The sequence below is a fragment of the Methylobacterium haplocladii genome (genome assembly GCF_007992175.1).
Lineage (GTDB): Bacteria > Pseudomonadota > Alphaproteobacteria > Rhizobiales > Beijerinckiaceae > Methylobacterium > Methylobacterium haplocladii.
Genome location: NZ_BJZT01000035.1, coordinates 1 through 103530 on the forward strand (window position 1 = coordinate 1; position 103530 = coordinate 103530).

General features: G+C 67.5%; 93 protein-coding genes, 1 tRNA gene and 2 pseudogenes. 57 read left to right on the top strand and 39 right to left on the bottom strand.

The window, feature by feature from the left end:
• Positions 1-130 precede the first annotated feature (130 nt).
• Both MHA02_RS15710 and MHA02_RS15715 read right to left on the bottom strand, forming a co-directional pair.
• Entirely contained in the window at positions 131-3367 is a 3237-nt protein-coding gene (locus MHA02_RS15710) for a glycosyltransferase (protein ID WP_170249301.1), read from the bottom strand.
• A 147-nt stretch (positions 3368-3514) separates the two neighbouring features.
• Complete coding sequence (locus tag MHA02_RS15715) at positions 3515-3964, bottom strand: tRNA (cytidine(34)-2'-O)-methyltransferase (RefSeq protein WP_147080325.1); 450 nt, start codon at positions 3962-3964, stop codon at positions 3515-3517.
• Positions 3965-4228: 264 nt separating this feature from the next.
• On the opposite strand from MHA02_RS15715, the gene MHA02_RS15720 reads away from it, so the two are divergent.
• The 3 genes from MHA02_RS15720 (at position 4229) to MHA02_RS15730 (ending at position 8059) form a co-directional block, all read left to right on the top strand.
• Positions 4229-4639, top strand: a complete 411-nt coding sequence (locus tag MHA02_RS15720) for a cupin domain-containing protein (RefSeq protein WP_147080327.1) — start codon at positions 4229-4231, stop codon at positions 4637-4639.
• Between the two features lie 245 nt (positions 4640-4884).
• Positions 4885-6771, top strand: coding sequence for an ABC transporter ATP-binding protein (locus tag MHA02_RS15725; RefSeq protein ID WP_147080329.1), 1887 nt, complete (start codon positions 4885-4887; stop codon positions 6769-6771).
• A 64-nt stretch (positions 6772-6835) separates the two neighbouring features.
• Positions 6836-8059 (top strand): adenylate/guanylate cyclase domain-containing protein, encoded by a 1224-nt coding sequence (locus MHA02_RS15730; RefSeq protein WP_147080331.1) that lies wholly within the window; start codon positions 6836-6838, stop codon positions 8057-8059.
• Positions 8060-8261: 202 nt separating this feature from the next.
• Here the strand turns inward: MHA02_RS15730 and fae are convergent, their stop codons facing one another.
• A complete protein-coding gene (gene fae / locus MHA02_RS15735) occupies positions 8262-8801 on the bottom strand; it encodes a formaldehyde-activating enzyme (RefSeq protein ID WP_147080497.1) in 540 nt (179 codons plus the stop codon).
• 159 nt (positions 8802-8960) lie between these two features.
• Here fae and MHA02_RS15740 point away from each other — a divergent pair, with 159 nt between their 5' ends.
• A complete protein-coding gene (locus MHA02_RS15740; RefSeq protein ID WP_147080333.1) occupies positions 8961-9197 on the top strand; it encodes a hypothetical protein in 237 nt (78 codons plus the stop codon).
• Between the two features lie 15 nt (positions 9198-9212).
• On the opposite strand, the gene MHA02_RS15745 is transcribed toward MHA02_RS15740, so the two are convergent.
• Positions 9213-9647, bottom strand: a complete 435-nt coding sequence (locus tag MHA02_RS15745) for a hypothetical protein (protein WP_147080335.1) — start codon at positions 9645-9647, stop codon at positions 9213-9215.
• 187 nt (positions 9648-9834) lie between these two features.
• Here MHA02_RS15745 and MHA02_RS15750 point away from each other — a divergent pair, with 187 nt between their 5' ends.
• Positions 9835-13278: an SbcC/MukB-like Walker B domain-containing protein gene (locus MHA02_RS15750; RefSeq protein WP_147080337.1), complete on the top strand. Its 3444-nt coding sequence runs from the start codon at positions 9835-9837 to the stop codon at positions 13276-13278.
• Positions 13279-13287: 9 nt separating this feature from the next.
• Here the strand turns inward: MHA02_RS15750 and selA are convergent, their stop codons facing one another.
• On the bottom strand, positions 13288-14700 hold the full coding sequence (selA, locus tag MHA02_RS15755; protein ID WP_147080338.1) for an L-seryl-tRNA(Sec) selenium transferase: 1413 nt from the start codon (positions 14698-14700) through the stop codon (positions 13288-13290).
• Between the two features lie 203 nt (positions 14701-14903).
• On the bottom strand, positions 14904-15152 hold the full coding sequence (locus MHA02_RS15760; RefSeq protein WP_238180215.1) for a hypothetical protein: 249 nt from the start codon (positions 15150-15152) through the stop codon (positions 14904-14906).
• Between the two features lie 309 nt (positions 15153-15461).
• Here MHA02_RS15760 and MHA02_RS15765 point away from each other — a divergent pair, with 309 nt between their 5' ends.
• Positions 15462-15749 (top strand): hypothetical protein, encoded by a 288-nt coding sequence (locus MHA02_RS15765; protein ID WP_147080340.1) that lies wholly within the window; start codon positions 15462-15464, stop codon positions 15747-15749.
• Between the two features lie 73 nt (positions 15750-15822).
• On the opposite strand, the gene MHA02_RS15770 is transcribed toward MHA02_RS15765, so the two are convergent.
• From MHA02_RS15770 to tolQ, 6 genes and pseudogenes are all read right to left on the bottom strand, one after another.
• A complete protein-coding gene (locus MHA02_RS15770; protein ID WP_238180216.1) occupies positions 15823-17157 on the bottom strand; it encodes an adenylate/guanylate cyclase domain-containing protein in 1335 nt (444 codons plus the stop codon).
• A 274-nt stretch (positions 17158-17431) separates the two neighbouring features.
• Positions 17432-17699: pseudogene (locus MHA02_RS15775) on the bottom strand (type II toxin-antitoxin system ParD family antitoxin).
• A gap of 77 nt (positions 17700-17776) precedes the next feature.
• Complete coding sequence (gene tolB, locus MHA02_RS15780) at positions 17777-19102, bottom strand: Tol-Pal system beta propeller repeat protein TolB (RefSeq protein WP_147080343.1); 1326 nt, start codon at positions 19100-19102, stop codon at positions 17777-17779.
• A 155-nt stretch (positions 19103-19257) separates the two neighbouring features.
• Positions 19258-20532 carry a cell envelope integrity protein TolA gene (gene tolA, locus MHA02_RS15785; protein WP_147080345.1) on the bottom strand — a complete coding sequence of 425 codons (1275 nt, stop codon included), beginning with the start codon at positions 20530-20532 and terminating at the stop codon, positions 19258-19260.
• Positions 20533-20545: 13 nt separating this feature from the next.
• Positions 20546-20992 carry an ExbD/TolR family protein gene (locus MHA02_RS15790; protein ID WP_147080347.1) on the bottom strand — a complete coding sequence of 149 codons (447 nt, stop codon included), beginning with the start codon at positions 20990-20992 and terminating at the stop codon, positions 20546-20548.
• A 27-nt stretch (positions 20993-21019) separates the two neighbouring features.
• On the bottom strand, positions 21020-21736 hold the full coding sequence (tolQ, locus tag MHA02_RS15795; RefSeq protein WP_147080349.1) for a protein TolQ: 717 nt from the start codon (positions 21734-21736) through the stop codon (positions 21020-21022).
• A gap of 424 nt (positions 21737-22160) precedes the next feature.
• On the opposite strand from tolQ, the gene MHA02_RS15800 reads away from it, so the two are divergent.
• On the top strand, positions 22161-22898 hold the full coding sequence (locus MHA02_RS15800; RefSeq protein ID WP_170249303.1) for a class I SAM-dependent methyltransferase: 738 nt from the start codon (positions 22161-22163) through the stop codon (positions 22896-22898).
• Here the strand turns inward: MHA02_RS15800 and ybgC are convergent.
• The 6 genes from ybgC to MHA02_RS15830 form a co-directional block, all read right to left on the bottom strand.
• Positions 22895-23341: a tol-pal system-associated acyl-CoA thioesterase gene (gene ybgC, locus MHA02_RS15805; RefSeq protein ID WP_147080353.1), complete on the bottom strand. Its 447-nt coding sequence runs from the start codon at positions 23339-23341 to the stop codon at positions 22895-22897. The two genes, MHA02_RS15800 and ybgC, sit on opposite strands and share 4 nt — an antisense overlap.
• Positions 23342-23469: 128 nt before the next feature.
• Entirely contained in the window at positions 23470-23763 is a 294-nt protein-coding gene (locus tag MHA02_RS15810) for a hypothetical protein (protein WP_147080356.1), read from the bottom strand.
• Between the two features lie 43 nt (positions 23764-23806).
• On the bottom strand, positions 23807-24349 hold the full coding sequence (locus MHA02_RS15815; RefSeq protein WP_147080358.1) for a sigma-70 family RNA polymerase sigma factor: 543 nt from the start codon (positions 24347-24349) through the stop codon (positions 23807-23809).
• Positions 24350-24851: 502 nt separating this feature from the next.
• Complete coding sequence (locus MHA02_RS15820) at positions 24852-25268, bottom strand: CsbD family protein (protein WP_147080359.1); 417 nt, start codon at positions 25266-25268, stop codon at positions 24852-24854.
• A 138-nt stretch (positions 25269-25406) separates the two neighbouring features.
• Positions 25407-26747 carry a DUF5666 domain-containing protein gene (locus MHA02_RS22385; RefSeq protein WP_147080361.1) on the bottom strand — a complete coding sequence of 447 codons (1341 nt, stop codon included), beginning with the start codon at positions 26745-26747 and terminating at the stop codon, positions 25407-25409.
• Positions 26748-26758: 11 nt separating this feature from the next.
• Positions 26759-27631, bottom strand: a complete 873-nt coding sequence (locus MHA02_RS15830) for a DUF6502 family protein (protein ID WP_147080363.1) — start codon at positions 27629-27631, stop codon at positions 26759-26761.
• A gap of 466 nt (positions 27632-28097) precedes the next feature.
• Here MHA02_RS15830 and MHA02_RS15835 point away from each other — a divergent pair, with 466 nt between their 5' ends.
• The 3 genes from MHA02_RS15835 (at position 28098) to MHA02_RS15845 (ending at position 29783) form a co-directional block, all read left to right on the top strand.
• Positions 28098-28286: a hypothetical protein gene (locus MHA02_RS15835; RefSeq protein ID WP_147080365.1), complete on the top strand. Its 189-nt coding sequence runs from the start codon at positions 28098-28100 to the stop codon at positions 28284-28286.
• Between the two features lie 163 nt (positions 28287-28449).
• Entirely contained in the window at positions 28450-29187 is a 738-nt protein-coding gene (locus MHA02_RS15840; RefSeq protein ID WP_147080366.1) for an outer membrane protein, read from the top strand.
• A gap of 155 nt (positions 29188-29342) precedes the next feature.
• Positions 29343-29783 (top strand): phospholipase A2 family protein, encoded by a 441-nt coding sequence (locus MHA02_RS15845; RefSeq protein ID WP_238180217.1) that lies wholly within the window; start codon positions 29343-29345, stop codon positions 29781-29783.
• 72 nt (positions 29784-29855) lie between these two features.
• On the opposite strand, the gene MHA02_RS15850 is transcribed toward MHA02_RS15845, so the two are convergent.
• A complete protein-coding gene (locus tag MHA02_RS15850) occupies positions 29856-30602 on the bottom strand; it encodes a glycerophosphodiester phosphodiesterase family protein (RefSeq protein WP_147080368.1) in 747 nt (248 codons plus the stop codon).
• A 2-nt stretch (positions 30603-30604) separates the two neighbouring features.
• Positions 30605-31078: a RidA family protein gene (locus MHA02_RS15855; RefSeq protein ID WP_147080370.1), complete on the bottom strand. Its 474-nt coding sequence runs from the start codon at positions 31076-31078 to the stop codon at positions 30605-30607.
• Between the two features lie 215 nt (positions 31079-31293).
• Between MHA02_RS15855 and MHA02_RS15860 the strand changes: the two genes are divergently transcribed.
• The 3 genes from MHA02_RS15860 (at position 31294) to MHA02_RS15870 (ending at position 34117) form a co-directional block, all read left to right on the top strand.
• Positions 31294-32496, top strand: a complete 1203-nt coding sequence (locus MHA02_RS15860) for an aspartate aminotransferase family protein (protein ID WP_147080372.1) — start codon at positions 31294-31296, stop codon at positions 32494-32496.
• Between the two features lie 41 nt (positions 32497-32537).
• Positions 32538-33494 (top strand): ornithine carbamoyltransferase, encoded by a 957-nt coding sequence (gene argF / locus MHA02_RS15865; RefSeq protein ID WP_147080374.1) that lies wholly within the window; start codon positions 32538-32540, stop codon positions 33492-33494.
• Positions 33495-33691: 197 nt separating this feature from the next.
• A complete protein-coding gene (locus tag MHA02_RS15870; RefSeq protein ID WP_147080505.1) occupies positions 33692-34117 on the top strand; it encodes a CAP domain-containing protein in 426 nt (141 codons plus the stop codon).
• Positions 34118-34129: 12 nt separating this feature from the next.
• On the opposite strand, the gene MHA02_RS15875 is transcribed toward MHA02_RS15870, so the two are convergent.
• Positions 34130-34963 (bottom strand): OmpA/MotB family protein, encoded by an 834-nt coding sequence (locus MHA02_RS15875; RefSeq protein WP_147080376.1) that lies wholly within the window; start codon positions 34961-34963, stop codon positions 34130-34132.
• A gap of 118 nt (positions 34964-35081) precedes the next feature.
• Positions 35082-35855 carry a motility protein A gene (locus MHA02_RS15880; RefSeq protein ID WP_147080378.1) on the bottom strand — a complete coding sequence of 258 codons (774 nt, stop codon included), beginning with the start codon at positions 35853-35855 and terminating at the stop codon, positions 35082-35084.
• Positions 35856-36113: 258 nt separating this feature from the next.
• Here MHA02_RS15880 and MHA02_RS15885 point away from each other — a divergent pair, with 258 nt between their 5' ends.
• The gene (locus MHA02_RS15885; RefSeq protein WP_147080380.1) at positions 36114-37901 is read left to right on the top strand and encodes a glucan ABC transporter ATP-binding protein/ permease; all 1788 of its coding nucleotides are present in this window, start codon (positions 36114-36116) and stop codon (positions 37899-37901) included.
• Between the two features lie 366 nt (positions 37902-38267).
• On the opposite strand, the gene MHA02_RS15890 is transcribed toward MHA02_RS15885, so the two are convergent.
• The 3 genes from MHA02_RS15890 to MHA02_RS15900 all read right to left on the bottom strand — a co-directional run bounded on the left by MHA02_RS15890 (position 38268) and on the right by MHA02_RS15900 (position 41187).
• Positions 38268-38492, bottom strand: coding sequence for a hypothetical protein (locus tag MHA02_RS15890; RefSeq protein WP_170249305.1), 225 nt, complete (start codon positions 38490-38492; stop codon positions 38268-38270).
• 218 nt (positions 38493-38710) lie between these two features.
• Complete coding sequence (locus MHA02_RS15895; protein WP_147080384.1) at positions 38711-40291, bottom strand: glycosyltransferase family 61 protein; 1581 nt, start codon at positions 40289-40291, stop codon at positions 38711-38713.
• Positions 40292-40293: 2 nt separating this feature from the next.
• A complete protein-coding gene (locus tag MHA02_RS15900; RefSeq protein WP_238180218.1) occupies positions 40294-41187 on the bottom strand; it encodes a YihY/virulence factor BrkB family protein in 894 nt (297 codons plus the stop codon).
• 204 nt (positions 41188-41391) lie between these two features.
• Here MHA02_RS15900 and MHA02_RS15905 point away from each other — a divergent pair, with 204 nt between their 5' ends.
• Positions 41392-42273 carry a DMT family transporter gene (locus MHA02_RS15905; RefSeq protein WP_147080388.1) on the top strand — a complete coding sequence of 294 codons (882 nt, stop codon included), beginning with the start codon at positions 41392-41394 and terminating at the stop codon, positions 42271-42273.
• Between the two features lie 114 nt (positions 42274-42387).
• Entirely contained in the window at positions 42388-44073 is a 1686-nt protein-coding gene (locus MHA02_RS15910; protein WP_147080390.1) for an acyl-CoA dehydrogenase family protein, read from the top strand.
• Between the two features lie 80 nt (positions 44074-44153).
• Here MHA02_RS15910 and MHA02_RS15915 read toward each other — a convergent pair whose 3' ends face one another.
• Entirely contained in the window at positions 44154-44348 is a 195-nt protein-coding gene (locus MHA02_RS15915; RefSeq protein ID WP_147080392.1) for a hypothetical protein, read from the bottom strand.
• Positions 44349-44401: 53 nt separating this feature from the next.
• Complete coding sequence (locus tag MHA02_RS15920; protein ID WP_147080394.1) at positions 44402-45700, bottom strand: glycosyltransferase family 4 protein; 1299 nt, start codon at positions 45698-45700, stop codon at positions 44402-44404.
• A gap of 116 nt (positions 45701-45816) precedes the next feature.
• On the opposite strand from MHA02_RS15920, the gene MHA02_RS15925 reads away from it, so the two are divergent.
• The 4 genes from MHA02_RS15925 to MHA02_RS15940 all read left to right on the top strand — a co-directional run bounded on the left by MHA02_RS15925 (position 45817) and on the right by MHA02_RS15940 (position 50375).
• The gene (locus MHA02_RS15925; protein WP_147080396.1) at positions 45817-47115 is read left to right on the top strand and encodes a glycosyltransferase; all 1299 of its coding nucleotides are present in this window, start codon (positions 45817-45819) and stop codon (positions 47113-47115) included.
• 232 nt (positions 47116-47347) lie between these two features.
• Positions 47348-47701 (top strand): phasin, encoded by a 354-nt coding sequence (locus tag MHA02_RS15930; protein ID WP_147080398.1) that lies wholly within the window; start codon positions 47348-47350, stop codon positions 47699-47701.
• 183 nt (positions 47702-47884) lie between these two features.
• Positions 47885-48838, top strand: coding sequence for a phasin family protein (locus tag MHA02_RS22405; RefSeq protein ID WP_147080400.1), 954 nt, complete (start codon positions 47885-47887; stop codon positions 48836-48838).
• 82 nt (positions 48839-48920) lie between these two features.
• Positions 48921-50375: a DegQ family serine endoprotease gene (locus tag MHA02_RS15940; RefSeq protein ID WP_147080402.1), complete on the top strand. Its 1455-nt coding sequence runs from the start codon at positions 48921-48923 to the stop codon at positions 50373-50375.
• A gap of 3 nt (positions 50376-50378) precedes the next feature.
• Here the strand turns inward: MHA02_RS15940 and htpX are convergent, their stop codons facing one another.
• Positions 50379-51293 (bottom strand): zinc metalloprotease HtpX, encoded by a 915-nt coding sequence (gene htpX / locus MHA02_RS15945; RefSeq protein WP_147080404.1) that lies wholly within the window; start codon positions 51291-51293, stop codon positions 50379-50381.
• Positions 51294-51456: 163 nt separating this feature from the next.
• Between htpX and MHA02_RS15950 the strand changes: the two genes are divergently transcribed.
• A complete protein-coding gene (locus tag MHA02_RS15950; RefSeq protein WP_147080406.1) occupies positions 51457-52770 on the top strand; it encodes a replication-associated recombination protein A in 1314 nt (437 codons plus the stop codon).
• 15 nt (positions 52771-52785) lie between these two features.
• Here the strand turns inward: MHA02_RS15950 and MHA02_RS15955 are convergent, their stop codons facing one another.
• Entirely contained in the window at positions 52786-53259 is a 474-nt protein-coding gene (locus MHA02_RS15955) for a nuclear transport factor 2 family protein (RefSeq protein WP_147080408.1), read from the bottom strand.
• Between the two features lie 143 nt (positions 53260-53402).
• Between MHA02_RS15955 and MHA02_RS15960 the strand changes: the two genes are divergently transcribed.
• Together MHA02_RS15960 and MHA02_RS15965 are read left to right on the top strand one after the other, a co-directional pair.
• Positions 53403-54908, top strand: a complete 1506-nt coding sequence (locus tag MHA02_RS15960) for a carboxypeptidase M32 (protein WP_147080410.1) — start codon at positions 53403-53405, stop codon at positions 54906-54908.
• 90 nt (positions 54909-54998) lie between these two features.
• Positions 54999-56279 carry an Hsp70 family protein gene (locus MHA02_RS15965; RefSeq protein ID WP_147080412.1) on the top strand — a complete coding sequence of 427 codons (1281 nt, stop codon included), beginning with the start codon at positions 54999-55001 and terminating at the stop codon, positions 56277-56279.
• Positions 56280-56282: 3 nt separating this feature from the next.
• Here the strand turns inward: MHA02_RS15965 and MHA02_RS15970 are convergent, their stop codons facing one another.
• Complete coding sequence (locus MHA02_RS15970; protein ID WP_147080414.1) at positions 56283-56744, bottom strand: VOC family protein; 462 nt, start codon at positions 56742-56744, stop codon at positions 56283-56285.
• A gap of 159 nt (positions 56745-56903) precedes the next feature.
• On the opposite strand from MHA02_RS15970, the gene MHA02_RS15975 reads away from it, so the two are divergent.
• The 6 genes from MHA02_RS15975 (at position 56904) to MHA02_RS16000 (ending at position 61966) form a co-directional block, all read left to right on the top strand.
• Positions 56904-58370 carry an RluA family pseudouridine synthase gene (locus MHA02_RS15975; RefSeq protein WP_147080416.1) on the top strand — a complete coding sequence of 489 codons (1467 nt, stop codon included), beginning with the start codon at positions 56904-56906 and terminating at the stop codon, positions 58368-58370.
• Between the two features lie 164 nt (positions 58371-58534).
• Positions 58535-58999, top strand: coding sequence for a serine/threonine protein kinase (locus tag MHA02_RS15980; protein ID WP_238180219.1), 465 nt, complete (start codon positions 58535-58537; stop codon positions 58997-58999).
• A gap of 19 nt (positions 59000-59018) precedes the next feature.
• Positions 59019-59717, top strand: coding sequence for an HAD-IA family hydrolase (locus MHA02_RS15985; protein WP_147080419.1), 699 nt, complete (start codon positions 59019-59021; stop codon positions 59715-59717).
• Positions 59718-59859: 142 nt separating this feature from the next.
• Positions 59860-60660: an ATP12 family chaperone protein gene (locus tag MHA02_RS15990; protein WP_147080421.1), complete on the top strand. Its 801-nt coding sequence runs from the start codon at positions 59860-59862 to the stop codon at positions 60658-60660.
• A gap of 304 nt (positions 60661-60964) precedes the next feature.
• Positions 60965-61159 (top strand): hypothetical protein, encoded by a 195-nt coding sequence (locus tag MHA02_RS15995; protein ID WP_170249307.1) that lies wholly within the window; start codon positions 60965-60967, stop codon positions 61157-61159.
• Positions 61160-61321: 162 nt separating this feature from the next.
• The gene (locus MHA02_RS16000) at positions 61322-61966 is read left to right on the top strand and encodes a DedA family protein (protein WP_147080425.1); all 645 of its coding nucleotides are present in this window, start codon (positions 61322-61324) and stop codon (positions 61964-61966) included.
• 85 nt (positions 61967-62051) lie between these two features.
• On the opposite strand, the gene MHA02_RS16005 is transcribed toward MHA02_RS16000, so the two are convergent.
• From MHA02_RS16005 to MHA02_RS16015, 3 genes are all read right to left on the bottom strand, one after another.
• The gene (locus tag MHA02_RS16005; RefSeq protein ID WP_147080427.1) at positions 62052-62555 is read right to left on the bottom strand and encodes a CAP domain-containing protein; all 504 of its coding nucleotides are present in this window, start codon (positions 62553-62555) and stop codon (positions 62052-62054) included.
• Positions 62556-62678: 123 nt separating this feature from the next.
• Positions 62679-62894, bottom strand: coding sequence for a hypothetical protein (locus tag MHA02_RS16010; protein ID WP_147080429.1), 216 nt, complete (start codon positions 62892-62894; stop codon positions 62679-62681).
• 149 nt (positions 62895-63043) lie between these two features.
• Positions 63044-63120 (bottom strand) — tRNA-Asp (locus MHA02_RS16015).
• Between the two features lie 382 nt (positions 63121-63502).
• On the opposite strand from MHA02_RS16015, the gene MHA02_RS16020 reads away from it, so the two are divergent.
• The 26 genes from MHA02_RS16020 to MHA02_RS16145 all read left to right on the top strand — a co-directional run bounded on the left by MHA02_RS16020 (position 63503) and on the right by MHA02_RS16145 (position 94621).
• Positions 63503-63868, top strand: coding sequence for an NADH-quinone oxidoreductase subunit A (locus MHA02_RS16020; protein ID WP_147080431.1), 366 nt, complete (start codon positions 63503-63505; stop codon positions 63866-63868).
• Between the two features lie 37 nt (positions 63869-63905).
• Positions 63906-64493 carry a NuoB/complex I 20 kDa subunit family protein gene (locus tag MHA02_RS16025; RefSeq protein WP_147080433.1) on the top strand — a complete coding sequence of 196 codons (588 nt, stop codon included), beginning with the start codon at positions 63906-63908 and terminating at the stop codon, positions 64491-64493.
• A gap of 5 nt (positions 64494-64498) precedes the next feature.
• Entirely contained in the window at positions 64499-65161 is a 663-nt protein-coding gene (locus tag MHA02_RS16030; protein ID WP_147080435.1) for an NADH-quinone oxidoreductase subunit C, read from the top strand.
• Between the two features lie 9 nt (positions 65162-65170).
• Positions 65171-65599, top strand: a complete 429-nt coding sequence (locus MHA02_RS16035) for a GFA family protein (protein WP_147080437.1) — start codon at positions 65171-65173, stop codon at positions 65597-65599.
• Positions 65600-65603: 4 nt separating this feature from the next.
• A complete protein-coding gene (locus MHA02_RS16040; RefSeq protein WP_147080439.1) occupies positions 65604-66794 on the top strand; it encodes an NADH-quinone oxidoreductase subunit D in 1191 nt (396 codons plus the stop codon).
• Positions 66795-66812: 18 nt separating this feature from the next.
• Entirely contained in the window at positions 66813-68069 is a 1257-nt protein-coding gene (nuoE, locus tag MHA02_RS16045) for an NADH-quinone oxidoreductase subunit NuoE (RefSeq protein WP_147080441.1), read from the top strand.
• Positions 68070-68079: 10 nt separating this feature from the next.
• The gene (gene nuoF, locus MHA02_RS16050; protein ID WP_147080443.1) at positions 68080-69381 is read left to right on the top strand and encodes an NADH-quinone oxidoreductase subunit NuoF; all 1302 of its coding nucleotides are present in this window, start codon (positions 68080-68082) and stop codon (positions 69379-69381) included.
• A 35-nt stretch (positions 69382-69416) separates the two neighbouring features.
• On the top strand, positions 69417-71498 hold the full coding sequence (gene nuoG / locus MHA02_RS16055) for an NADH-quinone oxidoreductase subunit NuoG (RefSeq protein ID WP_147080445.1): 2082 nt from the start codon (positions 69417-69419) through the stop codon (positions 71496-71498).
• 7 nt (positions 71499-71505) lie between these two features.
• Positions 71506-72528, top strand: a complete 1023-nt coding sequence (gene nuoH / locus MHA02_RS16060; protein WP_147080447.1) for an NADH-quinone oxidoreductase subunit NuoH — start codon at positions 71506-71508, stop codon at positions 72526-72528.
• A 13-nt stretch (positions 72529-72541) separates the two neighbouring features.
• Positions 72542-73030 carry an NADH-quinone oxidoreductase subunit NuoI gene (gene nuoI, locus MHA02_RS16065; protein WP_147080450.1) on the top strand — a complete coding sequence of 163 codons (489 nt, stop codon included), beginning with the start codon at positions 72542-72544 and terminating at the stop codon, positions 73028-73030.
• 121 nt (positions 73031-73151) lie between these two features.
• Positions 73152-73772 carry an NADH-quinone oxidoreductase subunit J gene (locus MHA02_RS16070; protein WP_147080452.1) on the top strand — a complete coding sequence of 207 codons (621 nt, stop codon included), beginning with the start codon at positions 73152-73154 and terminating at the stop codon, positions 73770-73772.
• A 4-nt stretch (positions 73773-73776) separates the two neighbouring features.
• A complete protein-coding gene (gene nuoK / locus MHA02_RS16075; protein ID WP_147080454.1) occupies positions 73777-74082 on the top strand; it encodes an NADH-quinone oxidoreductase subunit NuoK in 306 nt (101 codons plus the stop codon).
• A gap of 49 nt (positions 74083-74131) precedes the next feature.
• Positions 74132-76231, top strand: a complete 2100-nt coding sequence (gene nuoL, locus MHA02_RS16080) for an NADH-quinone oxidoreductase subunit L (protein WP_147080456.1) — start codon at positions 74132-74134, stop codon at positions 76229-76231.
• Positions 76231-77766 carry an NADH-quinone oxidoreductase subunit M gene (locus tag MHA02_RS16085; protein WP_147080458.1) on the top strand — a complete coding sequence of 512 codons (1536 nt, stop codon included), beginning with the start codon at positions 76231-76233 and terminating at the stop codon, positions 77764-77766. The genes nuoL and MHA02_RS16085 overlap by 1 nt, the downstream gene beginning before the upstream one ends.
• Positions 77763-79208 carry an NADH-quinone oxidoreductase subunit NuoN gene (nuoN, locus tag MHA02_RS16090; protein WP_174804679.1) on the top strand — a complete coding sequence of 482 codons (1446 nt, stop codon included), beginning with the start codon at positions 77763-77765 and terminating at the stop codon, positions 79206-79208. The genes MHA02_RS16085 and nuoN overlap by 4 nt, the downstream gene beginning before the upstream one ends.
• 171 nt (positions 79209-79379) lie before the next feature.
• Positions 79380-80288: a biotin--[acetyl-CoA-carboxylase] ligase gene (locus tag MHA02_RS16095; RefSeq protein ID WP_147080460.1), complete on the top strand. Its 909-nt coding sequence runs from the start codon at positions 79380-79382 to the stop codon at positions 80286-80288.
• 19 nt (positions 80289-80307) lie between these two features.
• Positions 80308-81981, top strand: a complete 1674-nt coding sequence (locus MHA02_RS16100) for a ribonuclease J (protein WP_147080463.1) — start codon at positions 80308-80310, stop codon at positions 81979-81981.
• 170 nt (positions 81982-82151) lie between these two features.
• The gene (gene mce / locus MHA02_RS16105) at positions 82152-82556 is read left to right on the top strand and encodes a methylmalonyl-CoA epimerase (protein ID WP_147080465.1); all 405 of its coding nucleotides are present in this window, start codon (positions 82152-82154) and stop codon (positions 82554-82556) included.
• A 5-nt stretch (positions 82557-82561) separates the two neighbouring features.
• Positions 82562-82897, top strand: coding sequence for a DUF1467 family protein (locus MHA02_RS16110; RefSeq protein ID WP_147080467.1), 336 nt, complete (start codon positions 82562-82564; stop codon positions 82895-82897).
• Between the two features lie 94 nt (positions 82898-82991).
• A complete protein-coding gene (locus MHA02_RS16115; protein WP_147080469.1) occupies positions 82992-83675 on the top strand; it encodes an acyltransferase in 684 nt (227 codons plus the stop codon).
• 116 nt (positions 83676-83791) lie between these two features.
• A complete protein-coding gene (locus tag MHA02_RS16120) occupies positions 83792-85123 on the top strand; it encodes a sugar MFS transporter (RefSeq protein WP_147080472.1) in 1332 nt (443 codons plus the stop codon).
• A 419-nt stretch (positions 85124-85542) separates the two neighbouring features.
• Positions 85543-86868, top strand: a complete 1326-nt coding sequence (gene proS, locus MHA02_RS16125) for a proline--tRNA ligase (protein ID WP_147080474.1) — start codon at positions 85543-85545, stop codon at positions 86866-86868.
• A gap of 473 nt (positions 86869-87341) precedes the next feature.
• Positions 87342-88553: a lipoprotein-releasing ABC transporter permease subunit gene (locus MHA02_RS16130; RefSeq protein WP_238180424.1), complete on the top strand. Its 1212-nt coding sequence runs from the start codon at positions 87342-87344 to the stop codon at positions 88551-88553.
• Between the two features lie 16 nt (positions 88554-88569).
• Positions 88570-89280: an ABC transporter ATP-binding protein gene (locus MHA02_RS16135; protein ID WP_147080477.1), complete on the top strand. Its 711-nt coding sequence runs from the start codon at positions 88570-88572 to the stop codon at positions 89278-89280.
• Positions 89281-89749: 469 nt separating this feature from the next.
• Positions 89750-93271 (top strand): DNA polymerase III subunit alpha, encoded by a 3522-nt coding sequence (dnaE, locus tag MHA02_RS16140; RefSeq protein WP_147080480.1) that lies wholly within the window; start codon positions 89750-89752, stop codon positions 93269-93271.
• 306 nt (positions 93272-93577) lie between these two features.
• Positions 93578-94621 carry a tetratricopeptide repeat protein gene (locus MHA02_RS16145; protein WP_147080482.1) on the top strand — a complete coding sequence of 348 codons (1044 nt, stop codon included), beginning with the start codon at positions 93578-93580 and terminating at the stop codon, positions 94619-94621.
• A gap of 255 nt (positions 94622-94876) precedes the next feature.
• On the opposite strand, the gene MHA02_RS16150 is transcribed toward MHA02_RS16145, so the two are convergent.
• The 4 genes from MHA02_RS16150 to gltX all read right to left on the bottom strand — a co-directional run bounded on the left by MHA02_RS16150 (position 94877) and on the right by gltX (position 99227).
• A complete protein-coding gene (locus MHA02_RS16150; RefSeq protein ID WP_147080485.1) occupies positions 94877-95281 on the bottom strand; it encodes a VOC family protein in 405 nt (134 codons plus the stop codon).
• Between the two features lie 285 nt (positions 95282-95566).
• Entirely contained in the window at positions 95567-95962 is a 396-nt protein-coding gene (locus MHA02_RS16155; RefSeq protein WP_238180423.1) for a hypothetical protein, read from the bottom strand.
• A 376-nt stretch (positions 95963-96338) separates the two neighbouring features.
• Complete coding sequence (locus tag MHA02_RS16160) at positions 96339-97628, bottom strand: citrate synthase (RefSeq protein ID WP_147080487.1); 1290 nt, start codon at positions 97626-97628, stop codon at positions 96339-96341.
• Positions 97629-97829: 201 nt separating this feature from the next.
• Positions 97830-99227, bottom strand: a complete 1398-nt coding sequence (gene gltX / locus MHA02_RS16165; RefSeq protein ID WP_147080489.1) for a glutamate--tRNA ligase — start codon at positions 99225-99227, stop codon at positions 97830-97832.
• Positions 99228-99395: 168 nt separating this feature from the next.
• On the opposite strand from gltX, the gene MHA02_RS16170 reads away from it, so the two are divergent.
• A complete protein-coding gene (locus MHA02_RS16170) occupies positions 99396-101687 on the top strand; it encodes a ComEC/Rec2 family competence protein (RefSeq protein ID WP_147080491.1) in 2292 nt (763 codons plus the stop codon).
• Here MHA02_RS16170 and lexA read toward each other — a convergent pair.
• Entirely contained in the window at positions 101681-102409 is a 729-nt protein-coding gene (gene lexA / locus MHA02_RS16175; protein WP_147080493.1) for a transcriptional repressor LexA, read from the bottom strand. The genes MHA02_RS16170 and lexA overlap by 7 nt on opposite strands.
• Positions 102410-102615: 206 nt before the next feature.
• Between lexA and MHA02_RS16180 the strand changes: the two genes are divergently transcribed.
• Positions 102616-103263: a hypothetical protein gene (locus MHA02_RS16180; protein WP_147080495.1), complete on the top strand. Its 648-nt coding sequence runs from the start codon at positions 102616-102618 to the stop codon at positions 103261-103263.
• On the opposite strand, the pseudogene MHA02_RS16185 reads toward MHA02_RS16180, so the two are convergent.
• Positions 103260-103530, bottom strand: a pseudogene (locus MHA02_RS16185) (glucose-1-phosphate thymidylyltransferase RfbA); the annotation flags it as partial. The gene MHA02_RS16180 and the pseudogene MHA02_RS16185 overlap by 4 nt on opposite strands.

A 103530-nucleotide genomic window follows, 5' to 3' on the forward strand; every position in this document is an offset into this window, starting at 1 on the left:
ACCCGTCATTCCGGGGCCGCGTAGCGGAACCCGGAACCCACGACTGGCCACAGCGTGTCGGGTGGATCCCGGCTTCGCCTGCGGCGCCCCGGGATGACGGAAAGGCTGTGATTTGAAGGCGGGCGCTCCGCTAGCCCCACGGCCCTGGTGCCGCCGCGCAATCGGCGGCGAGGGTGTCGCAGAACAGGTCGAGCGACGGCTGCCACGGCTCCAGGACCGCGGCGCGCTCCACAGGCCCCTCGGCCCAGGCGGCGTGCTGCCGGGCGAGTTCGGCGCAGACTTCGATGGTGGAGTTCGAGGTGACGATCGGGAATTCCCGGTGCGCCTCGATGCCGGAGGCCACCACCGGCAGGCCCATGGCTAGCGCTTGGCCGATGCCGAGGTTGTAGCCCTCCCATCGCGAAAAATTCGCGTAGGCGTCGGCGGCCGCATAGAGCTCGGCCATCTCCGCGTCCGAGACGTTCGAGAACACGCGCAGGCCCTCCGTCTGCATCAGCGCGACGTCGGCCGGATCGCCACGTCCGGCGAGTGCGAAGATGCAGGAGGTCTTCAGCGCCGGATGGAGCAGGCCGAATTCCTGCGCGATCTCGACGTAGCGGTCGATGCCCTTGTAGTGGCGCTCGCTCGCCTGGAAGCGGCAGACGTTGAGCACCAGGAATTTGCCGTCGAGTCCGTAGCGCTCCCGAAGAGCATCTCGGCGCCCGGCCCAGTCGGCGTTCCAGGTGGCGAGCTGCGTGCTGCCGATCCGGGCGACGATGGCGTCGTGCCGGAACTGCTCGCCGTAGATCGTCCGGGAGATCGTGAAGACGCGCTGCGCGAAGGCCGCCGAGAGCCGCTTTTCGCGGTTGACCGCCTCGCGGCCGACGCGATCGGGAAACAGGTCCGGGTTCGGCTCGCCGTAATCCATGGCGTAACTGAGCGGGTAGGGTCCGAGCAGGCGTGCGACGCTGAAGAACGGCTGCGTATGCGCCACGACGCAATCGACGCCCTCGCTCACCGCGAAGTTCGCCGCCGCCCGCGCATCGGCCAGCGCGATGCGGCGGCAGCCCGGATATTGGGTGTCGCGGTCGGATACGGGGCCGCCGACGATCACCTCGAAGCCGCGCGCGCGCAATGCCGCCGCCTGCTGCGCCAGCACCACCGGCACGCCGAAGCCCTGTCCATGGACGAGGCTTAGCATCAGGACGCGCTTCGCCTCCCGGCTCCTGCGCCAGGGCCGCACGATCCGCGGCGGGAAGGCCGGATCATTGAGCCGAGTCAACGACAGGTTCGGGCTGTAGGCCGGGTCGTCCCGGAAGATCGCCGGGACCTGGGCGATCAGGGTCGCGGCCTCCCGGTAGAGGCGGTTCAGCTTGGCACCCGAGTCGTTGTATCCGCGCGACTTCGACTCGTGGTGGTAGAGCAGCGGCTCGGCGATGTTGAGGTTTCGATAGCCGGCCTCGACCGCCTGCACGCAGAGCTTGGTGTCGTTGAAGTTCACCTCCAAGCTCGGATCGAAGCCGCCGAGGTTGAAGAACAGTGCGCGGCGCATGGCGAGGCAGGCGCCGGTGACGGCGGAGAATTCGCGGGTCACGTCCGCCGTCTCGACCGCATCGTACGGGACGCCGGCATGCCGGTGGATGCCGACGCCGTGGACGCCCAGCACGACTCCGGCATGCTGTACGGTGTCGTCCGGGTAGAGCAGCGTCGCCCCGACTGCGCCGATCTCGGGTCGCCGGGCCTGGGCCACGAGCTTTTTTAGCCAGTCGGCCCGGTTCACCGTGGTGTCGTTGTTGAGAAAGACCAGGATGTCGGCGTTCGAGCGGGCCACGCCCGCGTTGTTGATCGCCGAAAAATTGAACGGGCCGGGCGCCGGCACGATGATGACGCCGCGCGCCGCGATGTCGCGAAAGTATGCCGCCGTCTCTTGCTGTTCCGAGCCGTTGTCGACGACGATGATCTCGCGGCTGTCGGCCGGGTAGTCGGTCTGCGCCAGAATGCTCTCGATGCAGGGGCGCAGCAGTTCGATCCTGTCGCGCGTCGGGATCACGATGCTGACGCTGGCGAGTGTCTCGCCCGGCCCGGCCGCCACAGCTTCCACGGCATCGAAGCGCGGCGTCGGTGCGGCGGTAAGTCGGTGCGAGAGCACGAACGGCACTCGCGTGACCGCGGCGGGATCGAGCCGTCGCAGGAAGGCGCTCGGCAGAGCTGGGCTGGCGTGCGTTTCGGCGAAGGCGGCGACGAGCGCGTCGCGGGTGACGGCGTCGGAGCGAAACGCCACGGCAGGCCCGGCATAGGCGACGCGGCGCAGGTAGTCCGGCGACATTGTGGGCGTAAAGTCCGGCGCTGTCCGGTCCGTGCCGGTCAGGCGATCGTGGTCCGCATAGGCGGCCGTGCCGCCATGCGCCCGCAGCCAGCGCGCGAAGGCATGGACCGCGTGCGGGCGCAGGACCACGTCACCGGCGCAGAGCAGGACGGTCACGCCGTCCGCGAACTCGCCGAGGGCGCGATCGAGCGAGGCGGCGCAACGCACCTGCGGCTGGCTGGAAATGCTGCCTTCGCAAGCACGCCACACCGCGGCGGGGAGGCCGATGGCAGGGACGAGCGTGGCCTGCCGGCTCGCACCGATCTGGTCGCGCAGGGCGTCGAGGATGCGGGGCAGGTCGGCCACGGCCGCAGCGTCGAGCACGCAGAGCACCTGGACCGGCGGGAGCGGATCGCGCTCGGCCTCGTCGCGGATCGCGGCTTCGTCTTCTGGCGTCAGCGCGTCGTGAAGGGCAATCCAGCGCTGGTAGAGCGGGGCGCCGCTGCCGACGTAGCCGCGCGCGCGTCCGTAGAGGACGAAATGCTCGATCGGTGTCGGAAACAATACCCGGTACTCCGGGTAGAGCTCCGCGTAATATTCCGGATCGAAACACGGCCCTGGCGCGCGGTTCTCGACGCGGCCGTAGCGGATGTAGTGGTCGAACGGCTTGGAGGTCGTTCGCGCGACGTCCGGATTCTGAGCGAAGTAGAACTCGGGATCGAACAGTCCGCTCGCCAGGATCACCGGCCGCAGGGCTTCTTCCGTCGAGGGCGTCCAAAGATAGGCGTTGTCCGGCTCCTGGCGGCGCATGGCGTGCAGGAAGGGCGGCTCGCCCGAGGCCGCGACGCCGGGCGCGCGCGTCGCGTATGCGTCGTTGCTGAAGAGTGGGCCGGGATCCTTCCCCTCATGAACCCCGTGCTGGCAGAAATGCGCCAGCGGGCCGGCCGGGTAGGCGCGCACATCGGGATAGCGCCGGAGATACCAGCGCGCGTTGAACAGGCCCGACTTGCGCACCGTCGCGATCAGGGCCGGGTCGAGCTTGCGATGCCAGGTGAGGCGGCGAACGATTCGACGCAGTCGCATGCGATGGGACGATCCGGGTGCCTGGGCTGCGCCGGGACCGTGCCCCGCGCCGACGGGTCCTCGCGGGCTGCGACCCGCCATGGTCCGTCCGGAGGCGAGGGCTTGGTACAACGCGACCGGGGACCGGTCCAGCGACGGGCGCCGCGCTCAGCCGACCTGCCGGATCGCCTCGCCCAGGATCATGGCCGCCGCCACCGCGACGTTGAGCGAGCGCAGGCCCTCACGGATCGGCACCACAACCCGCGCATCGGCCGCCGCGTGGACCGCTTCCGGCACGCCGGCGGATTCGCGGCCGACCAGGATGCAATCGCTGTCGCGGAAGGCGTGTGCCGTATAGGGCACCGCGCCCGCAGTCGTCGCAAGCACCAGCCGGATGCCGGCCTCGCGACGCAACGCCTCGAAGGCAGCCCAGGACCGGTGCCGGGTGATGGCGACATGGTCGAGATAATCGAGCCCCGAGCGGCGCAGATGCCGGTCCGAGACGTCGAACCCCGCCGGTTCGATGATCTCGACGGCCGCGCCGAGGCAGGCCGCCATGCGCAGCATGGTGCCTGTGTTCTGCGGGATGTCGGGTTGGTAGAGGGCGAGGCGGAGCATGAAACCCTTGCCGGCTGATTGTTCGGTTTCACCAGCGCCCGTCTCGGGACGGGTGGCGTGGCAACGAAACCCGATCCTGAGCCCAGCACGATATGTCGCGTAGCGTCATGACGTCAGCGCCGTTCGGATCGAGCCGCTGACGCAGCCGTTTTCGCGCGGGGCCCGGATCGCCCTCGATGCTGCGGGCTGCAGGCCGGCCTTATGGAGCAAGTGCGCCGAGTCGGCTAAGAATATGAGTGTGCTCCGCGCGAGGGGGAGGAAGGCATGCTGAGCAGGCGGATGTTCACTGGCTGCGCGATCTGCGCAGCGATTGGATTCGTGGCGGATGACGGCTCCGCGCAGACGCCAAGCGGGATAAAGCGGACGATCACTGCGCGAACAGACGGTCCGATCGAGGGCTACGAAACGTTGGAAGTGATCGTCGACCTGGAACCGAACTTCGTTCTCGATTGGCACACCCATCCCGGCACCGAGGCGGGCTACACGCTGGAAGGCGACGCAGAACTGCGCATCAAGGGCGAGGAGCCGAAGACGATGAAGCCCGGCTTTTCCTGGCTGACCGCGTCTGAAACCCCGCACATGCTGAAGAACGGATCGCAAGCAACCAAACTGTTCGTCACATTCACGGTGCAGAAGGGAAAACCTCTGGCGACATCGGTTCCAGCACCGACGTAGGCCCCCGTCGCACGCCGGGTCGTCCCCCCTCGGCCCCGTGAGGACATGCTCTGGCCCGAAGGCCAGGTGCACATGCGCCATAGGTCCGCTGCAGGCGTCCGGGAACGGAACGCGCCGCCGGTCGGATTGGCCGGATAGCGTGGGCCGCCGCATGTCGGGTCGCCCGCCCGCGGCATCGCAGCGGACTTGGCTGATCGCCAGGGTGGCTTAAGTCTGGCTCTCCCGCCCCATCCGGTACCCAACGCATGTTTCTCGACTGGATCGAGCGCCGCATCGACCCGTTCGCTCCGTTCGACGACCGGCAGATGCCGCCGAAGACCGTGATGGGGTTCGTCGGCTTCTATCTCAAGCCGATCCGGTTCGCGCTGGCGATCCTGCTCGTGACCGCCATCGTGGCCGGCACCATCGAGGCGTCGCTCTACCTGCTGATGCGCTGGTTCATCGACCTGATGAACGGGGCCGACCGCACCACCGTGCTCGCCGAGAACGGAACCCAGATCGGGTTGGCGCTGGTGCTGTTGCTCTTGGTGCGCCCCGTCTCGATCTGGCTGCACGAGTTGTGCGCGAACCAGCTTCTGGTGCCTCAGACGTCGAGCCAGATTCGCTGGCGCACGCATCTCTACACGCTCGGACACTCGCTCTCGTATTTCCAGTCGGACTTCGCCGGGCGGTTGGCGAACCGCATCGTGCAGGTCGGGCCGGCGGTGCGCGAACTCGCCGTCACCTTCATCGACACGCTGCTCTACGTCGCGATCTATGCCATCACCGCGATCGGCCTGTTCGGCTCGATCTCGTTCTGGCTGGCCCTGCCCGTGATCGTCTGGGTCGTGGCCTATGCGGCGCTGACGACCTGGTTCGTGCCGCGTGCCCGCAAGCGCTCGCACAAGAGCGCCGAGACCCGCTCCACCCTCGTCGGCCGCGTCGTCGACAGCTACACCAACATTCTCACCGTCAAGCTTTTCGCCCGCGACCGCGAGGAGCGCGCGGCGGTGCGCGAGGCGGTCGACGCCAACACGGCGGCCTATCTCCACCAGTTCCGGTTGACCACGCTGACCACCACGCTGCTCGGTGTGCTGAACAGCGTCCTGCTCGTCGCGACGGCATCCGTCTGCTTCATGCTCTGGCGCGACAATGCCATGACCACCGGCGAGGCCGCGGCCGGGCTCGCACTGGTGATGCGGCTCCTCGCGATGTCGGGTTGGGTCATGCAGACCGTGCGCGGCGTGTTCGAGAATGTCGGCGTGATCCAGGAGAGCATGGCCACGGTCTCGCGCCCGCACGCCCTGGTCGATGCGCCGAATGCCGGCACGCTCGAGGTTTCTGGTGGCGACATCCGATTCGAGGGCGTCGACTTCCACTATGGCCGCGGCGATGCCTCGATCATCGAGAACCTGTCGTTCCGGATCAGGCCGGGCGAAAAGGTCGGGCTCGTCGGCGTCAGCGGCGCGGGCAAGACCACGATCACCGCGCTGCTCCTGCGCCTTCACGACGTCGAGGGCGGCCGCATCCTGATCGATGGCCAGGACATCGCCGGGGTCACTCAGGATTCGCTGCGCGGTTCGATTGCGATGGTGACCCAGGACACCTCGCTGCTGCACCGCTCGATCCGCGATAACATCGCTTACGGCAATCCCGAGGCCTCGGAAGCCGAGATCGAGCGGGCCGCACGCCTCGCCCAGGCCGACGGCTTCATCGCCGATCTGGTCGACCACAAGGGCCGGCGCGGCTACGACGCGCAGGTCGGCGAGCGCGGCGTGAAGCTGTCGGGCGGCCAGCGCCAGCGCGTCGCCATCGCCCGCGTCATCCTGAAGGATGCGCCGATCCTGATCCTCGACGAGGCGACCTCGGCGCTCGATTCGCAGGTCGAGGCGGCGATCCAGGACAGCCTCGACACCCTGATGCAGGGCAAGACCGTGCTCGCCATCGCTCACCGACTCTCGACCATCGCGGCGCTGGACCGGCTGATCGTCGTCGACAAGGGCGCGATCGTCGAAGAGGGCTCGCATGCCGAACTGATCCGCTCGGGTGGTCTCTACGCGCGGCTCTGGCAGCGCCAATCCGGCGGGTTCTTGGGGGATGGCGCCGCGAGCGCCAACGATGCCCGCAGTCTCGACGCGACGGCGGCGGAGTGAGCGCGGGTTCGCCGAGCGTGAGAATCATGCGGTAAGGAGTGCCGAACGACGCCCGAGCGGCCCGATGGACACCGAACGACTGACCGAAGACCTTTGCGCCTGGATCATCCGGCGTGCCACCGTCAGCGACGATGGCGACTCGCTGCTCGACGGCGTCTGCCGGCGGCTCTGCGATGCGGGGCTGCCGCTATGGCGCTTCAGCGTGTCGAGCGCGACCCTCGACCCGGCTCACCGCAGCATCGCCCTTCACTGGTTCGCGCAGGAGGGCCTCACTCCGGTCTTCATCCCGCACGACCGGAGCGACATCGAGTGGCGGCAGAGCCCGATCTTCGCCCTCATCGAGAGCGGCGAGCCGTCGACCCGTTACCGCCTCGATACCCTGCGCAACGACACGCGCTTCCCGCTCCTGCAGGCTCTCAGGGATCTGGGCGGCACCGACTACCTGCTGCACGTGGTGACCTACGCGCCGGGCACGGCCTTGCGCGGCGTCGCCATCTCCTTCGCCACCCGGGACCCCGACGGTTTCGACGAGGCTGCGGTGGCCGTGTTCGCGGCGATCGTGCCGACGCTCGGCCTCGCCGTAGCCCGCCTGCTGCTCGCGCACACGCTGCGCGACGTGCTCGGCACCTATGTCGGCCCTGCAGCGGCGGGCCAGGTCCTCGACGGAAACATCCGGCGCGGACAGGGCCGCACCATACCGGCGGCGATCCTGCTGACCGATCTGCGCGGCTTCACGACCCTGTCCGACCGCGCCGACCCCCTCGAGGTGGTCGGATGGCTCAACGAGCATTTCGACGCGCTGGGCGATCCCGTCTCCAACAACGGCGGTGAGATCCTGAAATTCCTCGGCGACGGTTTTCTCGCGGCCTTCCCCGTGCCCGACGCCAACGATCTGCCCTGTAGCGTCTGCGCCCAGGCGCTCACGGCCGCGACAGAGGCTATCGCGGCCAACGTCGCCTTGAACGCGCGGCGGCGGACCGCCGGTCTGCCGGAACTCGCGGCCGATCTCGTTCTGCATTTCGGCGAGGTGGTCTACGGCAATGTCGGCACCGGCCGGCGTCTCGATTTTACGTTGATCGGGCGGGCGGTGAACGAGGCGAGCCGGATCGAGGGCCACTGTCAGAGTTTCGGCCGCGCCTTGCTGATCTCGGATTCCTTCGCGACGCGTTGCGGGCGGCACTTCGAAGAGGTCGGCACGGTGCAACTGCGCGGGCTCGCGAGCCCGCAGCGGCTGTGGACTTTGCCGGGGTTAGGGGATGAGGTGCAGACCGGAGCTGTGCCCGGATAGGCCTTTCGGTCCGAACAGATGCCCCTTGCCGGATGGGTGAGGCGTCAGCGGAACCATATCCGGGATCCGGCACGGCAATGGCGCGAAGCGTCGATACAAATTCGCCGTTCGTACCGAACCGCTACGCGGCCCGCCTCACGCCGGGTCCCGGACGCCTCTCGCTCCCCTGAAGGCATCCGGGGAAGGGCTGGGCCAGCGACGATCAGTACTCGATCACGTCTTCCAGCGCGTAGTGCTTCACCGTCTTGCGGTTGGCGATCAGCTCGTCGATCGTGGGCTCGCCCTTCATGGCGCGGCCGATGGCGAGCTTCGTCGCCTCGTAGTTGGTGCGGTAAAGGTCCTTGCGATCGACGTTCGGGTCGCTGCCGCAGCGCTCGTCGAGCCAGATCATGATGATCATGCAGAGTTCGTCGAGGCCGTCCTTCGGCAGGATGCCCTCGATCACGCAATCGACGATGGCGTCCCCCGTGGCGGCCTGGACCACGCCGCCGAGCAGCTCGGCATACTCGGCCGTATGGATCGTGACCTTGGTGGTCATCATCGTGGAGGGGCGCACCAGCTGATTGAGGTCGCGCACCACGAACATGCGGGTATGGCCCTGGACCTGCCCCATCATGCCGGCGAAGGCCTGACCCACCGGACCGCGGGTCGAGCCGATCAGCACCTCCGGCATCGCATCGGTGAACTGCCCCTCGGCGGCGAGGACCGTCGCTTCGCCCGTGCGGAACCAGATCTCGGCCATTGTCGTCGCGTCCTGCGTGAAGAAGGGTTGCGCCGGGGAGCGGCGCGAGCCGGGCGCAGACACCATCCCGCACACCGCCCGTCAATTCCCCTCCGCGCATCGCCCTCTGGTCTCCGGCGCACCGATCGGTCATGCAAGGGGCGGGCGGAGGACGTGACGATGAGCGGGCCGGGCGGCGGCAGATCTTCGACCGGCGAGCGGGGCTGGAGCCTGTCGGCTCGAGCCGAGGGCGACGGCGTGCGGCTCGAACTCGGCCTGCCCGATGTCGGCGGTCAGCCGGTGACCGCCGTGCTCAGCCTCGATCGGACGGAAGCGAGGGCCTTCGCTCGGGCGCTGCTGGCGGCGGCGGGGGACGCGACGGAGCGGACTTTCACATCTGCGACGGACGACGTTTAAGCGGCGTTCGCCCGCTCACATCGTCCCGACGCGGCCGCGGCCCGGCAGGCGCGGGGTCTTGGTGCCGCGCTTTTCGATCGGCACCTCGCAGCTATAGGCGAACTCGGTCTGGAGATCGGCAAAGACCGTTTCCCCAGTGATCCGGCAATCCTCGCGTACGGTCTCGTCGAGGAAGGCGCGGGCGGCAGTCCGGAAGCGCTCGGCGCGGGAGGCCGCCGGATCGCGCCCCTCGCTGCGCTCGCCGATGCCGCAGCCCGCGACCTCGCGCAGTGAATTCGAGACGACGAGCAGACGCCGGCGCTGGCGGTTGTCGTAGACTTCGTAGGGCTCGTTGCAGCCGATCGTCACCACCTGCGCGGGCAGGGAGACGTAGGTCTTCGAGATATATTCGAAGCCGGTGCAGCCGGAGAGGGCGAAGCCGAGGCCGAGCAGGATCGCGAACCGCTGCATGTCGTCGCCTCCCACACCCATTCCCGAATGACGGCGCATTGAAACAGCTACGCTTGTGCGGTCAAGCCCGGGGCGGGCCGGCGGCTGCGTGATTCGCCGGACGCTGTCTTTGAGGTGACTCCCGAACGGCGGTCGAATCCTGTAGCTCTGCCGGCACACTCGACAGATACCATCGGCCAATCCGCGTTTGTACCTCCTCACCGACATCGCGCTCTCGAACTGGTACCTGATCCGCCGCCAGCAGATCCGGATCCGGGGCGCCGCTGCGCTCGTCGGGCCGACGGGCGCGGGCAAGTCGACGATCTTCGACGCCGTCGGCACGGTGCTCGCCGGCAACAACGCCAGCCGCCTCGCGCTGAACGCCTCCGCCTCGGGCCGCTCCTCGCGCACGGTCCGCGACTATTGCCTCGGCTGGATCAGCGACCCGGCCGAGGGCGGCCGGCCGACCCGGGAATCCTGCGAGACGGTCATCGCGCTCACCTTCGAGAGCGCGGCGAGCGGGCGCATCGTCTCGGTCGGGCTGGCGCTCGCCGCTCGCTCCGACGAGCAGCGCGAGGAGACGATCTCGCGGTTCATCGCCGTCGGCCACCGTTTCGAGATCGCCGACTACGTCCGCGAGACCGACCGCGGCAGCTTCGTCGCGCCGTGGAGCGAGATCGCCGCCGACCTCAACCGCCGGGCCGAGCGCTTCGAGCAGTTCCGCTCGTCGGGCGAGCGCTTCACCGCCGAGGTGCTGGCCCTGATGCGCGAGGGCGCGGCGGCGCCCGAGCCGCGGCACTTCCTGCGCACCTTCTCCAATGCAGTCGCGTTCAAGCCGATCTTCGACCCGAGCGCCTTCGTGAAGAGCTTCGTGCTGGAGCCGGCGCCGCTGGACGTCGCCCGCATCCGGCAATCGGTGGAGAACTGGCGCCGGCTCTGCGAGACCATCGAGGAACTGGAGACCCGCCTCTCGCACCTGCGCCGCATCGTCGGGCGCTACGAGACCTGGGCCGAGGCGAGTCTCGCAGGGGCCTTCGACGAGATGCGGGCCGCGAGCGCGGATCTCCGCCGCCGCATCGTCGACTGGACCGGCGCGCGCCAGCGGCTCGCCGAAACGGGGGACGCGCTGCGCATCGCCCGTGAGAGCGTCGCCACCAGCCATGGTTTCGTGCGCGAGATCGACTCCGAGATCGCCCAGCGCAAGGCCCTCGTCATCGGCAGCGCGGCCGAGGGGCGGCTCGCCGCCTCGAATGCCGGCCTCGCCATGCTCGCCCGCGACCGGCGCGACCTCGCCGCCCGCGTCGCCGAACTCGTCGGGCTGGTGCAGGAGGCCGGACGGCTGGCCACCGTCTCCGCCACGATACGCGCGAGCGCGCCGGAGGCCGCCCGCCTCATCGATTCCTGCTCTCGCTCGGGGTTGCGCCGCGATGCCCCGCCGGAAGAGACCCTGCGCGCCGACGGCGTGCTCGGGCGCCTCCTCGCCGGGCTTGCCGACCTGCCCGACATCGCGGCCGGTCTCGACGAGGCCGCGGAGGACCTCGCCATCCGTGCGCGCACGCAGGAGAAGGAGGCGCAGGCGCTCGCCGCCGCCTTCTCCTCGGGCCACGGCAGCGCCGGCCGACTCTCGCCCCACACGCTGGCGTTTCGCGACGAGCTCGCCCGGATCGGCATCGACGCGACGCCGATCTGCGAACTCGCCGAGATCACCGACCCGGCCTGGGGGCCGGCGCTCGAAGGCCTGCTCGGCAGCGCCCGCGAGGCGCTGGTGGTGGATCCCGACCGGCTCGGCAAGGCGTTCGGCCTGCTCGAGGCGCAGAAGGCCCGGTTCTATCGCTGCCTCCTCGTCAAGACGACCGACACCGCCCGCCGCACGGCCCGGCGCTTCGACGATGGTCCGCTCGGACTGATCGAAACCGACAGCGACCACGCCGAGGCGTTCCTGGCCGCCCGTCTCGGCGGTTACGACCTCGCCCCGAACGATGCCGCACTCGCGCACATGAGTCGCGCCGTCGCGCCGAGCGGCCGCTCGACATCGGGCATGGCCTACTCGGTGGTGCGCCCGGTACAGCTGATGATGACCCGCGGCCAGCGCGGCCCGACGGCGGAGGGCCGCCGCAACCTCGAAACCGCCGTCGAGGACGCGCGGCGTCTGCGCGGCGAGGCGACCGTGATGCGCGAGGCCGCCCGCACGGCGGCATCGCTCCGCACCCGCCTCGCGAGTGCCAATCTCGACGTCGCCGCCCTGCGCGATGAGATCGACACGATCGAGGGTCGCCGCCGAAGCCTGACCACGGAGCACGAACAGCTCAAGCAAGCCGATACCGGTGCGCTGGAGGCCGAGATCCGCGCGCTGACCAAGGAGCGCTCGGCCTATCTCACCGAACTGGTCCAGGTGCTGGAGCCCAAGCGCGACGGGATTCTGGCCGAGGAGGCGGGGCTGAAGGCGAAGCTCGGTTCGGCGCGGGATGCGGCCCGCGCCGCGCTCGGCGCAAGGCGCACGGCCTACGCCCGCTGGGCCGGCGGCGACTCGTTGCGAATTCGGATGGCGCGTTCCGAGGCCCTGGATCCGGCGCTGCTGCGTGAGCTTCGGGGGGACTTGGCGGGGCTCGACTCGAAGGAACTGGCCGCTGTCGCGAGCGCTGCCCGCACTTCCGCCCGCAGCGAGACCGAGACGGCTCGCACCGAGGGACGTGCCGCCGAGCGCGACCTTGCCGAGTATTGCGTGCAGCGCCGGATCGACAATCCACTCGGCCGCGACGAGGCGACCGCCGCTTTCGGCTACGCCTGGGCCCGACGCGAATTCGAGTCGGTCGAAGGCCACGAGCTGCGCCGCTATCGCGACCAGGCCGAGCGGGCGAACCGCGAGATGCGCCGCCTGATGACCGAAGACCTCCTGACCCGTCTCGCCGACCGCTTCGAGCGGGTGAAGACTCGTCTCGACGCCCTCAACGAGCGCCTGTCCTCCCAAAAGTTCACCGGCCAGACCTACGCCTTCGAGGCGGTGGTGGATCGCCGCTACGCCGCCGTCCATGCGCTCGCCACCGAAGTCGCCCGCTCGCCCGACGCCGCGCAGGCGGTGCTGCCAGAGGTCGAGGACGGCCCGTTGTCAGTCGCGATGGAGGAGATCACGGCGCTGATCGCTGGCGAGGAGAGCGCCGCGCGGCTCGCCGATTACCGCAATTACTTCGTCTACGAGATCGGCATGCGGGACGGGTTCGGCAACCGCACCACCCTCTCGAACCGCGCCACCCGCGGCTCCGGCGGCGAGGCGCAGGCCCCGTTCTACGTCGCCATCGCCGCCTCGCTCGCCTCCGCCTACTACCCGGGAGATCGCCCCGGCGAGGAGCATCCCGGCCTTGGCCTGTGCCTCCTCGACGAGGCTTTTTCCAAGCTCGACGTGCGCAACAGCCAGGCGCTGGTCGATCTCTTTCACGCCTGGGGGCTGCAGCTTCTGATCGCCGCCCCCGAGGACAAGCGCACCACGCTCACCGAGGTGATGGACACCATCGTCACGGTCTACAAGAGCCCCGACCTCGCCTCCGTCCGCATCGAGTCCGAGCACCCGCTGGAGGCGGCGAAGCGCGCGCTCGCGGCGATCAATCCCGAGCGGCAGGGGATCGAGGCGTTTCGGGTGGCGAATGCCGCCGAATAGTTTCTGCCGTCAGGCAGGGCGATCGAGCCCGTCGAACTGCGCCAAGAACCCCGCCTCGTCCTCCAGCGTTCGCAGGTCGAGCCGGAGCGCGCCGTCGCTGATCCGGCCGATCACCGGTGTCGGCAATCCGCGAAATTTTTCGGACAGCCGCTTCAGCCAAGCGCCTTCACCACGCCCCTCCTCGGGCGGCCGGAAGGCGAGGCAGGCGCTGGGCAGCGTCTCCACCGGGAGTGCGCCGGAGCCGATCTGACTCGCGCAGGGCTCGGCGGTGACCCGCGCCCGCTCACCCATCCGCGCCGCGACCTTCGGCAGCAGCCGCTGCGCCTGCGCCTCGATCTCCGCTGCCTTGCGGGTGAGAAGCCGCAAAGCCGGGAGGCGCTCGTGCAGGCGTTCTGGGTGCAGGTAGAGCCGCAGCACCGCTTCGAGCGCCGCATAGGTCATCTTGTCGACGCGCAGCGCCCGCTTCAGCGGGTTCCTGCGGATGCCGGCGAGGACCTCCCGCCGCCCCGCGACGATGCCGCATTGAACCGCGCCGAGCAGCTTGTCACCGGAGAAGGTGACGAGATCGGCGTTTGCCACCGCCTCGCGCACCGTCGGCTCGGGCGGCAGGCCGTAGGCGGAAAAATCGATCAGGTTGCCGCTGCCGAGATCCACCGCGAACGGGACGCGCCGCTCCGCGCAAAGCCGGCCCAAAGCCGCCTCCTCGACCTCGGCCGTGAAGCCGCGGATCTCGTAGTTGCTCTGGTGGACCTTCATGACGAGGCCGGTCTCGGGGCCGATCGCTTCGGCATAGTCGCGCAGATGCGTGCGGTTGGTGGTGCCGACCTCGCGTAGGCGGCTGCCGGCACGCATCATCACATCCGGCACGCGGAACGTGCCGCCGATCTCGACGAGTTCGCCACGCGAGACGATGGTCTCTCGGCCCATGGCGAGGGCATTCAACACCAGGAGCACGGCCGCTGCGTTGTTGTTGACGACGAGCGCGGCCTCCGCGCCGGTGAGGCGGCAGATCAGCCCCTCGACATGGTCGTCGCGCTCGCCCCGCTCGCCGCGGGCGAGATCGTATTCGAGATTCGAGGCCTGCAGCATCACCCGCGAGACCGCCTCGGCGGCCTCCGGCGGCAGCGGCGCCCGGCCGAGATTGGTGTGCAGCACCGTGCCGGTGAGGTTGAAGACCGGACGCAGCGACGGCCGGTTCTCGTCGACGAGCCGGTTTTCGACGCGGGCGAGAATAGCCGGCGTGTCGGCCAGGGCCTCGCCGCCGGACCGTGCATCCGCCAGAACCGCCCGGACGGCGTGCAGCACGGCGCTTCGCCCGTAGGCCGCGAGGCTGGGGACGGCCTCGGTCGCGGCAAGCAGGCTCTCGACGGAGGGCGGCCTGGCAGGGGTTGCCGAGGCCGGCGGCGGGGCGTTGGCGTTCATGCCGCGAGCATAGCAGAATGAAACGATGCGGTGATCGATGGCCGGCTGCGCTTCCGCGTCGCCGCGCCATCATCTAGATCTGTCGGATGAACGACGATCCTTTGCGTGAATCGCGCCCGCAACTGATCCTCATGGCGCTCGCCGTGGCGGCCGTGCTGATCTTCGGCGCGGTGACGCTGATCGCGCAGATGGGCTGAGCTCGATCAGTCCGCGATCGTCTTCAGGTGCTGATCGAAGCTTTCGAGAGCTTTGGCCTGTTCCGGATCGGGGTTCGGGCCGCTGACATAGGCGAGCGTCACGCGGGCGATACGCAAAGCCGTCGCGAGGTCGCGGCCTTCGAGGCGGGCCTGCTCGATCACGGCGGCAACGTCCGCCATGATCTGCGCATTGGCTGCATAGCCCTTCATGGCGTCGCGCGCCTCGGCACCGGCTGTCGTCTCCGCCGCGCCCATCGCGGCTCCGCTTTCCGTATCACCCCGGGTCGAGCGCTGGAAAGGCGCATCTGGTTTCGTGGGGGGACCGAGGACTTGGACGCACTCATGGATGGGAGCGCCCGGCTTAGCCGGTTAATCCCGAACATTCTTCTTCGAAACGCTGCAGGGTGTGAAATTGCACCTCTTGCACAAGTTGCATGGATTAAACCTGAAGTATTATTGGGTGACAAATCGCACGTGTACTTGGCGTATATTCAGCTATCTTGAATTTGTAGCCACAGGCCATCGGGTCTAGTGGCGAGTGATTTCAGAAGAGAGAGCTGATCCATGAAGCGCATCGCTGCCCTCGCCATCCTGACTGGCGCCCTCGTCCTCCCCATGGCCGCTCAGGCCGAAAACTCCGGCGGAAGCCGCGAGGTCGCTGGTGGCGCCCACATGAGCTCCTACGTCACCGACCCGTACCACGACCCGCGTTCGGCCCACTCGCAGCGCAACAGCACCGGCCAGATCCTCGGCGCACCGATGCTTTCCGAGAATGCCGGTGCCCACAATGTCCGCAGCCGTCTGGCGGACCCGCAGTGGACGACGGGTTCGACCGGTCGCCGCGCCCGCTGATCCGCGGCCACATACAAGAGCGGCCCGCATGGCAGACGCCGTGCGGGCTTATTCGTGTCCGGGGTCCAGGAATTCAAGCTGGAACCGGGACCTCGTGCGTGATCGCATAAAGGCTCGGAGCGCTTTCCGTGACGGCGTCGTTCGCGGCGGCGCGGATGGTCCGGAGCCCGGGCGGTAGTCGTCCGGCGAGGAGTTTCACGACGTCGTCGGACGCGGCGAGGGCGAGATCCTCGGACTTGGCCTGCGCCTCGAGGCGGGCCAGCATGTTCATGGCCGGCCCGAGCACGGTGAACTCCGCCCGCAGGCCGTCGTCGAAGACGCCCGCGAGCACGTGGCCGGCATGGAGCGCGATGGTGATCGCGAGCGGCGGCAGGTTCCCCATCCGACGCTTCTGGTTGAGGGCGTCGAGACGCACACGGATCGTCAAGGCGGCGTCGAGCGCAGCCCGCGCCTGACGCTCCGGCGATCCCACCAGGAAATGGGCCAGCACCCCGTCGCCGATATATTTGTCGACGATGCCGTCATGTTGCGTGACGCTGGCATGAGCCAGGGCGCGTATGTCGAGCAACGCCTGCACGACCTGTTGGCGCGGCTGCTCGCGCGTGAGTGCCGAGAAGCCGCGGATGTCCAACGCGAACAGGCAGGCATGCCGCTCCCTGACGGTGCCGAGGCCGCCCTCGCGGGCGAGTTCCACCGCGACGCTGCCGGGGACGAAGCGGGCGAGCATGGTGCGCTCGTGTTCGAGGCGTAGCGCCATCGTCACCGCGCCGCGCAGGCGGCGGACGCCGTCGACCACCACGAAGCTCGCGGCGATGAATGTCAGCAAGGCCGGCGCCTCGTCCGACAGGCTGACATGCGGGCCGAGGAGCGCTTCCTGTCGGATGGCGAGGAGGATGGTACCGCTCCAGGCCAGCGTCACGGCGGCGGCGAAGGCCACCGTGTGGGAGACCCGCATCGTCAGCCCGGTCTGCAGCAGCAGCAGGAAGGCCGGCAACTTGCTCACCGCGCCGGCCGCATCGTCGAAGCCGGCCGCAGCGCCGACGAGGAGATGCTCGATCTCGACATAGATCGCGACGCCCGCGTTCAGCGCCGTCGAGGCCCAGGCCAGCCCCTCGGCCCTGCGGCTCGCGAAGCCCGAGCCGGTGCGCTCCTTGCCGTTGCGGTCCCAGCGCTCGGCGAGCCCGAGCCCGAGGGAGCAGAGCGCGTAGGCGACGAGCACGATCCAGTGGCTGATCGGATGGATCGAGCCGTCGTAGTTCTGCGCGGTGGCGAGCAGCACCACGACGATGAGCGCGTGCATGGCGAGCAGGCGCCGGCCAGAGGCCGCCTGCAGCAGCCGGAGCGCGCTCGCCGCCTCGCCATGGCCGTTCGTCTCGAGCCTCCGAGAACCGTCGTGGTCCTGATCCATCGAAATTCCGTGTTCTCCCTGAGGCATGATGCGGGGAGGTGGATCCGGTTTCCCGGCACCGTCGTGCAGCACCCATACCCACGAGCGCGCTGAACTGGCTGCATGCTCAAGGGGCAGACGTCCTCACACGCCATACCCATCCATGCCGTGCTTGACGCACGCACAGCCTGCATTGCAAGCCGGCCCGCAAGGACATCGCCTCCGTGCCGCGGCTGGTCGCTTGTCCGCAACGGCGACTTCCGGCGACGCGGATCGTCGTCGCTGCCTGGCTCGCCTACCGCCCGCTTACCCGCCCAGCCGGCTGATGGCAGTGGGCCTCTTCGGTCTCGCTACGATCGTGTTCGGTCTCAGGCGTCCCGCTGGCCTCACCCTCGATCAGCGCGGCCTGAAGGTGAAGCGTGTCGAGCCGCGTCTGCTGCTCCTCCAGCAGGCGCAGGCCAGCGCATGACGTCGCTGGCCGAGCCGTAGCGTCCGCCATCGACCTGCCGGTCGATGAACCGAGCGAAATGATCACCGGGCCAGATCGACGTATTGCGCGCCATGAGGGCGTCTCCTCGGCGCATAATGTACCTGAAATTGGTACTTTTCGACGTTGGCGTCGTGCGCGCCGCGTCTTGGCCTACCGCCCCGCCAGCAACGGCGACCACGTCGGGTCGGACGCGAACGACGGCGTCGGAACCGGGTTCTCAACCTTTCCGGTGATGTCGACCATGTAGAGCTTACCCCCACCCTGGCCGCCGGGATCGCGAAAAAACATCACGTACTGGCCGTTCGGCGCGAAGGTCGGGCCCTCGTTGTGAAAGCCCTCGGTCAGCACGCGCTCGCCGGAGCCGTCGGGCTTCATCACGCAGATGGCGAAGCCGCCCTTGCGCTGGCGGGTGAAGGCGATGAGGTCGCCCTTGGGGGACCACGCCGGCTGGGAGGCCGAGCCTTCGCCGAACGAGATGCGGTGGGCGTTCGAGCCGTCGGCCCCCATCACGTAGATCTGCTGCGAGCCGCCGCGGTCCGATTCGAACACGATCTGACCGCCGTCGGGCGAGTAGGTCGGCGAGGTGTCGATGGCGAGTCCCTGGGTGACCGGGTGCTGGGCCTTCGAGGCGATGTCAACGGTGACGATGTCGGCGTTGCCGCCCTGCTGAACGCTCATCACGAGGCGGCGCCCGTCCGGCGAGAAGCGCGGGCTGGTGCTCATCGAATCGAAACTGCCCACCGTCTGGCGGGTGCCGCTCTCGAGGTCGATCATCTGGACCTTCGGCTGCTGGCCGGAGGCCTGGGTCATGAAGGCGATGTCCTGGCCGGCCGGCGAGTACCGCGGCGCCACCACCGAGACGTCTCCGGAGGTCAGCGCGCGCACGTTGGCGCCGTCCTGGTCCATGACCATCAGGCGCTTGCGACGGCGCTCCTTCGGGCCGGACTCGTCGACGAAGGCGACGCGGCTGTCGAAGTAGCCGCCGATGCCGGTGATCTTGGTGTAGACCACGTCCGAGATCAGGTGGCCGGCGCGACGCGCATTGCCCGGATCGGTGCCGTATTGCTGCCCGGTGACCTGCTGGCCCGAGGTGACGTCCCAGAGCCGGAACTCGACCTTGAGCTTGCCGCCGGCGTCACGGCCGACGCGACCTGTGACGAGGGCCTGGATGCCGGTGCCGCGCCACTTCTCGAAGTTCGGTGCGGCGTCGAAGCTCGGGTTCTCGGGGAAGCGGGTCTTCTCCAACGGTGAGAAATAGCCCGAGCGGCGCAGGTTGTTCGTCACGACGCTCGACATCAGCGTGCCGAGGCTCGGATCGCCCGCGAAGTCGACGATGGCGATCGGCAGCGGCTGGAACGCGCCGCCGCCGATGCGCAGCTGGAGCTGGGCCTGTGCGGGCGCCGCGGCACTGAATGTCAGCGCGAGCGCGGTGAAGGCTGCGGCGAGGGTGCGCCGGGTGAGGAATTGCTGCGTCATGATCGCTTCCGGATAGGGAGAGGGTCCGGGTGGAGCCGCCGTCTCTCCTCCCCCTTGCGGGGAGGAGTTGGAGGTGGGGGTCGTGCCGACTCGCCGACGGAGTCAGGCGGAACCACCCCCACCCCCTGCCCCTCCCCGCAAGGGGGAGGGGAGAGTCACACCCGCGAGAACTCGAACTCGGCGTTGATGGCTTTCCAGTCGTTGTAATACGGCGCGTATTGCGACGGAATCTTGTAGGGCGCGCAGCGGCGCACGGCGCGCAGCGCGGCCTGGGCGATCGACTGGTCTACCGCGTTCTGGCCCGAGCGCAGGATCCGCGGTTCGGAGGTGAGCGATCCGTCCGCGTTCAGCTTGATGTCGAGCATCGGCAGGATCACGCCCTGGGCCGCACCCGGAGGCGCCGAGTAGCAGCGCTCGATCTGCTGCTGCAGCATGCCGACGAGGGCGTCACGCAAGCTCGGCGACAGCTTCTGGGCGTTGCCGGTCGTGGTGCCGAGGGAGGCCGTGCGCTGGACCTCGCGGCCGGTGGCGCCGGTGGATTGCGAGGGCGCCTTGTTGGCCAGCAGCTCCTTGATGTCGCCGGCATTGAACTTGTCGGCCATCTCGGCCTGCTTGCGGGCCTTGGCTTCGGCATCCGCCTTGGCCTTCGCCTCGGCCATGGCCTTCACCTTGGCCTTTGCTGCCGCTTCGGCCCTTGCCTTGGCGACCGCATCGGCTTTGGCCTTCGCGTCCGCCTCAGCCTTGGCTTTGGCTTCCGCAAGCTTCTGCTGGGCCTCGGCCTTCGCTTCCGCCTCGGCTTCCGCCTTCGCCTCGGCCTTGGCTTTCGCGTCGGCCTTCGCCTTGGCCTCGGCTTTTGCCTTGGCGGCAGCCTCCTTCGCGGCAGCTTCCTTGGCGACCGCCTCGGCTTCCTCGCGCTCGACGAGTTTCTGGAGCTCGTCGCGCTTGGCGGCCTCGGCCTTCTCAGCCTTCGCGGCGGCTTCAGCAGCCTTCGCGGCCTTCACTTCGGCAGCCTTCTCCGCCTTGGCCTCGGCTGCCTTGGCGGCTGCGGCGGCGGCCTCTTCCTTGACGGTCTCGGAGAGCTCGGCGCGCAGCGGAATCTCGTCGACGGAGGCGACCTTCATCTCGGCAGGGCGCGTCGGCGGCGCCGGCTTGTCGACCTTGGCGTTCTCGGGCTCGCGATCCTCGACCTTCTCGGAGACGCGGTCGGCCTTGTTCGGCTTTTCCTGCGGCTTCTCGGCGTTGCGCTCGCCGCGGGTCAATTCCGAGAATTGCTGCTCGGTCAGCACCTCGACCGGCACGCCCTCGTCGGCGTTCGGTAGGGCCGGCGCGGCCACCGCGAACAGCGCCAACGCCAGCAACGCCACATGCGTGCCGGCGGAGACCCAGACTCCGGGCTCGCTGCGGTCGAAGGAAGGCTTGGGGAAGCGCACCTGTCCGCGCCCCTCAGTTCTGTTCCGGCTCGGTGACGAGCGCCACCTTCTTGAAGCCGCCGCCGGTGACGATCGCCATCACCTGAGCGATGCGGCCGTACTCCACGCGCTTGTCGCCGCGCACGAAGACACGCTCCTCGGTGCCGGTCTTCGCGGTCTCCATGAGCTGGGGCACGATGTCGTCGTCCCGCAGCTCGGTCTCGCCGAGGAAGATCTGGCCGGATTGACGCACCGACAGCGTGATCGGCTTGACGTCGGAGTTCAGCGGGCTCGCCTTCGATTGCGGCAGGTCGAGGGGCACGCCCACCGTCATCATCGGCGCGGCGACCATGAACACGATCAGCAGTACCAGGACGACGTCGATGAACGGCGTCATGTTGATCTCGTTGATGGGGCCGGGCCCGCGCTTGCCGCGCCGGCGCCGCTTGCCCCCACCACCCGCACCGTGGCTCATGCCCATCAGGCTGTTCCTGCTACTGCGGTGACGTCAGGCGGCGAGCGAGAGGCGCTCGTCGATCTGGCGGGAGAGGATGGCGGAGAACTCGTCGGCGAAGCCCTCGAGCCGCGACTGCGACTTCGCCACCGAGGCCTGCAGCTTGTTGTAGGCGAGCACCGCGGGGATCGCCGCGAACAGGCCGATGGCGGTGGCGAACAAAGCCTCGGCGATGCCCGGCGCCACGACGGCGAGCGAGGTGTTCTTCGAGGCCGCGATCGAGGTGAAGGCGGTCATGATGCCCCAGACCGTGCCGAACAGGCCGATATACGGGCCGGCCGAGCCGATCGAGGCGAGGAAGAGCAGGCGTGATTCGAGCTTCTCGACCTCGCGCTGGATGGTGACGTCGAGCTGCTTCTCGATGCGCTGGCTGAGCGACTGGACCTGCCGGCCCGAACCCTCGAAAGAGCGCTTCCACTCGCGCATGGCGGCGACGAAGACCGCGGCGAGACCCTTGGCCGGCCGGTCGTTATAGGAGCGATAGAGTTCTTCCAGCGAGCGGCCGGACCAAAACGCCTCTTCGAAGGCGTCCATCTCGGCATCGGTGCGGCGGAACAGTAGCGTCTTGTCGACGATGATCGACCAGCACCAGATCGAGGCGCCGAGCAGACCCACCATCACGATCTTGACGACGAAGTGGGCCTGCCAGAACAGGCCGAACAGGCTCATGTCGATGGCAGGTGCAGCCTGCATGGCATCGGCTGGATTCATCGGTCGGATCCCAAGAGCCCCAAGGCACAGCGACGGTGGCGGCGTCCCGGTCGGGTCCCGCGTCTTCGCCAGATCCTTGAGCGATATCAAAGGAGATCGCTCGCGAATCTGTCGAAAGTAAGGGCCGAGCTTGCCCGGACACCGCATGACACGCGCGACGGTTTCGCGAAGCCTGTTAGGCGCGCGTCAGGGTTAAGGAATGGTTGTCGATCTGGGCCGTCATGCGGTTGCACGGTGTTCACGCAGACCTTCGGATCGTGCGGCGCGACCGATGCGGAGAGCATGCCAAGACGGAGGAGGGGGTGGGACAGGCCGGCTCGGCCCTCGGCTTTAACCGCGTCCTCAACTTCCGCGGCCGTCAGGCTCGATTGCGCGTGCACTTGCAACCGAAACGCTGTTCAGTCGTCGGCGACAGGAGTGCATGATGTCGTCCGACGCTATCTGGCAACGCTACGGCGAGAGCGACCCGTATTACGGCGTGCTCACCCTCGACGCCTACCGGAAAGACAACATCGCGGCGAACAAGGACGCCTTCTTCGCCTCCGGTGAGCGCTCGGTGGCGCGGGTGTTGGCTCAGGTCGAGGCGGCCGTCGGGCCGGTGCGGCGCGGCCATGCCGTGGATTTCGGCGCGGGCGTCGGCCGCCTCAGCCTACCCCTCGGCCGACGCTTCGAACGCGTCTCCTCGATCGACGTCTCGCCCGGCATGCTGCGGGAACTGCAGAGCAACGCGACGGCACAGGGCGCGTCCAACCTCACCCTCTGCAACCGCGTCGACGAGGTTGCGCAGCCGATCGACTTCGCGCTGAGCCTGATCGTGCTCCAGCACATCGACCCGCAGCGTGGCCGCGACGTGATCCTCGGCATCGCGGACCGGCTCGCGCCCGGCGGCATACTGGCCCTCGACGTGCCGATCATGAGCCGCCGCTCACGTGGCTGGCATTTCGTCCGCAGGTTGCGCGACCGAGTGCCCCTTGTGCAGACCGCCTGGAACCTGCTCCGCGGGCGCCCCGCTCACGACGGCGGCATGCAGATGAACCTCTATCCGGTGAACGAGATCACCGAGGCGCTGTTTGCCCGCGGCATGGCTTCGGTGACCCTGCTGCCGACCGAGCCCGACCCATTCTTCGCGGGCGCGCTCATCGTGTGTCGCAAGGCCGGTTAGCCCGGCTCGGAAATCGCGCGGGTCAGCGAGCGCCTGATCGAGTCGGGCAGTCGGATCGCGCGGCCGTCGCGCACGCAGGCGACGACAACGTCGGCCCGCGTCAGCGTCTGGCCATCCCGCCTGACTTCCTGCGACAGGTGCATCGAGGCCCCGCGCAGCTCGCTCGACCAGGTGAGCACGTCGAGCAGATCGTCCATGCGGGCGGCCTTGAGGAAGTCCAGGGTCATCTTTCGCACGACGAAGACGAGGCCGCGCGCGTCCCGGTGCAGATCCGACTGATCGCCGGCTAGGGAGCGCAGCAGCTCCGTCCGCCCGCGCTCCATGAAGCGCAGGTAGCTCGCATGATAGACGAAGCCGGAAAAGTCGGTGTCTTCGTAGTAGACCCGCAGCGGCAAACGGTGGACGCCGTCACCAAGGGTTCCACCGAGCGTGGCCGCCGTCATGTTCTCCTCGCCCACATGTGATCCCAAGCGTTCGTGATACGGCCTCTAGAAAGGGCGAACGGCTAGCATCCGATGCCGGCGAGGCAAAGGCGGCCGTGGGGCGCCAGCGCAGTCTCCGACGGCGTCGTTCACCCGCCGTGACGTTTTCCGAGTAAGCGTCGGCTGAGACCGTTCCCCCGCCCGTGGCCATGGTTCAGCGGGACCACGGCCCGGTGCGGCTGTTCTGCCTTTCTCATGCGGGCGGCAGCGCGATGGCCTATGCGCGCCGGCACCATCAGCCTGCCGTTGCCCCGGCCGAGATCGGCCACCGTGCCGCCGCCGCGCGTCTCGAACGCGACCTCGTGCTCGACGAGATGGTGGATCAGTCGCGCGGCGAGCGCCGCCGGATCGGCGAGTACGATGTCGGTCTCGGATATCGGCATTCCGGTGCTGTCTCCGGCCGCTCCCTGCGAACTCGGCGGAGCCTCAAGCCGCCACCGCGGCCGGCGCCTTCTCGGCCTCGTCGTCGAGCGCCTTGCGGCAGAGCGCGGTGGCGTCGCGGATCATGAAGTTGACGAGCGTCGGCGAGACGCCATTTTCGGCGGCGATGGTTTTCTGCGGCACGCCGTCGAGGCGATGAGCGAGGATGGCGCGGCGGGTGCGGGCGGGCGCCGTGTCCAGTGCCGCGAACACGGCCTTGAGCGCCTGGCAGGCCTCCATGCGCTGCTGCGGGCAGGCGCAGGGGCTTGCGGTCTCGTCGGCATCGGCCATCGGCGCGAGCAGCCGGCATTCCAGGCCGACCTGCCGCACGGTGTCGATGGCGAGGTTGCGGATCATGCGGCGGACGTAGCCCTTGGGGCTGTGCAACCCCGTCTCGGGACCGCCCTGCCAGATCCGCAGGGCGGCCTCCTGCACCACGTCCTCCGCGCGGGCGCGGCATTTGAGGATGCGATGCGCCACCTCCACGAGCCGCTTGCGGTCGGCGAGCAGGATGTCGAGCAGATCCTGTCGCGGGAAAGCGTCCTGCATGGTCCGTACTGGTCCGCCCGTGGGCGAGCGCCTCTGCGATCGGAACCCGGTATGCCTGAATACGCATCCGCCGGGACCGATATCCCGGGAGCAACACGCGCACAGCAGCTTGGTTGCCGAGCCCGGCCGATAACCGTGGTCTAGCAGCAGAGAAAATCGCGTTCAATACGGGCGGGCCATCAGAGCATGACAGACACTTCGCCGAAAACTCCGAGTTTATACTTATTCCAACTTCGATCTAGGCAGTTTGATACTTTGGTCGGCATCCGTTGGGCATGGTCGGGCGGTAGTAGACCTTGCCGCCCCGATGCTCAGCCCCGTGCGGCTCTATGTGCCGGTAATCGCCGGCCGTGTGGCGCTCGGGGCGCTTGTAGGGCGACTGAAGCTGCTGGGGCCGCCGCTATTCAATCGTTGGATGAACGACCCATGCGTGCCTGCGTTCTGGAGCGTCCAAGAAAGAACCCCGCCGCCGTTTCCGGTCGGCGGGATGTCTCGCCGGTGATCAGCGGCGGTTGCTGCTGTGCAGGAGCAGCGCGAGGCCGTAGCCGACGGCGCCGGCGATGAGCAGCGCCACCATCGGATTCTCTTCGACGCGCGACGTCACGGCGCGATGACCGTCGCGGACGTACTCGCCGCCGCGATCGTAGGCGTCGCGGGCGTAGTCGCTGCCGCGGTCATAGGCGTCCCGCGCATAGTCGCTGCCGCGCTCGTAAGCGTCGCCGACGTAGTCGCCGACATCCTCCGCCACGTCGCGGGCCTTGTCCTTGGCCTGTCCGTAGGCTTGCTGGGCCTTGCCCTCCGCCTCCCGGTAGCGGCCCTCAACTGACTCGCGCGACGTGCCGAGGGCATCGCCAACCGCGCCCTGGACCTTGCCGCCGAGGTCTTTGGCGCCGCCGATGACGCGATCCGTGTCCACCATATCCGTGCTCCTCGAAACCGTCCGTCTTCCGCCCGGCGCGAGGTACCGCGCGGCGGGTGGATCGATCACAGAACGCCTGAGGGCCGAATGTGTCCCGCGTTGCGCCGAATTTCTCGGACGGAGCGTGAACGGATAGGCTCAGCGTCCCCCGCCCCCTCCGAACCCGCCACCCCCTCCACCGAACCCGCCGCCACCCCCGCCGAAGCCGGGACCGCCGCCGAAACCCGGCATTCCGCCGGGGCCGCCCGGTCCCGACGGACCGATCCCGCCGCGACCTGCTCCCCCCGGCCCCATGCCACCGGGTCCGGGAGCGCCGCCGAACCCGCCGGACGGGCCGCCGCCCGGCATCGGCCGCGTGTCGATCCGATAGCCGCCGTCGCCGCCCGGTATCGCCCTGTCGGGACCGCCGCCTCGGCCCTGGCCACCGGGTCCGAACCCGCCGCCGCCGCGACCGCCGGGTCCGCCACCGGCTCCTCTGCCTCCAGGTTCCATGCCGTTCGGCCCGCCGCCGCCCGGACCCTGGCCTCCGGGACTGCCCGTTCCGCCGTGCCCCTCGACGCGCATCGAATCGACGGTGAGGCGCCCGTCGGCCCCGACGCCGGTGGTCAGCACGGCCCGCGATCCGCTTGCGACGGCGATGCCCGTCGTGTTCGCCAGCCACAGGCCCGAGCCGAGCCGCAGGGTCTCGCCCTGGCGCACGACGAAACCTTCGATCGAGGCGCGCCCGAGCCCGGCCGGGAACGGCCGGCTGACGTCGCGCGCCGAAGACACTGTCAGGGCCGTGCCGCCAGCCTGTCCCTCCACCGAAGCGCGGCGGCCGACGAGGGCCTTGGCCAGCCCGTCGAGCTTGAGGCCGCCGATCGCCGGCACGCCGTCGGCGCCCCTCGTTACGGGACCCGCGACGCGGGCCGGACCGTCGGGTCGCGCCTCGATCAGGCTCGCGACGATGCTACCGTCGCCTCGGCGCAGGCCGCTGACGGCGACACGGTCACCAACCGCGAAGGCGCCGGCGCCTTGGGCCGTCGCGGTCCGCACGCTCTGGCCGAGCACGGTCATGCGGCCTTTGGCGACGCTCTCGACCGGTCCGACCACCTCGCTCGTCACGTCGATGCGCCGTGTCGTGAGCGCGCCCTCCATGCCCTGCGCGACCACGCGCACGACATGGCCGATCTTGAGGTCCGAGACCCGGGCCGGCGCGCCGTCGATGTGAACCGCGACGGTGTTTGGATAAGTGATGCGCAGATCGTTGACCACGATGGAGCCGAAACGGCGGATCGTGCCGATCACGCCCGTCCCGCCGATGCCGTGGTCGCCGCCGGGCGTCTCGTCCTCGGGCGCGCGAGCGCCGGTGCCGCCGATGCCGCGGTCGCTCGGCTCGACCGGCTGGGCGTACGGCCGGCGCACGGAGGCGAGCAGCAGCGGCAGGCCACCGAGCAGGCCGAGAAAGCGGCGTCGCCGGGGAGAGAAAGCCTCGCTCAAGGCGCGTCTCCTCAAGCGTTCGCAGCGGTGGCCGGGGGCGTGCTCGCGGGTGAGGTCTCCTCGCGAAACACGTAGATGCCGAAATTCCAGCGATGCGCCCCGCCGGGATCGTCGATGCAGGCCTCGTGCGCCTCGGCGTTGGCCTGCCGCAAGGCATCCATCGCGATCTCGCGGGCTCGCGCCTCCAGACGTTCGGCGAGTGGCTGCGAGAGACCGTCATAATGCACGGCCCGCTCCAGGAAGCGCGGCGCCTCGCCCATGATGTTCTCGACGGCAGCCGCGACGTGGTCGTGCAGGTTGCGACCGAAATAGTAGAGCTGCGGTTCGCTGCCGCCGCGCGGAAGATACGCCCCTTCGAGCAGCACGACGCGGCCCTGGTCGTCGAGCACGACGAGACCGCGGTCGAGCCATTCGTCGAGCACGGCGCGCGGGCGGACGTCCCGCGTCACGCCGGCGACCAGCGCCTCGAAGGACGGTCCGTCCTCCTCGGCGACGCGCGGCAGCGGCAGCGGTCGTCCCTGGCCGTCCGTGAATTCCGGGGCGGCGACCCAGCGGGCGATGATCCGGCTGGTGCGCGAGACCACGCCCGGCACCTGGCTCACCGGCGCGCCCGCGCCACGCAGGCGCCGGACTTCCTTGCGGTGGATGCCCGTCAGCAGGCTCACGCGGCTGTCCGTCTGCTCCTTCCCGGCAAGAGCGAAGTCGTATTCGGCTACGTTGACGTAGAGCTCGCGCAGCAGGTTGGTGAGGGCCGGAAAGGTGATGCCGCGTGCCACGAAGAGGCGCACGAGCGGCCGCAGCAGGCGGGCCACCGGCGCGTGCAGGCTCGCGGCCTGAGGAGAGGCGGCGTCGGTCGTCTCGGGCCTGTCGTTCGTGTCGGACATGGGCGCGACCTTATCTCGCCTCATGTGGGATACAATCCCACGACGTGCGTTTCGGCACCCACAGCGCCGCGTTCCCGATTGACGTGGGAAAAATGCACACGTAATTTTCGGAGGTCATCACGTCACTGCGGACTTCGCATCATGGTCGAACTCAGAGCGATCCTTCTGCCCGACACCGAGCCGTTGCGCTTGCCGCACGCCCCCGGAGCTTTCGCAGGTGCCTCGCTTCGACCCCTCGCTCGCGGCTTGGTTTTCCTGGCCGCCCTGTCCTTGCCCGTCCTCGGGTGCGCAATCGCCGATCGGTTCCACGATGGTGCCCCCGGGCGACGCAAGTCGCCGCCGTCCCGCTCGACCCCCCTCGGACCGGGACGGCGGCGAAGTTCCCGAAGGTTCCGCGGGCGACAGCAGCCCCGGCACGTCAGGCAATGCTGATACCGGCCAAGTTCACGCAGAGCTTGAGCCTGCAATGAGCACGCTGATCTTTCGGCCCGCCCGTTCGGGTTCGCTCTTCGGCGTTAGCGACGACGCTCCCTGGAACGCGGTGAAGCCCCCCACCGACGACCACGATCCCTGCGGCGGCGAGCGGATCATCGACTTCGCCCTCTGCCTGATCGTCGCCGCTTCCGTCGTCGGACTGATGCTTCTGGCGCTCTGATACGCTTTCCGGATGACTCATCCGGAAAGCGTATCGGCAAGCCCGTGCGGCATTCGAGCGAAGCTGAAATCCGCATTGCGAAGCAACCGACCGGATTTCAAACGGTAACGCACCCATCCGGCCCAGGTCCCAGCGACCGGTCGAAGTCACGAGAAAAATCACCATGACCAGACGTCTGCTCGCCGCTGCCCTGTGCGCCGGTACCCTCGCGGCCGCCTCCGCCCAGGCCGCCGACCTGCCGCGCCGTGCCGCTGCCCCGCCACCCGTGCCGATCCCGCCCGCTTTCACCTGGACCGGATTCTACGTGGGTGTGAACGCCGGTTACGGTTTCCGGTCCGGCTCCTCGACCTTCACCGATGCCACCTACGGAACGGTCACGGGAGGCGGCAGCGGCGGCGGGATCGTCGGTGGTGCGCAGGCTGGATACAACTACCAGTTCACACAGGGCTCCGGCTTCGTCGTCGGCCTGGAGACGGACATCCAGGGCGCCGGTTTTTCAGGCGGCGGCACGGCCCTGATCGGGACGACACCCTATTACAACGTCTCGCCCTCACTCGATTACTTCGGCACCGTGCGCGGTCGTGCCGGCTACGCCTTCGATCGCTGGCTGGTCTACGGGACCGGCGGCCTCGCCTATGGCGGGGGCCGCACGTCATCGAATGCGTCCGCCTATCCCTACACGCTGCCGGACACGTCGCGCATCGGCTACGCGGTCGGCGGCGGCGTCGAATACGCGCTGACCGATCACGTCTCGGTCAAGCTGGAAGGCCTCTACGTCAACCTCGGCAAGGGCACCGCGGGCACCACCTACTACGACACCGCGACGCCGGCCTATTACGGCACCGGACGCTCCGATTCCGGTTTCGGCATCGCCCGCGCCGGGCTCAACTACCGCTTCTGAAAGCGATCCCCGCGCAGGACAGGAATCCCGTCGCGGGGAACCGGGGCGGGAGCGTTCCCGTTCTGATCGTTCGAGACCGGACGACCTCTGCCTGTCTGCCGACGTCTAAGACGATCGCAGGCGGCGCAGTGTCCCTTTCGATCGAGGAGAACGACGTGGCCTATACTCCCTTCCGCAGCGCGACCCGGCGCTTCGCTCTGGCGCTCGCCGTCGCGTCGGCATTCGCCGGCACGGCGGCCCTCCCGGCGCTTGGTCAGGGCCTGCCCCGGATCGAGATCCCGAACATCGACACGCCGGACGTCGGCGACCCGTCCGACGATCAGCCGGACACCAAAGGCGATCTCGTCTTCCACGGCAATTACTGCGGCCCCGGCAGCCGCGGCGTCGGCCGTCCGCCCGTCGATGCCCTCGACGAAGCCTGCATGCACCACGACGCCTGCTCGCCCGCCGTCGGCACGGGCTTGCCCTCTTGCGGCTGCAATGCCCGCCTCGCCCAGGAAGCCGCCCGCGTCGCCCGCAGTCCACGCATCGACGTCGAGCAGCGTGCCGCTGCGGAATTCGTCGCCGAAGGTGCCAAGGTCCTGGCCTGTCGCTGATTTTCGATCGGCGCGCGGCCGGCTTTGCTCGGCCGGCGCCAGTCGGTTGAAGCCGGGCGTCCCGGCTTCAATTCACGGCCGAAAGCCCTCGAACACCATCTGGTCAGCATGTGCCGCGGCAATCTTCCGCTGGTCGTCCGTCCGCACCGTCCACGTCATCACGGGCATGCGCCCGAGCTGCCGGCAGAGATACGGCACGCCGCCGGGCAGATCGTCCACGCGCCAGGACACGAAGTCCGGCCGGCTCTGGTGCAGGTGAAGCAGGTTCGCGAGGCCGAAGCGCTGGGTGCGCGTCAGCCGGGCGTAGGATGGATCCTCCTGGCTTCGCTCGGCGACGATGCCGCGCGGCACGCCCTTCGCCAGTTCGGCCAAAGAGCCGACGATACGCGGATCGAACGACTTCAACGCGACGGGTCCCGCATAGCCGGCGATCACCTCGGCCACGCGACGGGCGAGGCGTGGGTCCTCGTCGAATTGCGTCTTCACCTCGATGATCAGCGGCGTTCGGCAGGCGATGACCTCCAGAAACGCCGGCAACGTCGGGATGTGCTGCTGCGTGCCCGCGACCGCGAGCGCCGACAGGTCGGCGGCGTTCCGCGAGGCCGTCGGCTCGCTCGACGTCGTCAACCGGCCCAAAGCCTCGTCGTGGAACACCATGGCCTCGCCGTCGACGCTCGGTTGCACGTCGCACTCGATGGCGTAGCCGGCGGCGATCGCGGCCTCCGCCGCCGCGATCGTGTTTTCCGGAATGCCGGCGGCCCGATCGTGCAGCCCGCGATGGGCGATCGGCTGGGCCGTCAGCCAGCCGGGCGCGGACATTCTCAGCGGACCTCGAACATCGCTTCGACCTCGACGGCCGCGTCGAGCGGCAGCTCGGCGACGCCGACTGTGGACCTGGCGTGGCGGCCGCGGTCGCCCAGAACCTCGACCATCAGGTCCGAGGCGCCGTTCATGACGGGGGCGAGGCCGGCAAAGCTCGGCACGGCGTTGATGAAGCCGCCGAGCCGCACGCATTGCACGACGCCGTGGTCGAGATCGCCCACCGCCGCTTCGACCTGCGCCAGCACGTTGAGTGCGCAGAGCCGCGCCGCTGCGATGCCCGCTTCGTTCGAGATCTCCGCGCCGAGCTTGCCCTTGTGCGCGTCGGCGAGCTTGCCGTCCGCGCCGAAGCAGATCTGGCCGGAGATCACCACGAGGTTGCCGACGCGCACGAACGGCACGTAGTTCGCCACCGGCGCCGCCGCCTTCGGCAGGGTGATGCCGAGCTTTTCCAGGCGTTCCTTGACCGAACTCATGCGTGCGTCTCCGATTGGACTGTCGTGTTGCCCGCGCTCTGAGCACAGGCCGAGGCCGGCGCGCAAGGCGGAGCCGTGTTCTGAATCCCCTTGGCAACGCTGTCACAATTGACACGTGGAGCGCATGTCATAGTAATCGCCCGCGTGCCGCCCGTCCCCGAGGCGGCACTTTCTTTTGGAACGGTCGCCTGTGCGGCCTCGTCACGGAGAGCCCCTTGGCATCCGCTTCCACCTCCGCCCTCGTGCCGACCTACGCCCGCGCGCCGATCGCCTTCGAGCGCGGCGAGGGCGCGTGGCTCGTGGCCGACAACGGTGAGCGATACCTGGATTTCGGCGCCGGCATCGCCGTGAATGCGCTCGGCCATGCACATCCGCATCTCGTGGAAGCCCTTACCACCCAGGCCCAGAAGATCTGGCACACCTCGAATCTGTTTCAGATCCCCGAGGGCGAGCGGCTCGGCCGGCGGCTGGTCGATTCCACCTTCGCCGACGTCGCCTTCTTCGCCAATTCCGGCGCGGAGGCGAACGAGGCCGCCATCAAGATGGCGCGCAAGTACCATGCGGTCGGCGGCCATCCCGAACGCTATCGGATCGTCACCTTCGAGGGCGCCTTCCACGGCCGCACCCTCGCGACGATCGCCGCCGGCGGGCAGGCCAAGTACATCGAGGGCTTCGGACCGAAGGTCGACGGGTTCGATCAGGTCCCGGCCGGTGACTTCGACGCGCTCGCGGCCGTGATCGGGCCAGAGACGGCCGCGCTGATGATCGAGCCCATCCAGGGCGAGGGCGGCGTCCGCTCCATCGACAACGACGTCCTGCGCCGCCTGCGCGCGATCTGCGACGAGCACGGCCTGCTCCTGATCTTCGACGAGATCCAGACGGGCGTCGGCCGCACCGGGAAATTCTTCGCGCACGAATGGACCGGCGTCGCGCCCGACATCATGACGGTGGCCAAGGGCATCGGCGGCGGCTTCCCGCTCGGCGTCTGTCTCGCAACCGCGGAGGCCGCGCGCGGGCTCACCGCCGGCACGCACGGCACCACCTTCGGCGGCAATCCGCTGGCGATGGCGGTCGGGAACGCCGTGATCGACGTGATCCTCGCCGACGGATTTCTGGAGCAGGTCCAGCAGACCGGGCTGCTCCTGAAGCAGCGGCTCGCGGCGCTCGTCGATCGTCACCCCCGCGTCTTCATCGAGATCCGAGGGCAGGGGTTGATGCTCGGCCTCAAGCTCAATGTACTCAATACCGATTTCGCCGCCGCCGCCCGCGCGCAGAAACTGCTCGTGATCCCGGCTGGCGACAATGTGGTGCGACTCCTGCCTCCGCTGATCATCACGGAGGACGACGTGGCTCAGGCCATCGAGCGCCTGGATGCCGCAGCGAGCACCCTCGAAGCGCAGGTCCGCGGAGCGGCCTGACCGACGCCTGAGAATACGAACGACAAGCGAAGCACGAGACCATGGCCGCGATTGCAAACGGTGCGGGACGGGACGTCCGCCACTTCCTCGACCTCAAGGATTTTTCTGGAGCCGACCTGCGCCGCATCATCGATGCGAGCGCCGCCATCAAGAGTGTCCGCCGCAAGGGGCGGCGCGCGGATGAGCGGCCCCTCGAAGGGCGCATGCTGGCGATGGTCTTCGACCGGCCCTCGACCCGCACGCGCGTCTCGTTCGACGTCGCCATGCGCGAGCTCGGCGGCGAGACCCTGATGCTGACGGGCAAGGAGATGCAGCTCGGCCGCGGCGAGACCGTCGCCGACACCGCCCGCGTGCTTTCGCGCTACGTCGACGCGATCATGATCCGCATCCTCGATCACGGTCTGATGGTGGAGCTCGCACAGAACGCCGAGGTGCCCGTCATCAACGCGCTCACCAAGGTCTCGCATCCCTGCCAGATCATGGCCGACGTGCTGACCTTCGAGGAGCATCGCGGCCCGATTCGGGGCCGCACCGTGGCTTGGTCGGGCGACGCCAACAACGTGCTGGCGAGCTGGGTCCACGCGGCCGCACGCTTCGACTTCACCCTGAACGTCGCCGCGCCGCCGGAACTCGCGATGCCGTCGGCGCTCGCAGACTGGGCGAAGCGCGAGGGCGCCCGCGTCAACGCCACCACGGACGCCTATGCTGCTGTCGAGGGCGCCGACGCCGTCGTGACCGACTGCTGGGTCTCGATGGGCGACGACGACGAGCATTACCGCCACAACCTGCTCTCGCCCTACCGGGTCGACGCGGGGCTGATGAACGCCGCCAAAAAGGACGCGCTCTTCATGCACTGCCTGCCGGCGCATCGCGGCGAGGAGGTCACGGCCGAGGTGATCGACGGCCCGCAGTCGGTGGTGTTCGACGAGGCCGAGAACCGCCTGCACGCGCAGAAGGGCATTCTCGCCTGGTGCCTGGAGGCGCCGGGGCTCGCCTGAGCCACCGGTTCCGGCGAGAACGGTCCTCCACGGCCGAGTGCGGCCTGCCACTTGAGACGGCCACGCCGAAGTCCCATGTCGGGCCTCTCGTCCTTGGAGTGGAAAGACCCGTGACCGAGCGCTGCCCTTTGCGCCGCATCGCCACCGCGGCCGGCCTCGGCCTCGTGGCCGGTCTGCTCACCGGCTGCGCCGGCGACATGCAGCCCAGCACGGGGCTGCCCAGCCTGTATCTCCCGTTGACCACATCGAGCGCCGCGGTCGACACGACGGCAGCGCGCGACATGATCTCGGCCTATCGCAAGGGTCGTGGCGAGGCTCCGCTCACCGTCGATGCGGATCTGCAGAGGCTCGCCGAGACAGAGGCTGCCGCCATGGCCGTCGCCGACAAGCCGAGCCAGAGCCGCACCGTCAGCGCCGCGATCGGTCGGCTCGGCTACGCATCCCCCGGCGCCAACCTCTCGGCCGGCTATCATACGCTCGCCGAAGCCTTTTCGGGCTGGCGCGACAGCCCTCCGCACAACGCCGTGATGCTGAGCGCGGACGCCACCCGCATGGGCATCGCCACCGCCTACGCGCCGGGCTCGAAGTACAAGGTGTACTGGGCGCTTCTCGTCGCGAAGTAGGCGGGCGGCTTCCTACGGCAGGCCCTTGCCGGCCGGCGTCGGCGGCGCTTCCGACAGCAGCGTCACCGTCACGCGGCGGTTGGCGGCGAGGTATGGGTTGTCCGGAAACATCGGTTCGGTGTCGGCCTTGCCGGTGACGGAGGCGAAGCGGTCGTCGGGCACGCCCGATTGCGCGAGGATGTCGCGCACGCTGATGGCGCGGCCGGCGGACAGCTCCCACGGCGGGGCAGGGGGCCTGCGGCCGGGCTTCTCGCTGGCGGTGTAGCCGGTGACGGTGATGCGGTTCGGCATCTTGGCGAGCGTCGGCGCGAGTTTTTCGAGGATGCGCCGGGTCAGCTCGTTCGGGCGGTTCGAGCCCTCAGGGAACATCGAGCGCCCGTCCTGGTCCACGATCGAGACGTCGAGGCCGCGCTTCGTCGGCGAGACGACGATGTTCTTCGAGAGTTCGGCGATCTCCGACATGTCCTGCATCGCCTGCCGCAGCGAGGCGGCGGCGAGCCCGAAGCCCTCCGGATAGCCGTGGTCGGGAATGCCCTCGTCGAGGTCGAGATCGACCGTCGGCGGTGCGGTGTGGTCGGAGGCCTGCTCCGGTGGGATGTCGCGCTTGTTCTTCACCTTGTCGGCTGTGGGCAGGCCGTCGACCTCGATGATGCCGGCGAAGCGCGAATCCTTGTTCACGCCGAAGGCGTCGCGCATCGAGCCCGCGACGAGCTGCATCTTCTTCTGGTCCTGGGTCGAATAGGCGGCGATCATCACGAAGAAGCTCATCAGGAGCGCCATGAGATCGGCGAAGGTCACGAACCAGCCGTGACCGCCATGCGCGCCGCCGCGCTTCTTCCTGGCCACCGATCTCTCCTCTACGTTCACCTCCGATCCGACTTGTCGGATCGGAGGTGGTCCGCCGCATGAGCGGCGACGCGCGGTCGCGCTTGCGCCACGCTAATAGCGCGGCGGGTCGGCGGGCTCAGGCCGCAGCCTCGGACATGTCCTCGCGGGAATTGTGCGGCAGGTACGCGATGAGCATCTCGCGCACGAGCGTGGCGCTCTTCTGATCGCGGATCAGCAGGATGCCGTCGATGATGAGCGAGCGTGAGACGTCCTCTTCCTCCAGTTTGAGGTGGAGCTTGTCGGCGATCGGCAGCGCGATCATGTTCGCGATCAGCGCGCCGTAGAGGGTGGCGAGCAGCGCGGTCGCCATGGCGGGCCCGAGCTTCGAGGGGTCGGACATGTGTGCGAACATCGTCACCATGCCGAGGATGGTGCCGATCATGCCCCAGGCCGGCGCGCAGTCGCCGAAAGCGCGATAGATCTTCGAGCCCTCGTCGAGATGCATCAGGAAGTTGTCGCGGTCGCGCTCCATCGTGTCGCGGATGAATTCGCGGTCGTAGCCGTCGGCGATATAGCGGGCGCCCTGGGCCAGGAACGGGTCGGAGATCTCCATCGATTCCAGCGCGATCGGGCCGGACCTGCGCACGACCTCGGCAATCTTGGTGATCTCTTCGATGAGCTCGCGCGGCTTCACGGGGCGCATGGTGAACGCGAAGCGCAGGCCCATCGGCAATCCGTGCAGGATCGTCGTGAACGGGAACCGCATCATCGTCGCCATGGTGGCGCCGCCGAAGATCACGATGAAGGCGTGCTTGTCGTAATAGGCGCCGAAATCGCCGCCATCGATCATGATCAGCGTGAAGACGACGCCGAAACCGCCTAGTAGACCGACACCGGTCGCGAGATCCATCACGCGACGCTCGACCCTTGGCCCTGCGCAAATGGCGGAGGAGTGCCATAGGTCTAAAAAATCACACTGAACGAACCGTAAAAGCTCATGCGGCAATCATTCCGCGGGTCATGCAGCGTTCAGCCACGAATTGCGATAAGCCCTTCGTCACGATGCGATAAGGGCCGTCAGAGCCCGGTTCGCACTCGGACGAGGAAACGGCAACCGCGGCTTTCGCCCGGTTTGTTTTTCCGGGGCGGGTTGGGAGCTGTGTCCACCATGTCGATGATTCGGCTCTATGCGCGGGTCATGGGTCTTCTCGGCGCCGACAAGCGCCTTGCGATCGGGCTCGTCTGCGCGAACGTCCTGCTCGCGGTGGCGGCCTTCGCCGAACCGTTGATCATGGGCCGCATCATCGACGGTCTGACCCATCTGACGCGGGGCTCCAACGCCTTCACGACCATGGTGCCGTGGATCGTGGCCTGGGTCGCTTTTGGCATCTTCACCATCGGCGCCGGCGTCACCATCGCCCTGCATTCCGACCGCCTCGCCCATCGCAACCGGCTCTCGACCATGGCCGGCTATTTCGAGCACGTCCTCGACCTGCCGCTCGCCTTCCATTCCGCCAACCATTCCGGCCGCGTGCTCAAGGCGATGCTGGAGGGCACCAATGGCATGTCATGGCTGTGGCTCGGCTTCTTCCGCGATCACTTCGTCGCCCTGGTCTCGCTCGGCGTGCTGCTGCCGATGACGCTGCTCATCAACTGGCAGCTCGGCTCCATCCTCGTCGTGCTCGTGCTCGTCTTCACGGTGCTGACGTCGTTCGTGATGCGCCGTACCGAGCAGCTCCAGGGCAAGGTCGAGGAGTTTCATTCGGGCCTCGCCGCCCACGCCTCGGATGCCATCGGCAACGTCGCCGTGATCCAGTCCTTCACCCGCGCCAAGGCGGAGAAGGAGGCAATGCACGGCATCATCTCGAACCTTCTGAAGGCGCAGATCCCGGTGCTGTCGTGGTGGGCGCTCGCTGCCGTCGCCACCAAGGCCTCGGCGACGCTGACCATGACCGCGATCTTCATCACCGGCATCTTCCTGCACCAGAACGGCGCCGCCACCGTCGGCGAGGTCGTCGCCTTCATGAGCCTCGCCACCATGCTGGTTTCACGCCTCGATCACGTCGTGACCTTCGTCAACGGCCTGTTCCAGCAGGCTCCGAAAATCCGCGAGTTCTTCGAGATCATCGACACCGTGCCGACGGTGCGCGACCGGCCGCATGCCGTACAGGTCGCCCGCTTCGAGGGCGAGGTCAGCTTCGACGACGTCGAGTTCTCGTACGACGGTCGCCGCAAGGCGCTTGCCGGCGTCTCCTTCACGGCCGCCCCGGGGCAGACCATCGCGCTCGTCGGCACCACGGGTTCAGGGAAGTCGACGACGCTCGGCCTGCTGCACCGTAGCTTCGACCCGAGCGCTGGCGCGATCCGCATCGACGACACCGACATCCGCGACATCGGCCTGACCAGCCTGCGCCACAACATCGGCGTGGTCTTCCAGGAGCCGATGCTGTTCGCCCGCTCCATCCGCGAGAACCTCCAGGTCGGCCGCCCGAACGCCACCGACGCCGAGATGCTCGACGCCCTCGACCGTGCCCAAGCCAGCGAGTTCATGGCCCGGCAGATGGACGGCCTCGACACGGTTATCGGCGAGCGCGGCCGCTCGCTTTCCGGCGGCGAGCGCCAGCGCCTGTCGATCGCCCGCGCGCTCCTCAAGAACCCGCCGGTGCTGATCCTCGACGAGGCCACCAGCGCGCTGGACGCCTCCACCGAGCGCAAGCTTCAGGGTGCCCTGGAGGAGGTTATGAAAGGCCGCACCACTTTCGTGATCGCTCACCGCCTCGCGACGATCCGCAACGCCGACCGAATCATGGTCTTTCACGAAGGCCGGATCGTCGAGAGCGGCACGTTCGACGAGCTGGTCGCCCAGGGTGGCCGTTTCACGGAGCTCGCCCGCGCCCAGTTCATGGCGGCTGAGGCGGATGCGATGGCCGAAGAGCCGGTGGCCATCGCCGCCTGACTGCTGCGAAACGTGCGGACTGAGACCGGAGTCGAAGCGGCTGGACGCTTCAGTGGTTCAGTCCCGATACACCTGACCCCGCATGAGCGCACGCCGACAACCTCGACATTGCCGACGCAAAAAAAGGCCTGCCATCCGGAAGGAAAGCAGGCCGATCAGGCGGAGGGATGTCACATAGAGCGTAGGGTCAAAGCGCCGCAGCAGGTTGGGGTTCCGTCGAAGACCCGCGAGAGCGAGTGAATTCTCCGGAAATTCGTGCTGCCACCAGATAAATTCGAGCCCACGGCGGCTGTCTGATAGGCAAAATCCCATCTCCGGTTGCAAAACCGAAGATGGGCCAAAAACGAGCTCTGTATTCTGGCGGCGTTACTTGCCGGAAGCACCCTTCTGCTTTTCCTTGTCAGCCGAGGCGGCGTTCTCCTGCATGTTCTTGTCGGCCGATCCGCCGCCCTTGCTCGACGGCTCCGGCGTGGTGCCAGCAGCGGAGCCGGAGGTCTTTCCGTCCGAACTCTTGCTCTCCTCAGCAAACGCGGCGGGAGCCGCCAAAAGGCCGAGCGCGAGTACTGCGCCGAGACCGGCGCGCGACATCATCTTGGTCATTGAGCGTTTCCCTGAATTTCAGCGATCTGAGCGGTGCGCAGCGAGACGCACACAATTGCCGCCGTTTGATCAACCGCGAACATCCGCATAAAGTTCACGGCATTCCTGCTCGATGATCCTGGCGTGCTCAAATGTACGTTTATGTACGATTGGAGGCGTGCGTAATCGTATCGGGACAACGATTAGTTTAGCCGCATGCAATCGTAAAATCAGTGTCCGGCCCGCCTCCGCAACACCAGCGCGCCGATCCGCGCCAGTGCCCCCGAGAGCGTGCGGACGATCCGGGCGGTCGGGCCTCCGGTCGCGCGCAGGGCGAGGACCGAGTGCATCAGCGTGTCCGGTAACCCCACTTCCGGCTCCAGCCGCTCCCCGAACACGGCGATCTCGCCGACGTCGAATTCGGTCCCCGGCAGAACATCGATCCGGACGAAGCGCGTCGGCAGGGGACAGCCCGTCCGGTACGTGAAGAGCGTCGCGTCCGGGCCATCCGGCCGGGCCTCGACGACGTCCGATCCCGACACCGTAACCCAATCGACCGCGTCGCCCGAGACGTCGATCGAGAACGATCCGGGCTCGGTGGTGCCGGACCGGTCGCGCACCGTGATGGCATTGACCGATCGAACGGCCTCCCATCCGATCTGCCAGCGGACGATCCGGCCGTCGGCGCGCCGCGCCTTGACCGTGCCCTGTCCCGCCATGTCCTCGCCGAACGCGGCCGGACCCGAGCGCGTCGGCCAAAGCGGCCTCGGAACGCGCGCCGCGGCCTGCGGCGAGATCCGGCCCGCGCGGAACGCATCGGCGATCCGGGCGAGTTCGCCGGCCATCCAGGCCGGATCGGCGATGACCATGGCCACCGCGAACCCCGCCACAGTGCCCGGCTCCTCCCGCAGCCCGTCGATGACGTGCAGGAACAGGCTCCGGTTGCCGCAGACCCGGTCGATCAGGGCCTGGTTGCTCGACGCCGCGAGGTTGTTCGAGAGGGTGCAGAGCTGCTGGCCGCCGCGGAACGCCGTCGTGTGGAAGGCGGAACTGGCAAAACCCATGGCGATGCGCGCACGCGACCAGAGCCGGAGCTGTTCGGCGAAGCCGAGGCGTTCGGGATGTACCGTGGCGACGCCGTGGCGCGCGAGCGCCTCGGTCAGCTCGATCTCGTTGACGATGGTACGGTTGCCGGAGGCGATCAGCGCCTTCGACAGCCAGACATCGGCCTGCGGCGGAGTCTCGGCGGCAGCCCCGCCGAGAACATGGTCGCCGATCCTCCGCATCATCGCGTGATAGGCCGGCGAGGCGGAAAAGTTCTCGACGAAGGACGGTTCGGCGATGGTCAGCGACGGAAACCGGAACGGTCCCTCGACCCGCACGAGCTGCTCGCGCCGCACGCCGAGTGCCTCCAGACAGAGCCGGATGTAGTCGATCCGAAACAGCGCCTCCGGATCGTCGGTCCCGACATAGGCGATGCGGGTGGCACCGTCCGCGTGCTGTGCCAGCGCCCAGAGCCGCGCTAGAGTGCCCACCAGAAAATGCCCGAAATGGACCTGGAACAGCCCGAGCCAGAACACGTCGCCGCCCGGCATGCAGGATGACGCGGCCGGCGGCTCGATCGCGAGCGGGCCGCCGACGCTGGCGTGGTCCGGGAAGGCGCGGAAGAACCCGCTGTCCTCGATCATCCGACCGGAGCGGTCGTAGATCGACCAATGGTGCAGAAACACGTCCCGGTGGCGCACGACGCGCAGCGCGTCCTCGACCACGTTGCACTGGCCCCACAGGATCGGGCACTTCGCGAGCATCATGGCTAGTCGGCCCGCGCGCCGGCTGCCTCGATCTGCCGCGCCTTCATTCGCGCCTGGAGGCGCTGGCGGCGGGCGGCGATGACCGTGCCGTTGATCTCGCCGCCGAACAGGAACATCGCCGCGAGCCAGTAGAGGAACACCAGGAACACCATCGCCGTGGCGAGGCCGCCATAGGTCGAGACGTAGGCGTTCGAGAAGCGGTCAAGATAGAAGCCGAAGCCGAGCCCGGCGAGGAACCAAAGCACCAGCGTCACCGCGATGCCCGGCAGCACCGCGAGCAGCGGACGCCGCCCGGCCGCGACGAACTTGTGCGCGATGACGAGCACGACGGCGATCAGCAGAGCCGTGATGCCAATCCGCCCGATCGTGACGGTGAGCCCAAGGGATTCGAGTCCCGGCGCCACGAACACCGCCTGCCGCCAGAGCAGCGGCCCGAGCACCACCAGCAGCGCGAAGGCGAGCATCGCGAAGGCGCCGCAGATCACGTAGCCGATCGATTCGAGCCGGGTCAGCCACCACGATCGCATCTCGCGCCGGCCGTAGGCGCGATTGAGGCCGACGCGTAGCGATTCGACCCCTGACGAGGAGAAGTAGAGGGCCAGCACGGCGCCGAGGGTCAGCACGCCGCCGCGCTGCTCGGTGAGCACGCGGTGGACCTCTCCGGCGATGGGATTGGCGACCTCGCGCGGCAGGGCATCGAAGAGCAGCGTGCCGGCATCGTCCGCCAGCGATTTCGAGCCGAGCAGGCCGGCGAGCGCCGCGAGCAGGATCAGAAACGGAAACAGCGAGGTCAGCAGCGAAAGCGCGATGTGGCTGGCGATGGCCCAGCCGTCATGGGCGACGAAGCGCTGGGCGGCGACGCCAGCGACGTCGAGGCTCTTGCGGAAGCGGTTCACGTTGGGGGCGGCTTCGTGCTGTCCAGGTGCCCGTGGGTGGGCTTTGTGCCGACTTACGCGGAATGAGCACCGGCCCGTCAACGTGGCAGCGAGGGGCATTACGTTTGCCGGCCTGCGGTGGCGTCCCGGTCACAGCCCGCGCATGCCAGACCGCCGGGCCTCGCGGTTGCATCGCCCTTTCCGGCATGGTGGAGGCCTCGGATCATGCCGAGGACCTCCGCCGGGCTATACGCCGCCCTGATCCCAAGCTTGTTCGTGGTGATCTGGGCGACCGGGTTCGTCACCGCCCGGCTCGTTGCGCCGCATGCCGAGCCGCTGGCCTTCGTCGCCTTGCGCGTCGTGGCGACCGCCCTTGTGCTCGCCGCGATCGCTCGGGTCCGGCATGTACGCTGGCCCTCGGGGCGCGCGTGGTGCGATGCCTCGATCGGCGGCGTGCTGATGCAGGGCGTCTACATCGCCGGGGTATTCTGGGCCGTGCATCGCGGCCTGCCGGCCGGCATCGCCGCGCTCGTCGGCAGCCTGCAGCCGCTGCTGACCGCCGCCATCGCCGGACCGATGCTCGGCGAGCATGTCGGCGGCCGGCGCTGGGCCGGCATCGGCGCAGGCTTTTTCGGCGCGGCCCTGGTGCTGGCGCCGAAGCTCGGCGCGGTCGACGCCTCGGGCATTCCGCCCGTGGCGCTCGGCGTCTGTCTCGGCGCGATGGCCGCGATGACCCTCGGAACGCTGTGGCAGAAGCGCACGGGCGGCGGTGTCGACCTGCTCGCCAATGCCACGATCCAGTTCACCGGCGCCTCGCTGCTGATGGTGCCGCTGGCAGCCCTGTTCGGCGAATGGCGCTTCGATCCCGGCTGGCCGCTCGGCTTGGGCTTCGCGTGGTCCGTGTTCGGCAACTCGGTCGCCGGCATCCTGCTGCTGATGGTGCTGATCCGGCGCGGGGCGGTTGCGGGCGTCGCCTCGCTCTTCTTCCTGGTGCCGCCGGTCTCCGCCGTAATGGCCTACCTCCTCTTCGGTGAGGCGCTGAGCCCGGTGCAGATCGCGGGCATGGCGGTGGCGGCCGGTGGTGTTGCGTTGGCCAGCCGAGGCTGACTGCATTTTGCATTCAGCTGGGATCGCGGCGCAGCCGGGCAACAAACCTCTACTGCGGCACCGATCCACCCTATAATGACCCTCAAGGATTTCATTTCACGAGAGAGTTGAGACATGGCCGCCTCCCCCGCCGTTCGCCCCGACAACGACACCCAGGACCTCGTCGGCCTGACCCGCGATGCGGCGGACTCCGCGAAGAAGCTCGTCGCCGAGGCGACCGCGCGCGTCCGCAAGCTGATCCTGACGCCTGAGGGTAAGGTCGACGCGGCCAAGCTCGAGGCCGAGCAGCATGCCGCCCACGGCCTTGCCTGGCTTGCGACCTACGGCGAAGCGGTGCGCGAGCTCTCCGGCTACGCCGAGCGCCTGAAGTCCGAGGGCCGGCTCGGCGAGACCGAGATCCTCCTCGTGAAGATCGGCGCCGGCGAATATCTCGACCAGATGTTCGGCGGCATTCCGATGAGCCAGGGCGAGATGGTGCGCCCGACCTCGTCCCTCGGCTTCCAGCAGAGCGAACTCGCGCAGTACCGCACAGAGGCGGTCGAGGCTGTGATCGCCGACGGCAACACGGCGGCCAACCGGAAGGCGCTCGTCGCCAAGATCCGCGAAGGCTCGGGCTCTGCCACGATCGGCGATTCCGGTCTCGACGAGGACATGGAGGCTATCCGCTCCGAGATGCGCCGCTTCGGCAAGGCCGAGGTGGTCGACCAGGCGCACGAGTGGCACCTGAAGAACGACTACATCCCGATGGAGATCGTGGAGAAGATGGCCGAGCTCGGCGTCTTCGGACTGACGATCCCCGAGGAATACGGCGGCATGGGCCTTCCGAAGATCTCGATGTGCGTCGTCTCCGAGGAACTGTCGCGCGCCTATATTGGCGTCGGCTCGCTCGGCACCCGCACCGAGATCGCGGCCGAGCTGATCCTCGGCGGCGGCACCGAGGAGCAGAAGCAGCGCTTCCTGCCGAAGCTCGCCTCCGGCGAGATCCTGCCCACCGCCGTCTTCACCGAGCCGAACACGGGGTCCGACCTCGCCTCGCTCCGCACCCGCGGCACGAAGGAGGGCGATGTCTGGAAGATCAACGGCAACAAGACCTGGATCACGCACCCCGTGCGTGCCGACATCATGACGGTGCTGGTGCGCACCAAGCCCGAGGAGAAGGGCCATCGCGGCCTCTCCATGCTCATCGCCGAGAAGCCGCGCGGCACCGACGAGGAGCCCTTCCCGGTGGAGGGTCTGTCCGGCGGCGAGATCCACGTACTCGGCTATCGCGGCATGAAGGAATACGAGCTGTCCTTCGAGGACTTCTCGGTTCCCGGCAACAACCTGCTCGGCGACGTCGAGGGCAAGGGCTTTGCCCAGCTCATGCAGACCTTCGAATCCGCCCGCATCCAGACCGCGGCCCGTGCCATCGGCGTCGCCCAGTCGGCGCTTGATGTCGGCCTGCGCTACGCCGAGGAGCGGGTGCAGTTCGGCAAGCCGCTGGTCGAGTTTCCCCGCGTCGCCGACAAGCTCGCGATGATGGCGGTGGAGATCAACATCGCCCGCCAGCTCACCTACTTCTCCGCCCGGGAGAAGGACGAGGGCAAGCGCTGCGATCTCGAAGCCGGTATGGCTAAGCTCCTCGGTGCCCGCGTCGCCTGGGCGGCCGCCGACAACGCCCTGCAGATCCACGGCGGCAACGGCTTCGCGCTCGAGTATCAGGTGAGCCGCCTGCTCTGCGACGCCCGCATCCTCTCGATCTTCGAAGGCGCCGCCGAGATTCAGGCGCAGGTGATCGCGCGGCGGTTGTTGGAGCAGTAAGCGGCCCGAGAGACGCGACGTCGAACGAAAAGCGCCGGGGTATCCACCCCGGCGTTTTTCGTCTGGTACCAAGGTCTGGGCTACTTCGTGATCTTCACCGAGACCGGGTCGCTCGAAGGAAACGTTTCCTCGAGGGCCTCGTCGAGGCGGTCTTCCATCTTGCCTTGCGTGTTGGCGGCATTGGACTTGTCGCCCGTCGGTGTGTCGCTCGGACGCTTGCCGTGCTCGTCGGCCTTATTGTTGCCGGCCGGATCCTTGGCTGTCGTCTCGGACATGTCGGTCGCTCGCTACTCTGAGGCCGCACCTGAATCGCGGTGCGCGTGCCCCCTCAACGCAGCGCGTGGGGCGGTGTTTCCGTGCCGATCGGCGGTGGACGGCGGACGGGTGCCGCGGCGTTGCCCCGGCGCTGGCCCACGGCCTCGCGGGCCACGCGCTCGTAGACCTGCTCCAGCCGGTCGAGATGGGCATCGACACTGAGCGGGCCGGACCAGTAGCGCTCGTGCGCCTGCCGGCTCAGCCGGTCGGCCAGCGCGTCGTCCTTCAGCCGAGACAGATGCGCCGCGAGCGCAGCCGGATCGCCCGAGCGGAACCAGAAGCCGTTCTCGCCGTCCTCGATCGCCTCGCGGCCGGCACAGGCATCGCTCACGATCACCGGGCAGCCGACGGCCAGCGCCTCGTAGACGGTGAGCGGCTGGCCCTCGTACCAGATGCTCGGGAACACCAGCGCGCGGGCCTCCCGCATCAGTGCTTGCACCGCCTCCGGCTGCTTCCAGCCGAGCATGAGGCTCTCGGGGTAGCGCGCCTTGAGATCGGCGGCGCTCGGCCCGTCGCCGACGAAGACCGGCCGCACTCCGGCCCGGCGCGCCGCTTCCGCGAAGATCGGCGCGCCCTTCTCGGTAGAGATGCGGCCGACGAACAGGAAGTCGCCGGGCGGCCCGGAGCGGGGCGGGGCCTGGGCCACCGAGATCGGGTTGTCGACGCGGTGAAACACCGTCGTTCCGGGTAGCAGAGGCGCGATCACGCGCTCCTGCAAGGCGCTGATCGTGATCACGTGGCGAAACAAGTCGGGCAGGCGGGCCACATGGTCGAGCCCGGCATGGCGCACGACCCGCAGCAGCTTGCGTGGGTAAGAACGCGCGTCGCAATTCGTGCCGAGGCAGGAGAGCGACATCGGCGTGCGGTGGCAGATCGTTTCCGCCGGGTAGTCGTAGAAGCCGCCATTGGGACAGACCAGAAAGAACTCGTGCATCGTGTAGAGGCACGGTAGGCCCGATGCCCGGATCGGCAGGCCGATCGAAGGCGACAGCGACTTGGCGAAGGCGTGGACATGCACCAGCGTGTCGGCCGAATCATAGTGCCGCAGCTCCTTGGCGAGGGCGGCGGCGGCCTTGCGGTTCCAGATCGCCTGGGTCGCGAAGGCGAGCTTGTTCGTGGTGGAGGCGATGTCGTCCTGCCCGAGGCAGACGACGCGGATGCCGGCCGGCGCGAGCCGCGGATCGACCGGGCCGACGGCCGCAAAGACCGTGACGGCGTGCCCCCGCGATCGCAGCCCCAACGCCGAGTCGAGGGCGACTTTCGCCTGCCCTCCATTGATGTGGGCGTGATCGAGAACCAGGACGACACGCACGACGGCAGCCGATCATTCCGGAAGAAGTCGATCATCTTTACCGGTCGGCAGTTGATCGCGCGTAAACCCGGAGACGATCCGGGCCACGCTACGCCCGGCGACCGGGGCACCCTGCCATGCATGTCGTGATCCTCGCCGAATTCGCCGTGGCCAGCGGTGGCGCGGAGAAGGTCGCCGTGGAATCGGCCCGCGGCTTGGCGGAGGCCGGCATCGCCGTCAGCTTCATCCAGGCGATCGACGGGCCGGCCGACGCGCTGCTCGACCATCCCCGGATCCACCGAATCGGGCTCGGCCTCGACGACGTCTGGTCGCTGCCGGCCTGGAAGGGTGCGGTCACCGGCATCTGGCACGCCGAGGCCGCCCGCCGGCTCGCCACCACCCTCGACGCGCTGCCTGTGACGCCCAACTGCATCCACCTGCACCAATGGACCCGCGCGCTGTCGCCGGCGGTGCTCCCGGTGCTGCTGGCGCGCGGCGTACCGGTAGCGTTGACCCTCCACGACTACTTCCTGGCCTGCCCGAACGGGCTCTACTACCGTTTCGACCAGGCCGAGCCCTGCACGTTGAAGCCGCTGTCAGCGTCCTGCGTCACCGCCGCCTGCGATCCGAAGAGCCGGCTGCACAAGCTCGTGCGCGTCGCCCGCTCGGCCGCGATGCGAACCGCGATCGGCGCCGGGCGCCTCGACGTCATCCATGTCTGCGACGCGAGCGTCGGGCGGGCCGGCGCGCTGCTCGCCGGCTTCGACCTACGGCATCATCGCCTCGACAATCCGGTGCGTACGCCGAAGGGACCGCCGGCCGATCCGGCCAAGGGCGACGCCATCGCCTATGTCGGCCGCCTGACGCGGGAGAAGGGCGCAGACCTCGTGGCCGATGCGGCGCGGCAGGCTGGGATTCCGGCGCTCTTCATCGGGGCCGGTCCGCTGGAAGCGCGTCTGCGGGCGACGCCCGGCGTCGAAGTGCTCGGCTGGCGGAGCCCGGCGGAGGTCGAGGCGATCCTGCGCAGCCGCGCCCGCGCCGTCTGCGCGCCCTCGCGCTGGTACGAGACCGGTCCGCTCACGATCTACGAGGCGCTTGCCGCCGGCATCCCGGCGATTGCCTCGACGCATTCAGGCGCGTCCGAAAAGGTCGAGGATGGGGTGAGCGGGTTTGCCGTCGCACCGGATGTCGCGGCACTCGCGGCTGCCTTCGCGCGAATCACCGACGATGAAATGGTGCAACGCACAGGCCAAGCGGCCCACGAACGCTATTGGGCTGCCCCGATGACGCTGACGGCGCATGCCGCCGGCCTGATTCGAATCTACGAAACAATGATGCGTGGCATTGCACCGAAGCTCAGTGGTGCCGCTTCGGATCCCGCATTCAATCTCGCGGCGGGGTGCCAGAGGGCGGAGACGAATTTATCGCTACGCTGACAGTTGCCGGCTACTGTCATCTCTTCGATCTGCATGTTTGACCGCCGGCAGCGCAGGCTGCTAGCCTGCAAGTGGGCGAATTCGGTTCCACATCAATTGCATGGTCGCTCGGGACAGGTCGCGAAGGCCCTCTTGAATCGGTCTTGACTTCCATATTGCACTGCAACATATCTCCACCTGTCGGACGCGACGAGTCGCCGTGGGCCGACCGAATTCCACAGGAGAGATTGCTTTGGCTACGCAAGGTTTCGAGATCCCGACCGAGTTCCGCGATTTTGCCGATAAGAGCGTCGATCAGGCCCGCAACGCCTTCGGCAGCTTCCTGAGCGGTGCCGTGAAGACGTCCGAGCAGCTGCAGAGCACCGGCGTCAACGTTCAGTCGACCGTGCACGCCGCCGTGCTCAAGGGCATCGACCATGCCCAGACGAACGCGAACGCCACCTTCGACTTCACGCAGAAGCTCGTTCGTGCCCGCGACCTCCGCGAGGCCTTCGAGATCCAGTCCGAATACGTGAAGTCCCAGTTCGCCGCCCTCCAGGCGCAGGCGAAGGACTACGGCGCGCTGGCCCAGAAGGCCGCGCATTAAGGCGCTTCGCGCCTGACGGGTCCGCTCGATCGATCGGACCCGTAAGACAGAGCATCTCCCGGCGAACCCGCGACCGGTCCGGCCGCGGGTTCGGCCCCAGGGAGAGGAGGCGGTCTGGAATCCGCTTTGTGAGATTCCGGCATCGCGCCTCGCAGCAATACGAAACGACGAGGAGGCGGGCTGATGGCGACGCACACTGAACCGACGCGGAAATCCGAGACGGCTGCGAAGGACGCGCCTGCCAAGGATGCAAAGCCCGTGACGAAGCCGGCCGCCGAGGCCATCGCGAAGGCCGCGCAGAAGCCGCCGACCAAGGTCGAGCAGGCTCCGTCGCCGCAAAAGACCGCCGCGAAGCCGGATCCGACCCCGGCTCCGAAGGCTGCCCCGACCGCAGCCGCTACGCCGGGCAAGCATCAGGACAAGAGCCAGGACAAGACCGGGACGGCGGCGACCTTCCGTCCCCCGGCACCGAAGACCGAGACGGCTGGGCTGAAGCCCGTTGCAACGAAGGAAGCGGCTCCCGCTCCGACGACGGCCAAGTCTCCCGCGGCCAAGGCTCCCGAGGCGAAGACCGAGCCCGCGAAATCCGCTTCCGTCGCGAGCAAGCCGGCTGCGGACGTCAACCCGACGCCGAAGGCGGCGGAGGCGGCGACCACCGCCGTGACGCCCGCCAATTCCAATGCGAAGGCCCCCGCTGCCAAGGCCGATCCGGTCGCGGAGCCGGCTTCGGGGAAGGCAGCGACACAACCGCGCTCCGCACCGGAGCCTGTCGCCGCCAAGCCGGTGGCTGCCAAGGCCAAGACTGCCGAGGCCCCGGCTCCGAAAGCACCGGATGTCGAGCCGGTCGTCGCAGCGATCGCCAAGCCTGCGGCGATCGCCGCCAAGGCGTCCGCCAGCTTCGGCGTCGGTGCGTCTTCGGCCCAGATCACCGAGATCAACGAGACCGTGCTCGCCTTCGTCCGCAAGGAAGGCGAGGCGGCGCTCGCTCACATGCAGGCACTCACCAAGGTGAAGTCGCCGGCAGAACTGATCCGCCTCCAAGTCGGCGAGTTCCAGCGCGCGGCGGATTCCTCGCTCAGCTGCATCAGCACCATCGTGCGCAGCGCGAGCCGTTTTGGCGGTGCGCGTCTTCCCTGACGGACGCGCACGCGAAGCCACGCACGTGCCCGATTCGGCGTGATAGACAGCCCGGAAGCCTCATCGCCTTCGGGAGACTGCCATGCCACGTTCGCCGCTCACGCCGGGCCGCGCCCTAGCCGCTGCCCTGACCGCCGCGGCCTGCATCGCACCGCTGCCCGTCGCCGCTCAGATGGCGGCGACGCCTGAGAAGGTGCCCCCGCTCTCGAAGGGCGAGATCCAGCTTTCCTTCGCGCCGATCGTGAAGCGGGCCGCTCCCTCGGTGGTCAACGTCTACGCCACGCATGTCGAGAAGCGGAACGCCCGCTCCAACGCCATGGCGGAGTTCATGCGCCGCTTCTTCGGCGAGGACGCGCCGGGCCGCGGCTCCGGCGGAATGCCGGGCGAGCGGGCGCAGCGCTCCCTGGGGTCCGGCGTGATCGTCGATGCCTCAGGCCTCGTGATCACCAACAACCACGTCATCGACAACATGAACGAGGTGAAGGTCTCGCTCGCCGACCGCCGCGAATTCGAGGCAACGATCGTCCTGCGCGATCCGCGCACGGATCTCGCCGTGCTCAAGATCAAGGCGCCCGCTGACGTCGCGCCGATGCCGATCGGCGATTCCGACCATCTCGAGGTCGGCGACTTCGTGATGGCGATCGGCAACCCCTTCGGCGTCGGCCAGACCGTGACGCAGGGCATCATCTCGGCGCTGGCGCGCACGCAGGTCGGCTCGTCCGACTACCAATTCTTCATCCAGACCGACGCCGCGATCAATCCGGGCAACTCGGGCGGCGCGCTGGTCGACCTCAAGGGCCATCTCGTCGGCGTCAATACCGCGATCTACTCGCAATCGGGCGGTAGCCACGGCATCGGCTTCGCTATCCCCGCAAGCATGATCCGCGCCGTGGTCGACACCGCCAAGGGCGGCGGCTCGACCGTGCGGCGCCCCTGGCTCGGCGCGCGCCTGCAGACGGTGACGCCGGACATCGCCGAGAGCGTCGGCCTCGACCGGCCGACCGGCGTGCTGGTGGCCAGCATGCAGGCGAAGAGCCCGGCGGAGGAATCCGGCCTCAAGCGCGGCGACGTCGTTCTGGCCATCGACGGCCAGCAGGTCGACGACCCGGAGGCCTTCGGCTACCGCTTCGCCCTGAAGGGGACGACGGGCAAGACGACCCTCAGCATCCAGCGCGGCACGAAGAAGCAGACCGTCGAGGTCAAGCTCGGCTCCGCCCCCGAGACGCGGCCCCGGGACGCGCTGAAGGTGAAGAGCCGTTCGCCCTTCGTGGGAGCGACCCTCGTCAACACGTCGCCTGCGGTCGCGGAAGAAATCCAGGTCGATTTCCCGGCGGAAGGCGTCGCGGTCGCCGAGGTCGACGAGGGCTCCATCGCCGGTCGCGCCGGCTTCAAGAAGGGCGACGTCATCGTCGCCATCAACGGCAGCGCCGTCTCCTCGACCAAGGATCTCGAGCGCATGACCCGCGACAGCCTCGGCGTCTGGGAGGTCTCGATCAACCGCGGCGGCGAGGTGATGACGTCGGTGTTTCGGGGGTAGTCGTCAGTTCCACGGGCCGCGCCGTGATGGGTCCCGAGATCCCACCCACCGCGCGTCGCTGAACCGTGCAGGCGCCGAAGGCATCCCGCCGACTAACTGCCGCAGGGCTGCGACCCGATCGCGCGTCGGCGGGTGCGTCGAAAACAGCGCGTCGATGCCGCCGCCGGTCAGTGGGTTCACGATGAACATCGGCGCGGTAGCCGGGTGGCTCTCGGCGGACGGGCTCATCACTTGGCTCACGCCCGCCTCGATCCGCTCGAGCGCCGAGGCGAGCCAGAGCGGGTTGCCGCAGATCGCGGCGCCCTCACGGTCGGCCTCGTATTCGCGGGCGCGGCTGATTGCGAACTGCACGATCATCGCGGCGAAGGGTGCGGCGATGGCGGCGGCGATCGAGACGAGCGGGTTCGGCCGGGCGTCGCCACGGCCACCGAACAGGAAGCCGAACTGCGCCAGCGTCGCGATGGCGCCGGCGAGGGTCGCCGAGACCGTCATGATCAGCGTGTCGCGGTTCTTGATATGCGCCAGTTCGTGCGCCATCACGGCCGCCACCTCCTCCCGGCTCAAGGCATTCAGCAGGCCTGTCGTCGCCGCGACCGCCGCGTTCTGCGGATTGCGTCCGGTGGCGAAGGCGTTGGGCTGCGGATCGTCGACGAGGTGGACCCGCGGCATCGGCAGGCCGGCCCGGCCGGCGAGGTCGCGCACCATCGCCACGAGTTCCGGCGCACTTTGCGCATCGACCTCGCGGGCGCCATGGGCGTTGAGGGCCAGGCTGTCGGAGCGCCAATAGGCGTAGAGGTTCGTCAGCACGGCCATGCCGAGCGCCAGCACCATCCCCTTGGCTCCACCGAGCGCCAGCCCGACCGCGCCGAAGAGGGCGGTCAGGCCGGCAAGCAGGATGGCGGTCTTCACAAAGTTCATCGGGTCGCCACCGCGCCGGTCTGCATGCCCCCAAAATGGGCGCTCGGCTCAAGCTGCGAAAGACATGCGGGAATAAGGATCGATACGCCGCATCGATGCTGCCGCTGTGGGCGCATGGCTGGATGGGCTTGCAGAGCCGTCGTGCCGGAGTGTTGATGCGCCGATGTCCGACCTCTTCGCCTCCGCCGGCCTCGACAACACCGCGCCGCGCCCGCTAGCCGACCGCCTTCGCCCGCAGACGCTCGCCGAGGTGGTCGGCCAGGAGCATCTGACCGGCCCGGGCGGGTCGCTCTCGCGTCTGCTGGCCTCGAAGGCGCTGGGTTCGCTGATCTTCTGGGGGCCGCCCGGCACCGGGAAGACCACCGTGGCGCGGCTGCTCGCCCACGAGGTCGACCTGCACTTCGAGCAGATCTCCGCGATCTTTTCCGGCGTCGCCGACCTGCGAAAGGTATTCGAGGCGGCGCGCGGGCGGCGCTCCACGGGACGTGGCACGCTGCTCTTCGTCGACGAGATCCACCGCTTCAACCGCGCGCAGCTCGATGCCTTCCTGCCGGTGATGGAGGACGGCACCGTCACTCTCGTCGGCGCGACCACGGAAAACCCGTCTTTCGAGCTGAACGCCGCGCTGCTGTCCCGCGCTCGCGTCCTGCTGTTTCGCGCCCTTGATGCGGCGGCCATCGCCAAGCTGCTCTCCCGCGCCGAGGATCTGACGAAACAACCTCTGCCCCTCGACGAGGAGGCCCGCGCCGTCCTCGTGCGCATGGCCGACGGCGACGGCCGCGCCTCGCTGACGCTGGCGGAAGAGGTCTGGCGCTCGGCAAAGCCCGGCGAGACTCTCGACGCGACGACGCTTCAGGACCTCGTCCAGCGCCGCGCCCCGATCTACGACAAGGCGCAGGAGGGTCACTACAACCTGATCTCGGCGCTGCATAAGACCGTGCGCGGCTCGGACCCGGACGCCGCGCTCTACTACCTCTGCCGGATGCTCGATGGCGGCGAGGACCGTCTGTTCATCGCCCGCCGGCTGGTTCGCATGGCGGTGGAGGATATCGGGCTAGCCGATCCGCAGGCGCTGGTGATCGCCAACGCGGCCAAAGACGCCTTCGACTTCCTCGGCTCGCCGGAAGGTGAACTCGCGCTCGCCCAGGCCACGGTGTATCTGGCCTGCGCGCCCAAATCGAACGCCGTCTACAACGCCTACAAGGCCGCCACGAAGGTTGCCAAGGAGCACGGCTCGCTGCCGCCGCCCCGCGTCATCCTCAACGCGCCGACGAAACTCATGAAGACCATCGGTTACGGCGACAGCTACCGCTACGACCATGACGAGCCGGACGCGTTTTCGGGACAGGATTACTGGCCGGAACAGCTCGACCGCCAGCAATTCTACCTGCCGACGGATCGCGGGATGGAGACTCGCTACCGTGAGCGGCTGGCTTATTGGGAGAGGTTGAGGCAGGAGCGGCGAGGGGATGGGTAGGGCCGGAATTCGAGCCTAAAGCCCCAACGCGGTCAGCCCCGCATGATCCGCCGGGCGCGGGCCGGAGCGGTCCCAGTGGAACAGGCGCTCGCTCTCCTGGATCGGCAGATCGTTGATGCTGGCATGGCGCACCTGCATCAGGCCGTGGGCGTCGAACTCCCAGTTCTCGTTGCCGTAGGCGCGGAACCACTGTCCGGCTGCATCATGGAATTCGTAGGCGAAGCGGACCGCGATGCGGTTGTCGTCATGCGCCCAGATCTCCTTGATCAGCCGGTACTCGTGCTCGCGCTCCCACTTCTTGGTGAGGAAGGCGACGATGGCCGGGCGGCCCTGAAAGATGTCGGAGCGGTTCCGCCAGCGGCTGTCGGCTGTGTAGGCAAGCGAGACCTTTTCCGGATTACGCCCGTTCCATCCGTCCTCGGCGGCGCGGACCTTCTTGACCGCGGTTTCGAGCGTGAACGGCGGCAGGGGTGGTCGGGTCTCGGTCATCGCGTCATCCCAGGACGAGGTCGGCGTCGAGCCGATGGGTGCCGATGATCGGCCTCATCGTCAATGGCGACGGCTCGCGCGTCGTCACGCTGCTGCCCCCATGCTAGTCGAACCGCACCGGCACACAGGGACACCCGACATCGATGCAGGCCTACCGCTCGCTCGCGACCACCTTCTCCCGGCTCGGCGCACTGGATGACGCCGGTGGTATCTTGAGCTGGGACACGCAGACGCTGATGCCGGACGGGGCGTCGGATACCCGGGGTGAACAGCTCGCCACGCTGAGCGTCCTCTCGCACGAGCTGCTCACGGCGCCATCGACGGCAGACCGTCTCTCGGAGGCCGAGGCGGATGTCTCGGCTCTCGGCGAATGGGAGCGGGCGAACCTGCGCGAGATGCGCCGGGTCCACACCCACGCCTCCGCCGTGCCGGGCGATCTTGTGGAGGCCAGCTCGAAGGCGTCGACCAAGTCGGAAATGGTCTGGCGCGAGGCGCGCCGGAATGCCGATTTCGCGAGCCTGAAGCCGCACCTCGCCGAGGTCCTGCGGCTGCAGCGCCTCGTCGGCGAGGCCAAGGGCGCGGTGCTCGGCCTCTCACCTTATGACGCGCTGCTGGACGGCTATGATCCGGGCATGCGCCGCGCCCGCATCGACTCGTTGTTTGCGGAGTTGCGCGCGACGCTGCCGGGTCTCGTCCAGCAGGCACAGGCGCGGCAAACGTCGCAGCCACCGGCCGTGCCGCTGCCCGGCCCGTTTCCCATCGAGAGCCAGAAGGCGCTCGGCCTGTCGCTGATGCGCGCGGCCGGCTTCGACTTTTCGCGGGGGCGGCTCGACGTCAGCCTGCATCCGTTCTGCGGCGGCGCCACCGACGACGTGCGCATCACCACCCGCTACGACGAGGACGACGCAACGCGCGCCGTGATGGGCGTGATGCACGAGACCGGTCACGCCCTCTACGAGCAGGGCCGCCCGTCCGCCTGGCGCCACCAGCCGGTCGGGCATGCGCGAGGCATGAGCCTTCACGAGAGCCAGTCGCTGCTGATCGAGATGCAGGCCTGCCGTACTCGGGAATTCTCGGAGTTTCTCGCGCCACGCCTCCGCGACGCCTTCCAGGGGCAGGGCGCGGAATGGAACGCCGAGAATGTCCACCGGCTCTACACGCGGGTGGAGCCCGGCTTCATCCGCGTCGATGCCGACGAGTGCACCTATCCGGCGCACATCCTGCTCCGCTACGAGCTGGAGACGGCGATGATCGCCGGCGATCTCGCCGTCGCCGACCTGCCGGGCGCCTTCAACGACGGCATGAAGCGGCTGCTCGGTCTCGACGTGCCGAACGACCGCCTCGGCTGCCTGCAGGACATCCACTGGCCCGGCGGCAGCTTCGGCTATTTTCCGACCTATACGCTCGGGGCGATGGGCGCGGCTCAGCTGTTCAAGGCGGCCTGTTCCGCCCTGCCGGGCATCCGGCCGGCGCTGGCGCAGGGCGATTTTTCGGAGCTGCGCGGCTGGCTGCGCGACAACGTCCATTCCAATGGCAGCCTGCTGCAGACCGACGAGCTGCTCGTCGCCGCGACCGGCAAGCCGCTCGGGGCAGAGGATTTTCTGGCCCATCTCGACCGGCGCTATGTCGCCGACGCCGCCGTGGCCTGACGCCGAAAAAGGCGCCCGCCGGTAGACCGGCCGGGCGGTACCCTGTAGGCAGCCGCCCCCTCACGTAGAAACGGCCGGAGACCTTCGCGCATGGCGGCCTGCGGCCTCGATTTCGGTACCTCCAACACCACCCTCGGCCTCGCCACGGCGGGGCGGCCCTCGCTGCTGCCCCTGGAGGGGGAGCACCGCACGATCCCGAGCGCAATCTTCTTCCGGCCGGGGCATGACGCCGTGATCGGGCGCGCGGCGATCTCGGCCTATGTCGAGGGCGAGCCGGGCCGGCTGATGCGCAGCCTGAAGTCGGTGCTCGGCTCGAGCCTGATCGAGGAGAGCACGCCGGTCGGGCGCGAGCGCCTGCGTTTCCGCGAGGTCATCGCCCGCTATCTCGCCGCGGTGAAGGCACGGGCGGAGGCTGCCGGCGGGATCGAGCTCGACACGGTCGTTCACGGCCGTCCCGTACACTTCGTCGACGGCGACGAGGCCGGCGACCGCAAGGCTGAGGAGACCCTCCGCGCCATCGCCGGCGAGGTCGGCTTTCGCCATGTTCGCTTCCAGTACGAGCCGATCGCGGCGGCGCTCGACTACGAGCAATCGGTCGCGCACGAGGAAATCGCGCTGATCGCCGATATCGGCGGCGGCACCTCGGACTTTTCCATCGTCCGACTCTCGCCCGAGCGGCACCGCCGCACGGAGCGGGCCGGGGACATCCTCGCCAATGACGGCGTGCGCATCGGCGGCACGGATTTCGATCGCCGGCTCAGCCTCGGTACGGTGATGCCGCTGATGGGGCTCGGCAGCCCGATGAAGCGCGCCGATCTCCTCGTGCCGAACGGCTATTTCCACGACCTGGCTACCTGGTCGAGCATCAATCGGCTCTACGACCGCAAGGTGTTTCGCGAGCTCGAGGAGGTCTCGCGCGATGCGGCCCGACCCGAGCTGATCGACCGCCTGCGCACGGTGGTCGAGGCCGAGCGCGGCCATGCACTGGCCATGGCGGTGGAGGCAGCGAAGATCGCGGCCTCCGACAGCGACGACGGCCGCATCGACCTTGATTGGGTCGAGCGGGGTCTCGCCGTCCCGGTCGACCGCCGGAACCTCGCTGGGCAGACCGCTGCGCTATCGGAGCGCGTCGCCGAGCGGATCGGACGCTGCCTGGCCCAGGCCGGGCTCGCGGCCGACGCCATCGACGCGATCTTCCTGACCGGTGGTTCGACCGGGCTGCCGCATGTCCGCGCGGCGCTCTGCGCCTGCGTGCCCGAGGCGCGGGTTGTCGACGGCGACACCTTCGGCTCGGTCGGCGTCGGGCTGGCGATCGAGGCGGCGCGTCAGTTCGGGCCGGTCAGAGCCCTGGCGCGCGCCGCCGCGGGCTGAACGTCAGCCGGCATGGGCGCGCTGGAGTTCGGCGAGGTCGAGCTTCACCATGCCCATCATCGCGTCCATCGCGCGCTTTGCGGCGGCGCGGTCGGGATCGTTGAACAGCGCGAACATCCCGCCCGGGATGATCTGCCAAGACAGGCCGAAGCGATCCTTCAGCCAGCCGCATCGTGAGGCCTTGCCGCCGTCGAGCAGCTTCTCCCACAGATCGTCCACCTCGGCCTGATCCGCGCACGTGACCATGAACGAAACGGCCTCCGTAAACTGGAAGTGCGGGCCGCCGTTGATCGCCATGAACGGCTGCCCCTCGAGTTCCCAGGAGCCGCTGAGCATCCGCCGCTCGGCTCCATCGCCGATCATCTGCATCGGTCCGCCCTTCGAGTTGGCGAAGACCGAGCGATAGAAGGCGATCGCCTCTTCGGCCTGAGAGTCGAACCACAGGAACGGCGTGATGGTCGGCATGGCGGGTCTCCGTTGGGTTGGCCTTCCGCCAAGGACGCTGGGAATCGGCAGGATCCGACACGGATCGACACGATTTTGAACGTGGTCTGCGCTCGCATCGTCTCAGACAAGCCGCTCGGATCGCTTTCCGCACCGGCGGCGGGGTGCTAGCAGCGAGCGATGACGGGAAGACCTCCACAACGCGGCGGCGCTGGCAAAGGTGCTGGCAGGGGCGCGGGCAATCGCGGCCCGCGCCATGGCGCATGGCCCGAACGCGCCGGTACCGGCCCACGCACCACGGCCCTCGACGCGGCCCGCCGCGCCGCGAGCAATCGCGGCGGGGATGCCGCCGAGCGCTCGCCCTGGGACGCGGCCTCCGACGGCGCCAAGCCTGCGGCGGCGCTGCCCAAGTCCGCGGCGGCGTCGTCCCAGCCCGCGGCGGCGTCCTCCAAGCCGCCATCGGGGTTCGCAAAGCCCGCTCCGGCGCAGCCGCGCGCGTTCGCGCCACGGCCCCCGGCGAAAGCCGGCCCCGGCACCTTTGCCGATCCAGCGCCGCGCCGGAGCGCCGACGCGACCCGCCGTCCGGCTGCGCCTCCGGTCGAGGGGCCGACGCGCCGCGAGCAGCGAGCGGCGGCCTCGGCGACTCTCGCCTCCGGCGTCCAGACCTTGACCGTCGAGGCTGACGAGGACGGGATGCGGATCGACCGCTTCCTGACCACGCGGTTTCCGCAGCTGCCCTTCACCCGCGTCCAGACCATCGTCCGCAAGGGCGAGCTCCGGGTCGACGGCAAGCGGGTGAAGCCGAACGACCGGCTCGCACCCGGCATGAGCGTGCGAATTCCGCCGCTCAAGCTCGACCAGCCGACCGAGCGCCCGCGCAATCCGGCCCGCGAGGCGGACGACGCCGAGTTCCTGCGTTCGCTGATCCTCTACGAGGACGCGGACATGATGATCCTGAACAAGCCGTTCGGGCTCGCCGTGCAGGGCGGCTCGGGCACGGTGCGCCATGTCGACGGCATGCTCGAGGCGCTGACCGACAAGCATGGCCAGAAGCCGCGCCTCGTCCACCGGCTCGACAAAGATACGGCCGGCTGCCTGATCGTGGCCAAGACGCGCCTCGCGGCGGCGACGCTGGCCAAGAGCTTCCGCTCGCGTTCCGCGCGAAAGATCTACTGGGCGCTCGCTGCCGGTGTGCCGCGTACCCGGCAGGGCCGCGTCTCGACCTATCTCGCCAAGGACGAGCCCACAGATGCGGATGCCCGCATGAAGGTGGTCAAGCACGGCGACGACGGCGCGACCCACGCGCTGACCTACTATGCCGTGGTCGACCAGGCGGCCCAGAAGCTTGCATGGCTCTCGCTCAAGCCCGTGACGGGACGGACGCACCAGCTGCGCGCCCACGCCGCCCATATCGGCCACCCGATCGTCGGCGACCCGAAATATTTCGACGTCGAGAATTGGGAGCTGCCCGGCGGCATCCAGAACCGATTGCATCTCCTCGCCCGCCGCATCGTGATCTCGCATCCGCGCACCGGCGTGCCCATCGACGTCAGCGCCCCACTGCCGCCGCACATGGCGCAGAGCTGGAACCTCCTCGGCTTCGAGACCGGCCACTACGATCCGATCGTCGAGGCGCCTGAAAGCTGAGGAAGGGGCCGTGTGACGCAGCCTCGACCCGGCTTGCGCCTTGGCAAAGGCGACCTGCGGCTTATTCTTGAGCTGAGTACGACCCGTAGCGATGCGGCGGCCTGCCGGCCGCTCGCGCAAGCTAACGGCGCCTGTGGTCACCGACACCGGAAGAGCCTGGATCGATGAGGGTCGTGACGTTGATGTGCCTCGCCTTCGCCGGCCTTCTCGGCGTAGCGGGCTCCGGCGCGGCGGTGCTAGCGCGCGGGCAGAGCGCGCCGCCGGCCGTTCAGCCTCAGGCTGCGCCCGCTCAAGCGGCTCCTGGCGCTCCTGCGGCGGCGGCACCGGCTGCGCCTTCCACCGCCGGACGCAGCACCGTGCCGGCCAGTATCCGGGCGGCTGAGAAGCGCCGCCGCTCCTACGCAAGTTGCAACCGTGAATCGCACAACCGCAACCTGCGCGGTGGCGCCCGCCGCCGCTTCCTGATCCGGTGCAAGCTCGGTTACGAGCGCCGGCGGCCGGCTCAGGTGCCGACGCAGACCGTCCAGCCGCAGCCTCCGCAGCAACCGGCGAAGGCCAACCCGGCGCAGACCCAGCCCCCGGCCAAGGGTGCTACGCCGCAGCCGCTTCAGCCGGCGAAGCGGCCATGAGAGCGGGCGCCCCTCTGCCGTGGTGACGCTCGTCGTCTTCGACGTCGACGGGACGCTCGTCGACAGCCAACACCTCATCGTCGAGGCGCAGTCCCGCGCGTTCAAGGAGCACGGGCTGATCGCGCCGAACCGCAAAGAAGCCCTGTCCGTGGTGGGCCTGTCGCTGCCAGAGGCGTTTCGCCGGCTGGTGGGCGAGGCCGGGCCGATCGCCGGGCTGTCGGAAAGCTATCGCCGGGCGTTCCAGGCTCTGCGGATCGACCCGGCCTACGAAGAACCGTTGTTTCCTGGCATGGGCGAACTCGTCGAAGCGCTGCATGGCCGCGCGGATGTCCGGCTCGGCATCGCCACGGGAAAGTCGCGCCGCGGGGTCGACCATCTCATCGACAAGCACGGCTGGCAAGGCTGGTTCACGACGACCCAGACCGCCGACGACGCGCCCTCGAAGCCCGACCCGACCATGCTGCACCTCGCCATGGCGGAGGCCGACACTAGCCCGGCCCGCACGGTGATGATCGGCGACACCACCTATGACATGATGATGGCGGTGAGCGCGGGCGCGGCTGCGATCGGCGTTGGCTGGGGCTATCATCCGCCGGGCGCTCTGTTCGGCGCCGGCGCCGTCACGGTGGTGGAGAGCGCCGCCACGCTCGCCGACCTGTTCGCGGGCCCCCTCGAAGCGTCCGCACGGTCCGTCGCCGACCAGATCGGTACGCGCTGAGGGCTCGGTGCCGAACGATCCGGTGAACGCGCGTCGGCAGATCGATGCCTCGCCTGCCAAGCGTCTTGTGGTGTCGCGGCTTTCCGCCGGAAAGCCGCGGGGCACCTTTCCGAAACCGGCTTCGATCGCCTATGGGCCAGCCATGACCGATCCGAAAGACGACGTTGCCCGGGACTGGCTCGGCGAGCCGGGCGAGACGCCGCGGCCCGATCCACGCGCCGCTGCCCGAGGCCACGGCAAGCCCGTCCTGCCGAAGCGCTTCTATGAGCAAGCCGGTGTCGACGCGGTCGAGGGAGGCTTCCGTCTGACGCTCGACGGGCGGCCGGCTCGTACCCCGGCACGGCATCTCCTGGTGCTGCCGACCCGTGCCCTCGCCGAGCGCGTCGTGGCCGAATGGCAGGGGCAGGTCGGCGTGATCGATCCGTCCAGGATGCCGCTGACCCGGCTCGCCAACTCGGCCATCGACGGCGTTGCCGACCGGCGGGAGGCGGTCGCCGACGATCTCGGAGCCTATGCCGGCACGGATCTCGTGGCCTATCGCGCCGGTGACCCGCCGCGGCTGGTCGCTGCGCAGAGCGCGGCCTGGGATCCGATCGTCGATTGGGCGCGAGACGCCTTCGGCGCGCGTCTGATTCTATCCGAGGGCGTGATGCATGTGGAGCAACCGGACGCTACGCTTGCGGCCTTGCGCGCCGAAATCGGCAAGGTCGAGAGCCCGTTCCGGCTGGCTGCACTCCACACGATGACGACGCTCACCGGCTCGCTGCTGATTGCACTCGCAGTCCTGCATGGCCGGCTGACACCGCAGGAGGGTTGGGCTGCCGGCCATGTCGACGAGACGTTTCAGGCGAGCGTATGGGGCGGCGATTCCGAGGCGGAAGCGCGTCTGATGGCGAGAAAAGCGGAATTCGAGGCCGCGGCGGAAACTGCGTTCCTGGCTTAGCTCCCGAAGATCCAATAGGCACCGACGGTCAGCAGGGCACCTACGACGGCAAGTCCCAGCAGTGTCAGGCTGCTGACGTCGCCCGAACGATCGACGGTCTCGGTCCCGGGAGCCATGGACGCCTCCTCTGAATATCGGACAACGTTCCGCCGCCGCCCCCGGTTCGATGTCTTCGCGTTTTCAATCGAGTGCAGAAATACGTGATTTCACGCACTTCACGCAGCCCCTCGATGCAACTCGCACGACGGCCGCGACTTATCCGTCGGAAGGAAAGCGTAACCATACGCTCCTGAGAGCCCCGATGATGATCGATACACTCCACCTCCTGCCGCCGGATCTCGGGCCGCGCTCCAACCCCATGCTCTACGGGGTCGCAGAAGCCATCGCCGAGCTGTTCCCGCCCGTCATGCTCGCGCCCCGCCCCGGCGACGACGGCTCGCTTCAGCCTTGCGTGATCGACTCCGCGGACGCGCCGACCGAGGCCGTGGCCGCCGGTTGACCTGCGGAACGCAGGAGGGTCGGCAAAAGCGTTTCGCGTAGCGGCGGTGGTTGCTACGAGGCTGTGCCATCGCGACCTGTGCCAGGTGACGCCTGATCTGTGCCCCGGAACGGCCACGTTCATCGGGAGAGTGCGGGCACCGAAACCGCAGAGTTGTCTGGCATGTCCTTCCTCCACGAGTTGCCGGTGACGGAGCTCATCGCCTCCTACGGGTATCTCGCGATCTTCGTCGTGATCATGCTGGAGAGTGCCGGTGTGCCGCTGCCGGGCGAGACCATCCTGATCTCCTCGGCCGTCTATGCCGGCAGCACTGGCAACCTCAGCATCGTCGTCATCGTGGCCGCCGCCGCCGCTGCCGCCATTCTCGGCGACAACCTGGGCTACTGGGTCGGTCGGCGCTGGGGCATGCCGCTGCTGCTCAAGCACGGGCATCTCATCGCCCTCGACCACGGCCGGCTCAAGCTCGGCCAGTACCTGTTTCGCGAGCACGGCGGAAAGATCGTGTTCTTCGGCCGCTTCACCGCGATGCTGCGCGCCTACGCGGCGGTGCTCGCCGGCGTGAACAAGCTCGACGCCCGCCGCTTCATGATCTTCAACGGACTCGGGGGCGTCGCCTGGGCCGCGATCATGGGCTTCGGCGCCTATTATTGTGGTCGCTCGATCGAGCACATCGTCGGCCCGGTCGGCCTCGCGCTTCTCGCCTTCGTGATCTTCGGCGGCCTCGCCCTGTGGCTGTTCATGAAGCGTCACGAGCAGCGCCTGCTGATCAAGGCCGAAGAGGCGATCCCTGGCCCGCTGACGGTTTGATCCGCTAGCCTGCAAGCCACGACGAAAAGGCCCCGCCGCAGGGAATGCGGCGGGGCCTTTTCGTATGGGTTGTTTCGCTGCTGCGTCAGTCGCCGGCGAGCACCAGCGCCCAGTAGCGCTTGTAGCGGCTGCCCGGCGCATCGACGCGGGCGATGCCGATGCGTCGAGCCTGAGGCATCAGCATATTGCTGTTGTGGGCCGACGAGGCCTTCCAACGGCCGAGCACCTGATCGAAGGTCTCCGAGCCGGCGCTGAGATTCTCTGCGGTGTATTTCCGGCCGAATCCGGCGCTCGCCATCCGTGTCTCGAAGCTACCGCCATGATCGTGGCTCAACAGCCCGGCCCGCGCATTGGCTGCGGCTTCGTAGGACGCGGCCTTGATCAGACGGGAATCGATCGCGACAGGGCCGAGGCCGTGCTGGGCGCGATATCGCGAAATCGCTGCCGCAGCGGCTCCCGCGTCGAGGATTACGTCGCTGGTCGGGCCGACGCCGTCGAGCAGCGGGGTGCCGCTGCCGCAGCCGCCGAGAGCCAGGCCGGTGAGGATCGCTGCCGTGATGAGGGAGCGGGCGGTTCTCGATTTGGGCATGACAGCTTGCACGGATCGGGTTGGATCGATGCGCAGGCTGTTCGGGGGCGGTAAGGCGAAAGCAGGGCGCGGGGCTGCGATCGTTACGAGTTCGGAGCCCGGTGTGACGGCGCGGTCACGGCTTCAGATACGGGTGCTCGCTCCGCGCGGCGGCGAACCACAGCGCCAAGCCGTGATCCGGTAGGTCGGATGGCCCTCGACCCAACGCGCGAGGTTCGGTTGGGCGACGACGAGGCAGCTTTCGGCGTCGGCCACCTCCAGCGGGAGACGCTGGGTCTCACAGGTATCGGGCGCGCTCGAAACGCAGGCCGTGAAATACAGAAAGAAGACGCCGCTCATCCGCGCAACCCCCGCTCGAAGCGCAAGACGGTTCAGCAAGCCGGCTCCGATATTCGCGCAAGAGGATAAGTTTAGGCAGAAGAAGTCCGACGTCGACCCCGACATCGGGACGCTGGCTGTCAATCGGCGTTGAGAATTGGAAAAGTCTCTGGCGCGGGCGACGGGGCTCGAACCCGCGACCTCCGGCGTGACAGGCCGGCACTCTAACCAACTGAGCTACGCCCGCGTTCTGGCCGCCGGTGCGTGTTCCGCTCGGCGACGGCCGGGGTTTAGGGGCGGGTGGCCGTTGCTGTCAAGCCGATCCGATGCCGTGCGTGCCGGAGTTTTTCACGCGGCGCTTCGCCGGCCATGCATAGCCGGTCGATGGGCAGCCGTCGAAGGGTCAGCCCAACCTCTGGCCGTGTGCGGATCGGCCATACTGATCTGGCCGCGAAGCACGCCATCTACGGTCCTGGCACCGCCGATTGTGCGACGCGCAATGCCCTTGTTTCACCGGGGGGGCTCGTCTAAGCCTCCGCCGTGCTCACACTGGCATTGGATGAATTCCAGGCGCCGCGTCCTCGCGGAGGTGAGCGCGGTCGGTATCCACCGGGACTCGGAGGTGTCGCGTGACGGGCCTGTTGGCGGATTATCTGCCGCTCATCGTCTTCATCGGCGTCTCGCTGTTCATCGCCGCCGCGCTCCTTGTGGCCCCGTTTCTGGTCGCCTACTCGAGCCCGGATCCCGAAAAGCTTTCGGCCTACGAATGCGGCTTCAATGCGTTCGACGATGCGCGCATGAAGTTCGACGTGCGCTTCTATCTCGTCGCGATCCTGTTCATCATCTTCGACTTGGAAGTCGCCTTCCTGTTTCCCTGGGCGATCACGTTCGGGGAGCTCGGCTGGTTTGGGTTCTGGTCGATGATGATCTTCCTCGGCGTGCTCACCGTCGGATTCGTCTACGAATGGCGGAAGGGTGCGCTCGAATGGGATTGAGCGACCGGTTGCCCCCTCATCACGCTCAGAGGCACTGATGGCCCTGACTCCGACATTCGATCGCGTCCCGCAGGTCGCGCCGCAGCCGAAAGGGATCATCGATCCCAACACCGGCCGGCCCGTCGGCGCGAACGATCCGACCTTCCTCTCGATCAACGACGAGCTGGCCGATCGCGGCTTCCTCGTCACGAGCGCGGACGAGCTCATCAACTGGGCGCGCACCGGCTCGCTGATGTGGATGACTTTCGGGCTTGCCTGCTGCGCCGTCGAGATGATGCAGATGTCGATGCCGCGCTACGATTGCGAGCGCTTCGGTTTCGCGCCGCGCGGCTCGCCGCGGCAATCCGACGTGATGATCGTCGCCGGCACGCTGACCAACAAGATGGCTCCGGCTCTGCGCAAGGTCTACGACCAGATGCCGGAGCCGCGCTACGTCATCTCGATGGGCTCCTGCGCCAACGGCGGCGGCTACTACCACTATTCGTATTCGGTGGTCCGCGGCTGCGACCGGGTAGTGCCGGTCGACATCTACGTGCCGGGCTGCCCCCCCACGGCCGAGGCGCTTCTGTACGGCGTTCTGCTCCTGCAGAAGAAGATCCGTCGCCTCGGCACGATCGAGCGGTGAGCGGCATGAGCGAGGCCATCACCACCAACGGCATCACGCTACGATCGACCATCGAGGTCCCGCAGGGCGAAGCGGCACTCAACGCCCTGGCCGAGCGTGTCACCGGCGCGCTCGGGCCGGCCGTCACGTCGACGAAGATCGCCCACGGCGAGCTGACACTGACCGTGCAGGCCTCGGACATCGTCTACGCACTGACCTACCTGCGCGACGACCCGGCCTGCGCCTTCCGCTGCTTCATCGACATCTGCGGCGCGGATTATCCCGAGCGCGCAAAGCGGTTCGACGTCGTCTACCACCTGCTCAGCCTGCGCCATAACGCGCGCATCCGCCTGAAGGTGCTGACCGACGAGGTCACGCCGGTGCCGTCCGTGATCTCGGTGTTTCCCGCCGCCAACTGGTTCGAGCGCGAGACCTACGACCTCTACGGCATCCTGTTTTCGGGCCATCCCGACCTGCGCCGGCTGCTGACCGATTACGGCTTCGAGGGGCATCCCCTCCGCAAGGACTTTCCGCTCACCGGCTTCGTCGAGGTCCGTTACGACCAGGATGAGGCGCGCGTGGTCTACGAGCCCGTCAAGCTCGTGCAGGAGTTCCGCAACTTCGACTTCCTCTCGCCCTGGGAAGGCACGGACTACGTCCTCCCCGGCGACGAGAAGACCTCGAAGTGAGGTGACGCCATGCCGGATGCTCAGTCTCTGCCAGGATGTTGTCTCTGTGGTGCGGTGCGCTTCACGGCGCAGCCGAAGCACGACGCCATGGACGTCTGCCATTGCATATCGTGCCGGCGCTGGTCGGGCGGGGCCTGGATGACGGTGGAGTGCGAGCCCGACATGGCCATCGAGGAAGACGGCGCGCTGGGCATCTACGGTTCGTCCGGTCATGCCGAGCGCGGGTTCTGCAAGACCTGCGGTACGTCCCTGTTCTGGCGGATGCGGGACGGCAGTCTGCTGACGGTCGCCGCTCAGGCTTTCGACGATCCGGCGCGCTTCCGCTTCGCCAGCGAGATCTTCATCGACCACAAGCCGCCGAACTACAGCTTCGCGAACCCGACGCAGAAGAAGACCTCTGCGGAGATCTACGCCGAATTTCCCGATATCGCGGGCTGACCGGATGACCGAACACAACATTCGCAACTTCGCGATCAACTTCGGTCCGCAGCACCCGGCCGCGCACGGTGTGCTGCGCCTCGTGCTGGAACTCGACGGCGAGGTCGTGGAGCGCGTCGATCCGCATATCGGGCTGCTTCACCGCGGCACCGAGAAACTGATCGAGCACAAGACCTACCTGCAGGCGACGCCCTATTTCGATCGGCTCGACTACGTCTCGCCGATGAACCAGGAGCACGCCTTCTGCCTGGCGATCGAAAAACTCGCCGGCATCACCGTGCCGCGCCGGGCTCAGCTGATCCGCGTGCTGTTCTGCGAGATCGGGCGGCTGCTCTCGCACCTCCTCAACGTCACCACGCAGGCCATGGACGTCGGCGCGCTCACCCCCCCACTCTGGGGCTTCGAGGAGCGCGAGAAGCTGATGATCTTCTACGAGCGCGCGTCCGGTGCTCGACTGCATGCCAATTATTTCCGGCCCGGTGGCGTCCACCAGGACCTGCCGCCGGCATTGATCGACGACATCGAGGCGTTCTGCGACCCGTTCCTGAAGGTCGTTCAGGATCTCGACGACCTCGTCATGTCGAACCGCATCTTCAAGCAGCGCAACGTCGACATCGGCATCGTCACCCAGGACGAGGCCATGGCCTGGGGTTTTTCCGGCGTGATGGTGCGCGGCTCCGGCATCCCGTGGGATCTGCGCAAGTCGCAGCCCTACGAGTGCTACGAGGAGATGGAATTCGACATTCCGGTGGGGAAGAACGGCGACACCTACGACCGCCAGGTCATCCGCATGGAGGAGATGCGGGAATCGGTGAAGATCATGAAGCAGTGCGTTCGCAAGCTGCGCGAGCCGGCGGGGCAGGGGCCGATCGCCTCCCTCGATGGCAAGTTCGCACCGCCGCCGCGGCGCGAGATGAAGCGCTCGATGGAAGCGCTCATCCACCACTTCAAGCTCTACACCGAGGGATTTCACGTGCCGGCCGGCGAGGTCTATGCGGCCGTCGAGGCGCCCAAGGGCGAGTTCGGCGTCTATCTGGTCTCGGACGGCACCAACAAGCCCTACCGCTGCAAGATCCGCGCACCGGGTTTCGCCCACCTGCAGGCCATGGACTGGATGTGCCGGGGCCACCTGCTCGCCGACGTGTCCTGCGTGCTCGGCACGCTGGACATTGTGTTCGGCGAAGTGGACCGCTGAGAGGATAGCCAGAAGACAATGGCGAACCGCAGGCTAGCCCCCGCCACCGAGCAGCCCCGGGACTTCGCGTTCTCCGAGGAGAATGCTGCCTGGGCTCAGGGCCAGATCGAAAAATACCCGGAGGGCCGGCAGGCCTCGGCCGTGATTCCGCTGCTGTGGAAGGCGCAGGAGCAGAATGGCGGCTGGCTGCCGCAGAAGGCGATCGAGGCGGTCGCCGACCAGCTCGGCATGCCGCATATCCGCGTGCTCGAGGTCGCGACCTTCTACACGATGTTCGCGCTCGAGCCGGTCGGCCGATTCTGGATCCAGCTCTGCGGCACGGTGCCGTGCGATGCCTGCGGCGCGCGTGAACTCAAAGCCTCCCTGCAGGAGCGCCTTGGGCCGGCCGGCCACGTCTCGGCGGACGGTAATTTCTCCTGGCTGGAAGTCGAGTGCCTCGGCGCTTGCTGCAACGCGCCGATGGTCCAGATCAATCAGGACTATTACGAGGACCTGACGCCCGAGAGTTTGAACACGCTCCTCGATGACCTCGCCGCCGGCCGCCCGGTCAAGATCGGCTCGCAGACCGGCCGGACCTCGTCCGAGCCGAAGGACTCTGTGGCCACGCTAACGGACGCGACGTTGTTCGATGGCTCGCGCGTCGGTGCGTGGCGCAAGCGCTTCGAGCAGACGCATGACGGTGCGGATTCGGGCGAGGAAGCGACCAAGAAGGACGAGGCCGCCTCGACCGAGAGCCGCGCCAGATCCGAGCCCAAGCCCGCGCATCCCGATGCCGGCCGCGCCACCGAACGTCCGGCCTCCGACGCGCCGGCTCAGCACGCCGCCGACGGCAAGGAGCCGAAGGGCTATGCCGATGTGGCGACTGGCGAGACGTCGGCCGCGAAGCCGGCCGAGATCGCTGCTGCCGATGCGAAGGCTGTCGAAGAGGATCGCGTCCTTCGCACAGAACCGCCGCAGCAGCCGGTCGCGTCCGGCGCGGACGATGCGGTTTCCGAAGAGCAGGACCCCGAAAAGCGTGCCGACGCTGCCGGCACCCGGCCGGAAGGGCGCTCTGCCGCACGCGACGATCGGCCGGACGACCTGACGCTGATCAAGGGTATAGGTCCGGTCAACCATCGCCGGCTGAACGATCTCGGCATCTGGCACTTCGATCAGGTTGCAGCCTGGTCGGCCGAGGAGGTCGCCTGGGTCGGCGCCTATCTCGCCTTCCCGGGCCGGATCGACCGCGAGAACTGGGTCGGCCAGGCGGCCTCGCTCGCTGCGAAGAAGGGCTGAGGAGCAAACCATGCTCGCCGATCAGGATCGCATCTTCACCAACCTCTACGGCCTGCACTCGCCCGATCTCGACGCGGCGCAGAAGCGCGGCGCTTGGGACGGCACCAAGTTCCTGCTCGACATGGGTCGGGACTGGGTCATCGACGAGATGAAGGGCTCCGGCCTGCGCGGCCGCGGTGGCGCCGGCTTCCCGACCGGCCTGAAGTGGTCGTTCATGCCGAAGAAGTCGGACGGGCGGCCGCACTATCTCGTCGTCAATGCCGACGAATCGGAGCCCGGCACCTGCAAGGACCGAGAGATCATGCGGCACGATCCGCACCTCCTGATCGAGGGCTGCCTGATCGCCTCCTTCGCGATGGCGGCGCATGCCTGCTACATCTACATCCGCGGTGAATACGTTGCCGAGAAGCACGCGCTGCAGCGCGCGGTCGACGAGGCCTACGCGGCCAAGCTCGTCGGCAAGGACAACGTCCACGGCTACCCCTTCGACATCTACGTCCACCACGGCGCCGGCGCGTATATCTGCGGCGAGGAGACGGCGCTGCTGGAGAGCCTCGAGGGCAAGAAGGGGATGCCGCGGCTGAAGCCGCCGTTCCCGGCAAATATGGGCCTCTACGGCTGTCCCACGACGGTGAACAACGTCGAGTCGATCGCGGTGGCCGGTACCATTCTGCGTCGCGGCGGCGCGTGGTTTGCGGGCCTGGGCGGCAAGAACAACACCGGCACGAAGCTGTTCTGCGTGTCGGGTCATGTGAACAAACCCTGCAACGTCGAGGAGGTGATGGGCATCACCTTCCGCGAACTCGTCGACAAGCATTGCGGCGGCATGCGCGGCGGCTGGGACAACCTCCTGTGTTCCATCCCCGGCGGTTCTTCGGTGCCGCTGGTGCCGGCCGAGCAGATCATCGACGCCAAGATGGATTTCGACACGCTCAAGAACCTCGGCTCAGGCCTCGGCACGGCGGCGGTGATCGTGCTCGACCGCTCCACCGACATCGTCTCGGCGATCGCGCGCATCTCCTACTTCTACAAGCACGAGAGCTGCGGTCAGTGCACGCCCTGCCGCGAGGGGACCGGCTGGATGTGGCGCGTGCTGACCCGCATGGCGCAAGGCCGCGCACAGCGCCGTGAGATCGACATGCTGCTGGAGGTCACCAAGCAGATCGAGGGGCACACGATCTGCGCGCTCGGCGACGCCGCGGCGTGGCCGGTGCAGGGCCTGATCCGGCATTTCCGCCCCGAGATCGAGAAGCGCATCGCCCAGTACAGCGCCAACCCGCATTCCGATGCCATCCCGATGGCGGCGGAGTGAACGGTGATGGCAGCGCGAAATCCTGAGATGAGCCGATGACCAAACTTCTCGTCGACGGCATCGAGGTCGATGTTCCGGCCGATTACACCCTACTGCAGGCCTGCGAGATCGCGGGCGCGGAGATCCCGCGCTTCTGCTTCCACGAACGGCTGTCGATCGCCGGCAATTGCCGGATGTGCCTCGTCGAGCTGAAGGGTGCGCCGAAGCCCGTGGCCTCGTGCGCCTATGCGGTGAAGGATTGTCGCCCCGGCCCGAACGGCGAGCCGCCGGAGGTGCTGACACGATCCGGAACCACGAAGAAGGCGCGGGAGGGGGTGATGGAGTTCCTCCTCATCAACCACCCGCTCGATTGCCCGATCTGCGACCAGGGCGGCCATTGCGACCTGCAGGATCAGGCGATGGCCTACGGGGTCGACTCGACGCGCTATCAGGAGAACAAGCGCGCGGTCGAAGAGAAATACATCGGCCCGCTGGTGCGTACGGCGATGAACCGCTGCATCCACTGCACCCGCTGCGTGCGCTTCCTGGCCGAAGTTGCCGGCGTGCCGGATCTCGGCGCGATCGGGCGCGGCGAGGACATGGAGATCACCAGCTATCTCGAGAACGCCATGGGCTCGGAGCTGCAAGGCAACGTCGCCGACCTCTGCCCGGTCGGGGCTTTGGTGCCGAAGCCGCAGAGCTACGACTTCCGCCCTTGGGAGCTGTCCAAGACCGATTCCATCGACGTGATGGATGCGGTCGGCTCGGCGATTCGGGTCGATGCGCGCGGCCGCGAGGTCATGCAGATCGGGCCGCGGGTCAACGAGGACATCAACGAGGAGTGGATCTCCGACAAGACCCGGCAGGTGGTTGACGGCCTACGCATGCAGCGCCTCGATCGACCGTTCCTGCGCGAGAACGGCCGCCTGCGTCCGGCCTCCTGGGGTGAGGCCTTTTCGGCGATTGCCGCCAAGGTGAAGGGCGCCGACCCAAAGCGCATCGGTGCGCTCGTGGGCGATCTCGCCGGCGTCGAGGAGATCTTTGCGCTCAAGCAGCTCATGAGCTCGGTTGGAACGGCGAATATCGATGCCCGGCAGGCCGGCGAAAAAATCGATCCGGTCTGGGGACGCGCGGCCTACACGCTGAGCGCGACCATCCCCGGCATCGAACAGGCCGATGCGATCCTCCTGATCGGCACGAACCCGCGGCTCGAAGCCTCGCTGCTGAACGTCCGTATCCGCAAGCGCTGGCGTATGGCGCCGCTCGCGGTCGGCGTGATCGGCGAGGATGCCGACCTGACCTACCCGCACGTCTATCTCGGCGCCGGAACGGACACGCTCTCCGAACTCGCCGCCGGCAAGCACAGCTTTTCGGAGGTGTTGTCGAAGGCCGAGCGTCCGCTGGTCATCGTTGGCAGCGCCGCGCTTTCGCGGGCGGACGGCGCGGCCGTGCTTTCGGCGGCAGCGTCGCTCGCCAAGGGCATCGGCGCGGTCACAACCGATTGGAACGGCTTTGCGGTGCTCCACACAGCCGCGGCGCGCGTCGGCGCGCTCGATCTCGGTTTCGTGCCGGGGGAGGGCGGTCTCGACGTCGCCGGTATGATCGCGCCGGGCGCGCTCGACGTGATCTTCAACCTCGGCGCGGACGAGGTCGAGATCGCAGCTGGCGCCTTCGTGGTCTACCAAGGCACCCACGGCGACCGCGGTGCCATGCGCGCGGACGTGATCCTGCCGGGCGCGGCCTACACGGAAAAATCGGCGACTTTCGTGAACACGGAAGGCCGCGTGCAGATGACGAACCGCGCCGGCTTCCCGCCGGGGGATGCCCGCGAGGACTGGGCGATCCTGCGCGCTCTGTCCGACGTGCTGGGCCACCGGCTGCCCTATGACTCGTTGGGTGCGCTGCGACGCGCGCTCTACGCCGCGCATCCGCATCTGGCGGGCATCGACGCGGTGAAGCCGAGCGACCTCGCGGCGAGTCTCGAGACCCTGGCGGGTCTCGGCGGCAGCCTCGGCAGGGAGGCCTTCGGGCCGGCCGTCGCCGACTTCTACATGACGAACCCGATTGCCCGCGCCTCGCGCGTGATGGCGGAATGTTCGAGCGTCGCCCACGGGCGCGTGCTCCAGGCGGCCGAGTGAGGACCCGATGACCGGTCTTGAAACCCTCGGCACCGTCCTGCTGCTCGCGCTGAAGAGCTTCGTGCTGCTCGCGGCACTGCTCGTCTTCATCGCCTATGCGCTGCTCGCCGACCGCAAGATCTGGGCGGCGGTGCAGCTCCGGCGCGGCCCGAACGTCGTAGGGCCGTTCGGGCTGTTCCAGTCCTTCGCCGACCTCCTGAAGTTCGTGCTGAAGGAGCCGGTCATTCCGGCCGGCGCCAACAAGGCGATCTTCCTGCTCGCGCCGATGGTCTTCGCGACGCTGGCGCTGGCGAGCTGGGCGGTGATTCCTCTGGCCGACGGCTGGGCCATCGCCGACATCAATGTCGGCATCACCTACATCTTCGCGATCTCGTCGCTCGGCGTCTACGGCGTCATCATGGGCGGCTGGGCCTCGAACTCGAAATACGCGTTCCTCGGCGCGCTGCGCTCGGCCGCGCAGATGATCTCCTACGAGGTCTCGCTCGGCTTCGTGATCATCTGCGTGCTGCTCTGCGCCGGCTCGCTGAACCTCTCGCGCATCGTCATGGCGCAGGACACATCGCTCGGCATCCTGGGCTGGTACTGGCTCTGGCTGTTTCCGATGTTCATCGTGTTCTTCATCTCGGCGCTGGCCGAGACGAACCGCCCCCCCTTCGATCTGCCTGAGGCCGAATCGGAGCTCGTGGCCGGGTACATGGTCGAGTATTCCTCGACGCCCTACCTGCTGTTCATGCTCGGCGAGTACGTGGCGATCATGACCATGTGTGCGCTCGGAACCGTGCTGTTCCTCGGCGGCTGGCTCTCGCCGATCCCGTTCGCACCCTTCACCTGGGTGCCGGGCCTGATCTGGTTCGCGCTGAAGGCGAGCTTCCTGTTCTTCATGATCGCGATGGTGAAATCCATCGTGCCCCGCTACCGCTACGACCAGCTCATGCGGCTCGGCTGGAAGGTCTTCCTCCCGCTTTCGCTCGTGTCCGTCGTCGTCGTCGCGTTCGTCCTGAAACTCACCGGCCTCGCGCCGGGCGCATGAGAAGGATCGCGCCGTGAAGCTCGATCAGGTCGCCCAGAGCCTGCTGCTCAAGGAGTTCGTGTCGGGGCTGATCCTCGGCATGAAGTACTTCTTCAAGCCGAAGGCCACGATCAACTACCCCTTCGAGATGGGCCATCGCGGCCCGCGCTTCCGCGGGGAGCATGCGCTGCGCCGCTATCCCAACGGCGAGGAGCGCTGCATCGCCTGCAAGCTCTGCGAGGCGATCTGCCCGGCTCAGGCCATCACCATCGAGGCGGGCCCGCGCCGCAACGACGGCACGCGGCGCACGACCCGTTACGACATCGACATGGTGAAGTGCATCTATTGCGGCATGTGCCAGGAGGCTTGTCCCGTCGACGCCATCGTCGAGGGGCCGAATCTCGAATTCTCCGTCGAGACCCGCGAAGAGCTGCTCTACGACAAGGACAAGCTGCTCCTGAACGGCGACCGCTGGGAGCGTGAGATCGCGAAGAATCTCGCGGCGGACGCGCCCTATCGCTGAGACGCGCCGGGGGCGCTGTTGTGCCCTGCACACCCGAGTTCTATAGACGGGCCGCCTCCCGCCGGCCCCTGGCCCTGAGGCAGAAGGAGCCGCTGTTTCAGCGGCTGACGCTGATCACCGCATGACCGCAGCCGCCGCCTTCTTCTACCTGTTCGCAGGCTTCGCGATCGCCAGCGGATTCATGGTGATCGCCGCCCGTAATCCCGTCACCTCGGTGCTGTTCCTGATCCTGGCGTTCGTAAACGCCGCGGGCCTGTTCGTGCTGATGGGCGCCGAATTCCTCGCAATGATTCTCGTCGTCGTCTATGTCGGCGCGGTGGCGGTGCTGTTCCTGTTCGTCGTGATGATGCTCGACGTCGACTTCGCTGCGCTCCGCCAGGGCTTCCAGCAATACCTGCCCATCGGCGGCCTGATCGGCGCGATCTTCGCGATCGAGCTCATCCTGGTCGTCGGCTCCTGGACGATCGATCCGGGCATCGTGCGCACGCCGATCGGCTCGAACGCCGCGAGCGAGGGACTCACGAATACGCAGGCGTTGGGCCGCGTGCTCTATACGGAATACGCCTACTTCTTTCAGATCGCCGGGTTGGTGCTCCTCGTCGCGATGATCGGCGCCATCGTCCTGACGCTGCGCGATCGTCCCGGCGTCAAGCGCCAGAACATCGCCGTCCAGAACGCGCGAACGCAGGAGATGGCGGTCGAGAACCGGAAGGTGCCCTCACGCCAGGGCGTGGAGGTCTAGCGCCATGATCGGTCTCAGCCATTACCTTACCGTCGCCGCGATCCTGTTCACGCTCGGCGTGCTCGGCATCTTCATCAACCGCAAGAACGTCATCGTGATCCTGATGTCGATCGAGCTGATCCTGCTCGCGGTGAACATCAACCTCGTGGCGTTCTCCACCCATCTCGACGACATCACGGGGCAGGTCTTCGCCCTGTTCGTGCTGACGGTGGCCGCGGCCGAGGCCGCGATCGGGCTCGCCATCCTGGTGGTGTTCTTCCGCAACCGCGGCTCCATCGCCGTCGAGGACGTGAGCATGATGAAGGGCTGACCGGCTCCCGCCGTCCCTTCGTCCGCCTGCTGCGAGGCCGCACAGAACCATGTATCACGCGATCGTCTTCCTCCCCCTGATCGGCGCCTTGATCGCCGGCCTGTTCGGCCGCTTCATCGGCGCGCGGGTCAGCGAGTACGTGACGACGAGCTGTCTCGCTTTTGCCTGCCTGATCGCCTGGGGGGCGTTCTTCATCGTCACCGGCGAGGGCGGCCATGCCGAGCGTGTGCAGGTGGCACAGTGGTTCTCGGCCGGGGACCTGAACGTCGACTGGGCCTTCAAGATCGACACGCTGACCTGCGTGATGCTCGTCGTCGTCACCACGGTGTCGACGCTCGTGCACCTCTACTCCGTCGGCTACATGGAGGAGGATCCGCACCGGCCGCGCTTCTTCGCCTACCTTTCGCTGTTCACCTTCGCCATGCTGATGCTGGTGACGGCGGACAACCTCGTGCAGATGTTCTTCGGCTGGGAAGGCGTCGGCCTCGCCTCCTACCTGCTGATCGGCTTCTGGTACGAGAAGCCCTCGGCCAACGCTGCCGCGATGAAGGCCTTCATCGTCAACCGCGTCGGCGATTTCGGCTTCTCGCTCGGCATCTTCCTGGTCTTCGTCCTGACCGGCTCGGTCTCGTTCGACGCGATCTTCGCCAATGCGCCCGCCTTGAAGGACGCGACGTTCCACTTCCTCGGTTACGACTGGAACGCCCTGACGCTGGCCTGCCTGCTGCTGTTCATGGGCGCCATGGGTAAGTCGGCGCAGTTTCTCCTGCACACATGGCTGCCGGATGCGATGGAGGGCCCGACCCCGGTCTCCGCGCTCATCCACGCCGCCACCATGGTGACGGCCGGCGTGTTCATGGTGGCGCGCCTGTCGCCGCTGTTCGAGCTTGCGCCGGTCGCGCTCTCGGTGGTGACGATCATCGGCGGCATCACCGCGTTCTTCGCGGCGACGATCGGGCTGGTGCAGAACGACATCAAGCGGGTCATCGCCTATTCGACCTGCTCGCAACTCGGCTACATGTTTGTCGGCCTCGGCGTCGGCGCCTACGCCACCGGCGTGTTCCACCTCTTCACCCACGCCTTCTTCAAGGCGCTGCTGTTCCTCGGGGCCGGCTCGGTCATCCACGCGATGCACCACGAGCAGGACATGCGGAACATGGGGAATCTCCGCCGCTACATCCCCTTCACCACGGCGATGATGACGATCGGCACTCTCGCGCTGATCGGCTTCCCCTACACCGCCGGCTACTACTCGAAGGACGCGATCATCGAGGCGGCCTACATGTCCGACCGCCCCGGCCACGTCCTCGCCTTCCTGGCGACCGTGATCGCGGCTTTCATGACCTCGTTCTATTCCTGGCGTCTGTTCTTCCTCACCTTCGAGGGGCCGGCCCGCTGGGGTGCCGCGGCGCATCACGACGCGCATGCCCATCACGCGCACGAGGCCGACGGCAAGCCCGGCCATACCGAGGGCGCGGCGCATGACGATCATGGCTCGAATGTCGAGCCCGCCCACAAAAGCGACGTGGTGCCGGATCACGCCACGGGCGATCATGGCCACGGGCACGACCACACCCCGCACGAGAGCCCGCTGGTGATGACGATCCCGCTCGCGGTGCTCGCCTTCGGCGCGCTGTTCGCCGGCGTGATCTTCAAGGACCGCTTCATCGGCGAGGGAATGGACGAATTCTGGGGCCACGCCCTGGCGCATTCCGAAAACCACATCATGCACAAGATCCACGAGGCGCCGGGCTGGGTCTCGGCCTCGCCGTTCATCATGCTGGTGGCGGGCTTCGTGCTGGCCTTCTGGATGTATATCCGCCGGCCCGAACTGCCGCACATCCTCGCCGAGCAGCAGCCGAGCCTGTACCGCTTCCTGCTCAACAAGTGGTACTTCGACGAACTCTACGACCGCATCTTCGTCCGCCCGGCCAAGAACTTCGGCCTCTTCCTCTGGAAGGAGGGCGACGGGCGGATCATCGACGGGATGGGTCCTGACGGCATCTCGGCGCGCGTCGTCGACGTGACCCGCGGCGTGGTCCGTCTCCAGACCGGCTACGTCTACCACTACGCCTTCGTCATGCTGGTGGGCGTCGCCGGCTTGATCACCTGGTACATGATCACCGGCACGGCCGGGGGAGCCCATTGATGCTCGGCCTCGGCATCCTCTCCGGCCTGCTCATCGTCCCGCTCTGCGGCGCGGCTTTCATCCTGACGCTGGGTGACGAGACCGAGGCCGTGAAGCGCAACGCCCGCTGGGCGGCGCTGATCACGACCATCGTCACCTTCCTGCTCTCGCTCGCCGCCTGGGCGCGCTACGACATCGCGTCCCCGAGCTTCCAGCTCGTCGAGACCCATTCGTGGCTTGCTGAGACGATAAAGTTCAAGCTCGGCGTCGACGGCTTCTCGATGCCGCTGATCCTGCTGACGACCTTCCTGATGCCCTTTTGCATCGGCGCCTCATGGCGCTCGATCGACGTGCGGGTAAAGGAGTACTTCGTCGCCTTCCTCGTGCTCGAAACCACGATGATCGGCGTCTTTCAGGCCCTCGATCTGGTGCTGTTCTACCTATTCTTCGAGGCCGGCCTGATTCCGATGTTCCTCATCATCGGCATCTGGGGCGGCAAACGGCGCATCTACGCGAGCTTCAAGTTCTTCCTCTACACCCTGCTCGGCTCGGTCCTGATGCTGCTCGCCATCATGGCGATGTACTGGGAGGCCGGGACCACCGACATCCCGACGCTGCTGACGCACCGCTTCCCGGTCCACATGCAAACCTGGCTGTGGCTCGCGTTCTTCGCCTCCTTCGCCGTGAAGATGCCGATGTGGCCGGTCCATACCTGGTTGCCCGATGCCCACGTCGAGGCGCCTACGGCAGGATCGGTGATCCTGGCCGGTATCCTGCTGAAGATGGGCGGCTACGGCTTCATCCGGATCTCGCTTCCGATGCTGCCGGACGCCTCGGCCTACTTCGCGAACTTCGTGTTCGCGCTCTCGGTGGTGGCGATCATCTTCACCTCGCTCACCGCGATGATGCAGACCGACATCAAGAAGCTGATCGCCTATTCGTCCGTCGCCCATATGGGCTTCGTGACGCTCGGACTGTTCACGCTCAACGAGCAGGGCATCCAGGGCGCGCTGTTCCTGATGATCTCGCACGGCATCGTCTCAGGCGCGCTCTTCCTCTGCGTCGGCGTGGTCTACGACCGGATGCACACGCGTGAGATCTCGGCCTATGGCGGCCTCGTGAAGCGGATGCCGCTCTACGCCGCCGCGATGATGGTCTTCACCATGGCCAATGTCGGCCTGCCCGGCACCTCGGGCTTCGTCGGCGAGTTCCTGGCGATGATGGGGGCCTTCAAGGCCAACCCGATGGTCGCGTTCTTTTCGGTGTTCGGCATCATCCTCTCGGCCGGCTACGCCCTCTGGCTCTACGCCCGGGTGATCTACGGGAAGCTGGAAAAGCCGAACCTCCAGGGCATCTTGGATCTCGACCTCCGCGAAAAGATCATCATCGCGCCGCTCGTCGCGCTGACGATCTGGTACGGCGTCCATCCCGCGCCGATCCTCGAGACCTTCGCGCCCTCCACCGAAGCGCTCATGGTCAACATGAAGACCGCCCTCTCCAATACGCAGGCGGCCGAACGCGCGGTCGCGGGCAAGGCCGAGGTCGCCGCGCGATGATCACGCATCTCCACTCCGTGTTGCCGTCGATCGGCCCGCTGCTGCCGGAGATCATCCTCTCGGTCGGCGTGCTGGTGCTGATCCTCTACGGCGCCTTCCGCGGCGACCGCTCGGTCGAGGGCGTCAATGTCGGCGCGCTGATCCTGCTGATCCTGACGTTCTTCGTGGTCATTTCCGGACAGGGTAAGGTCGTCACCCTGTCCGGCTCGTTCATCTCCGACAATTTTTCGCGGATCATGAAGGCGCTGATCCTGATCGGATCGGCGGCCACTATTCTGCTGTCCCGCGACTACTTCCAGCGCCAGCGTATCGACCGCTTCGAGTATCCGTTGCTGATCGTTCTCTGCACCATCGGCATGATGGTCATGGCCTCGGCCAACGACCTGATCGCGCTCTATCTCGGGCTCGAACTGCAGTCGCTCGCCGCCTACGTGATCGCCGCCTTCAACCGCGACGACGTGAAGTCGACGGAAGCCGGCCTGAAGTATTTCGTGCTCGGTGCGCTCTCCTCCGGCATGCTGCTCTACGGCGCCTCGCTGGTCTACGGCTTCACCGGCACGGTCTCGTTCCCCGGGATCGTCACGGCGCTGAACGGCGAACCCGCGGGCTTCGGTATCATTCTGGGCATCGTCTTCGTGGCCGCCGGCGTCTGCTTCAAGCTCGCCGCCGTGCCGTTCCACATGTGGACGCCCGACGTCTACGAGGGCTCGCCAACGCCGGTGACGGCCTTCTTCGCCTCGGCGCCGAAGATGGCCGCCATGGCGATGACGGTGCGCGTCTTCATCGGCGCTTTCCCGGACGTCACCGCGGTCTGGCAGCAGATCATCGTCTTCGTCGCCATTGCCTCGATGGCGCTCGGCTCCGTCGCGGCGATCGGCCAGACGAACATCAAGCGACTGCTCGCGTATTCTTCCATCGGCAACGTGGGCTACGCGCTCATCGGCCTCGCGGCCGGCTCCGAGGAGGGCATCCGCGGCGTGGTGATCTACATGATCATCTATCTCGCGATGACGCTCGGCGCCTTCGCAGTGCTGCTGGCGCTGCGGCGCAAGAACCAGATGTTCGAGACGATCGACGACCTCTCGGGCCTCTCGCGCACGCATCCGTGGCTGGCCTTCAGCCTTGCAGCGATGATGTTCTCCCTTGCCGGCATCCCGCCGCTCGCCGGGTTCTTCGCGAAGTTCTACGTCTTCGCTGCGGCGATCAAGGCGGGACTGGTGACGCTCGCGGTCATCGGTGTGGTGACCAGCGTGGTCGGCGCGTTCTACTACCTGCGCCTCGTCAAGGTGATGTATTTCGACGAGCCCAAGGCGCCCTACGAGCCGATGGATCCGGGCCTGCGTATCGTGCTTGGACTGTCGAGTGCCGTGGTCGTTCTGTTTTTCCTGGCACCGGCTCCGCTTGTGTCGGCGGCCGGTGCGGCGGCCAAGTCGCTGTTCTAAGCGGTGGAGGCTTCGCTTCCGCTCGTCATTCCGGGGCTCGCCAAAGGCGAGAATCCGGAATCCACCCAATACGCTGTGGCCAGTCGTGGGTTCCGGGTTCCGCTGCGCGGCCCCGGAATGACGAGAGTGGGTTTCGGTGCAGGTGTTTTACACTTGGCAAAGTACTAGGGCATGGCGTTTCGGCTCAGCCCGGAGGCCCGGGCCGCAGGCTATCGCCTGCACGCGCACGACGTCCTCGGCTCCACCAACACCGAGGCGCTGGAGCAGGCGCGTGCCGGTGAGGCCGGCCCGCTCTGGGTGGTGGCTCATCGGCAGAGCGAGGGCCGGGGCCGGCGCGGCTCGGCCTGGGTCTCGCCCGAGGGCAATCTCGCCGCGAGCCTGCTTTTTCCGATCGCCGGCGTGGCACCGGACGACGTCGCGACGCTAGGCTTCGTCGCCGGACTGGCGCTGATTAATGCGCTTGACGATGTTGCTCTGCAGGGAGCCGCCGGGCGCTCTCCTCCCCCTTGCGGGGAGGCGGTAAGAGGTGGGGGTGGTTCCGCCGGGCTCGGCCGTCCAAGCGGAGCCACCCCCACTCTCGATCCCTCCCCACAAGGGGCAGGGAAGGTATCTCATCGAGCCGCGTCGTTTCAGCTGAAATGGCCGAATGACGTTCTTGCGTCCGACAAAAAGCTCGCCGGCATCCTGCTGGAAGCCGAGGGCCGGCGTGCGGTCGTCATCGGCTTCGGCATCAACGTGCTGGCGGTGCCCGAAGGTTTGCCGTATGCGGCGACGTCCCTTGCTGCGCTGGGCTGCGCCGCGGATGCTGCGGCCGTGCTCGATGCGCTGTCGCGCCGGTTTGTGGAAGCGGCCCGGATCTGGAACAAGGGGCACGGATTTTCGAGCGTCCGGCAGCGCTGGCTACAGCGCGCCGCCGGGATCGGGGCGCCCGTCACGGTGCGCCTGCCCGACAGGACGCTCAACGGTCTTCACGACGGAATCGACGAGAGGGGGCGGCTCATGATCCTCGCCCCGGATGGAATGACGCATACCGTGACGGCGGGCGAGGTGCACTTTGGAAGTGCCGCGACGGCGGCTTGAACTTGGACACAAGAAAAAAATGACTTCACGGCAGGACGAACTCGTCTTCGTGCCGCTCGGCGGCGTGGGCGAGATCGGCATGAACGCGGCCCTCTACGGGATCGGTCCCGAAAAGAGCCGCAAATGGATCATGGTCGATCTGGGCATGGGCTTCGCCGGCGAGGAGGGGCTGCCGGGCATCGAACTGATGTTCCCGGACCTCACCTTCATCGAAGAGCGCAAGCAGGATCTGCTCGGCATCTTCATCACGCATGCGCACGAGGACCACATCGGTGCCGTGAGCGAGCTGTGGTCGAAGCTGAAGGCGCCGGTCTACGCGACCCGCTTCGCCAAGCAGCTCCTCGAGACCCGCCGCCTCTCGGAGCCCGGCGCGCCGAAGGTGGTGTTGAAGGAGATCAAGGTCGGCCAGCGGCTGCAGATCGGTCCGTTCGAAATCGAGTACGTGCCGGTAGCGCACTCGATCCCCGAATCGAACGCCGTCGCCATCCGCACCGAGCACGGCCTCGTGCTCCACACGGGCGACTGGAAGCTCGACGATACGCCGGTGGCCGGCGCCACTACCTCGCCCGAGGCCTTCAAGGCACTCGGCGACGAGGGCATCATCGCACTCGTCTGCGACTCGACCAACATCATGCGCGAGGGCCGCAGCCACAGCGAGGCCGAGGTTTCGGCGACCCTCAAGCGCCTGATCGCGGAAGCGCCGCACCGCGTCGCGGTGACGACCTTCGCCTCGAATGTCGCCCGTATCCGTGCCGTCGCCGAGGCTGCGCAGGCTTGCGGACGCGAGGTGCTGGCCGTCGGCCGGGCCATGGACCGCGTCATCGATGTCGCCCGCGAGTGCGGTTACCTTGACGGCCTGCCGGACTTCCGCAGTGCCGATTCCTACCATCACCTGCCGCGCGACAAGGTGGTCTGCCTGCTCACCGGTTCGCAGGGCGAGGACCGCGCCGCCATGGCCCGCGTCTCGCGCGACGACCATCCGGCCGTGTCGCTCACCGCTGGCGATCGCGTGATCTTCTCGTCGCGCGCCATTCCCGGCAACGAGCGCGATGTCGGCGCGATCATCAACGACCTCATCGACATGGGCGTCGAGATCATCACCGACCGGACCGAACTCGTCCACGTCTCCGGCCACCCGCGCCGCGACGAGATGGCGGCGATGTATGCCTGGACGCGGCCCCAGGCAACGATTCCGGTCCACGGCGAGGCGCTGCATCTCGACGAGCATGCCCGCTTCGCCCGCGCCCAGGGCGTCGAGACGGTAGTCAAGGCCCGCAACGGCACGATGATCCGCCTCGCGCCGGGCAAGCCCGAGATCATCGAGCACGTGCGGGCCGGCCGCCTCTACAAGGACGCCAACGTCCTGATCGACGCGAAGGACCGGGCCATCCCCGAGCGCCGCAAGCTCGCTCAGGCGGGTATCGTCTCGGTCGCCATCGCCATCGACAATCGCGGCACCGTGCTCGGCACGCCCGCCGTGGACATCATGGGCCTGCCGAACAAGGGGCGGGGCGGCGAGGCCCTGATCGACACCGTGGCCGAGACGGTCTCGCGCACGCTCTCCGGCCTGTCTCCGGGCAAGCGTCGGGACTCCGAGGCCGTCGAGAACGCGGTCGATCGGGCCATCCGCTCGGCGCTCAACGACGTCTGGGGTAAGAAGCCCGCCTGCCATGTGCAGGTGGTGGAGATTTAGCACTGCGTTGACCCTCTCCCCTCTGCGGGAGCGGGTGCCTGCGGAGCAGGCGGGAGAGGGGAGCGACGTTCCCGGACATGTCGCTCCCCGCTCCCGACCCTCGCCGACGCGAGGGCCACCCTCTCCCGCAGAGGGGAGGGGAGATGCGCTCAAATGAAGGGAGCACAACAATGATCGGCCGGCTCAACCATGTCGCCATCGCGGTGAAGGATCTCGACGCGGCGACCGCGATCTATCGCGACACGCTCGGCGCCAAGGTCACCGAGCCGCTGCCTCAGCCGGATCACGGCGTCACCGTCGTGTTCGTCGAGCTGCCGAACTCGAAGGTCGAGCTGATGGCGCCGCTCGGCGAGAACTCGACCATCCAGGGCTTCGTCGACAAGAACCCGTCCGGCGGCATCCACCACGTCTGCTACGAGGTCGACGACATCATTGCTGCCCGCGACAAGATGAAGGCCTCCGGCGCCCGCGTGCTCGGTTCGGGCGAGCCGAAGATCGGCGCTCACGGCAAGCCGGTGATCTTCCTGCATCCCAAGGATTTCCTCGGCACGCTCGTCGAGTTGGAACAGGTCTGAGCCCGTTGCGCCGCTTCTTCGCTAGCATCGCAACCTCGACCCCGAGGACCCTCGGGGTTCTCGTCGTGCTCATCGCGGCGATCGTCACGGTGGCGGTGAAGGGGTTTGCGCTGACGGTGTTCGGCGCGCTGGCGCTGTTCTTCGTGCTGTGGTGGACCTTCCTGTTTGCGGTGCTGCCGTTGGGCAATCAGGCCGAGGCCGATCCGGGCCGGCTGGTGCCGGGGCAGGATCCCGGCGCTCCCGCACAACCGCGCCTGCGGGAAAAGGCGCTGTTGACGACGCTGGCTGCCGCCGTCGCGTTGTTTCTCGCCGTGTCGGTGTTTCCGCTCGCGCGGCTCTGACGGCGCACCCCCACCCCGCCACCATCTTCTCGCCCGGAACCCTCGCTACGCACGGTCGCCTGTCGCGAGCACAGGATCGGCGACGCGTAGCGCCATGACCAATTCGGACGACTCCCAGGCGCCCGCCGAGCCGGCGCTTGCCGCACCCCGCCGGCTCCCGCGCCCGGGCCGGCCGCTGTGGATCTACTATCCGGCCCTGCTCGCGCGCCGCGGCAACCGGGTCGAGGGTCGGGGCTGGGCGGCGGCCTGGCTGCGGCTGACGACGTTCTTCTTCGGACCGTCCGCCGACAACGTCGTCAGGGTCGGCCGCAACTTCCGAACCAGGGGCCTCGCCATCGTGGTGAGCGGCGCCGGCAACCGCGTCGAGATCGGCGACGATGTCGCCTTCTCGGGCAACATCGAGCTGCGCGGATTTAACCTGACGGTGACGATCGGCGACCGCTGCGACGCGAAGAAGACACGGATCCTGGCCTCGGACGCGAACGTGCGCATCGGCGACGACTGCCTGATTGCGGCCGGCGTTCACATCCGCACCAGCGACATGCACGCGATCACGGATCGCGTCAGCGGCGACCGGATCAATCCGGCCAGCGATGTCGTGGTCGGCAACGCCGTTTGGCTCGCCGGCGAAGCGGCGCTGCTCAAGGGGGCCCGCCTGCCGGACGGCTGCGTGGTGGGCTTCCGGTCCGTCGTGACGCATTCCTTCGACGAGCCCGATTCCGTGTTGGCCGGGGCGCCCGCCCGCGTCGTTCGCCGCGGCGTCGCCTGGACGCGCTGACGCGCTTGGCAGGCCGCGAACCGGCCGATTGACAGGCGTGGCCGCTCCCTCGACAGTTTCGCCCGACGGTTGCGCGCCCAGTGCGGCAGAATGCGACCGCGCCCAGGGAGACGACCATGGCGATGATGCCGGGTGCATCGAGCACGCCTGCCGAAGACGAGTCGGCCGGCAGCGTCGGCCATGCCTATCTGCTGCCCTGCATGCTGGCGCTGTTCTTCACCTGGGGGCTCGCCACCGTCCTCGTCGACATCGTCACGCCGAAGCTGAAGAGCCTGTTCGACCTCAGCTACACCGAGGCGACACTGACCCAGTTCTGCTTTTTCTTCGCCTATGCGGTGATCTCGCTGCCGGCGGGCGTGCTGGTTGGGCGAATCGGCTACATGCGCGGCCTCGTGGTCGGGCTGCTGGTCATGGCCTGCGGCTGCCTGATGTTCGCGCCGGCGGCGCGGATAGGGCTGTTTCCGATCTTCCTGCTGGCGCTGTTCGTGATGGCCTCGGGGATCGCCATCCTTCAGGTTGCGGCGAACCCGCTGGTGACGAAGCTCGGCCCCGCCGCCCAGGCGCCGAGCCGGCTGACGTTGGCACAGACCTTCAACTCCGTCGGCACCACCGTCGGCCCGGTGATCGGCGCCTGGGCGATCCTCTCGCATGTACCGGAGGTCAAGGACCCGGCGAGCCTGTCGGCGGAGGCGCTGGCGGCGGCCCGCCAGGCCGAGGCGGCGGTCCTGCAGACGCCGTTCCTGGTCATCGCGGCCGGTCTCGGCGTGCTGGCCATCTTCTTCTGGAGCGTGCGCTCCTGGGTGGCCGAAGCTCCGAAGAGCGAGACCGCCACCGAGACCCGCGGCCTCGGCCTCGACCTGCTGAGGCGGCCCAAGCTGGCGCTCGGTGCGCTCGCGATCTTTCTCTATGTCGGCGCGGAGGTTGCGATCGGCACGCTGATGGTGAGCTACCTTGAACAGCCGCGCGTGCTCGGTGCTACGGCCGAAACCGCCGGCCATCTCTTGAGCTTCTACTGGGGCGGGGCGCTGGTCGGCCGCATCATCGGCAGCTTCGTGCTGCGCTATGTCCGCGCCGGGCTGGTGCTCGGCGCCTGCGCCCTCGCATCGGGCTTGCTCGCGACGATTTCGGGCCTGTCGAGCGGCACCGTTGCCGCCGTCACGCTGATCGCGGTGGGACTCGCCAACTCGATCATGTTCCCGACGATCTTCGCCATGGCGATCGACGGTCTCGGCAAGCGCACCGCGCAGGGGGCCGGCATCGTCTGCGTGGCGATCGTGGGGGGCGCCGTGGTCCCGGTGGTGACGGGCTACCTTGCCGACACCGTCGGCCTCAGCCTCGCGCTGGCCGCACCGGTCGTGTGCTATCTCTGTATCGCCGGCTATGCCTTCGCCAATCTTCGCGAAGCGCGCGCGACCGAGCAAAACACTCCCAAGGCCCTGGCGGTCTGATCTGACGGCTCGCGAAATCTCGACAGATCACTCCAAATAAAAAAGCAAGGCACTAAGCCTTGCTTTGAAGCGATAGAGACGGTTTCAGCCTATATTATCTCACGTTCTTGAGACGACGTGGCGGCTGGTTGTTCCTCCCGAGACTCGGACCGTACGCTGCCTAGAGAGGCGTGCGACCATCACGGCGGTGCTTATAGGAAGAAGATTTCTATTTGTCACCGGGCTTGGCGCGTTGTGCTGTGTTTTTTTGCTGGGACTGCGACAGTATGCTCTTAGACCGTTCGGCAGCGCCTCGGCGCGGCGATCCCGATGCGCGGATGCGCCGCCCGCGCTTGTCTTTTGAGGGCGCAATGTGTTGTGTGCGCACGCGCGCATCGGGGTCAGCCCGGCGCCGCACCTAAGCATTGCCAAGGTCTTCGATGCGTCTTTCCCGCTACTTCCTGCCGACGCTGCGCGAGACGCCCAAGGAAGCGGAGATCGTCTCCCACCGGCTGATGCTGCGCGCCGGCCTGATCCGCCAGGAGGCCGCCGGCATCTATGCTTGGCTGCCGCTCGGCCTGCGGGTGCTGGAGCGGGTCTGCGCCATCGTCCGGGAGGAGCAGAACCGCTCCGGCGCCATCGAGATCCTGATGCCGACGATTCAGTCGGCCGATCTCTGGCGCGAATCCGGCCGCTACGAGGCCTACGGCAAGGAAATGCTTCGCATCAAGGACCGGCACGATCGCGACATCCTCTACGGCCCCACCGCCGAGGAAGTCGTCACCGAGATTTTTCGCGCGAGCGCACGCTCGTACAAGGACCTGCCGAAGAACCTCTATCAGATTTCCTGGAAGTTCCGCGACGAGGTGCGCCCGCGCTTCGGGACCATGCGTTCGCGCGAGTTTCTGATGAAGGACGCCTATTCCTTCGATCTCGATCAGGCCGGGGCGCGGCACGCCTACAACAAGATGTTCGTCGCCTACCTGCGCACCTTCGCGGCCATGGGCCTGCGGGCGATCCCCATGCGCGCCGATACCGGCCCGATCGGTGGCGACCTGAGTCACGAATTCATCATCCTCGCCCAGACCGGCGAGAGCGAGGTCTTCTGCGACCGTGCTTATCTCGATTTCGAGATTCCGGCCGTGAACGTCGACTTCGACGACGTGGCAGGCCTGCAGGGTACCGTTGACGCCTGGACCTCGCATTACGCGGCCACCGACGAGATGCACGATGCGAGTGTCTTCGCGGAAGTGCCGGAGGAGGCGCGGATGTCGGCCCGCGGCATCGAGGTCGGACACATCTTCTATTTCGGCACGAAATATTCCGAGCCGATGAAGGCCGTCGTGACCGGGCCGGACGGCAAGGAGCAGCCTGTGCATATGGGCTCCTACGGCATCGGCCCGAGCCGGCTGGTGCCCGCGATCATCGAGGCGAGCCACGACGAGGCCGGCATCATCTGGCCGGACTCGGTGGCGCCCTTCGACGTCGCCCTGATCAACCTCAAGGTCGGCGATGCGGCCGTCGACGCCGCCTGTGCCGAGATCGAGGGCGACCTCCAGGCCGCCGGGATCAGCCTGCTCTACGACGACCGCGACGACCGCCCCGGCGCGAAGTTCGCCACCGCCGACCTGATCGGCCTGCCCTGGCAGGTCATCGTCGGACCGAAGAGCCTCGCCGACGGCAAGGTCGAACTGAAACGCCGCGCCACCGGCGAGCGCGAGCTTATCGCACCGGTCGACTTGGTCTCACGGCTGAAGCGCGTCTGACAAAATTGAAGCCGGTCTTTCGTTGGGCTCTGGCTCACGTTTTCGTCGCTCTCCCTTCATTCCGGGGCCGCGTAGCGGAACCCGGAACCCACGACTGGCCGCGGCGTATCCGGTGGATTCCGGGTTCTCGCCTTCGGCGAGCCCCGGAATGACGGCTGAGGGTTTTCCTGCAGAGAGTTTCCGGGTCACCTTCCACTTCGCTGCAGGTGCCCGGGAACGACCGTGTTTTCGGAGACAGGCGCATGCCCGTTGGAGGCTACGCCTTAATCTTGCGAGGTTTTGTCTGTTCTGGATCGTCGCTTGCCCCGTGTCGGCGGACACGAACGGACAGTCTTTAGGAGTGCCGGTGTGAGGCGGATCATCACGTGGCGGGTTTGACGATGGCGGGGGCGACGGGCCTCGCGGACCGGGTGAAGCGGTTCGCCGGCTCGCTCGGGAAAGGCGGTACGCTGCCCTTCACCGGATTCGAGTGGATGATCGCGATGCGCTACCTGCGCGCGCGCCGCCGCGGCGGCGGCGTGTCCGTGGTCGCTCTGTTCTCCGTCCTCGGCATCGCGCTCGGCGTCGCCAACCTCATCATCGTGCTCTCGGTGATGAACGGCTTCCGCTCCGAACTGCTCGCGAAGATCGTCGGGCTCAACGGCCACGTCTTCGTCACGCCGATCGACCGTTCTCTCACCGACTATGCCGACCTCGCCGACCGCCTGGAGAAAGTCGCCGGCGTCAAATCCGCGATTCCGCTCGTCGAAGGACAGGCCTTCGCCTCGTCGCCCTATGGCGGTAGCGGCGTGCTGGTGCGCGGGGTCCGCGCGGCCGATCTCGACAAGATCGCCACCGTGTCGAAGAGCCTGAAGAGCGGCACGCTGGCTGGCTTCGACGACGGCACCGGCGTCGCCATCGGCGCGCGACTGGCCGAGACGCTCGGCCTGCAATCGGGAGACAGCATCACCCTCTCGACGCCGAAGGGCGCGACGACGCCGTTCGGAACCGCACCGCGACAGAAATCCTACACGGTCAAGGCGGTGTTCGAGATCGGCATGACCGAGTTCGACCAGACCTTCGTGTTCATGCCGCTCGCCGAATCCCAAGCCTTCTTCAACCGCGAGGGCGACGTCAGCCATATCGAGATCTATCTCGACAACGCCGATGCGGTTTCCGAATTGCGCGGTGACCTCGAAATGGCCGCCGAGCGCCCGGTGCTGCTCACCGACTGGCGCCAGCGCAACCGAACCTTCTTCGGCGCGCTCGAAGTCGAGCGGAACGTGATGTTCCTGATCCTGAACCTCATCGTCATCGTCGCGACGCTGAACATCATCTCCGGCCTGATCCTGCTGGTGAAGGACAAGTCGAGCGACATCGCGATCCTGCGCACCATGGGCGCGACGCCGGGCACGATCATGCGCGTGTTCTTGCTCAACGGCGCGCTGATCGGCATCGTCGGCAGCCTCGCCGGGCTGGTGCTCGGCGTGGTGTTCACCCTGAACATCAAGCCGATCCAGCGCACGCTGTTTCCCGGCGCCTGGGACCCGACCGTGCGGTTCCTCGCCGAGATCCCCGCCGAGATGAACGCCACCGAAGTCACGACGATCGTGCTGACCTCGATCGCGCTGGCGCTCGCCGCGACCCTGTATCCCTCCTGGCGTGCCGCCCGGCTCGATCCGGTGCAGGCGCTTCGCTATGGATGACCCTGGATTGACGACGATGGCCACCGACAAGCCCGCCGGCACGCAGCCGGTGCCGGCGCTGTTCTTCTCGGGCGTCGAGCGGCGCTACACGCAGGCGAAGGGCGCGCTCGAAATCCTGCGCGGTGCCGACCTCGCGATCTGGCCCGGCGAACTGGTGGCGCTCGTCGCTCCCTCCGGCACCGGCAAGTCGACGCTTCTGCACGTCGCCGGCCTGCTGGAACGGCCGGATGCTGGCGAGGTCTTCATCGGCGGCCGGCCGACCTCGGCCATGTCGGATTCCGAGCGCACGCGCATCCGCCGCGAGGAGATGGGCTTCGTCTACCAGTTCCACCACCTGCTGCCGGAGTTCTCGGCGCAGGAGAACGTGGTCATGCCCCAGCTCATCCGCGGCCTCGGTAAGGCCGACGCCCGGGCGCGGGCCGCCGAGCTCCTGAGCTTCCTCGGCCTCGCCGAGCGCATGACCCACCGCCCGGCCGAACTCTCCGGCGGCGAGCAGCAGCGCGTCGCCATCGCGCGCGCCGTCGCCAACGGCCCGCGCCTGCTCCTCGCCGACGAGCCCACCGGCAACCTCGACCCGCAGACCGCCGGTACCGTCTTCGGCATCCTGCTCTCGCTGGTCCGCGCCTCGGGCCTCGCGGCGCTCATCGCGACCCACAACATGGATCTCGCCGCGCGCATGGACCGCCGCGTGACCATCCGGGACGGCCTGATCGAGCAGATGGACTGAGCCTGCGGGCCGATCCCGCACGCATTCGATGCCCGGCGAAGCCGATACGACAGCGTCCGACCACAGCGCCGAGCTGGTTTACCCGTGGTTAACCCTGCTTTCCAAACGGTCGATCCACAGGCTTTACGCAGAACAAAACAAGAACAAAACTCGCTCCATCAGAACGGAGCGAGCGCAGCCATGATCCGCAACACCCTCCTGACCGGCCTCGTCGAACTCACGGCTTTCGGGCTCCTCTCGGGCGCGGTGGCGCTCTGGGCGATAGCCTTGGCGCCGATCCATTGACCAGGGCTTTCGTCTGGCGGTCCGTCCACAGGCAAACCTCCGCACCCGACGCCCCGGATCGGCCTGCGGCCCGCGGCATGATGCCGGAGGGGCACGGGCGGTGGATATCGGGTTCGCGGCCCGTACGTGCCTCGATTCCCGCAGCCGACTCGCAGATGGTGTCGGCCTGCAACGAAGGTCCCTCATGGCGCGCGTGTTGAAGGAGGTCGGCTTCGTCCACCTCCACGTCCACTCTTCCTATTCGCTGCTCGAAGGCGCGCTGAAGGTCGGCGACATCGTCAAGGCGGCAGTGGCCGACCGGCAGCCGGCGCTGGCGCTCACCGACACCAACAACTTGTTCGGCGCGTTGGAATTCTCGGAGAAGGCCGCGGGCTCGGGACTGCAGCCGATCGCTGGGATGCAGCTCACGATCTGTTTCGAGGCGCCGGACCCCAAGGTCCGCGGCTCCGGCCCCGGCTACGGCAATCTCGTGCTTCTGGCCCAGGACGCCGCCGGCTACGGCAATCTGCTGCGGCTGGCGAGCCGGGCCTATTTCGACGTGCCCCTCGGCGAGCCGCCCCGCGTCACGGCCGAAGCGCTCCAGGAATCCGGCGCCGGCCTGATCGCGCTGACCGGCGGCGGCAGCGGCCCCCTCGATGGCGCGTTGCGGGCCGGCCGGCCCGAACTGGCCCTGCGCCGGCTCGAGGCGCTGAAGGCGGCCTTCGGCGAGACCAATCTCTATATCGAGCTGCAGCGCCACGGCCTCGCCGACGAGCGCGCCGTCGAGCGCGAACTCATCGGCCTCGCCGACCGCAACGGCCTCGGGCTGGTGGCGGCGAACGAGCCGTTCTTCTCGAAGGCCGCCGATTACGACGCGCACGATGCGCTGCTCGCCATCGCGGAAGGGCGCCTCGTCTCGGACGAGCGCCGCCGCAGGCTGACGCCGCAGCACGGTTTCCTCACGCGCGCGGAGATGGGCACGCTCTTTTCGGATCTCCCGGAGGCCCTCTCGGCGACGGTCGAGATTGCCATGCGCTGTGCCGTCCGCGTACGCACGCAGAAGCCGATCCTGCCGAACTTTGCGCGGGTCGCGGCCGGCGAAACCGCGCCGATGGCCGCCGAACTCGCCGAGGCAGTCGATGCCGCGCCTCAGCCGGTGGCCGCCGACGAGCCGACGGAGCTGCGCCGGCAGGCCGAGGCCGGGCTCGAACTGCGCCTGAAGCAGCACGGCACCGCGCCGGGATTTTCCGAAGACGAGTACCGCACGCGGCTCGCCTTCGAGCTCGACGTCATCACGGGCATGAAGTTTCCCGGCTACTTCCTGATCGTCTCCGACTTCATCAAGTGGGCCAAGGACCACGACATCCCGGTCGGCCCCGGCCGCGGCTCGGGTGCAGGCTCGGTGGTGGCGTGGTCGCTGCTGATCACCGACCTCGACCCGCTGCGCTTCGGTCTGCTGTTCGAGCGCTTCCTCAATCCCGAACGCGTCTCGATGCCGGATTTCGACATCGACTTCTGCGTCGAGGGCCGCGAACGCGTGATCCGCTACGTGCAGGAGCGCTACGGCGAGGCCCAGGTCGCCCAGATCATCACCTTCGGTACGCTGCTCGCCCGCGGCGTGCTGCGCGACGTCGGCCGCGTTCTGGAAATGCCCTACGGGCAGGTCGACAAGCTGACCAAGCTGGTGCCGCAGAACCCGGCGAACCCCGTGACCCTAGCCCAGGCGATCGAGGGCGAGCCGAAGCTCCAGGCCGCGATCGAGGAGGAGCCGATCGTGGCCCGCCTCGTCGACATCTCGCGCAAGCTCGAGGGCCTGCACCGCCACGCCTCGACCCACGCCGCCGGCGTGGTGATCGGCGACCGGCCGCTCGAACAGCTCGTCCCGCTCTATCGCGACCCGAAGACGGGTATGCGGGTGACCCAGTTCAACATGAAGTGGGTCGAGCAGGCCGGCCTCGTGAAGTTCGACTTTCTGGGACTGAAGACCCTGACGATGCTCAGGTGCTGCACGGACCTGCTGAAGCTCCGGGGCATCGAGATCGATCTGGCGTCCCTGCCGCTCGACGACCGGAAGACCTACGAGCCAATGGGCCGCGGCGAGACGGTCGGCGTGTTCCAGGTGGAATCCGCGGGCATGCGCAAGGCGCTCTGCGAGATGCAGGCCGACCGGTTCGAGGACATTATCGCGCTCGTCGCCCTCTACCGGCCGGGCCCGATGGCCAACATCCCGGTCTATTGCGAGCGCAAGCTCGGCCGCGACGCCGGCAACGAAGCGGCGTGGTATCCGCATGAGAAGATCGCGCCGGTGCTGAAGGAGACCTTCGGCATCATCGTCTACCAGGAACAGGTGATGGAGATCGCCAAGGTCCTGGCCGGCTACTCGCTGGGCGAGGCCGACATGCTTCGCCGCGCCATGGGCAAGAAGATCCGTGCGGAGATGGACGCCCAGCGCGACCGCTTCGTGAAGGGCTGCGTCGAGCGCGGGCTGGTGAAGCCCAAGGCGAACGAGATCTTCGACCTGCTGGCCAAGTTCGCCGATTACGGCTTCAACAAGAGCCACGCGGCGGCCTACGCGCTCCTGACCTACCAGACCGGCTACCTCAAGGCGAACCACCCCGTCGAATTCCTCGCCGCCGCGATGAACCTCGACATCGACGTCACCGACAAGCTCGCCGAGTTCCGTCAGGACGCGCAGCGCCTGAAGATCACGGTGGTGCCGCCCTCGATCAACGCCTCGGGCGTGACCTTCGAGGTGCGCGAGGGCCGGATCTACTACGCGCTCGCCGCGATCAAGGGCGTCGGCCGCGCCGCCGTGGAATCGCTGGTCGAGGCGCGCGGCGACAAACCCTTCGCGGATCTCGCCTGCCTCGCCCGGCGCATGAACCCGCGCTTCGTCAACAAGCGCACGCTGGAGGCCCTGATCGCCGCCGGTGCGCTCGACGGCATCGAGCCGGACCGGGCGCGGGCCTGGGCCGCCGTCGAGCCGATGATGAGGCTGGCGCAGGGCGCGGCCGAGGCCGAGGGCAGCGGCATCGACGACATGTTCGGCGGCGTCGCCGCCACCTCCGTCGGCCTGCGCATCCCCGGCTACGAGTGCTGGCCGATGGCCGACACCCTGAAGCGCGAATACGAGGCGATCGGCTTCTTCCTCTCGGGCCACCCCCTCGACGAATACGGCGACCTGCTCGAGAAGCTGCGCGTCCAGAACTGGACCGCGTTCTGCGCCACGGCCCGCGCCAACGGCGGCGCCTTCGGCAAGGTCGCGGCCTCCGTGCTCGACCGCTCCGAGCGCCGCACCAAGAGCGGCAACAAGCTCGGCATCGTCACGCTCTCCGACCGCACCGGCCATTTCGAGGCGATCGTCTTCCAGGAGGGGCTGAACCAGTACCGCGACATCCTGGAGCCCGGAAAGCCGCTGGTGCTCACCCTGCAGGCCAACCTCGAAGGCGAGGACGTCCGCGCCCGCATCACCACCGCCGAACCCCTCGACGCCGCCGTCGCCCGCCACCAGAAGGGCATGCGCATCTTCATGCGCGACGACCGCCCGATCGGCTCGGTGCAGCAGCGCCTCACCCTGCGCGGCGAGGGCGAGGTGTCGTTGATCCTGATGCTCGACGGGGGCGAGCGCGAGGTCGAGGTGAAGCTGCCCGGAAAGTATCAGGCGAGCCCGCAGGTGGCCGGGGCGCTGCGGGCGGTGCCGGGGGTGGTGCAGGTGGAGATGAGTTAACTTTTTTTGCTAACTCACCTTCTGATCACTGTATTCCAAATTATGACCTCTAGCGTTCTTCGTGCCAACTAAGGATTGCCACCGCCACCGCCACCGCCACCGCCACCGCCACCGCCACCGCCGGTACCACAACACTGATTATTGCTGCTTTGAGCGAAGGCGACCGAACTCGGAACCGCAGTGAGAGCGGCCAAGACGACCGCTGCTGAGAAAAAAAACATCTTAGCCATATGATTCTCCTTTAGATGCGCTTGCCATTATTTCGAAAGCGATAAAAATTGCAATATCAGCAGAAAGCCGTTTTCTATGACTCAATCTCCGGAGCTGGGCTCTAACGATGCCTTAGGGTTATCTTCTTTGTTGAAGATGATTAACTTGGCGTCCGCCAAAGTTCCGGCTGTTAGATTTGCGTTTGGGATTGTTGGTATCGCGGCATGTGGTGGGATTATTTCACTGTTTTTTGGGCGTAACTTTGGCGCAGTTGTAATAATATCTCTTACATTTCTAGGGTCGATTCTCTTATTTGTCTTTGCAAAATTAACAACATCTTCTAATTCAACTATTCAGTGGGCTGGATCATTCCTGATTTGGGTTGTCGTTGTTTTTTTCTCCATGTTTTTGTTGCTTACGACAACTGCTTTTATCGGAGCTTGGCCAGAACCTTGGGCAAAATTCCTTGGGGTTTCCTCTGCCGAACAAGAAAAATATTGCAATAAAAAAATTAGCGTCATGTGGGCAATGCTAAATAACGATTCAAACCAGATGGGCGACGCGTTGGCTTTAGCTTCTGATGTTGCATCGTGCGATCTCTTTCAGTCCGAAAGTGTTAGAGGCGCTGTGTATTTTTATAGAGGAGAATTCGTAGGGGCTATCAATCACTTTGAAAATGCTTTGAAAGCTATGCCGTCTGATGACCCAACTAAACGAAATTTAGCCGATGCATACTTGGCAGTTGGTAGATCAAGTGAAGCTCTAGCTACCATAAATCTAGTAACTGACCGAAATAATTTGTGGACTTACAAAATTGCTAAAATTTATTTCTATCGCAACAAGCTTGAAGAAGCTAAAGAATTAATAATATCTGTCCCAACGCAGCTCACGGAAGATGGCAATTTGCCAGGAAAACCCAGAATTCTACAGGCTGCTATTGCAATCGAAATTTCGAAAAGCAAAACTGGCGCCGATCGAGATGCGTTAGTAGCAGACGCTGAAAATCAATTCAAACAGGGAGTGGCAACTGATAGCGAAAAGTGGAAGAATATTTTGAAGTATGTTCATAGTACTAAACATGAGTCATTTATAAAAGAATGTGAAAGTTTAAAAAATTATATTAATTTATGGATTGACTAAAGTTACAGTACCAACATAAATTACCTACTTAATTCTAACAAACTATAAATATTTATTTATATCGCGAAAGCGAAAATTGATTTTTAAGTTAAAACTAATTTCAGATAATTAGAAAATCATAGTTTATCGTATAATATAGCAAACACAAGAAATGATTCTCAAGTTTGGTATCAGTGGGCAATGTAAAATAAGATGATGCCCAAAAATATAGACGAAAAAATTCTAGAAATATTGAAATCCGCTGCGCATATATTCTTACAAAAACCGCCACCCCCGCTGCAGCACCTCGATCTTGTACCCATCCGGGTCCGCAATGAAGAAAAACCGCGCCTTGCCGCCGCTGGAATGGGCGAGCTCCTTGAGGTCGCCCGGCGCGAGGCCCGCCTCCGTCATGCGGGCGTGCGTGGCGTCGAGGTCGGCGACCGAGACGGCGAGGTGGCCGTAGCCGTTGCCGAGGTCGTAGGCCTCGCTCTGGCTCTTGTTGACGGTCAGCTCCAGCTCGAAGCCGGATTCGGGGTTCGACAGGTAGATCAGGGTGAAGCTGTCGAAATCGAGCCGGTCGGCGATCTCAAGCGCGAAGGCCGTGCGGTAGAAATCGAGCGAGCGGGCCTCCTCGCGGATGCGGATCATGGAATGGATCAGCTTCGGCGTGTCGGTCATGCGCGTTTCGGTCCCGGGTGGCAGTGGTGACGTGATCGCGGAAGTAGGGCCGTGGCTGTCCGTCGGGTAGGGGCGTTCGACCCGTGATCCCGTCCAACCATTCATCCTGCGGTGCCGAAGCGTAGCGGAGGACTCGAAGGAGGGCTTCAGTGGCCGCGCGATGCCTGGAACCCTCTTCCGAGGCCCGCCGACGCGGGCGATTCAGGATGAGGGGACGGGTCGGATCGCGTCCCCTATCCGTGCCAGAGCCAATCGGGGAGATGGCTGCGGAGTGGGCGAGCGCGATCAGGCCGGCGAGTCGAGCTCTGGAAACGGCTCGGTCCGGTGCCCTTCGCAGACTTCCTCCTCGTCCCGCAGCACCTTGAGCACTCCGCCGTCGTCGCGGATCACGGCCTTCGGCCGCTCGGCCTTGTCGAAGGTCCGGCCCTTCATACGGCTCGATACGCAGTAGAGCGTACGCCCGCCATCCGTGAACGGCCCGCTGATGCGACTCTTCTCGAATCGCACCGGGATGATCGAGATCGAACCGAAATCGACTTGGCCGAGGGCCAGCGCGGCGATGCGCTCGCGCAGCGTACCCGTCGATGGCGGAGGGGAGGCGCTCGTCGCGACGCTGGTGCATCCGCCGGCCGGCCACGCCAGTGCGGCGGTGAGGCAGGCCGCCGGGAGCCATGATGACAAGCGAGCCGGCCCGCACGGTCGTGTTCGAGTCTTCGAACCGTGTCCATTCCGGTCCTTGCGAGCCGAAGGCGAAGCAACCCGGGGCCGCCTCTCCGGCGTCGGGCTTGCGACCCTGGATTGCTTCGCGGTGCTCACGCTGGCGACGATGGGCTTGGAGTGTTGATCTGCAAACGAAATCCGGCAGCGCATCGTCGCACGGGCCTCCCCAAGAAAGGCTATCGCGGCGCGCCCCGGGCGGGGAGTGATTCGGCGGTACGATCGGGGCTCACCGCGCCGCGCGTCCGGGTCTGTCCACAGGCGGCTGCGCCGATCTCGCCTTCCTCCCCGTCGTTCCGGGTTCCGCCGCGCGGCCCCGGAACGGCTCGACGGCCGGCGTTCAACCGCGCTGGGCGATGTTCACGTAGTCGCGCTGCTCCGGCCCGACATAGAGCTGGCGCGGGCGGCCGATCTTCTGGGCCGGGTCCTGGATCATCTCGGCCCATTGAGCGATCCAGCCGGTGGTGCGGGCGAGCGCGAACAGCACCGTGAACATCGAGGTCGGGAAGCCGAGGGCCTTCAGGGTGATGCCCGAGTAGAAGTCGATGTTGGGGTAGAGCTTCTTCTCGATGAAGTACTCGTCCTCCAGCGCGATCTTTTCGAGCTGCACGGCGACCTCGAGCAGGTCGTCCTTGATGTTGAGCTCCTTCAGCACCTCATGCGTGGTCTTCTGCATGATGCGCGCGCGCGGGTCGTAGTTCTTATAGACGCGGTGGCCGAAGCCCATCAGGCGGAAGGGGTCGTTCTTGTCCTTCGCCTTAGCGACGTACTTCGCGACGTTGTCGGGCGTGCCGATCTCCATCAGCATCTTCAGCGCCGCCTCGTTGGCACCGCCATGGGCCGGACCCCAAAGGCAGGCGATGCCGGCAGCGATACAGGCGAATGGGTTGGCGCCCGAGGAGCCGGCGAGCCGCACCGTCGAGGTCGAGGCGTTCTGCTCGTGGTCGGCGTGCAGAATGAAGATCTTGTCCAGCGCGCGGGCGTAGGTCGGGTTGACCTGAAACTCTTCGCACGGCACCGCGAAGCACATCCGCAGGAAGTTCGAGGTGTAGTCGAGATCGTTTTTCGGATACACGAACGGCTGGCCGATCGAATACTTGTAGGCCATTGCGGCAAGCGTCGGCATCTTGGCGATCATGCGCAACGAGGCGATCATGCGCTGGTTCTCGTCCGAGATGTCGGTCGAGTCGTGATAGAACGCCGAGAGCGCGCCGACGCAGGCGACCATGATCGCCATCGGGTGCGCGTCGCGGCGGAAGCCCTGGAAGAACCGGTTCATCTGGTCGTGCACCATGGTGTGGCGCGTGACCCGGTAGTCGAAATCCGCCTTCTGGGCGGGCGTCGGCAATTCGCCGAACAGCATCAGGTAGGCGGTCTCGAGGAAGTCGCCCTGCTCGGCGAGCTGCTCGATCGGGTAGCCGCGATAGAGCAGCACGCCCTTGTCGCCGTCGATGTAGGTGATCGCCGATTCGCACGAGGCGGTGGAGGTGAAGCCGGGATCGAAGGTGAAGATGCCGGTCTGGCCGTGCAGCTTGCCGATGTCGACGACACTCGGCCCGATCGATCCGGACTTGACGGGTAGCTCGACGCGCTTGTCGTCGACCGTGATGGAGCTTGCGGAAACGCTCATGGACGCGCGGACCCTTTCTCGCGACGGGCAGCACCGGTCCGGAGGCCGACGGGTCGAGCGCCCCGGACAGAGGCGGAACCGCAGCTATGCTGCAGTTGCTCACTGAGGAACCGGGTTAGCGGATCGCCGCACCGCCAGCAACGGGGAGACCCCGGCCCTCGGCGTGTTGCAATGCAAAACGCAGACGATCGGAGACGATTGTCACTGCGTGATCTGATCGCGCAGACGGGCGAGCGATTCTTCGCGCCCGAGCACCGCCATCACGTCGAACAGCGGCGGCGAGGTCGCCCGTCCGGTGAGCGCCGCACGCAGCGGCTGGGCGATCTGGCCGAGCTTGAGGCCCTGCGCCTCCGCGAACTTTCGCACTTCGGCTTCGGTGGCGGTGGCCGACCACTCCTCAAGGGCTTCGAGCGCGGGAATCACGAGGCCGAGCCGCGTTTTCGCGTCGTCGCCGAGGAGGCCCTTGGCCTTGTCGTCGAGGGCGAGCGGCCGGGCGGCGGTGAGGTAATAGGCGCTGTCGAGAAGCTCGACGAGGGTCTTGGCGCGCTCCTTCAGACCCGGCATCGCCGCGACGAGGTTCTCGCGCAGCTTCGGCGTGATCGGCTCCGGCACGATCCGCTGGATCGCGTCCACCAGCGCGGTGTCGTCGCTTTCGCGGATGTAGCGGCCGTTCAGGTTTTCCAGCTTGGCGAAGTCGAACCGCGCCGGCGAACGGCCGATCGCCTTGAGATCGAAGGCGGCGACCATCTCGTCGGTCGAAAACACCTCCTGGTCGCCGTGGCTCCAGCCGAGGCGCACGAGGTAGTTGCGCAGGGCCGCCGGCAGGTAGCCGAGGTCGCGATAGGCCTCGACACCGAGGGCGCCGTGGCGCTTCGAGAGCTTGGCGCCGTCGGCCCCGTGGATCAGCGGGATATGCGCCATGGCCGGCACGTCCCAGCCCAGCGCCTTGTAGATCTGTGCCTGACGGGCGGCATTGGTGAGGTGGTCGTCGCCGCGGATCACCTGCGTGACGCCCATGTCGTGGTCGTCCACCACCACGGCGAGCATGTAGGTCGGGTTGCCGTCCGAGCGCAGCAGGACGAGGTCGTCGAGGTCGCGATTCTGCCAGGTTACCCGGCCCTGCACGGCGTCGTCGATGGCGGTCTCGCCCTCGGTCGGCGCGCGGAGCCGGATCACCGGCTTGGCGCCGGCCGGCGCCTCGGACGGATCGCGGTCGCGCCAGCGGCCGTCGTAGCGTGGCGCACGGCCCTCGGCGCGGGCGGTCTCGCGCATCTGCTGCAGTTCCTCGGCGGTCGCGAAGCAGCGGTAGGCATGACCCGAGCCGAGCAGTGTCTCGGCGGCTTCGCGGTGGCGGTCGGCCCGGGCGAACTGGTGGACGGGCTCGCCGTCCCAGTCGAGGCCGAGCCAGGACATCCCGTCGAGGATCGCGTCGATCGCGCCCTGCGTCGAGCGCTCGCGGTCGGTGTCCTCGATGCGCAGCAGCATGCGGCCGCCGAAGCGGCGCGCGTAGAGCCAATTGAACAGAGCCGTGCGCGCCCCGCCGATATGCAGGTAGCCGGTGGGCGAGGGCGCGAAGCGCGTGACGACGTTGGACGGCATCGGGAGCTTGACTGCTGAAAGGGGGCAGGGGTTGTCGGATCTGTGGATCGACCCCGCCATTCGGCGAAGTCCGGTACCCGATCCAAGGCGCGCCTGTAGCACGCGACGAGGGATGCGTTAAGAAAACGTCACGGGGTCTCGCGATCGGGCTGCGACGGAACCAACCGGATGGCGGGGGAGCGCGCGGCAACGGCGGTACGGAGCCTCCCGGCTCGCGTCGCCGGCCGCCTGCCGACGCCCTCGCTCGCTCTCGGCGACCTCCGAAAGGCCTTCATCGGCGCGGTCGCGCAGGAGGCCGGGCAGCGCCGGCTGTTTCCCTGGCTGGCCGTGGCCTTTGGAGCGGGCATTCTGATCGAACTGACCGCCACCGACGGGCAGCCGATGCTCGCCGCGCCGCTGCTGGCTGCGGGTTGCGCGATGGCGGCGACCTTCGCCCTGCGCGCCCGGCCGGTGGCGTTGGCCCTGATGCTCGGGCTCGCCACAGCCTTCCTCGGCTTCGCGGCAGCGGCTTACCGCGTCGCCAGCGTAGCGAGCCCGGTGCTCGCCCGCACGATGATCGCGCCGCTGACCGGCCTCGTCGAGGCGCTCGACGAGCGGGAGCAGGGCGCGCGGCTGATCGTGAAGGTGATCGCGTTCGGCACCCTGGAGGAGGGCGGGCGCCCCACGCGGGTCCGCGTCTCCTACCGCAAGGCGCAGGCGATCAAGCCCGGCCACCGGATCAGCGCCGTGGCCCGGCTGCTGCCCCCACCCGAAGCCGCGCGGCCCGGCGGCTACGATTTCGCCCGCGATGCCTGGTTTCGCGGCATCGGCGCGGTGGGATCGCTCACGGGCCGGATCGACGTGATCGCGCCCGACGGGCCGCTGCCCTGGGGCCTTCGCCTGGCGGCCGCGATCGACGACGCCCGCAACGCCCTGACCCGCCGCATCACCGACGCCACCGGTGGACAGGGCGGCGCGGTCGCCGCCGCCCTCGTCACCGGCAAGCGCGGGCTGATCTCTCCGCAAACGAACGACGTGCTCCGAGCCGCCGGGATCTATCACGTGGTCTCGATTTCCGGACTGCACATGGTGCTCGCCGCCGGTGTCGTGTTCTGGCTGGTGCGGGCGCTGCTGGCGCTGGTGCCCGTTCTTGCGCTGACATGGCCGATCAAGAAGATCGCGGCCGGCGCGGCGATGGCCGGCGTCACCGCCTATTGCGCTTTTTCGGGCTGGGACATCGCGGCCGAGCGCTCCTGGATCATGACGCTGGTGATGCTCGGCGCGATCCTCGTCGACCGTCCCGCGCTGAGTATGCGCAACCTCGCCCTGGCCGCCATGATCGCGCTGGCACGCGAACCCGAAGCCCTCCTCGGCCCGAGCTTCCAGATGTCCTTCGGCGCCGTGGCCGGACTCATCGCCTGCGCGCCGCTGCTGAACGGGCGCGTGCTCGCCGGCGAGCGACGGAGCTGGCTGGGGCGAAGCCTCTCGTTCCTGGCGACGGCGGTGATCGGCACACTGGCGACGACCCTCGTCGCGCAGATCGCGACGGCGCCGTTCTCGACCTACCATTTCCAGACCGTGCAGCCCTTCGGCCTCGTCGGCAACGCGCTGACCCTGCCGCTCGTCTCCCTCGTGGTGATGCCGTCCGCGGTGATCGGCATCCTCGCCTATCCCTTCGCTCTCGATCAGCCGGTCTGGTGGCTGATGGGGCAGGCAGTGCGCGGCATGCTCGCGATCTCGACCTGGATCGCCGGCTTCGGACAGGCGAACGTCGTCGTGCCGGCCTACGGACCCTGGGCGCTCGCATTGCTGGCGGCGGCATTGCTGTTCGCGACGCTGCTGGTCTCACGGTTGCGCTGGCTCGCCCTGCTGCCCGCGTTCGGCGGGCTGGCGCTTGCGGCAGTGCCGACGCGCTACGACGTCTTCATCGATCGCGGCGGTGCCGGCGCTGCGATCCGCGGCGCCGATGGACGGCTGGCCGTCCTCGGAAAGCCGCCGAACTTCGTGCTGGAGCAATGGCTCAAGGCGGACGGCGATGGCCGTCGGGCCGATCAGGTGGGGGCCGGGGACGGCGCACGGTGCGACAGGCTGGGCTGCACGATCCGCATGAAGGACGGGCGCTGGCTGGCGCTCGCCAAGGACAAGCGCGCGCTGTTCGAAGACTGCGCCCGCGTCGCCATTCTGGTGACACACCGCGATGCACCCCCGGGCTGCGCCGCCGGCCTGATCCTCGACCGCAAATTTTTTGCTCAGCACGGCGCGGCGATGATCCGCCTCGAAGCCGCCGGCCCGGTACTCGTCACCGTGCGAAAACCGGGACCGCCGCCACCCTGGCGCCCGCCCCCTGCCGTCAAGCGGCCCGCAGCCAAGCCGGAAACGCCCGTGCCCGATCAGCCGTCGGGTTTCGCGGCCTACGGATCGCCGGCGGCCGAGGACACAGTGGCCTCGGGCGCAGACGCTCCCGTTGAACCGCTTCAGTAACGGCGCACGAGGCTGACGAGGCGGCCCTGGATCTGAACGCGATCGGGGCCGAGTACGCGGGTCTCATAGGCCGGGTTCGCCGCTTCGAGCGCGATCGACGAGCCTCGGCGGCGCAGGCGCTTCAAGGTCGCCTCCTCGTCGTCGATCAGCGCCACGATGATGTCGCCGGTCTGGGCGGTGTCCTGCTTGCGGATCACAACGAGATCGCCGTCGAGGATACCGGCCTCGATCATCGAGTCGCCACGGACTTCCAGAGCGTAATGCTCGCCGCCGGCCAAAAAGTCCGGCGACATCGCGATGGAGTGGCTCTGGTTCTGGATAGCCGAGATCGGCGTACCGGCCGCGATCCGGCCCATCACCGGCACCATCACCGCGCGGCCGTCCTCGTCGAACACCTGCGTCGTCGTCGGCCTCGGCGGCGTGGCCTTGGCGCGTCCGCCTTCCACGACGCTCGGCGTAAACCGTCGCACCTCGGCCTGCGGCGGAGGTGCCTGCTTGCCGGTGATCGGCTCCGGGATCCGGATGATCTCGATGGCGCGCGCCCGGTTCGGCAGGCGCCGCAGGAAGCCCCGCTCCTCGAGCGCGGTAATCAGACGGTGAATGCCGGATTTCGATCGCAGATCCAGCGCATCCTTCATTTCGTCGAAGGAGGGGGGAACGCCGCTTTCGCTCATCCTCTGTTGAATGAACTGGAGCAGCTCCAACTGCTTGCGCGTCAACATGCGAGCCACCTGAAAGAGGCGATCACCGGGCCACGGAACCGCCGAAACAAACCACGAACAGGTTAAGCGTTCTTCAAGTGTTCCGCAAGCGGGAGACGCCGTCGAAAGCGGTTCGGGCGAAGGAAGGCTGCGTTTCCCGCTCCTGTGGACGTTTCAGGCGGGACGCCGTATTGCGCTGCGCAATGGACGTGGATGCCGACGGTGCGATGGGGACCGAGAGTGGCAAGCGGATCGTGGTGCTTGCTCTCGCGGCAGCGGTCGGTGGCGCCGCGACGCTGACGCCGGCCCGTGCGAATGAGCCGGTTGCGATCCATCCATCCGAACCGAGGGCCGGGACCGAGCGCTTGATCGAGACCCTGAGTGCCCGTCTGCTCGCCGCCCACAGCGCGACTGCCGTGCTCGAAGCCTGGTGCGCTGAGCGCGGCCTCGCCATCGATCCGCGTCTCACCGCGGTCCGCGTCTCCGGACCGGAAAAGATGCTGTCGGATCTCCAACGGGAGCGCCTTGCCCTACGGCCGGACGAGCCGGTCCGCTATCGGCGCGTGCGGTTGACTTGCGGGGGCCACGTCCTGTCGGAGGCGGACAACTGGTACGTACCAAGCCGCCTGACGGCCGAGATGAACACGATGCTGGAGACGACCGAGGCTCCGTTCGGGCGCGTGGTGCATCCACTCGCGCCCACCCGTCGCAACCTGTCCCTCAAGATGCTCTGGACACCCGAAGAGCTCGAACCGCCCGGCCCTGAGAAAAAGCTGTTCTTCGTCGAGGCCGTGCTCTCGACGGCGGCCGGTATACCGTTCTGCGAGGTCGCCGAGACCTATACCGGCGCCGTGCTGGCGCGGGGCGAGCGCTAAACGTCCTCGTTCAGCGGCTGCTCTTCCTTCGCGAGCCTCAGCAGGTTCTGGCCATAGGAGGTCTTGGCGAAGAGTTCACCGCGGGCGATGAGCTGGTCGCGGGTGATGAAGCTCTGCAGATAGGCGATCTCTTCGAGGCAGGCGACCTGGAGACCCTGTCGGTTCTGCAGGGTGCGGACGAACTCCGCCGCTTCCAGCAGGCTGTCGTGCGTGCCGGTATCGAGCCAGGCATAGCCGCGCGACATCCGCTCCACGTGCAACTGGCCG

Bases quoted from the DNA above. Each gene is read 5' to 3' on its own strand.
- MHA02_RS15710 (WP_170249301.1), bottom strand. From the start codon at position 3,367: ATGCGACTGCGTCGAATCGTTCGCCGCCTCACCTGGCATCGCAAGCTC.
- MHA02_RS15715 (WP_147080325.1), bottom strand. From the start codon at position 3,964: ATGCTCCGCCTCGCCCTCTACCAACCCGACATCCCGCAGAACACAGGC.
- MHA02_RS15720 (WP_147080327.1), top strand. From the start codon at position 4,229: ATGCTGAGCAGGCGGATGTTCACTGGCTGCGCGATCTGCGCAGCGATT.
- MHA02_RS15725 (WP_147080329.1), top strand. From the start codon at position 4,885: ATGTTTCTCGACTGGATCGAGCGCCGCATCGACCCGTTCGCTCCGTTC.
- MHA02_RS15730 (WP_147080331.1), top strand. From the start codon at position 6,836: ATGGACACCGAACGACTGACCGAAGACCTTTGCGCCTGGATCATCCGG.
- fae (WP_147080497.1), bottom strand. From the start codon at position 8,801: ATGGCCGAGATCTGGTTCCGCACGGGCGAAGCGACGGTCCTCGCCGCC.
- MHA02_RS15740 (WP_147080333.1), top strand. From the start codon at position 8,961: ATGAGCGGGCCGGGCGGCGGCAGATCTTCGACCGGCGAGCGGGGCTGG.
- MHA02_RS15745 (WP_147080335.1), bottom strand. From the start codon at position 9,647: ATGCAGCGGTTCGCGATCCTGCTCGGCCTCGGCTTCGCCCTCTCCGGC.
- selA (WP_147080338.1), bottom strand. From the start codon at position 14,700: ATGAACGCCAACGCCCCGCCGCCGGCCTCGGCAACCCCTGCCAGGCCG.
- MHA02_RS15760 (WP_238180215.1), bottom strand. From the start codon at position 15,152: ATGGGCGCGGCGGAGACGACAGCCGGTGCCGAGGCGCGCGACGCCATG.
- MHA02_RS15765 (WP_147080340.1), top strand. From the start codon at position 15,462: ATGAAGCGCATCGCTGCCCTCGCCATCCTGACTGGCGCCCTCGTCCTC.
- MHA02_RS15770 (WP_238180216.1), bottom strand. From the start codon at position 17,157: ATGGATCAGGACCACGACGGTTCTCGGAGGCTCGAGACGAACGGCCAT.
- tolB (WP_147080343.1), bottom strand. From the start codon at position 19,102: ATGACGCAGCAATTCCTCACCCGGCGCACCCTCGCCGCAGCCTTCACC.
- MHA02_RS15790 (WP_147080347.1), bottom strand. From the start codon at position 20,992: ATGGGCATGAGCCACGGTGCGGGTGGTGGGGGCAAGCGGCGCCGGCGC.
- tolQ (WP_147080349.1), bottom strand. From the start codon at position 21,736: ATGAATCCAGCCGATGCCATGCAGGCTGCACCTGCCATCGACATGAGC.
- MHA02_RS15800 (WP_170249303.1), top strand. From the start codon at position 22,161: ATGTCGTCCGACGCTATCTGGCAACGCTACGGCGAGAGCGACCCGTAT.
- ybgC (WP_147080353.1), bottom strand. From the start codon at position 23,341: ATGACGGCGGCCACGCTCGGTGGAACCCTTGGTGACGGCGTCCACCGT.
- MHA02_RS15810 (WP_147080356.1), bottom strand. From the start codon at position 23,763: ATGCCGATATCCGAGACCGACATCGTACTCGCCGATCCGGCGGCGCTC.
- MHA02_RS15815 (WP_147080358.1), bottom strand. From the start codon at position 24,349: ATGCAGGACGCTTTCCCGCGACAGGATCTGCTCGACATCCTGCTCGCC.
- MHA02_RS15820 (WP_147080359.1), bottom strand. From the start codon at position 25,268: ATGGTGGACACGGATCGCGTCATCGGCGGCGCCAAAGACCTCGGCGGC.
- MHA02_RS15830 (WP_147080363.1), bottom strand. From the start codon at position 27,631: ATGTCCGACACGAACGACAGGCCCGAGACGACCGACGCCGCCTCTCCT.
- MHA02_RS15835 (WP_147080365.1), top strand. From the start codon at position 28,098: ATGAGCACGCTGATCTTTCGGCCCGCCCGTTCGGGTTCGCTCTTCGGC.
- MHA02_RS15840 (WP_147080366.1), top strand. From the start codon at position 28,450: ATGACCAGACGTCTGCTCGCCGCTGCCCTGTGCGCCGGTACCCTCGCG.
- MHA02_RS15850 (WP_147080368.1), bottom strand. From the start codon at position 30,602: ATGTCCGCGCCCGGCTGGCTGACGGCCCAGCCGATCGCCCATCGCGGG.
- MHA02_RS15855 (WP_147080370.1), bottom strand. From the start codon at position 31,078: ATGAGTTCGGTCAAGGAACGCCTGGAAAAGCTCGGCATCACCCTGCCG.
- argF (WP_147080374.1), top strand. From the start codon at position 32,538: ATGGCCGCGATTGCAAACGGTGCGGGACGGGACGTCCGCCACTTCCTC.
- MHA02_RS15870 (WP_147080505.1), top strand. From the start codon at position 33,692: ATGCAGCCCAGCACGGGGCTGCCCAGCCTGTATCTCCCGTTGACCACA.
- MHA02_RS15880 (WP_147080378.1), bottom strand. From the start codon at position 35,855: ATGGATCTCGCGACCGGTGTCGGTCTACTAGGCGGTTTCGGCGTCGTC.
- MHA02_RS15885 (WP_147080380.1), top strand. From the start codon at position 36,114: ATGTCGATGATTCGGCTCTATGCGCGGGTCATGGGTCTTCTCGGCGCC.
- MHA02_RS15890 (WP_170249305.1), bottom strand. From the start codon at position 38,492: ATGATGTCGCGCGCCGGTCTCGGCGCAGTACTCGCGCTCGGCCTTTTG.
- MHA02_RS15895 (WP_147080384.1), bottom strand. From the start codon at position 40,291: ATGATGCTCGCGAAGTGCCCGATCCTGTGGGGCCAGTGCAACGTGGTC.
- MHA02_RS15905 (WP_147080388.1), top strand. From the start codon at position 41,392: ATGCCGAGGACCTCCGCCGGGCTATACGCCGCCCTGATCCCAAGCTTG.
- MHA02_RS15910 (WP_147080390.1), top strand. From the start codon at position 42,388: ATGGCCGCCTCCCCCGCCGTTCGCCCCGACAACGACACCCAGGACCTC.
- MHA02_RS15915 (WP_147080392.1), bottom strand. From the start codon at position 44,348: ATGTCCGAGACGACAGCCAAGGATCCGGCCGGCAACAATAAGGCCGAC.
- MHA02_RS15925 (WP_147080396.1), top strand. From the start codon at position 45,817: ATGCATGTCGTGATCCTCGCCGAATTCGCCGTGGCCAGCGGTGGCGCG.
- MHA02_RS22405 (WP_147080400.1), top strand. From the start codon at position 47,885: ATGGCGACGCACACTGAACCGACGCGGAAATCCGAGACGGCTGCGAAG.
- MHA02_RS15940 (WP_147080402.1), top strand. From the start codon at position 48,921: ATGCCACGTTCGCCGCTCACGCCGGGCCGCGCCCTAGCCGCTGCCCTG.
- htpX (WP_147080404.1), bottom strand. From the start codon at position 51,293: ATGAACTTTGTGAAGACCGCCATCCTGCTTGCCGGCCTGACCGCCCTC.
- MHA02_RS15950 (WP_147080406.1), top strand. From the start codon at position 51,457: ATGTCCGACCTCTTCGCCTCCGCCGGCCTCGACAACACCGCGCCGCGC.
- MHA02_RS15955 (WP_147080408.1), bottom strand. From the start codon at position 53,259: ATGACCGAGACCCGACCACCCCTGCCGCCGTTCACGCTCGAAACCGCG.
- MHA02_RS15960 (WP_147080410.1), top strand. From the start codon at position 53,403: ATGCAGGCCTACCGCTCGCTCGCGACCACCTTCTCCCGGCTCGGCGCA.
- MHA02_RS15965 (WP_147080412.1), top strand. From the start codon at position 54,999: ATGGCGGCCTGCGGCCTCGATTTCGGTACCTCCAACACCACCCTCGGC.
- MHA02_RS15970 (WP_147080414.1), bottom strand. From the start codon at position 56,744: ATGCCGACCATCACGCCGTTCCTGTGGTTCGACTCTCAGGCCGAAGAG.
- MHA02_RS15975 (WP_147080416.1), top strand. From the start codon at position 56,904: ATGACGGGAAGACCTCCACAACGCGGCGGCGCTGGCAAAGGTGCTGGC.
- MHA02_RS15980 (WP_238180219.1), top strand. From the start codon at position 58,535: ATGAGGGTCGTGACGTTGATGTGCCTCGCCTTCGCCGGCCTTCTCGGC.
- MHA02_RS15990 (WP_147080421.1), top strand. From the start codon at position 59,860: ATGACCGATCCGAAAGACGACGTTGCCCGGGACTGGCTCGGCGAGCCG.
- MHA02_RS15995 (WP_170249307.1), top strand. From the start codon at position 60,965: ATGATCGATACACTCCACCTCCTGCCGCCGGATCTCGGGCCGCGCTCC.
- MHA02_RS16000 (WP_147080425.1), top strand. From the start codon at position 61,322: ATGTCCTTCCTCCACGAGTTGCCGGTGACGGAGCTCATCGCCTCCTAC.
- MHA02_RS16005 (WP_147080427.1), bottom strand. From the start codon at position 62,555: ATGCCCAAATCGAGAACCGCCCGCTCCCTCATCACGGCAGCGATCCTC.
- MHA02_RS16010 (WP_147080429.1), bottom strand. From the start codon at position 62,894: ATGAGCGGCGTCTTCTTTCTGTATTTCACGGCCTGCGTTTCGAGCGCG.
- MHA02_RS16025 (WP_147080433.1), top strand. From the start codon at position 63,906: ATGGCCCTGACTCCGACATTCGATCGCGTCCCGCAGGTCGCGCCGCAG.
- MHA02_RS16030 (WP_147080435.1), top strand. From the start codon at position 64,499: ATGAGCGAGGCCATCACCACCAACGGCATCACGCTACGATCGACCATC.
- MHA02_RS16035 (WP_147080437.1), top strand. From the start codon at position 65,171: ATGCCGGATGCTCAGTCTCTGCCAGGATGTTGTCTCTGTGGTGCGGTG.
- MHA02_RS16040 (WP_147080439.1), top strand. From the start codon at position 65,604: ATGACCGAACACAACATTCGCAACTTCGCGATCAACTTCGGTCCGCAG.
- nuoE (WP_147080441.1), top strand. From the start codon at position 66,813: ATGGCGAACCGCAGGCTAGCCCCCGCCACCGAGCAGCCCCGGGACTTC.
- nuoF (WP_147080443.1), top strand. From the start codon at position 68,080: ATGCTCGCCGATCAGGATCGCATCTTCACCAACCTCTACGGCCTGCAC.
- nuoG (WP_147080445.1), top strand. From the start codon at position 69,417: ATGACCAAACTTCTCGTCGACGGCATCGAGGTCGATGTTCCGGCCGAT.
- nuoH (WP_147080447.1), top strand. From the start codon at position 71,506: ATGACCGGTCTTGAAACCCTCGGCACCGTCCTGCTGCTCGCGCTGAAG.
- MHA02_RS16070 (WP_147080452.1), top strand. From the start codon at position 73,152: ATGACCGCAGCCGCCGCCTTCTTCTACCTGTTCGCAGGCTTCGCGATC.
- nuoK (WP_147080454.1), top strand. From the start codon at position 73,777: ATGATCGGTCTCAGCCATTACCTTACCGTCGCCGCGATCCTGTTCACG.
- nuoL (WP_147080456.1), top strand. From the start codon at position 74,132: ATGTATCACGCGATCGTCTTCCTCCCCCTGATCGGCGCCTTGATCGCC.
- MHA02_RS16085 (WP_147080458.1), top strand. From the start codon at position 76,231: ATGCTCGGCCTCGGCATCCTCTCCGGCCTGCTCATCGTCCCGCTCTGC.
- nuoN (WP_174804679.1), top strand. From the start codon at position 77,763: ATGATCACGCATCTCCACTCCGTGTTGCCGTCGATCGGCCCGCTGCTG.
- MHA02_RS16095 (WP_147080460.1), top strand. From the start codon at position 79,380: ATGGCGTTTCGGCTCAGCCCGGAGGCCCGGGCCGCAGGCTATCGCCTG.
- MHA02_RS16100 (WP_147080463.1), top strand. From the start codon at position 80,308: ATGACTTCACGGCAGGACGAACTCGTCTTCGTGCCGCTCGGCGGCGTG.
- mce (WP_147080465.1), top strand. From the start codon at position 82,152: ATGATCGGCCGGCTCAACCATGTCGCCATCGCGGTGAAGGATCTCGAC.
- MHA02_RS16115 (WP_147080469.1), top strand. From the start codon at position 82,992: ATGACCAATTCGGACGACTCCCAGGCGCCCGCCGAGCCGGCGCTTGCC.
- MHA02_RS16120 (WP_147080472.1), top strand. From the start codon at position 83,792: ATGGCGATGATGCCGGGTGCATCGAGCACGCCTGCCGAAGACGAGTCG.
- proS (WP_147080474.1), top strand. From the start codon at position 85,543: ATGCGTCTTTCCCGCTACTTCCTGCCGACGCTGCGCGAGACGCCCAAG.
- MHA02_RS16130 (WP_238180424.1), top strand. From the start codon at position 87,342: ATGATCGCGATGCGCTACCTGCGCGCGCGCCGCCGCGGCGGCGGCGTG.
- MHA02_RS16135 (WP_147080477.1), top strand. From the start codon at position 88,570: ATGGCCACCGACAAGCCCGCCGGCACGCAGCCGGTGCCGGCGCTGTTC.
- dnaE (WP_147080480.1), top strand. From the start codon at position 89,750: ATGGCGCGCGTGTTGAAGGAGGTCGGCTTCGTCCACCTCCACGTCCAC.
- MHA02_RS16145 (WP_147080482.1), top strand. From the start codon at position 93,578: ATGACTCAATCTCCGGAGCTGGGCTCTAACGATGCCTTAGGGTTATCT.
- MHA02_RS16150 (WP_147080485.1), bottom strand. From the start codon at position 95,281: ATGACCGACACGCCGAAGCTGATCCATTCCATGATCCGCATCCGCGAG.
- MHA02_RS16160 (WP_147080487.1), bottom strand. From the start codon at position 97,628: ATGAGCGTTTCCGCAAGCTCCATCACGGTCGACGACAAGCGCGTCGAG.
- gltX (WP_147080489.1), bottom strand. From the start codon at position 99,227: ATGCCGTCCAACGTCGTCACGCGCTTCGCGCCCTCGCCCACCGGCTAC.
- MHA02_RS16170 (WP_147080491.1), top strand. From the start codon at position 99,396: ATGGCGGGGGAGCGCGCGGCAACGGCGGTACGGAGCCTCCCGGCTCGC.
- lexA (WP_147080493.1), bottom strand. From the start codon at position 102,409: ATGTTGACGCGCAAGCAGTTGGAGCTGCTCCAGTTCATTCAACAGAGG.
- MHA02_RS16180 (WP_147080495.1), top strand. From the start codon at position 102,616: ATGGGGACCGAGAGTGGCAAGCGGATCGTGGTGCTTGCTCTCGCGGCA.